The organism is Caballeronia sp. INDeC2, assembly GCF_023631325.1.
Lineage (GTDB): Bacteria > Pseudomonadota > Gammaproteobacteria > Burkholderiales > Burkholderiaceae > Caballeronia.
Genome location: NZ_JALQDG010000042.1, coordinates 1 through 114,010, shown reverse-complemented (window position 1 = coordinate 114,010; position 114,010 = coordinate 1). Strand labels below are relative to the sequence as shown.

The following is a 114,010-nucleotide window of genomic DNA, read 5'->3' as shown; positions in this document are numbered from 1 at the left end:
CAATAAAACGTTTGTCGTCGCGCCATTCGACGGCTTCTAATAAGAAGCTCACCTTCTCGACTCGCGGATAACTTTCATCGGCGCGCACTTCCTTCATGGCTGATACGGAAATGAAATGGCTGACCTGACTTCCACCCGCAACAGCTATGTGTCTTCGCATGCACCGCGTGCGGGCATGTCGAAAGCCGCGCTCTATCGATGGCTTTCGTGGGCCATTCCCGCGGTCGTCGTGCTGTTGTGGGAAGCCGCGTCGCGCATCGGGCTGATCGCGCCGCAAGTGCTTCCCGCCCCGAGCAGCGTCTTCGATACCGCCGTGAATCTCGTCAGGAACGGCGAGCTCTTCGTTCATCTCGGCGTCTCGTTGCTGCGCGCCGCGGGCGGCTTCCTCGTCGGCGGGACGATCGGGCTTGCGCTCGGCGTCGTCGTCGGCTTCTCGCCGTTTGCGCAGGCGCTCTTCGATCGCTCGATCCAGATGGTCCGCGCGATTCCCTTTCTCGCGATGCTGCCGCTCGTCATCGTCTGGTTCGGCGTCGGCGAAGTCGCGAAGATCTTTCTGGTCGCGCTCGCGGTGCTGTTCCCGATCTACATCAACACGATGCTCGGCATCCGGCAGATCGATCCGAAGCTGATGGAACTCGCGCGCGTGATCGGCCTGGACCGGATCGCGATCGTGCGGCGAATCATTCTTCCCGGTGCGATGCCTTCCATCCTGACCGGCGTGCGCTATGCGCTCGCCCATGCGTGGCTCGCGCTCGTCATCGCCGAAACGCTCGCGACGACGAAGGGCATCGGCTTTCTCGCGATGGACGCCCGCGAATTCCTGAACACCAACGTCATTCTGCTGACGATCATCATCTACGCGATTATCGGCGTCGTCGCGGACGTGCTCGTGCGTCTGCTCGAAGCCCGTTACCTCTCGTGGCACGCGAACTATGCCAAAGGAGCGCGCAAGTGACGCAGAGCGAAGTCCTGTCGCGCGAGCGCGTGAGTGCGTCATCGGCGCTGGCCGTATCGGTGCGCGGATTGCAACGGCGCTACGGCAGCCGCGTTGTCATCGATGCGCTGGATCTCGACATCCGAAAAGGCGAGTTCGTCGCGCTGCTCGGTGAAAGCGGATGCGGCAAGACCACGCTGCTGCGCGCGCTCGCGGGGCTCGATCTGCCCGACGCGGGAAACATACGCGCGCCGGCACGGCCTTCCGTCGTGTTTCAAGAGCCTCGCCTGCTGCCCTGGGCGACGTTATGGCAGAACGTCGCGCTCGGTCATGAGAATACGATCGGCCGCGACGGCGCGGCGCGCGCGCTGGCCGAAGTCGGACTCGCGGGCCGTGAGGACGACTGGCCGCGCAATCTGTCGGGCGGTCAGGCGCAACGCGTCGCGCTCGCGCGTGCGCTCATTCACGACCCCGCATTGCTGCTGCTCGACGAGCCGTTCGCGGCGCTCGACGCGCTCACGCGCATCAGGATGCATGGTCTCGTCAAGGAACTCGTCGCGCTTCATCAGCCGGGCGTGCTGATCGTGACGCATGACGTCGACGAAGCGCTCACGCTCGCCGACAGGATTCTCGTGATGCGCGCCGGACGCATCGCCGCTGCGTTCCAGCCCAGGGATCACGCGCCGCTGGCGCTGCGGCCCATCCTGCTCACGGAGCTGGGTGTCCGAACTCACTGACCTCTTTCCCGCACAACCAGAAGGACCTCAAAGGATGACTGATTCTTCGCTGACCCGCCGACAGTTGCTGCGCGCGGCGGGTGGCCTGCTGGCCGGCGTCGCCACCAGCGGACTTTTTCCCGCGCACGCGGCCGAGCCGCGCAAGCTCACGCGCAGTACCGATACGGTGCGCATCGGCTGGGGCTACGGCAGCCTGCCCGACATCGCCAAACAACGCGGCGTGTTCGAGAAGACGCTCGCCGCCAAAGGCATCAAAGTCGAGTGGATCGGCCCGTTTCCGAACCATGCGCCGTCGATTCAGGCCGTGGTCGGCGGCAGCGCCGACTTCGGTTTCTGGGGATCGACGACACCCGCGCTCGCCTCCATGCTCGCCGGCTCGCCGATCGTCTTCAACGCGTTCGATATTTATTCGCCCCGCTCGACGGCCATCATCGCGAAGAAGTCGAGCGGCATCAATTCCGTTGCCGATCTGGCGGGCCGCAAGGTCGCCGTCAACCGCTCGGGGCTCGGCGAATTCCTGCTCATCGCGGCGCTGGAGAAGCATCGCGTCGATCGCGACAAGGTCCAGTTCATCTACCTGAATCCGCCCGATGCCGCGCCCGCTTTCGCGCAAGGCAAGGTCGACGCATGGTCGATGTGGTCGCCCGGCGTCGACATCTCGCGCTTCTCGAACGACGCGAAAGACATCTTCAACGAAGGCCGCGATCTGGATTTCCTGATCGACTACAGCTCGCTCGTGACGCGCCGGAAGTTCACCGAAGAGAACTCCGAGCTGATTCGCGCGGTGATCGATGCGTACTACGTCGAAGGCTCATGGCAATCCGCGCATTCCGCCGACGCCGAGCTTCTCGTGCAGCGCGAAGGCAAGTATCCGGACCAGGTGCGCGACTATCTGGCGAGCCTCAAGCGCGTGAATCAGTTTCACGAGCCCGACGACGCCGCTTTCATCGCGCAGTTTCAGCGCGCCGCCGACTGGCTCGCGGAACGCAAGATCATCAATTCGCGCATCAAGGTCGCGGATTACAGCATCAAGGTCTGATTCGAGGAAACGCACGATCATGTCTGAGCTCAACCACCCGACGAGTGCCGGGCCCGCGCTCGTGTCGCCGCTGTCGGCAAGCCTCGGCTTCGCGGGGATCATCGGCGACATCGCCGCGAGCGCCGCGCAGCGTGAACGCGACCATCGTCTTCCGCACGAGGAGATTGCACGTCTCAAGGCGCTCGGCTTCGGCGCGCTGCGTCTTCCTGTCGATGCGGGCGGGCACGGCGTGTCGCTGCGCGAATTGCTGGTCGTCGCGCGCGATGTGGCAGCGGCCGACTCGAACATCGCGCATGCGTTTCGCAACCATCTGTGGCAAGTGGAGGCCGCGCTCAAGAGGCGGGAGCATCCGTTTCATGCGCGCGTGCTGGAACTGGCCGGGCAGAAGAAGACCATCGGTCTGAGTTTCGTCGACAGCGACGTTACCGCCGCCGGCGCGCGCCCGACCAAAGTGCTGAGCCGGCTCGAATGGGATGCTTCACGCGATGTCTACGTCGGCTCGGGCGACAAGGTGTACGCGACAGGCAATCTGTACAACGACGCGTTCATCGGCCTCGCGGTGGAGAGCCGCGCGGGCCGCACGGTGCAATACGTGCTCGATCGCGGCGAAGGCGTCAGCGACGAAGACGACTGGCAAGGTTTCGGCCAGCGCCTGACTGGCTCGGGCACGGCGCGGTTTCGCGACGTGACGGTGCAAGCCGCGCATCTCTATCCAACCGACCCGCCGAAGTCCGACGAAGCGGCGCCGTGGGGCTACACCTTCCATCAGGTCTATCTGACCAACTGCATCGCGGGCATCGTGCGGCGCGTGGCGCTGGACGCCGTCGACGTGTTGCGCGCACGCGGGCGCAACTTCTATCACGGCGAAGCCGCGCATCCCACGGACGAACCCGTGCTGCAAGCGCTGCTCGGCCGCATTCGCGCATATGCGGCGAGCATCGAGGCGACCGCGGATCGCGCGGTTGTCGCCTTGCAGCGCGCATGGGATGCCCACGGCACGCGCGACGAATACGAGACCACGCTCGCCGCCACCTTCGCGGCGTCCGAAGCCAAGGTCGTCATCGACGATCTCGCGCCGCAGATCGCAAGCTGGCTGATCGATCTCGGCTCGGGCTCGGTCGTCTCGCGCATCGGCGCGCTGGACCGGCACTGGCGCAACATCAAGGTGATTGCGTCGCACAATCCGCGGCTCTACAAGGAGCGTCTGCTCGGGCAGAATCTGCTGAGCGGGCAACTGCCGCCCACGGGCGCGTTTTTCTGATCGTCACGACGTGTCCGCTCGCGCGCCGCTGAAGCGGCGAGCGGACCGCGTGTTCAGCCGCCCAGCAGACGCCGCACGCGCGGCATCACTTCCTGCGCGAAGCGAGCCATCTCGGCCTCGAACGGCTGGAACTGCAGCATGAACAGTTCGATGCCCGCACGATGAAAATCCGCGATGCGCCGCGCGACCGTATCGTAATCGCCGACGAGCTCCGCAGCCGTGCCGCCGTTCGATCCGACTCGCGCCGAGCGCGCGAAGGTCTGGTGCATCACCGCTTTCGGATCGGTATTGGCCTTCTGCCGTTCGCGCAGCGGCTTGTCAAGTTCCGCGAGCGCGAAGAGATGTTCGAGATGCGTCTGCGCTTCGTCCTGCGTCTCGCGTGCGATCACGAACGCCGACAGTCCGAAGCGCAACGCCTCGCGCCCCGCCGGACGCGCGCGGGCGGAAACATCGGCGATGAGCGCGGCTACGTCGTCATGCGGCTGGCCGTTGATGAACCACACGTCGCCATGCGCCGCCACGAGCGAACGCGCCGGCTCCGATTCACCGCCGACATAAATGCGCGGACGCGCGCGGAACGGATCGGCGGGACGCAACTGATAATCGTCGATACGGAAATGATCGCCGCGATGCGTGAGCGCTTCGCCGCGCAGCAAGGCCTCGACGACCGCAATCCACTCGCGGCCATACGCATAGCGCTCGTCATGCTCGGCGAAGCCGATGCCCGCGCGTTCGAGCTCGGGACGATTCCACGCGTTCACGAGATTGATCGCGAAGCGCCCGCCGCTGATGTGCTCGATCTGCTGCGCCATCTTCGCGAGCACGACCGGATGATAGAGATAAGGCTTGATGGCGGCGATGATCTCGATGCGCGAAGTGAGCGCCGCCAGCGCCGCCGACGACGTCCACGCTTCGAGCTGATCGAGCGCGGGATCGTGCGGATTGATCGTATGCTGCGCGACGAGCACGGAGTCGTAACCGAGGCGTTCGGCCTCGAGCACGAGCGCCTTGTTGCGCGTCCACGAGGCGTCGTAGGGCTCGGCGGGATCCTGCAGCGCCGCGCGGCTGCCATGCACGAGCGCCCAGACGCCGAAGCGGGGAAGATTGGACATCGCTTGAATGAACCGATGACAGAGTAGGAAGGATGCTCATGCTAACGCCGGGCGCGCGCATGGCGATCCAATTTCTATCGATAAGGAATTGCCGTATCGGTATTTGGAGCTTGTCGCCGCGTGCGCTTCAAAAGAACAGCAGAGTGCGCAGTTCGATGCTGCGTCGTGGACGCGCGTCGGGCGGCGATGTCGGATCGTCGAAGGCGGTGTGCGCGGTCAGACGCGCGACGCCGTCGCCTGCCGAATCGTAGATTTTGATGAGCAGCGCCTCGTCCGGCGACATCAGCGGAAAGTAGTACCAGCGATGCCGCGGGTTATGCACGAACGCATAGGTTTCGCCGGTCATCGTCGGATAGATGAAGTCCTGCGCGACGATATCGCGTTCGTCGATGCTGCGCGAATCGCACAACGCGAGCGGCGAGGACTCGATCACCTCGCCTATCGGCCGCCACAAGTTGACGATCGCGAAGCGCCCTTGCAGCAGTTGCGCGGCTTCGTCGGCGGGAAGATGATCGCGCACGCGGCGCGGCCCCGACACGAAGGTCTGATCGTTGTGAATCAGATGCACCGGCTCTCGTACGCCGTTCGCGCGCGCGGCGCTGCCGTCGCGCAACGTGTGATCGAAGACGACGACGCGCTTCGCACCCGTCCACTGCTTCAACAGGCTCTCGGATTGCGCGTAGTACGCCGAACGAATGGCGGCATCGTCGGAGAAATCGGACAGTGCGCTCGCCTCGCGATGCAGCTCGAAACCGTTTCTGTCGAGCGACAGGCCGCCCGGCGGCGGACGTAGCCGCGCATTCGAAATCGTCACCGCGTGCGTGCGATATTCGCCGGTGCGGCGCGGCACGCCGGGCGGCGGATCGTAAGCGTAGGCGGACGGCCTCACGCCCGTCGGCACGAGATAGTTGAGTGCGGCCTCGACTTCGACCGGTTGTTCGACCACAACATCGCTCATGGCTTCGCTCCGTGCAGGACCATTGCCTCAGAATCTAGGCCGCCGGGAACGGTTCCACAACGAAGCTTTTCTGCAATGCATTGCAGGCCGTCATTCGCCCTGCGATGCATCGGGCCTCGCTCGCGCGGCGAACGCGATGCAGCGGTCATGCGGCATCGTCAGCCGGTCGTGATGCAGGCACAATCGGCCGTCGCCCACGCTCGCGCCGTACGCCGACCCGAACGATGCAAGCCCGGCGATGCGCGCTTCGAGCAACGCGCGGTCGTCGGCCCAGTGGCGGCACCGTCCGCATTCGGGCTCGCCCGCCGAAGGCCGCGCGCTCATTGCCCGAGCGCCGACCAATACGGCGCGAAAAGATGCACCGACAACAAATAGCCGATCACGACGTTGACCACGACGCCCGCCGTGAAAGCCGCGAACGGCTTCGCGCCGGTTCCGGCGAGCGTCGAGAAGCGCGTCGTCAGGCCTATGCTCAGGAAGCAGAACGTGAAGGCCCAGGTGCGCAGCGCGACGATCGGCGCGACGAACGCGGGCGTCACGACGCTGCGATAGTCCGCCAGCGTATAGTGCGATGCGATCCACGTGACGATCGCCGAGGCGACGACGAAGCCGATCACGAACTTCGGAAAGCGCGTCCAGATTTCGCGCGCGCTCGGCCTGGCCTGCACGCCGCCGGCGGCGTCGCGTTCCCAGCGCGTGGTCGCGATGATCGCGAGCACGAATGCCCAGATGCCGATCCAGATATCGCGCCCGACGACCTTCATCAGCACGAACGCTTGCAGCGATGCATCGGGCGCGCCGGCCACGACGCCCGGCGCATGCCGCGCGAAATCGCCGTAGGCCTGCGCGGCGGCGATGCCGGCGGCATCGGCGAATTCGGATGTGCCGATCCATGCGCCCGCGACGCCGGTCGGCAAACCGAGCGCGCGCGAGACGGCGGGCAGCGCGAACACCATCACGATCGCCCAGACGACGACCAGCGTGATCGCCACCGATGCCTGTTCGCGCCGTGCACGCACCGCGCCCGCGATCGCAATGGCCGCCGACACGCCGCATACCGCGCCGCCGACACCGAGCACCGCCGCGAAGCGCTTGTCGATGGCGAGGGCGCGCGCCACGCCGTAGATCACGAAGAAGGTGACGAGCGACACGATGGTCGCCTGCCCGATCGCGACCGGCCCCGCCCAGACGATCAGCGTGAGCGGCAGCGTGGCGCCCAGCAGCACGATGCCGACCTTGATATAGAACTCGACGCGCAGCGCCGGCGCGAGCCACGCGGGCAACGTGAACAGGTTCGACACGATGAGCCCGAGCGCCAGCGCGATCAGCGGCGGTTCGAGGTTGTAGGCGCTCGCCTGGGCCCACGCGCCCGCCGCGAAGATGATCGTCGACACGACGAAGACGACGAGAAAGCCCGCGATGAATCGCCCGACGTGCAGCCCCAGCGCGGCGATGGCGACCGAAAACACCGCCGCAAACGCGACGAACAGCGCGGCATAGCTGCCCGCAAGCTTGCCGAGATCGCCCGCGAGCTGGCTCACGCTCGACCATTTCGCCGGTGCGACCGCCAGCCATTTGATGCTGCTGCCCGAGGCGAACAGCGCGTACGCGACGACGATCGCGAGCAAGCCGATAGCGACCGCCCACCAGTCTTCCGTGCCGAACGGCCCGCGCGTCCCGCTCGACGGTACGGCGTTTGCGGCGACGGCGTCGCCGGTGATCGATCTGTTGCTCATCGCTTTTCTCCTTGTGTGCGCCGCATGGAACGCTTCAGTATGAAATCGTCGCGCGCCGGGCGGAAATGACTTTTTTGTCTTTCGATATAGCCGCCGATCATGCCCGCAGTCCGACCATCCGACGACGGTCCCGACGATTTCACCTTAGCTTCTGACAATTCCTCGTTTAGCGCCCGCGCCGCCGTTGCCGATAATCGCCGTTTCGCGAATCACATACACGCACCATGCCTTTCGATCGCACTGCTCCCTTGCCTGAAGGCGTCATCGTCGGCGCTGCCTGGGGTTCCGGACCCACGGACGACTATGCCGCCCTCGCCGCGGCCTTTCGACCCGTTCTCGCGCGCATCCGCGAGCAGAGCGTCACGCGCGAGCTCGAACGACGTCTGCCCGCCGAGGAGATCGCGTGGCTGCGCGAAGCCGGCTTCACGGCGCTGCGCGTGCCGCGTGAATACGGCGGCAAAGGCATCCGGCTCGTCGAACTGTTCGAATTGCTGATCGAGCTGTCGGAAGCCGATTCCAACATCACGCAGGCGCTGCGCGCGCATTTCGGCTTCACCGAACATGCGCTCGACAGTCCCGCCGAGCGCCGCGAACGATGGCTCGCGCGGCTCGGCAAAGGCGCGATCGTCGGCGCGGCCTGGTCCGAGACCGGCGAAGCGCGCCAGAGCCAGTTCGCGACGCGCCTGACCCAAAACGCGAGCGGCTGGCATCTGAACGGCGCGAAGTTCTACACGACCGGCTCCCTCTTCGCCGACTGGATCCACGTCGGCGCAAGCGATGCCGACGACGCGCAGGTTTCCGTCACGGTGAATCGACATGCCGACGGCGTCGAAGTGATCGACGACTGGGACGGCATGGGCCAGCGCCTGACCGCGAGCGGCACGAGCCGCTTCAATCACGTGAAGGTCGACGAGCGCGAGATCGTCGCGGGCCGCGCGCCGTTTCCCTACTCCGAGGCGTTCTATCAACTCGTGCATCTGGCGACGCTCGCGGGCATCGGCCGCGCGGTGGCGAACGATGCGGCCGCCGTCCTCGCCAGCCGCAAGCGCAGCTACAGCACCGCCGTGACGCAACGCGCGGCCGACGATCCGCAACTGCTGCAGGTCGTCGGCCGCGCCCGCGCGCATGCATGGACGGCCGGCGCGATCGTCGCGCAGGCGGCGCGCGCGCTGGAGCGCGCAGCCGCATCGTTCGAGCGGCCCGACGCGCTTGCGATCATCGCGGAAACCGAGATCGAGATCTGGCAAGCGCAAACGGTCGCGTCGCAACTCGTGCTCGATGCCAGCGCGAGCGTCTTCGATGCGCTCGGTGCGTCCGCGACGCTTCGCAACGCCGGACTCGACCGCTACTGGCGCAACGCGCGCACCATCGCGTCGCATAATCCGCGCATCTACAAGGACCGCATCGTCGGCGACTTCGCCGTGAACGGCACGCTGCCGCCGGGGCAATGGCGCATCGGCGTGGCTTGATTCTCACTGGTCCCTTTCATGAGCAAGAAGCAAATCATCCTGAACGCGTTCAACATGAACTGCGTCGGCCATATCAATCATGGCCTGTGGACCCATCCGCGCGATCGTTCGACCGACTATCGGAAGCTGTCTTACTGGACCGACCTCGCGAAGCTGCTCGAACGCGGTCTGTTCGACGGGCTGTTCATCGCGGATATCGTCGGCGTGTACGACGTTTATGGCCAATCGGTCGATGTCACGCTGAAGGAATCGGTGCAATTGCCCGTCAACGATCCGATGATGCTCGTCTCCGCGATGGCCGCCGCCACGCAGCATCTCGGCTTCGGCATCACGGTGAATCTCACGTATGAAGCGCCCTATCTGCTCGCGCGGCGCTTTTCCACGCTCGATCATCTGACCGATGGGCGCATTGGCTGGAACATCGTGACGGGCTATCTCGACAGCGCCGCGCGCGCGATGGGCGGCACCGAGATGATTGCGCACGACGAACGCTACGATCGCGCCGACGAATATCTCGACGTGCTCTACCAGTTGTGGGAAGGAAGCTGGCAGGACGACGCCGTGCGGCGCGATCGCGAAGGCCGCGTGTTCGCCGATCCCGCGAAGGTCCGCAAGGTGCGGCATCGCGGACGCTATTACGACGTCGAAGGCTATCACCTGTGCGAGCCTTCGCCGCAGCGCACGCCGGTGCTGTTCCAGGCGGGATCGTCGGGGCGCGGGCAAGCGTTCGCCGTGCGTCATGCCGAATGCGTGTTCGTGTCGAGCCAGAGCAAGGAAGGCACGCGCAAGCTCGTCGATGCGTTGCGCGCGCAGGCGGTTGCGGCCGGACGCGACGCCAGCGATTTGAAGATCCTCATGGGCATCACGGTCGTGGTCGGACGCACGCAACGCGAGGCCGAAGAGAAGTTCGCCGAATACGCGCGGTATGCGAGTCCGGAAGCGGGATTGGCGCACTTCGCGGCGGGCAGCGGCATCGACTATTCGACCTACGCGCCCGATGACGAGATCGCCCCGCCGGGCGGCCACAAGGGGCGCGGCATCGAATCGTCGGTGCAGCGCGCGACTGACGGTAAGCGCGGCGTCACCGTTCGGCATCTGCTCGAACAAATGCAACTGGGCGGACGCTATACGACCATCGTCGGCGATCCGGTGCAAGTGGCCGACGCGCTGCAATCGTGGGTCGATGAAGCGGGCATCGACGGCTTCAACCTCTCGCGCACGGTGACGCCGGAAAGCTACGAGGATTTCATCGATCTCGTCGTTCCCGAGTTGCAGACGCGCGGCATCTACAAGACGGCGTATGCAGAAGGCACGCTGCGCGAAAAGCTATTCGGCGACGGCGCGCGGCTCGGGCAGCGTCACACGGGCGCGGGCTTTCGCGATCTATCGGATGTAACGCCCGCTCGTTCGTGAAGCGCCGTGCGAATTCGGGCCGCGGCGCAAGACCGCGGCCGCCCGCATCAGTTCGACGGTTTCGAGAATCCGGCGAAGCGCTGATCGATCACGCGCCCGAACGCAGCCGATTTATACGCATTCGCGATGTCCGTCACGTAGGGCTTGTTCAGATCGGCGGTGCGCACCGCGACGAGATTCAGGTAGTACGGCGGAATCTTTTCGAGCAGCAACGCTTCGTCGAGCTTCAGTCCAGACGCGAGCGCGAAGTTGCCGTTGACGAACGCATAGTCGACGTCATCCAGCGAGCGCGGCAGTTGCGCGGCTTCCAGCGGCACGAGTTTGATCTTGTGCGGATTCGAAGCGATATCGCGCTCCGACGACTTCACCGGATCGATGCCCTGCTTGAGCGTCACCCAGCCGAGCTGCTGCAGCAGGATGATCGCGCGCGCCTGATTGGTGACGTCGTTCGGCAGAGACACGGTCGCGCCGTCCTTCAACTCGTCGAGGCGCTTGTGCTTGCGGCTATAGAGACCGATGGGCGCTGTCGGCACCTTCACGAGCTCCGACAGCGCGAGCTTGTGATCGTCCGAAAACCGCTTGAGATAAACCTCGTTCTGAAACGCATTGGCGTCGAGCGCGCCGTCGGCGAGCGCGAGATTCGGCTGAACATAGTCGCTGAACTCGACGATCGTCACCTTGTAACCTTCCTTCTCGAGCTGCGGCTTGATACCGTAGCGAATCTGGTCCGAGTACGGGCCGGCCGTCGCGCCGAAACGGATCTCCGGCTTGTTCGGATCGGCGGCGAAGGCATGCGATGCAAGCACGGCGCTCAACGCGATGACGAGCACGCTGGCTCGCGATCGGCGAAACTTTTTCATAGGGCTCTCCTCTTGCGCCTCGCGCCTTCGATGGGCGCGAAGCAGTGGTCGTCGATGATGCGCCACAAGCTTACAAACGAGCCTCGAAAAGCCCAACCAACGAATCTATCTATGGTTTTCTGCATCGGTGAAACCATCACGATCCACGATCAGGAGAGAGCGCAATGAGTCGTACAGAAGACGCCGCATGGCGCGAGCCGCTGAACGCGGTATTGCATGAATGGGCGAAGACGGCCGCCGCGCGCGACAAGTCGGGCGGCACGGCGTTTCACGAGCGCAAGCTGCTGCGCGAGAGTGGCCTGCTCAGGCTTTCCATTCCGGTGGAATTCGGCGGCGACGGCGCGAACTGGTCGACGACACTCGATGTCGTGCGGCGCATGGCGCAGGTCGATAGCTCGCTCGCGCATCTGTTCGCGTTCCATCATCTGCAACTGGCGACGATCCGTCTGTTCGGCAGCGACACTCAGATTCGACGCTGGCTCGGCGATACAGTCGCGCAAGGCTGGTTCTGGGGCAATGCGCTCAATCCGCTCGACAAGAGCACGCGCGCCCTGCCCGATACGAACGGCTATCTCTTCGACGGCCGCAAGAGCTTCTGTTCCGGCGCGCGCGATTCGGATCAGCTGCTCGCATCCGCTTTCGACGGCGACGGGCGTCTGCTCATCGGCGTGACGCCGACGAATCGCGCGGGCATCGCCGTGCTCGACGACTGGGACAACATGGGGCAGCGTCAGACCGACAGCGGCACGGTGGTGTTCGAGCGCGTGCCTATCGCCACGGACGAACTGCTGCTTCAGCCCGGACCGCTTTCCAGCCCGTTCGCCACGCTGCGGCCGCTGCTCGCGCAATCGATCCTGAGTCACATCTATCTGGGTATCGGCGAAGGCGCATTGCAGGCCGCGCGCGATGCGACGCTCGCGCAGACGCGACCGTGGATCGCATCGACAGCCGAGCGTCCCGCCGACGATCCCTACGTGCTCGCGCATTACGGCGACTTCTGGCTTGCGCTCGAAGGCGCTCGGCTGCTCGTCGAACGCGCGATGCAGGCGTTCGATACGGCCTGGTCGCGCGGGCTCGATCTCACCGAACATGAGCGTGGCGAAGCGGCTGTCGCGGTGGCGGCATCGAAGGTCGCGGCGGCGCGCGCGGGGCTGGAGGTCGCGCATCGCATGTTCGAAGTAACGGGCGCGCGCTCGACGACGGCCGCATTGCGCCTCGACCGCTTCTGGCGCAACGTGCGCGTGCATACGCTGCACGATCCGATCGACTATAAGGTGCGCGAACTGGGAGACTGGGCGCTCAACGGACGAATTCCGAAGCCTTCGTTCTATTCGTGAGCGGCGAGCGGCGAGCCACCGTGCGATGCACGTTCGCGCATAACCTTAGCTCAATCCATGCTTTCCGCTTCTCGACATGGCTGGCTATGATGGTCGGTCTTAGCCGTCCGCTGAATAATGAGGCCGCCCGGCGTCCCGCCTTGTCCGGAGTTCATCTTGTCCCGTATCGAAACATTTCGCCAGCCGCTCGTGGTCGGCATCGGCGGTACTACACGTCCTGCATCGTCGACGGAACGCGCGCTGGGTTTCGCGCTGAAAGGCGCCGAAGCGGCCGGTGCGCGCGTGCGTCTTTTCGGCGGCGCATTTCTGTACAGCCTGCCCCACTATTCGCCCGAGTCGCGCGACCTGACCGACGCCCAGCGCGAATTGATCGAAGCCGTGCGCGCCGCCGATGCCCTCGTCATCGCGACGCCGGGCTATCACGGCGGCATCTCGGGGTTAGTCAAGAACGCGCTCGACACGCTCGAAGAACTGCGCGACGACGAGCGTCCCTATCTCGACGGCCGCGCGGTGGGCAGCATCGTCACCGCGTATGGATGGCAGGCCGCAGGCACGGTGCTGACGTCATTGCGCTCGATCGTGCACGCGCTGCGCGGCTGGCCGACGCCCTTCGGCGCTGCGGTCAACACGCTGGAAACGCGCTTCGAGACTGCGGACACCTGTTCGGATCCGAAGGTCGTCGAGCAGCTCGTCACGGTGGGACAGCAGGCATCGAACTTTGCGCTGGCGTTCGGCTCGCATCGGCCGGATGCGTGGCATGCGGTGCAGCGGGAAGTCGCGCTCGTGCAGCGTTGAGTCGTACTGCGCCCGCGCTTCGCGTGTGACTTATCCCTCTTGCGATCGACGCTCGAAGAAGCGGTTGCCGGGCCTCGGCAAGCCGAGATGCTCACGCAACGTCGCCCCTTCGTAGGCCCGCCGGAAGATGCCGCGCCGCTGCAACTCGGGCACGACCTTGGTGACGAAATCATCGAGTCCCGCGGGCAGATACGGAAACATCACGTTGAATCCGTCGCTGCCTTCCTCGGCGAGCCACTGCTCCATCTCATCCGCGATATCCGTCGCGGTCCCGACCATCTGCAAACCGGAATAGCCGCCGACGCGCTGCGCCAGTTGACGCACCGTCAGCCCTTCGGCGCGCGCCATTTCGACCACGCGTTCGCGCGCGCTCCTGCTCGCGTTGGTCTCGGGAATCTCGGGCAGGGGACCATCCGGATCGAACGACGAGACATCGTGACCGAGCGCGATCGATAGCGACGCGAAGCCGCTGTCGTCGTGCACGAAGGTATCGAGCAATGCCCGCTTCTCCCGCGCCTCTTCGCGCGAGTCGCCGACCACGACGAACGCGCCCGGCAGAATCTTCAGATGATCCCGCGCGCGACCGGCGCGTTCCATGCGGCCTTTGACATCGGCATAGAAGCGCTTGCCTGCCGCGAGATTCGGCTGCGCGGTGAAGACCGCATCGGCGGTTTCGGCGGCAAGCTGCCTGCCCGCTTCCGACGATCCCGCCTGCACCACGACCGGCCATCCCTGCACCGGCCGCGCGATGTTCAACGGCCCTCGCACCGACAGATACGCGCCCTTGTGATCGAGCACGTGCAGCTTGTCGGGATCGAAGAAGAGGCCGCTCTCGGTGTCGCGCACGAAGGCGTCGTCGGCCCAACTGTCCCAGAGGCCCGTGACGACATCGTAGAACTCGTGCGCACGGCGATAGCGCTCGTCGTGCTCCATGTGTTCGTCGCGGCCGAAATTGCGCGCGGCGTCGGGATTCGACGTGGTGACGAGGTTCCAGCCCGCGCGTCCATCGCTCAGATGATCGAGCGACGCAAAGCGCCGCGCGATGTGATACGGCTCGTCGAACGTCGTCGACGCCGTCGCGATCAAGCCGATGCGTTCGGTCACGGAAGCGAGCGCGGAAAGCAGCGTGAACGGCTCGAACGAGGTCGCGGTGTGGCTGCGCTTCAACGCATCGACGGGCATGTTGAGCACGGCGAGGTGATCTGCCATGAAGAACGCATCGAAGCAGGCGCTTTCGAGCGTCTGCACGAATCGCTTGAGATGTTTGAAATTGAAATTGGCGTCGGGCCAGGCGCCCGGAAAACGCCATGCGCCGGTATGCAAGCTGACCGGCCGCATGAACGCGCCGAGGTGGAGCTGTCGGGTCTGTGGCATCGCGTCGATGATGAACGAGTGGCGGATCGCGCCAAGTTACTGCAACTTGAAAAATCGCGCTGGAATGAAAATGACCGCGCGCAGTTCGACCGGCCGTATATGCGAAGCACGCGCCGCGTCATTTGCTACGCATAAATGATTCGTAGCCGCGGCATGCGAAGTGCCTATAGTCGAAGGCTTCACCACACCACTCCGTTCGCTCCATGAAACATACGATTCATCGCCGCACACTGATCGCCGGCGCCGCTTCCCTCATGCTCGCCGTCGTTCTCGCGCCCGTTCACGCCAGGGCCGACACGCGCGAGGTGGTCATCGGCTATCAGGACATGGTGGTGCCGTGGCGCTATGCGCAGGCGAGCGGAGCCGTCGAGAAGGCGACGGGATACAAGGTCACGTATCGCAAGCTCGGCAGCGGCGCGGACGTGATTCGCGCGCTCGCGTCCGGTTCCATACAAGTGGGCGAAGCGGGCTCCAGTCCGATCGCGGCGGGACTCTCGCAAGGCGTCGATCTGTCGCTCTTCTGGATTCTCGACAACATCAACGATGCCGAAGCGCTCGTCGCGCGCAACGGCTCGGGCGTGAGCAAGCTCGCCGATCTGAAGGGCAAGACGCTCGGCGTGCCGTATGTGTCGACGTCGCATTTTCATGCGCTCGTCGCGTTGCAGCAGGCGGGCATCGATCCGTCGACGGTCAAGATCGTCAATCTGCGTCCGCCCGAAGTCGCGGCGGCGTGGGAGCGCGGCAACATCGACGCGACTTACATCTGGGACCCGGTGCTTGCGAAGGCCAAGCAGAGCGGCAAGGTGCTGATTACGTCGGGCGAAGTAGCGAAGGAATCGGGCAAGGCGACGTTCGACGGCTTCGTCGCATCGCGCAAGTTCGCGCAGGACAATCCCGCGTTCCTGAACGGACTCGTCAAGGTGCTCGCCGATACCGATGCGCAATACCGCGACCACAAGGCCGACTGGACCGCCGCATCGAAACAGGTGCAGGCGGTCGCGCAGGAATCCGGCGCGAACGCCGCCGACGTGCCCGCGAGTCTCGCGCTCTACGCGTTCCCGAGCGCGGGCGAGCAGGCTTCGCCGACGTGGCTCGGCGGCGGGCAGCAGTCCGGCGCGGCGAAATCGCTCGCCGCCACCGCGCAGTTCCTCAAGCAGCAGGGCACGATCCAGAACGTGCTCGCGGATTACTCCACGGGCGTCGATCCGCGCTTCGCGCAGCAGGCCGCGAAATGACATCGCTTGCCATCCGCAATCTCGGCGTCACGTACGACGGCGCGCACACGCCCGCGTTGAAGGGCGTCGACTTGCAGATCGGCAGCGGCGAGTTCGTGGTGGCGCTCGGCGCATCGGGCTGCGGCAAGACCACGCTGCTGAATTGCCTCGCCGGCTTTCTGGAGCCGACGGAAGGCGAGGCATCGCTCAATGGCGAGCCGATCGCCGGGCCCGGCGCGGAACGCGGCGTCGTGTTCCAGAAACATGCGCTGATGCCGTGGCTCAATGTCATCGACAACGTGGCGCTCGGCCTGCGCTTTCGCGGCGTGAAGCGCGATGAGCGCCGCGAGATCGCGCGCCGCACGCTCGCGCTCGTCGGCCTCGCGCAGCACGAACAGGCGAAGATCTACGCGCTTTCGGGCGGCATGCAGCAACGTGTCGGCATAGCGCGCGCGCTCGCGAGCGATCCCGAAGTGCTGCTGATGGACGAACCGATGGGCGCGCTCGACGCCCTCACGCGCGAAAACATACAGGAGCTGGTGCTCGACGTGTGGGCGCGCACCGGCAAGACGGTGTTCTTCATCACGCACAGCGTGGAGGAAGCGCTTTTTCTGGCGACGCGCCTCGTGCTGATGACGCCCGGCCCGGGGCGCATCGAGGAAGTGCACGAGCTGCCGTTCTCGCGCGACTACATTCGCAACCGCGATGCGCGCGCCGTGAAATCGTCGCCGGCGTTCATCGAGTGGCGCGAGCGGCTGACGCGCCGCTTGCACCGCACCGACACGGAGGCGGCGTGACTCAGCCCGCTCAGGATGTCCCGCTGCCGCGCTCCGCTACGACGCCGCAGACCACACGGCCCGCCGCCCGCGCGAAGCGGCGCGCGCGCTATCGCGGCATGCCGGGCGCGGGCCCGACCGCGCTGCCGAGCGCGCTGTGCGTGGCCACGCTCGCGGCGCTCTGGTGGGCCGCGACGCATTTTCACTGGCTGCCGCCGCTCTTTCTGCCTTCGCCGGAAGCCGTCTGGCAGGCATTCGCCGATGCGTGGCATGGACGGCTGCAAGGTGGCCTGCCGCTCTCCGAACATCTGCTGTGGAGCGCGATCCGCGTGTTCGGCGCGTTCGCGCTGGCGGTCGTTACCGCGGTGCCGGTCGGCATCCTGATGGGCGTGAGCCGCATTGCGCGCGGCCTGCTCGATCCGCCGCTGGAGTTCTATCGGCCGCTGCCGCCGCTCGCTTATCTGCCGCTCGTCGTCATCTACTTCGGGATCGACGAGACCGCGAAGATCGTCGTGATCTGGCTCGCGTGCTTCGCGCCGATCGCGATGGCCGCGCGGGCTGGCGTGAAGAGCGCGACCGCCGAGCAGGTGAACGCGGCGTGGTCGCTCGGCGCGAACTTCCGGCAGGTGGTGTGGCACGTCGTGCTGCCCGCCGCGCTGCCCGAGATACTGACGGGCCTGCGCATCGCCGTGGGCTTCGGCTGGACGACGCTCGTCGCCGCCGAGATGGTGGCCGCGACCGCCGGGCTCGGGCAGATGGTGCTCAATGCGTCGAGCTTCCTGCGCACCGATGTCGTGGTGATGGGCATCGTGCTGATCGGGGCGATCGCGTGGATATTCGACTTCGGGATGCGCGCGCTGGAGCGAAGGCTCGTGCCTTGGAAGGGGCGGTGAGCTGGGCAGGAGCCATCGCCTTCGGGATCAACGAATGGATGGAAGGAAAGTTCAATCTTCCTCCAACTGACCTGCCACCAGGACTTCGACTGGTGTAGATGTACCGTTGAGCGGTTGTCGAGACCGCTTAACGACAGTTGTTGCTGCCGTCGAGAGTGGGACACCGTCATTGCCTTCAAAACGCGATCCCGTGCAGTTTTTCCCTTTATCGAAGTAGTAGAGCATGCATCCAATCGCGCCCGCAGACTGCGAGATGGCGTCTATAGGCGCGCCAGCGACTCAGAGATTCGACACTTTGCATGTCGCGCTTCGAACACGCGATGCATCGTCGGGACAGGCAGACGCATTCGCGGATCATGCACGGACCGGGAAGCAAATTAAAAATGCGCGCAACCAGCGCTACCCCCGCCGCCTCCCATGAAGCATTTCCCGGCCCGCATACACCGACATGAAAGCGCCCACGAGCAAGGCCGCGACGCCCAGCGACTGATCGACCGTATCGGCAAACGAGAACGCGCCGTGACACCACAGCGCCACGCCGATCGCCGTCATGATCAAACCGAACACCAGTCCCCATGCGGGGCCGCCCGTCGACGACGTGACCCGGTGAGCCATCTTCATCTGTTTCTCCCTTACGACGGCACACGCCGCTTCTTCACCTCGGGTCCCGACCCGCTCGCACGTCGAACGCGCCGCCCGTCTGCCGCGCGCCGGTCGTGACGCGCCCCTTGCCCGGCAGCAGCGGAAACACCAGTTCCGCGAAGCGATACGCCTCTTCCAGATGCGGATAGCCCGACAGCACGAAACTGTCCGCGCCGGCCTGCGCATATTCCCGCAGACGCGCCGCCACTGTCTGTGCGTCGCCGACCAAAGCCGTGCCGGCGCCGCCGCGCACAAGTCCGACGCCCGCCCACAGGTTCGGGCTGATTTCGAGCTGGTCGCGCCGCCCGCCGTGCAACTCCGCCATGCGGCGTTGACCGACCGAATCCATCTTCGCGAAGTTCTGCTGCGATTGCGCGATGTCCTCGTCGGTGAGACGGCTGATCAGCGAGTCGGCAGCCGCCCACGCTTCCTCGTTCGTCTCGCGCACGATCACGTGCAGGCGCACGCCGAAGCGCAGCGTGCGGCCACGGCGCGCGGCGCGCTCGCGCACATCGGCGAACTTCGCGGCAACGGCGGCGGGCGGCTCGCCCCAGGTCAGATACGTATCGACGTGCTCGGCCGCGATCTCGTGCGCGGCCTCCGACGAACCGCCGAAATAGAGCGGCGGATAAGGCTTCTGCACCGACTCGTGGAAGTTCTTCGCGCCTCGCACGCGCACGTGCTTGCCGTCGAAATCGATCGATTCGCCCGTGAAGAGTTGCCGCCACACGCGGAGGAATTCGTCGGCGTATTCGTAGCGCTGCGCGTGATCGAGAAAGACGCCATCGGCGGCGAGTTCTGTCGCATCGCCGCCGGGCACCACGTTGAGCAGCAACCGGCCGCCCAATGCTTCGTCGAGCGTGGCGGCCTGTCGCGCCGACGCGGTGACGTTGCCGAGCGACGTGCGCAACGCGACCAGCAGCTTGATGCGTCGCGTGACCGGCGCGAGGCTCGCGGCCGTCACCCACGGATCGAGGCAACTGCTGCCGGTGGGAATCAGCAGGCCGTCGTAGCCGAGTTCATCGGCGGCGACGGCGATCTGCCGCATGTAGGCATTGGTCGGCGCGCGGCCGAAATCGGACACGCCGAGATAGCGCGTGTCGCCGGACGTGGGCAGGAACCAGAAGACATCGAGACTCATCGTGCACTCCGAAGCAGCATGTCATTCGAGACGCGGCGCACGAGGACTTCGCAGCGCCGGCGCCGGGTCCGCTGTGAATCGCCGAGTCTAGCGACGCGCGGATGACACGCTAACTATCGAATGCTGATATGCATATGCGCGGAATTGCAGGACCACCCCGGCGCTTCAGAAGGGCGGCGGCTGGAACTGATCGAGGGCGTTGCCCATGTTGAAGTACCCGGCCTGCGCGAACAACGCGATGTATTCGAGCCGCTCCGCGTGGCTTGCCTCATCGTCGTGTCGCGTCGTCGTGCAGGCGCATGCTTGCATCGCGCGTCGGCCCTCGCGCAGCAAACGGCGCTCGCGCGATGCGTCAATTCTGCCGGAGAGGATGTGCCAGTACTGCGTCAGGTATTGCGGCATGATCGGCTTCCTTCGATACACGAATGGCTTCAATCTAGGCCGCCGCGAACCGTTTCACAAACGAGCTTTTCTGCGATGCATTGCACGCGGCGCGTCATGTCATTCCGCAAGCCGCCCCGTCTTGCGACGCCCGAGCAACCCGCCGGCGAGCCCTTGCAGCGCGCCGCAGAGGATCAGATAGACGAAGCCGACGAAGAGGAAGATCTGCGCCGGATAGACCATCAAACGATTGTTGAGCTGATTCGCGAGGAAAGTGAATTCCGGCACGCCGACGATATACGCAAGCGACGTATCCTTGATCAGCGACACCCATTGATTGACGAACGAAGGCATCATCACGCGCACGGCTTGCGGCAGGATCACTTCGCGCAGCGCCTGCCAGCGCGTCAGCCCGAGCGAGAGCGCCGCCTGCCGTTGCCCTTCGCCGATCGACACGATGCCCGCATGCACCGAGTGCGACAGATATGCGCCGCCGATCAGCGCGAGCGCGCATACCACCGTCGCGAGGCCGGGCACGTTCACGTGCAGCAGAATCGGCATCAGGAAGAAGGTCCAGAAGATCAGCATCAGCACCGGAATGGCGCGAAAGAACGCGACCACTGCGATCAGCATGAGATGCGCGACGCCGCGCGTCATGGCGAGCGCGATGCCGCCCGCGAGGCCGATCATCGCGGCGATGAGCGCGGAGCTGACCGAGAGCGCGATCGTCAGTGCGACGCCGCCCAATGGCCCGGCAGGAAACGCACCGAGCAGGAGATAGCGCAACGAGGGAAGCCAGTCGAACCCGCTCAAGCATGACCCCGTTGGAACGCGCGCACGCCCGTGCGCTGCCAGAGAACCAGCGCCACCTCGATGACCGCGATCGTCAGCACATAGAACACCGTGGCGGTGCCGAATGCCTGGAAGGTCTTGAACGTCTCCGTATCGACCTGACGCGACATGTAGGAGAGTTCGGCGACGCCGATCGCCATCGTGAGCGATGAATTCTTCACCACGTTCATGTATTGCCCTGCAAGCGGCGGCGTCGCGATGCGCAACGCTTGCGGCAGGATCACGTAACGCAATGTTGCATAGCGGCCCATTCCCAGCGCGGCCGCGGCCTGCTCTTGCGCCACGCTCACGCCGCGCATCCCGGCGCGAAACTCCTCGCCGATGAACGCCGTCGTATAACACGTCAGCCCCACCCAACCGGCAACCAGTTCGAAGCTCGGCCAGCGCAACGTGACGATGCCGAGGTTCACCGCATGCGGCGTGTTGAGCCAGGTCATCCAGCCGGACGGCAGCAACGCAGCCGCACCGAAATACCAGAACAGCAGTTGCACGAGCAGCGGCGAATTGCGGAACACGAAGACATAGAGCGATGCGGCGCGCGCGATGGCGCCGCTTCGCGACGTGCGCGCGACGGCCAGCCCGAACCCGAGCAGCGTCGCGCAGAGGCCCGCGCACGTAGACAGCATCAGCGTGACGGCGAAGCCCTGCTCCAGCCACGCGAGATACTTCGGTTCAAGCCAGGTTTGCATGATCGATCAGCGGGAAGCGAAGACAGCATCCACGCAAAAGACGTGACTCAGCCGTTCTTCTGCGGATCGCCGATCTTGAACAGACGCGGCAGCGGCGCGGCGCTCTTCGGTCCGAACCACTTGTCGTAGATGCGCGTCGCTTCGCCATCCGCTTCGAGCTTCGTGAGCGTGCCGTTCACGGCGTCGAGCAGACGCGTCTCGCCCTTCGGCACGCCGACGCCTTCGTAGTCGTTCGAGATCGTGAAGGGGGGGATTTCATAGCTGGCCTTGTCCGGCACGCGCGCGAGCAGCGCGACGAGCTTCGGCCCATCTTGCGTGATCGCCTGCACGTTGCCCGTGCGCAATGCGGCGAAGGCGAAGGGCGTATCGTCATAAGCGACGATCGTCGCGCTCGGGAATTTGGCGCGCACCTGCTGTTCGTTGGTCGTCCCCTTGTCCGCGCCAATGCGCAGGCCGTTGATCTGATCAGGCGACTTGAGCACGCCCTTCTTCGCGATGAACTGCGTGCCCGATGCAAAGTACGGCGTGCTGAAATCGACTTCCTTTTTGCGCTCGTCGGTGATCGTGAAGTTGGCGAAGACGAGATCGACTTTGCCCGACTTCAGGAACGCGATGCGATTGGCCGGATTGGTCGGCTGCACTTCGAGCTTCACGCCCAGGCTGTTGGCGACGGCGCGAGCGTAATCGACATCGAGACCGACGATCTGGTTATCCTTCGGATCGACGAAGCCGAATGGCGGATTGCTGTCGAAGGCCGCGACGCGCAGCACGCCCGCCTTTTTGATGTCGTCCAGACGATCCGCATGCGCGGCATTCGATGCGACTACCAGCAGTGCCGCAAGCACCGCGCCCCAGGTCTTTGTTTTCATCTGTGTGTTCCGTGTTCCTTGTTCGTTACGCCGTGCGATGACGAGGCACGCATGCTAGCGGCGCGGCGCGGACAAGGGAACGAAGTTTTTTTCAGTTCGAAAGCAGGCTGGCAGCGATAGCCTTATCTTCATCGCTACGTTGGTGCGCATGCGCCTTCGCTCTAGCATCTGAGGCTCCTCGAATACGCGTGATCATCGTCATGTCCAAACGTATAACCGCCGCTGACCGTCGTGCTTTCCTGTCCCTTTCCGCGCGCGTTGCGGCAAGCGCCGCCGCGTTCGGCACGATGCCCGTAGCCTTTGCGCAGCAGGGCGCGCAAGGCCAGGCGCGCGTGCTTCGTATCGGCAATCAGAAAGGCTATCTGAACCTGCTCAAGGGACGCGGCACGTTGGAGAAACGGCTGGCTCCGCTCAACGTAGCCGTGAGCTGGACGGAGTTCTCCGCCGGTCCCGTGCAACTGGAAGCGCTCAACGTCGGCTCGATCGATTTCGGCGATGTCGGCGAAGCACCGCCGATCTTCGCGCAGGCCGCCGGTGCGCCGCTCGCGTATGTCGCGGCGACGCAGCCGCGGCCGCAATCGGAAGCGGTGATCGTCCCGGCGCAATCGTCGATAAGAACGGTGGCGGACTTGAAGAACAAGCGCGTGGCGTTGAACAAAGGCAGCAACGTTCATTACTTTCTCGTGAAGCTGCTGCGTCAGCACGGTCTTCAGTATGGCGATGTCGAACTGGCCTTCCTCGCTCCGTCCGATGCGCGCGCCGCGTTCGAGCGCGGCGCCATCGATGCGTGGGTCATCTGGGATCCGTTCTTTGCAGCGGCGCAGAAGACGTTGAATGCTCGCATCGTCGCGGATGCGAGCGGCGTCGTCGGCAATCGCGCCTATTATTTTTCGTCGCAGCGTTATGTGGCGAAGAATCCCGATGTGATTCGTATCCTCATCGAGGAAATCAAGGCGGTCGATCAGTGGGGCAAGCAGCATCCCGATGAACTCGCGAGCGAACTCGCGCGGCTTTGGGGCTTGCCTAAGCCCGTTGTCGAGCTCGCAGTGAGCCGGCAAGTGTTCGGCACGGAGGTGATTACGCGGAACATCATCGGCGAACAGCAGCAGATCGCCGATACGTTCGTCGAGCTCGGCCTCATACCGAAGCACGTCGATGTGCTCAAGGCTGCGCCGCCCGATCTCGCTTGAGCTGCGTGCGTTCTTTCAGGAGCCGACGCGCCTAGACTTGCTGCGCTGATCGATCCAAAGCCGGGCCCAACGCGCCGCATACGCGATGGCGTGATCGGGCTCGAAAAAGTAGTCGAGTGCATCGAACGTGAAGGACGCGCCGCTCGCCGGCGTGTTGCTCTCGATGATCAGATTGGCCGCATACAGGCCGCTCGGTAACGGATGTGCGGACGGTGCCACGTCGTATCCCTTGTATCGCATGGAGTCTTCCTGGAAAGCGCACGAGACTGGAATCATCTCTGGCATCCGATGCTAAGGGTCGACGCGCACATCGCCAACGAATGCTTTGACGAAAGCAAATCATTGGCAGTTTCAGTTGGTCATTACGAAGGGGTTCTTCGTGGCAAACGATCGGCGACTTCAGCTATCTTCGGTCACGCTCACGTCTACGTCGAGACTGCGGAACGAATGCATTTCGCCATGCCACGTTCCCCACAGCGGCAACGCCTGCTCCGAATTCCAGGCGACAGCCACACGAATCAGATGCCGGTTTCCGATGATGCTGTTGGTCGGATCGAAATCGACCCAGCCTGCACCGGGAAGATAGATTTGCAGCCATGCATGCGTTGAGCCGCCGCCTAACGTGGTGTCGTGGTTGGGCACGAAGATATAGCCGCTCACGAATCGGGCCGCAAGACCCAGAGAGCGGACGGCATCCATCATGAGCACCGCGAAATCCCTGCAACTGCCGCTGCCGAGCCTTAGCGTTTCGGCGGGTTGATAAACGCCCTTCTCGACCCGCCGCGTGTACTTGAAGCTGTTCTTGATCTCGAGCGTCATGCTGCGCAGCAAGGCCATCGTGTCGGTCGATCCGCCGGATCCGATGAAACGTCGCGCCCATGTGTCGACATCGTCGGTGACGACTTGCCGGCTTCGCGCGTTAACGAGATTCGATGCCTCTTCGTTGGTGTACACGAATGGCCACTTCGACGCGTACGCTTCGAGCGAATAATCGGGCAGCGGCGCCTCGAAGTGTTCGAGTGTCACTTCGCTTTCGAAGACCAGCTCCGACGCCTCGCCCGAGAAAGTTGCAATCGCAACTGAGTTATCGAATACGTCATGCAGCCAATGCAGTCGTTCGGGCGTCGGGGTAATCGTTAGCTGCGTACTAAGAAGCCGTAGATCATGACTCGCACGCGGACGGAACATCATGCGATGCTCCCCGAAGCGCACCGGCTCGGAATAGCGATATGCGCTTCGATGTCGGACGGTAAGACGTTGCGGGGCGCTCATTGCGTCACGCCGTGGAGAGGCCTAGCCAACTTTTCGCTCCAAAAAGACGATCTGCAGAAATGCGCGCTGCAAGTCAAATAACCCGAATGTCAGATTAAGAGCCGCAGTTTCTACCGCAGGGGCTATTTCTTTTTCGCGGCGCTCGACGAACCCGTAGTCTTGGGAACGGGGATCTTGAACGGATCGGCTACTGGGGATGCCACTTTCTTGGCTTGTTTGGGCTTTTTCGCCTCGCGATTACTTCGCATTTGACCCTTCGCCATTTTTCGCCCCTGTTTGGGCGGCCACGGAATGGGCCGCTATCGGGCCTATTCTGGGCGTAATTTCGCTTGTTGTCGCGATCTATTTAATTGGCTCGAACGCAAGTCTAGCGATACGCGGCCGTCGACGCTCCGACGATAGTTCTTGCTTTGTTTCGCCATGCGGCGCACGCTCGCGATCACTAACCTTTTTTCGGATATCGACATGCTAAAGCGAACCCCCGCTGACCTGGCGGCACCGTTCAGGAAGCAGGACCTTACGGCGACGCAAAAGGCTCGCGTCGAAGCCCTGCGCCAGGCGGAAATCGATCGCGCCGAAAAGCGACTGCGCGATGATGCGCGCATCGACGTCAACGCCGCGAAGTGGCGTTATGTCTCGTCGACGGATTAGATCGCCTGAAAAGTTTTTGCTCGTACGACACGTATCACGCGAGCCCAAAGTCGGCGCAAAGTACCTTGATCGGTGAGTGAGAGCCATCCCTCAGCTTCTGAGCCGCGATGCCGATGATGTGCTTCAGGTTCACACGCAGGACTTCGGTGTCCTGCGATACCGATCCGTCCGAGCCAAAAACACGATCGAGGCAGTCGCGTGTGAGCTGGATCTGGAAGTACTTGTTATGGATCTTCTGTCGGAAGAAAAGGTCGCCGTTTGAACGAAGGAACGGGCGATTCACAGACGAATCGTCGGCGGCAGTGGCTTGCTGCAAACGAACGCTACCTCTCCCCGCTCCAACCAGTGAATTACGTTTAAAGCAGGATGGGCATACGAAATGTATCCCGAGGCTATCAATGGCTGGATGCGCTATCTGCCGTGATACATCGACTTTGCAGTGCTTGCAGTTCCACATGGCGACCTCCGCGTCGTCGATGCAAGCAAACAGGTTACGCGCGGTCTCGTGTGCAGGCGAGACATCATTTGTAAGAGCAAGCCGGGCTCTTTCGCCGTTCGCGCAGCGATGCTAGCGCTTTATCCTCACCGCCTGGCGTCGCGCGTGCGCTGAGCCGCCTTCGTAGGCCTCATCTTCAGTCTCGAAGCGAAGATGACTGTCGTAACGAATCTCGGTGACGTTCGGGCCGCTCAAATCTACGTCGACACATGCGTAGGTAAAGCCACCAGCGGCGAGCGATTGAACTACTACGTGGAATTCATGGCTTCCGACTTTCAACATGCGCGACATTTGAAACTCCAGTAGTGGTGGGCCATCCTACCACGCGTGGAACTCATCATTCGGCTTCCTTATCCACCAACTCAATCGAGTGTGATAGCTGAGACACGAAACTGCCGGTTCTGTTTGCAGGACCGGCAGCAAGGCTATTTAAATCGGCGTGATGTTCGCAGCTTGCAGACCCTTGGGACCGCTCTTCGTCTCATAGCTGACTTTCTGGTTTTCAGCGAGCGTTTTGAACCCTTCGGAACGAATCTCCGAGAAGTGCGCGAAGAGATCATCGCCCCCTTTGTCGGGCGTGATAAATCCAAAGCCCTTGCTGTCGTTGAACCATTTGACGGTGCCGGTATCCATGAAACTCTCCTGAAGACGAACGAATAAATGGGACCGCGAAATGGGTCCCGCAATAAAGGATCAAGGAGGGAGAGGACAACGAACACCGCAGGCTGCGGTCAATGATGAGCAGCAATCGCGCTTCTTGAAGACTTCATCAAGAAAACTACGCCTTGCTCCGAAGACCGTCAAGGTCTTTCCGCGCCGGATATCTACGCACGATCTTCACGCCCACGCGGGCGTTCACATCGACGACGATAACTGCGCGATCCAACCCGCTTTGCGGGTATAGTGGACCTCCAATCTCGAGGAGACGATCATGCCGGCATTCCCGCCTCTTCTTTACAAGGGCTTCGAACTTCATCCCCTCGTGTTCTCGCGCGCATTCAGCCGCTTCGACAGGCATTCGCGCTATGCCGAAGGTTACGATGTCGCGATTCGCATCTGTCGCCCGGAGACATCGGGGGACGCTGGAACGAGCCGGGTCTTCAAGCTCGATCGGCAAGACGTGTTTGCCGACTTCGGTAATGCGCGGCGCGCTGCTCGTCAACGAGGCGAAGATATCGTCGATGGAAAAGTAGAGGGCGCTTCTGTCGCCGACATGTGAGTCTTATCCACGGCGCTGCACATTCCAGACAGTCGAGATTTCCGGTTCGCAGTTTCGCTTCCGGTAACACATGGCGAAACGCGGGGCCCAAGTGAAAGAATCTGTTTCGTTTCGAATCTGATGCCGGTCCGCTGAACGTACAGCAGATGAGAGTGGCCAGCGCAGCTAGCACAGTCATATCGGGCAAACCTTCCCGCTCTCGCGGCGTCCAGACAACGCGCGAGTGCTTGGCTCGACGCCGTCCACCTGAACGACCTCCAGGAGACGGACATGGCTACCGGTACTTCGATAACTGATGTATTTGATAAACGCGTCGAGCGCCGCGCAAAGCGACGCCAATTTTTTCGCAGCGCAGGCGGACTAGGCTTGGGCCTCGTGGGCGGGACCATTCTCGGCGCGTGTGGCGGCGGGTCCGGCGACTCTGCGAATGCAGCGACGGGTCCGACCGACGCGGAGATACTCAACTTCGCATTGAATCTCGAGTATCTCGAAGCGACGTTCTATGCCTACGCGACAACAGGCGCTGGTCTGCCCGCGAATCTCATGAGCGGATCCGGAACGCCCGGCAAGGTTATCCCCGGTCAGCAGGTGACGTTCTCCGACCCGGTCGTTGCAGCCTACGCGCGCGAGATCGCAAGGGACGAACTCGAGCACGTGGCGTTTCTGCGTACGGCGCTGGGCAGCGCGGCCGTCGCCATGCCGGCGCTCGATGTGGGCGGGACCGACCCTAACGGCGCCTTTTCTCTCGCTGCACAAGCGGCGGGGCTTGCGCCCGCGGGCACCGCATTCAATCCGTATCTCAACGATAACAACTTCCTGCTCGGCGCCTTCATCTTCGAAGATGTCGGCGTGACCGCGTACAAGGGCGCTTCGCCGCTCATCACCAACAAGACCTATCTCGAGGCGGCGGCCGGCATCCTCGCTGCCGAGGCCTATCATGCGGGACTTGTCAGAACTGTGCTCTATTCCAAAGGCATTCAAACGCCCAGTCTCGTAAATGCGACGCAAGCGATATCAGACGCACGCGATTCGCTCGACTCTTCGAGCGACGTCGATCAGGGAATCGCGGGTGCGAACACGCAAATCTCCAATATCGTTCCACTCGATAACAACGGCATCGCATTCAGTCGAAGTTATGACGATGTGCTCAACATTGTTTATCTGAACAAAGGTGCGGTATCGCAAGGAGGCTTCTTCCCTGCAGGCGTGAATGGCACGCTTCATATGAGCAGCGCGTTCGCTTAGCGACAAAACACTTCATGGTTCCCGAGGTGCGCTGGCACGTCCGCACCTCGGATTCAACGGAGAATATCGATGCACGACCTGTCTGTAGGCGCGTGGCGATGTCGCGTCAGGCTCTTCATGGGCGCGATGTTCATCGTCGTGGGTATGACGTTGCAAGTGATGCAGTCGTTGGGCGCTCTTCATGCCGGATAAATAGACTTCACGCCCGAATACGCGCCCGCGCCCAATCCGCGTCACGCGCCAACGCGATGAACGCCGCAAGATAGTCGATGGACCGATCGGCCTCGCGCACGCCGAGGTATATCTTCTTCGCTATGCCTTTCTTGCCGAGCTTGACCGGAGTGATCGGCATGCGGTCCGCATACTCTTCCGCGAGCCAGCGCGGCAATGCCGCCACGCCCCGTCCGCTCGCCACCATCTGCATCATGATGTCCGTGGTTTCGATCACCTTGTGACGTCGCGGCACCACGTTTGCCGGCGTGAGGAAGCGCGTGTAAATATCCAGCCGATCCGTTTCGACCGGATAGGTGATGAGCACTTCGGATGCAAGCTGCTCCGGCATTACATAGGCCTCGGAAGCCAGCGCATGGTCTTCGGTGACGACCAGCACCTGCTCATAATCGAACACTGGGGTGAATCGCAGCCCCTGCTTCTTCAGCGGATCAGGGGTGACGAGTACGTCGATATCGAAGCCGAAAAGCGCGCCGATGCCCCCGAACTGGAAGCGCTGCTTCACATCCACGTCGACATCGGGCCAGCTCGCGAGATAAGGCGACACGACCTTCAGTAGCCACTGATAACACGGATGGCACTCCATGCCGATGCGCAACGTGCCGCGCGCGCCCTGCGCATACTGCTTCATGCGGACTTCCGCCTGTTCGAACTGCGGCAACATGCGGTTCGCGAGGGCAAGCAAGTAATGCCCCGCCTGCGTGAGCCGCATGCTGCGTCCCTCCCGCGTCCACACCGGCGTGCCCAGTTGCTGCTCCAGCTTTCGGACCGTATGACTCAGGGCGGACTGCGTGAGATTCAGCACATCGGCTGCGGCGGTTAGCGAGCCTTGCTTTTCGACTTCTCGCACGACCATCAGATGACTGCGTTCCAGCATCGCGTGTTCCATGAACAAAGTTAATCGATGTATGAAAACAATCCATTTTTATTCATACGTCGAAAATTTTATCATCGTCATCGATCTATTCTTTCTGGACGACATTGCACGATGGCCACGACACATAACCTGGGATTCCCGCGCATCGGCGCGAAGCGTGAACTGAAGTTCGCACTCGAAAAATACTGGAAGCGCGAATCGTCGGGCGATGCGCTGAAGGCGACCGGCGCCGAGCTTCGTGCGCGTCACTGGAAGGATCAGGCGCATTTGAACTACGTGCCCGTCGGCGACTTCGCGTTCTACGATCAGGTGCTCGACATGAGCTTCACACTCGGCAATCTGCCCGAGCGCGTGCGCGGCTTTCATGGCGATACGCTGGACAACTATTTCCGCGTCGCGCGCGGGCGTTCGGCCGAGGATGGAGAAGATCACGCTGCATGCTGCGGAGGCGTCGCGGCTGGCGAGATGACCAAGTGGTTCGATACGAACTACCACTACATCGTGCCGGAGTTCGATGCGAACACGCAGTTCACGCTCGATCCATCGCGCATCATCGAGCAGATCGGCGAAGCGCGCGCACAGGGCGTCAATGCGAAGCCCGTCATCATCGGCCCGGTGACATATCTTTGGCTCGGCAAGGCGAAGGACGAGAGCGACAAACTCGCCCTTCTGCCGCGCATTCTGCCGGTGTATGCCGCGCTGCTCGATCACTTCGCGGCACAGGGCGTGGATTGGGTGCAGATCGACGAGCCCGCGCTCGTCACCGAACTCGATGTGACATGGCGCGATGCGTTCGTCACCGCCTACGACGCGCTGTCGGCGCGGCGTGTGCGCCTGCTGCTCGCAACGTACTTCGGGCAATTGCAGGACAATCTATCGCTCGCGTGCAAGCTGCCGGTGGACGGTCTGCATATCGATGCGATCAACGCACGCGACGAGATCGATGATGTCGTGGCGCAATTGCCCGAGACCGCGATCGTGTCGATCGGCGCGATCAACGGCCGCAACATCTGGAAGAGCGATCTCGATGCGACGCTCAAATGGCTGGAGCCTCTGCATCATCAGCTTGGAGATCGCCTCTGGATCGCGCCGTCGTGCTCTCTGCTGCATGTTCCGGTCGATCTGAATAGCGAAGTCAAGCTCGATGCCGAGATCAGATCATGGCTCGCCTTCGCGCGGCAAAAGCTCGATGAACTGGACGTGCTGGCGCGCGCGTTGAACGACGGCCGCGACACGGTCGCCGATGCGCTCGCCGCGAACGCCGCCGCGATCGAAAGCCGTCGCAAGTCACCGCGCGTGAACGATCCCGCGGTCAAGGCGGCTATCGCGAACATCGACGCAGCACTCGGAAAGCGCCAGAGTGCCTACGAAGAGCGCGCGAAGAAGCAGGCAGCCATTCTCGGCCTGCCCGCTTTCCCCACGACGACCATCGGTTCGTTCCCTCAGACGGGCGAGATTCGTCACGCGCGCAGCCGGTTCAAAGCGGGAGAGCTGGATCAGGCCGGCTACAAGGCCGCGATGGAGCGCGAAATCACACGCGCCGTGAAGGAACAGGAAGCGCTCGGTCTCGATGTGCTCGTGCATGGCGAAGCCGAACGCAACGACATGGTCGAATACTTCGGTGAACAACTCGATGGCTACGCGTTCAGCCAGTTCGGCTGGGTGCAATCTTATGGATCGCGCTGTGTGAAGCCGCCGATTCTCTTCGGCGATCTCAGCCGCCCCAAGGCTATGACCGTCGAGTGGATCAAGTACGCCGCATCGCAAACGAACAAGCCGATGAAGGGCATGCTCACCGGTCCGGTGACGATTCTCAACTGGTCTTTCGTGCGCGACGATCAACCGCGTTCGGTGTCGTGTAATCAACTCGCGCTCGCGATTCGCGAGGAAGTGCTCGATCTCGAGAAGGCCGGCGTGCGCCTCATTCAGATCGACGAAGCCGCGCTGCGCGAAGGCCTGCCGCTGCGCCGCTCGCAGTGGAAAGAGTACTTGCGCTGGGCGGTCGAATCGTTCCGCATCACGGCCAACGGCGTACGGGACGAGACGCAGATTCACACGCACATGTGCTATTCGGAATTCAACGACATCATCGCGTCGATCGCGGATATGGACGCCGATGTCATCACCATTGAAACGTCGCGCTCCGATATGGAATTGCTCGATGCGTTCGATAACTTCAAATACCCTAATCAGATCGGTCCGGGCGTATATGACATTCATTCGCCGAATATCCCGAGCCAGGAGCACATCGTCAACCTGATGAAGAAGGCGGCGGAGCGTATCCCGGCTGAGCGCTTGTGGGTGAATCCAGATTGCGGTTTGAAGACACGTCAGTGGGAGGAAGTCATTCCGGCGCTGAAAAACATGGTCGCGGCCGCGCAGATGTTGCGAGGCTCCGTGTGATCGCGTTCAATCCTTCGGCTGCGTTCGTCGCCTGAGTAGATACGTGTCCATGATCCAGCCGTTGCGGGCGCGTGCCTCGGCGCGTACGCGTGCGATATCGTCCATCACTTCGTGCAATTCGCCCGCGATCAGGATCTCGTCATCGGTGCCTATATATGCGCCCCAGAATATATCGACATCTTCGTCTGCAACATGTCGGAACGCATTCTGGGCATCGAGCATCACGACAACGCTATCGACATTCTTCGGAAACCCTTCCGCGATGCCTCTGCCGTTCGTGATCTCGATGGCGCGCCCAATCGTGTTGAGTGCGACACGATGTTTCGCCGCGAGCGCCTGAACGCTGCTGATGCCCGGAATGACCTCATAATCGAACTGATGCCGACCGCTCCTGGCGATGGCCTCGACGATGCGCATCGTGCTGTCGTAAAGCGATGGATCGCCCCACACGAGAAACGCGCCACATTCGCCGTCACGCAGTTCTTCTTCGAGCAGACGCTCGAACACGGCTTGCTTCTCGTGGTTCAGCGTTTCGACTGCATCGACATAGCTCGCGACGTCTCGCTGACGTTCCGGGCTCGTTGCCTCGACAATCCGATAATCGCGTTCCTTCACGTATCGTTCGATGATTTCCCTGCGCAACTCGATGAGCTTCGCTTTCGATACGCCCTTGTCCATCACGAAGAAGACGTCGACCTGGTTCATCGCGTTGATCGCCTGAACGGTGACGTATTCCGGATTGCCTGCACCGATTCCGATGATGAGGATTTTCTTCACTGATCGCTCCAGATTGCCGTGTATCCGCAAGATACTGCAACGGTACTCACGTGAGGCCCATCGCGTCAACGCCGATGAAAAAAAGGAGCCGTTCTTAACGGCTCCCCTATAGCGTCGATTCGTAAGCGCGCTCAGAACTGCAACGTCGCGCTCGCCACCGCGGTACGTGTCGCCGAAGGGCTGACGTAGTAGCCCCACGCCGTCGTCCAGTAGCGGCGATTGAACAGGTTATTCACGCCGGCGCGGAACGTCACATCTTTGCCGGCAATGCGCGTTTCGTATTTACCGCTCAGATCGTAGATCGCATAAGCCGGCACGAATTGCGTGTTGGCGGCGTCCACTGCCATGTCGCTTACATAGCGGCCGCCGAACGCGAGCGTGAGCCGGCGCATGAACGACGGGTTGTATTCGACGCGCCCCGTCAAAGTCCAACGCGGCGCACCAAAGATCCGCTTGCCTTCGATAGCGGGATCGTCGATATCGACAGCCTTCGTGTCGAGCCACATTACACCGCCCATCACGCGCCAGTCCTGCGCGAGTTGGAGCCAGCCGCTCGCGTCGACGCCCGTATAGCGCTTGGTGCCATCCTGCACGAAGATGTTGGCCGAGTTTGTGTAGTAATAACCTTGATCGACACGGAACAACGCGAGATTGGCGCCCCATTTCCTATGGTCCGTCTTGAAGCCGAGCTCATACTGCTTGCTTCGCAGCGGACCGAAAGTCGCCGGGAAATTCACGTTGGTATTGGCCGCCGAACCGCCCTGTTCAAGCGACTGGACATAGCTGGCATAGAGCGTCGAATACGGGGCGGTCTTGTACATCAACGCCACGGTCGGCGTAACCGGCGATGCACTGTAGCTCGCGGTCGTCAGGCCAGCCGGATCGTAGGTGAACTGGTGAAACTGCGTGTAGCGCAAGCCGAGCAGCGCGGATATGCGCGACGTGAATTGCACCGTGTCGCTCGCATAGACGGCGGCCTGCGTGGTCCGCGATTGCTGATACAAATTCTCGCCGATGTGCACATCGGCATTCGTGAGCAACGTGCTGCTATAGATGTTGCCCGTGCCGAGCGGATAACCTACGTTCCAGCCTTCGCTGTTATCGTACTCGGTGTCTTGCGATTGGAATCCCGCGCCCACGACGACATCGTGCTTCACGCTGCCCGTATTGAATTTGCCTTCCACCATTGCATCGACGTTCTGATAGAAGTAGCGCGTCATTGCAGCGTAGAGCGTGTTCGAATAGTCGCCGGCATTATTGAACACATAGAGCAAGCTATCGGAATTCGTGCGGTTTTCCTTCGCGAATCGATACTTCAGGCTCGCATGCCAGTTCTCTGAGAGACGATAGTCGAGACCCGTGCCGAACGACGCCATCTCTACCTGATAGTAGTTTTGCGGTTGCGACAGATCATGCGTGGCGCTGCTTGCGTCCGGAATGCCGCCCGCGCCGAACATGAGGCCGAAGATCGTGCCTTCCTGCTTGCGCTTCTGATAGAACGCGTCGACGGACCAGGTCAGATCCGGCGTGATACGGAAATCGAGCGCCGCCGATGCAACCTGCCGTCGCAGATGGCCATTCGCCTCGGCCGTATTGCCATCTTCGTTGACGAGATTGAAGCGATAACCGAAGCGATCGTCCTTGCCGAAGCGGCCACCGACATCGAGCTTTTCACTGAACACACCCGCCGACTGATAGCCCACCGAGACGCTGCGATAAGGCGTGTCGGTCGGGCGTTTGAGCACGTAATTGACGATGCCGCCCGGCGCGCCGAATCCATACATGAAGCCGGATAGTCCCTTTAGCAGTTCGACTTGCTCGAATGGTTCGAGCGAGAGATCGGTGTCCCAGGACGGAAAGCTTTGACCGTCGACCTTGATGCTGTTCAGCGTGTCGATCGGCATGCCGCGCACGTTGAACATCGAATTCTCGCCGACTGCGTTCGAACTCTTGATCGACACGGCCGGATCGTACTGAAAGAGATCATTGGCGGTGTTCGCGAACAGATCCTGAGCTTCGTCACTGGTCACGACGTGGGTCGAAAAAGGTGTATCGACTTGCTTGTGCGTGCCGAGTGCGCCAGCGCTGATCCTATCGGCTTGTGTCGCTTCGCTGTCCGCCGACGCTTTCACGGTGATGGCTGGAAGCGCGGTGACATCCGGGGTCGCGTCCCGCGCCCAGGCGTGCGACGGCATGGTCGATAGCGCAAGGCCGACGCTTGTGAGAAGCGCGGCGCCGAGAATGGAGGGGTTGAGACGGGAACGGGGAGCAAACGATGCGGGACGGACGTTCTTCGAAATCTTCATTCGTTGATATTGAAAGGCTCGGGCTTCTGCAAAAACGCTTCGCGTGGCAGGTGTTAAATCGCCCCGCATCTTATTGCAAATGATTCGCAATCTCAAGGTGGGCCGACCGTTGCGTCGTTAGAGCGCGACACTTGGCGGGTGCGGCAAATGTGCGCGCAAGGCCTGGGGGGGTGGCGCTTTGTGTTTTGATTCGGAGCTTGGGGACTCTGTGGCCGCATTTAGGACCGGTGATAATTATTTAGGAAATCGTATTAATTAAATTACGCCGAGATGAATCCTTTCCAGTGCTCAACTGTGCACGACAGCCGGTCGTTGATGTAAGCACGACGGACCAGGAGCAGGCCGCAGATGCCCGACTCAAGCGTCGCAAGCTTGGACTTTTAATCGGGAGCCGCCATCATCGAGGCAAGACGTGTGCAACTTGCGCATGGCCGAACGTTTCCCAGTTGCGACCGTCGGCGCACCGAACGATTCGGCGTCCGATTCGGTCATATGGAACGATGTTGAAATCGCTGAGGGAAAGGGATATGCGATCCAGCCGCTACCGCGCTGCGTCAAAAAAAATGGCGCCGCAGGCATTCAGCCCGCGGCGCCATTGCGTGTCGCTACGACAGAAACAACCCGCCGTAGCCCGACATCGCGCTTACATCTGCACGGTGTCGGCCACTTCCTTGAAGTCTTCGATCTGGTCGAAGTTCATGTACTTGTAGATTTTGTCGCTGTCCGTGTTGAGCACGCCGATGTCGGCCATGTACTCTTCCTTGCTCGGAATCTTGCCGAGACGCGAGCAGATCGCCGCCAGTTCCGCAGAGCCGAGGTACACGTTCGTGTTCTTGCCCAGACGATTCGGGAAGTTACGTGTCGACGTCGACATGACCGTCGCGCCCTCGCGCACCTGTGCCTGATTGCCCATGCACAGCGAGCAGCCCGGCATTTCGGTACGTGCGCCGGCCGTGCCGAACACGCCGTAGTGCCCTTCCTCGGTCAGCTGCTTCTGGTCCATCTTGGTCGGCGGCGCCACCCACAGCTTCACCGGGATGTCGCGCTTGCCTTCCAGCAGCTTCGACGCCGCACGGAAGTGGCCGATGTTCGTCATGCACGAGCCGATGAACACTTCGTCGATCTTCGCGCCGGCTACGTCGGACAGCGTCTTCACGTCGTCCGGATCGTTCGGGCAGGCCACGATCGGCTCGTGGATGTCGGCCAGATCGATCTCGATGACGGCTGCGTATTCGGCATCGGCATCCGGTTGCAGCAGTTGCGGGTCGGCCAGCCACGCTTCCATCGCGGTGATGCGGCGCTGCAGGCTGCGCGGGTCCTGATAGCCCTGCGCGATCATCCACTTCAGCAGCGTGATGTTGCTGTTGAGGTATTCGATGATCGGTTCCTTGTTCAGATGCACCGTGCAACCGGCGGCCGAGCGTTCGGCGGAAGCATCCGACAGTTCGAACGCTTGCTCGACCTTCAGATCGGGCAGACCTTCGATTTCGAGGATGCGGCCCGAGAAGATGTTCTTCTTGCCCTGCTTGGCGACCGTCAGCATGCCTTGCTTGATGGCGTACAGCGGGATCGCGTTGACGAGATCGCGCAGGGTCACGCCCGGCTGCATCTTGCCCTTGAAGCGGACCAGCACCGATTCCGGCATGTCCAGCGGCATGGTGCCGGTCGCAGCCGCGAAGGCGACGAGGCCCGAACCGGCCGGAAAGCTGATGCCGATCGGGAAGCGCGTGTGCGAGTCGCCGCCGGTGCCGACGGTGTCGGGCAGCAGCATGCGATTCAGCCACGAATGGATGACGCCATCGCCCGGGCGCAGCGCGATGCCGCCGCGCGTGCTGATGAAGTTCGGCAGGGTCTGGTGGGTCTTCACGTCCACCGGCTTCGGATAAGCGGCGGTGTGGCAGAACGACTGCATGACGAGGTCGGCCGAGAAGCCCAGGCACGCCAAGTCCTTGAGTTCGTCGCGCGTCATCGGGCCGGTGGTGTCCTGTGAGCCGACCGAGGTCATCTTCGGTTCGCAGTACGTGCCCGGACGGACGCCCTGGCCTTCCGGCATGCCGCACGCGCGGCCGACCATCTTCTGTGCCAGCGAGAAGCCCTTGCCGCTGTCGGCAGGCTGCTGCGGCAGGCGGAACAGGGTCGACGCGGGCAGACCCAGCGCTTCGCGTGCCTTGGCGGTAAGTCCGCGACCGATGATGAGCGGAATACGGCCGCCGGCGCGCACTTCATCGAACAGCACGTCGGACTTGACCTGAAACTCGGCGATCACTTCGCCGTTCTTCAATGCCTTGCCTTCGTATGGGCGCAGCTCGACCACGTCGCCCATTTCCATTTTCGACACGTCGAGCTCGATCGGCAGCGCGCCGGCGTCTTCCATCGTGTTGTAGAAGATCGGGGCTATCTTGCCGCCCAGACACACGCCGCCGAAGCGCTTGTTGGGGACGAAGGGAATGTCTTCGCCCGTAAACCACAGCACGGAGTTGGTGGCCGACTTGCGCGATGAGCCGGTGCCGACCACGTCGCCTACGTACGCGACGAGATGGCCCTTTTCCTTCAGCGATTCGATGAATTTGACCGGGCCGCGCTTGCCGTCTTCTTCCGGGGCGATGCCGGGACGGGCGTTCTTCAGCATCGCCAGCGCGTGCATTGGGATGTCGGGGCGGGTGGTCGCGTCCGGGGCCGGCGACAGGTCGTCGGTGTTGGTTTCGCCCGTCACTTTGAAGACGGTGATGGTCAGGCTTTGCGGCACTTCCGGGCGGCTCGTGAACCACTCCGCGTCGGCCCAGCTTTGAATCACGGCGCGCGCGTTGGCGTTGCCGTTATCGGCCAGTTCCTTGACGTCATGGAACTGATCGAACATCAGGAGGGTTTTCTTGAGCGCTGCGGCGGCCACGACGCCCACTTCGGCGTCCGACAACAATTCGATCAGCGGCTGGATGTTGTAGCCGCCCAGCATCGTGCCGAGCAATTCGGTGGCGCGGGCGCGCGAGATCAGCGCGCAGGCGGTCTCGCCTTTGGCGACGGCGGCCAGGAAGCCCGCCTTCACACGGGCGGCTTCGTCGACGCCGGCGGGCACGCGATGCGTGATCAGCTCGAGCAGGATCTGCTCTTCGCCCGCGGGCGGATTCGTCAGCAATTCGACCAGTTCGGCGGTCTGCTGAGCAGTGAGCGGCAGGGGAGGAATGCCGAGCGCGGCGCGTGCGGCTACGTGAGCGCGAAAGTTTTCAAGCATGGGGGACCGTTGTATTGCGTTTCAGGGAAAGGCTTTTCAGACACACCGAGGCTGTTCCGGGCACTGCGTTTATCGCCATTTTAATCGAGACGAATGGCGTCGTCAAATGTCTTATGTCTTATGTCTTATACAAGAGTCGAGTGAAAGAAGCCGGCGACGCGTCATCAGAGTACGGAACGTCCGCACACAGCGCATTGCGTCGGCGCGCAGCGGCGAGTTCAATACATCGTGGCACCGTTCGCACCGGAATCACGGACCTTCATCACTCCAAGGAGACTGCTGTGCCCGCCTCACAACACACCCCATCCGATTGCCCGCCGCTGGAACAGGCAGTGGTGCGGTTTATCCAGGATCTGAAATATGAGCATCTCGACGCGCGCGCGCACGCTGGCATCAACCGTCTGATGCGCGACCAGCTCGCGGTTCAGATCGGTATCTCGAAGATGCCGTGGTCCGAACAATTGCTGAAGTACATCACCACCCAGCAGCGATCGGGTAAGAGCCGCGTCAGCGCCTCGTCGCTGACGATGAGCGCCATGGATGCCGCGTTCGTCAACGGTTCGTACGGACATGGCTTCGAATACGACGATGCCCACGGTCCCAGCTACAGTCATCCTGGCAGCTGCGTGATTCCGGCCGCGCTGGCCATCGGCGAGGAGCTCGGCTCTTCGCTCGAGGAAGTCATCACCGCGATGGTCGCGGGCTACGAAGTCTACGCACGCATCGGATTGCTGGCCGCACCCGATCTGCTGCAACGCGGTTTTCATCCGCACGGCACGCTGTCCAACTTCGGCGCCGCAGCGGTCGCCGCCAAACTCCGCGGGTTCGACGCCGAGACGACGCTGCAAGCGCTGGCGATCGCGCTGAGCCATGTATCGGGCACGACCGAATATAGCTCCACGGGCGGGTCCATCAAGCGCATTCACGCGGGCATCGGTACGCGCAACGGCATGGCGGCCGCCGACATGGCCCGCGCCGGCATCACAGGACCGCGCGCGTTCCTCAGTGGAAACAAGGGGTTCTTTCGCACCTTCCTGCAGCGTCCCGCGGGCGAAGCCGCCGAACAACGCTTTGCGCCGGATCGGCCTTTCGAGATCGGTACCGTCTGGCTCAAGGCCTATTGCGCCTGCTACTGCACGCATGCGTACATCGACGCGTTGCGTCTGTTCTCAGCGCGCCGCGACGAGATTGCCGACGTGCATCTGAAAATCGCGCCTCACTTCAACGTCGTCGTCGGCACGGCGAATGCCAATGCCTACGAGCCCAGGAACATCGAACATGTGCAGTTCAGCCTGCCGATTCAGGCGGCCTTCACGCTGTCAGGCTTGGGCAATGGCTATCCGGTCCATCGCGATTATCTCGCGGGCAAGGTCGATATGGCACGCGTGATCGATATGGCGCGCAGCATCCGCATCACCGGGGAACCGGCGCTGGAGAGGGATTACCGCGGCAAGTTCGTCGCGGATGTGACCGTCACTTTCAAGAACGGCGCCTCCGAGCATGTATTCGTGGAAGACCCGATCGGCACCGATACGAATCCCATGCCCGAACACGAGCAGGACGCGAAGTTCATGGAACTCACGGTCGATGTGCTCGGCGCGGATCGAGCCCGGAAGCTGCTCGCCGCATTGCGTGCGATGGACCCGGCCATGAAAGCCGCGGAGCTGATGAGCATGTGCGCCATCGAGCGTTGAGCTGTCCACGCGCGGGAGCGGTCCATCGCTCTCGCCGTATCGGCTCAGCCTTTATCCGCGCCCGCAAAGCCCTTCACACCCGCCTCCAGCGATGGCGACTGCGTGCGATAGCGGTGCTGCATCCAGCGCTCGTAGCGCAGGCCGTCGGAGAGCGGCAGTTCCATCGCACGGTGGGCCATCTGCTTCATCGATGTCAGCGCGAGCGCGTCGGCCTGTGCGATTTCCTGCGCCAGTTGCAGCGTCGCGCTTTCCAACTGCACGGATGGAACGGCCAATGCGGCCAGACCCATGTCCGCGGCTTCGCGGCCCGTCATGCGACGGCCCGTAACGAGGTAATACATTGCCCGCTGCAAGCCCAGCCTGCGCGGCAGCCGCTGAGAGCTGCCGCCGCTCGGAAGCAGATTGCGGCGGATGTGTTCGTCGCCGAGTTGCGCGGCTTCATCGGCGATCATCAGGTCGCAGGCCAGCGCCAGCTCGAAGCCCCCCGCGACCGCATAGCCGTTGACGCTGGCCAGGACGATCTGCGGCGCCGACTCCAGGCGCTCATAGGTGTCCTGCATCAGATCCTGATGGCGCATATGCGCGGCGCGGTCGGCGAGCACGCCGCTCGCGAGCCATTTGAGGTCGTTGCCCGCGCAGAAGGCGCGGCCGCTGCCTTGGATCACGAGCACCTTGATCTCGCCGGCGGCCGCGGTGCAGTCGCGCACCGCGTCGTTGAGATCCTTCAAGGTCGGCCCGTCGAGCGCGTTCATGCGTTCGGGGCGATTCAGCGTGAGGCGGCGCACTTGAGGCGCGGGTTCGTCGATCGACAATGCCACGATGTTCCCCTCTCGATGGTCGCTCAGGCGAAGCGCACCAGATCGTCGACGCCGGCGCGCGTGGTGCGGAACTGGTTGACCGGATGCCCCGCCTCGGCATAGCCGAAAGAGATGCCGCAAATCATGTGCTGCGTATCGGGAATGCCGAAATACTCGCGCACGAAGTACGCATGGCGAGCGAGCGCACCTTGCGGCGTGGTCGCCACGCCGTGCGCATACGCCGCGAGCAGAAACGACGAGACGAAGCCGCCCGCATCCACGAGCGCATACGGACCCAGTTCCGCAGGCACGGTGACGATGGCCACATGCGGCGCATCGAACATGCGGAAGTTGCGAAACGCCTGCTGCGCGCTGCGTTCGGCATCCTTTGGGCCGATGCCAAGCGACGTATACAGCGCGATGCCCGCCCCGCGCCGACGCTCTCCATAAATGCCCTTATGGTGCGGCGGAAATGGCAGATCGGACTCGCTTTCCGGATGGTTCGACGCGCGCGCCATCAGCGCCTCTCGGAAACGCTCGGTGCTCTCCAGAGTTTCGGTGATGACCATCTGCCACGGTTGCACGTTGCACCACGAAGCCGAGCGGCTCGCCATGCCGACGATGCTGCGTATCAATGCTGCGTCCAGCGCCTTGTGCTCGTACGCGCGGCACGTAAAGCGGCCGCGCGTGAGGCGATCCAGCGCGGCGAGATCGGGAGTATGCGATGTCATATCGCTCTCAGATGAAGGTATCGCGCGAACGCAAGGTTTCGATGCGCTCATCGGAGAGCCAATCGCGCAACGCGGCGACGGCGTTATCGGTGCTCGATACCGATGGCGGCTCGGGCCGCGACGCGGGCGTGCGCAAAAAGCGCGGGCCGGGCGCCGGATGCGTCACACCGTCCAGGTCGATCAACGTGCCGCGCGCCTTGACGTGCGGATGGCTAGCCGCCTCGTCGAAGTCGAGCACCGGTGCGAGGCAGACGTCCATGTCGCCCAAGCGCCGCGCCCACTCATCGCGTGTATGTTCTTTGAATCTCGCGGCCAGGACCGCTTTTGCCTGCGGCCATTGCGTGCGATCCATCTGCTTTTGCAGCAGCGGATGATCCTGCAACTCGAGCTTTTCGAGCAAGAGCCTGTAGAACTTTCCTTCGATCGGCGCGACGCTCACGTACTTTCCATCGGCGCATTCATACACCTCGTAGAAGTGCGCGCCGGTGTCGAGCATGTTCGTGCCGCGTTTCTTGTCGAGCATACCGGCCGCGTGCAGGCCCATCGTCACTGTCATGAGGGAGGCGACGCCATCCACCATCGCGGCATCGACGACCTGACCCTTGCCGGAACCGCGTGCCTCGACTATGCCCGCGAGCAGTCCGAACGCCAGATACAGCGAGCCGCCCGCATAGTCGCCCAGCACGTTGAGCGGCGGCGTCGGCGGCTGCCCTGCGCGCCCCATCGCATGCAAGGCTCCGGTGATGGAGATGTAATTCAGATCGTGCCCGGCCACCTGCGAAAGCGGACCGTCCTGCCCCCAGCCGGTCACGCGGCCGTAGACGAGGCGCGGATTGCGGGCGAGACACGTATCGGGGCCGAGACCCAGCCGCTCCATCACGCCGGGGCGAAAGCCTTCGATCAGCGCATCGGCCTGGGCGATCAGTTCGAGCACCATCTCGACCGCGTCCCGGTCTTTCAGATCGACGCGGATCGACTTGCGATTGCGCAGCCCCAGATCGAACTGCGCGGGGCGTGGCGCGCCGAGGCCAGAAGGCTCCTTGCGGTCCACACGAATTACGGTGGCGCCGAGGTCCGCGAGGAACATCGCGGCGAGCGGCCCCGGACCGATGCCCGCGATCTCGACGACCCTGACGCCCGCGAGTGGGCCTCCACGAGATGATGCAGCGGACATGATCAGATCACTCCTTCGTCGCGCAGCCGTTGCAGCCGATCGTCCGGCAGCTTCAACAGACCGCGATAAATCTCGTTGTTGGATGCGCCGAGTTCCTGCGCCGGCTCATCGAACTGCACCGGCGTTTGCGAGAACCTGATAGGCAGCCCCATGCCCATCGCGTCGACATCGGCGAGGCCCGGATGCTCGAGCTTGACCACGGCGCCACGCGCCTGCAACACCGGATCCTTGAGCACATCGAGCGGCGAACGCACGGGCGCCGCGGGCACGCCACGCTTTTCCTGAAGTTCGCGGATCACTTCGTCCGTGCTGCGCTGGCGCGTCCATTCCTCGATCATCGCGTTGATCTCGGCCGCGTGCTTCATGCGCGGACCACGCGTCGCGTAGCGCGGATCGGTGGCCATCTCGGGCTTGCCGAGTGCTTCCATGAGGTTGCGGAACCAGTCGGGCTGGAACGCCACCATCGCCACATGGCCGTCGCGCGTGCGGTACACGCCGAAAGGCACGAGGCGATCCTGGAAGTTGCCCGAGCGCCTGGGATAGCCGTTCGCGAAGAACACGTCGAAGTGCTCCTCGGCGACCATCGACGACAGGCAGTCGAGCATCGAAACCTGTATGCATTGTCCCTCGCCCGTCCTGCCGCGATGGATCAGCGCGGCGAGGATGCCATTGACGGCGTACAGCGGCGCGACGAGATCGGCGATCGGCAGGCCCCAGCGCGTGGGCGGACCGTCGGCGACACCGGTTACATCCATGATGCCGGACAACGCCTGCACGATGATGTCCATCCCCTTGAGGTTGGGGTAAGGGCTGGGCTCGCCGAAGGCCTTGATCGATGCATAGATGATTTTGGGGTTGGCCTTGCGCACGCTTTCATAATCCACGCCGAGGCGCGCCGTCGCGCCCTCGCTGGCGTTTTCGATGACCACGTCGCATTCCTTGGCCAGTTCCATGAAGAGCGCCAGGCCCTGTTCCGATTTCAGGTCGAGCGTAATGCTCTTCTTGTTGCGCGCCCGATTGAGGATGGTCAGCGACACATCTTCGTCGTGCCTGACACCGAAGTGGATGCCTTCCTTGCCGACATAGGGCGGGTTGTTGCGCGCGATATCGCCGCCGCCGGGCGACTCGACGCGAATGACTTCGGCGCCCATTCCACCCAGCAACAGCGATCCGTAGGGCCCGGCCAGCGCCACGGTCAGATCGAGAACGCGAATACCCTGCAAGGGTCTTGTACCTGACATGCTTTGTCTCCGATGCAGACTTCTGCTCACTTGACTGGCGACCGGCAACGCTTCGATCGACGGCTACCGCCAGCGAAATGCCGTGCCTAGTATGACTTCGGCAAGTCGAGCTTGCGCTCCGCGATGTTCGAAAGAATTAGCTGCGGCGTGACCGGTGCGATGTAGCCGATCCACGCCTCCCGCATGAACCGCTCCACGTGATACTCCTTCGCGTAACCGAAGCCGCCATGCGTGAGGATCGAGGTCTGGCATGCGTTCATGCAAGCCTCGGATGCCAGCAACTTCGCCGCGTTCGCCTCGGAGCCGCACGAGAGGCCTTTATCGTAGAGATCGGCTGCGGCGAAGATCATGTGATTCGCCGCTTCCAGCTCCGCCCAGTTGCGCGCCAGCGGATGCTGGACGCCCTGATTCTTGCCGATCGGCCGGCCGAACACCACGCGTTCCTTCGCATATTGCGTCGCGAGTTTGAGCACGGCGCGGCCGATGCCGATCTGCTCCGCCGCAACGAGCACGCGCTCTGCGTTCATGCCGTGGAAGATATAGCTCAACCCCTTGCCTTCCTCACCGATCAGCGCATCCTTCGACACCGGCAGATTGTCGATGAAGAGCTCGTTCGTATCGACGGCGGCACGGCCGAGCTTGTCGATCTCGCGAATGTCGACATAGTCGCGATCCAGCTTCGTATAGAACAGGCTCAGCCCTTCGCTGTGCTTCTTCACCTGCTCGATCGGCGTAGTCCGCGCGAGGATCAACATGTGATCGGCGACCTGCGCGGTCGAGATGAATACCTTCTTGCCCGAGATCAGATAGCCGCCCTCGGCCTGCTTTTTCGCCGTCACCTTGAGCTTCGTGGTATCGAGACCCGTGTCGGGTTCGGTGACGGCAAAACATGCCTTGTTCTCGCCGCGCGCAAACGGCGGCAGCCAGGCCTTTTTCTGCGCCTCCGTGCCGAAATGCACGACCGGCTGCAAGCCGAAGATGTTCATATGAATGGTCGACGCGGCCGCCTGTCCGCCGCATTCGGCGACCGTGCGCATGAAAAGCGCCGCCTCCGTGACGCCCAGATTCGCGCCGCCGACATCCTCCGGCATGCAGATGCCGAGCCACCCTCCGCTCGCCACAGCTTCGAAGAACTCGTGCGGAAACGCGTGGTTCTTGTCCTTGTTGCGCCAGTATTCGAGCGGAAAGTCCGTGCAGATCTTCTGAGCTGCATCGACGATGGCGTGTTGATCGGCGCTGAGTTGGTAATCCATGGCTTAGTCTTCCTTCAAGTTGATCGAGCCTTGTCGGCGGGACGCAGCATCATCAGGCCGGTGCGAACAGCCGTGCATACGATCTCGTCGCGTTGATTCCTGGCGATGTGCCTGAAGGTCACGATGCCCGAATCCTTGCGGCTTTTCGAAAGACGCGTCTCGACGATCTCAGTCTCGACGCGAACAGTGTCGCCATGAAAAGTAGGCTTGGGGAAGGCGATTTCGCCGAAGCCGAGATTGCCCAGCGTGGTGCCCAGCGTCGTTTCATACACGGTGATGCCCGCCACCAGCGCCAGCAAAAACATGCTGTTCACCAGACGCTGCCCGTACATGGTGTTCTTGCTGTACTCGGCGTCGATATGCAGCGGCGCGCAGTTATACGTCATGGCCGAGAACAGGATGTTGTCGGTCTCGGTCACGGTGCGGCGGATCGCGTGTTCGATCACCATGCCGGGCTTGAATTCTTCGAAGTAAAGGCCAGCCATCTTGTATGTCTCCTGGGATTCCGTTCAGCGATCAGCCTTTGAACGATTGGGCGAGTTCGATGATTTCGCGCGCCGTCTTGGCATGAGCAATGTCGATGTGTTCACCGTCGTAGATGCACGAAGCACGGCCTTCGGCCTGGGCTCTGTCCAGTGCGTCGATCATCCCTTGATAGAAGGCCACTTCTTCTTCGGCGGGACTGTAAGTCTGATTGACGATCTCGACGTTGGACGGATGCAGCACGAGTTCTCCGCTCATGCCGAGTTGGCGATCGTTGGCGCAAGAGACCTTGAGTCCGTCGAGATCGTGCACCTGTTGCCAGACGCCGCCGATCGGCAGCTTGCCCGCCGCGCGCGCGGCCATGACGATGCGCGACTTGAGGTATTGGGTTTCCCGGCCGCCCAGCGACCAGACGGTCTTGAGCGCACGGGCTACATCGGCGTTCTTGGCCGTTGCGCCCACGATCGCGGGCACGCGCTCATGCTGCGCGATCTCGTATGCCAGTTGCAGCGAGCGCGCCGTCTCCAGCAGCGGAATCACCTTCGTGTGGCCAACTTGTACGCCGGCGCGGAACTCGGCCTCGGCCAGCATCGATGAAACGGTATGAATGTCTTCTGGGCCGCAAGGCTTGGAGATCACGATGCCTTCGACCACAGGGCTGACGACAGCCACGATGTCGTCGAAGTCATACAGATGCGCGCTGCGGTTAATGCGCACCCAGACGCGCTGCTTCTGCTGCGCCAGCCATGACAGCTTCGACTTGACGATCTCGCGCGCCTCGGCTTTCTGGGCGGGCGGCACGCTGTCCTCCAGATCCAGGATCAGCGCATCGGCTTTGGCGTTGATGGACTTCTCGATCCAGGTCGGCTTGTTGCCCGGAACAAAGAGGAAGGAGCGTATGGGTTTCATCTGGGTGGTCATCACTTTCTCGGCCTGTAGATAGTCTCGTCGTGCATCGTTCGTTGCTACCTAACGATTGATAGTTAGTTTCCTCCTCGCACCGAGTCGCTGTCATTTGGGGTTTACGCGCACCATCGGCGGCTCATGGATAACACTCATGGAACATCGCCCGGACACCGCACAAACTATCTAACATTAATTAGGTAAACGGGTTTTCATCCGACCCGCATGCAGTCACTTTCGAATGCTCTTATTGGAGGGGAAATGAGAAATGCCATGAACGACATGCCGTCCGACGTCGCCGGCACCAGCACGCAAACGCCATTGCCGCTATCTCGCGATCAGGTCATCCATGACAGCGGACGCGCGTGGTACGTACTGGTGATGCTGACGCTCGCATATTCCCTCGCCTACATCGATCGACAGCTTCTCAATCTGCTGGTCGAACCGATCAAGCGTTCGCTCGTCATCTCCGATACGCAACTGAGCCTCGTTCAGGGTGCTGCTTTCATTGCTGCGTACTTGGCCGCGTCACCGTTGTGCGGCCGGCTCGTCGATGTGACCAACCGGCGCAATCTTCTTTTGGTCGCCATTTGCCTGTGGTGTGTATTCACTGCTTTGTGCGGCAGCGCGGATACCTATCGAGGGCTTTTTCTCGCACGTCTCGGTGTCGGCGCCAGCGAAGCGTGCGTGTTCCCGCTCGCACTATCGATGATCGCAGACTGCTTTTCGGCGAAGAAGATGCCGCGCGCGATGAGCATCTTCATTCTCGGCCCGATGCTCGGCGGCGGACTTTCGCTCGTCGCGGGTGGCCTGGTGATCGAGTTCGCGCGCGCTTTTCATCAACACTTTCCCATCCTCACGCAGTTCCAGACCTGGCAACTCGCGTTCATCATCATCGGGCTGCCCGGGATACTCTTCGCGCTGCTGGTACTGCTCACCGTGCGCGAACCCGCGCGTAGCAGCGTGATGAGCGCGCGCGAAGACGACCGGCAATTCACGACCGGCGCTTCAGTCAGCTATCTTTGGCAGCGACGCGCCTTCTACGCGCGGATACTGCTCGGCGTCGGCATGCTTGCGATCGTCGTGCTCGGCATGCCCGCGTGGATGCCGACCTATCTGATTCGCACGCACGGTCTGCCGGCCTCGATGGTCGGATACCGCTTCGGCGGGCTGGTAGTGGTGTTCGGTATTGCGGGCGCGTTGACCGGACCTTGGGTTGCGCGTCAGCTCGAGAAGCGTGGCTATGAAGACGCGCCGCTGCGAACCGCCGCGCTTTCGATGATTCCGATGATGCTCTGCTGCGCGAGCATCCCGTTCGTACCCGGCGCGGCCGGTGCGCTCGCCGCGGCGGCCGGCATCGTATTCTTCTTCAGCCTGCCGACCGGCTGCATGGCCGCGGCATTGCAGCTCGTCGCACCGAGCCGCATGCGCGGCACGGTCGGCGCCATCTATTCGTTCGTCGCCCAACTGGTCGGCTTCGGCGCAGGCCCGACGCTGATCGCGCTGCTCACGGATCGCGTATTCCAGAACCCGAAGATGGTCGGACATTCGATCGCCATCGTGTGTGCCATCGCGTCTGCGCTCGCGGCGTGGCTGCTGATTACCGCGCTGCCGCACTATCGGCGCTTGATGGCCGAAGAGCGAGAGGCGCAGGTGCGCTGACTGGGGTCAATAACCTCCTCGAAAGGATCCAATCATGGCCGATACCCTCATCGAGCAATTGGCGCGCTTTACCTCGGACACACGATTTGATCATCTGCCCGTGGCCGTCGTCGAAGAATGCAAACGCATTCTGCTCGATTCGATCGGATGCGCCGTGGCCGCCATCGAACAGCCCAAAGGACGAATCGGCATCGACTACGCTCGCATGATGGGCGGTAACGGCGATGCGACCATCATCGGCACCAACGAACGCGCGTCGATTTTCGGCGCCGCGTTCGCCAACGGCGAGTTGATCAACGCGCTCGACATGGACGCAGTCGTGCCGCCCGGCCACGTTACGCCGTATGTGGTGCCCGGCGCGCTCGCCATCGGTGAAGCGCGGGGCGCGACGGGCAAGGCGCTCGTCGAGGCGATGGCGCTGTCCCACGAAATGTCGTACCGGCTCGGCAAGGCGATGGACTATCTGCGCGACACGAAGGACGGCAAGGTATCGCCGCCACCGATCTACGGCTATAGCAGCACCGTGTTCGGCGCGACGGCTGCCATCGTCAAGCTGAAGGCGTTGCCGGCCACTGTGCTATCCGACGCGCTAGGCATCGCAGGCAGCATCTCGCCGGTGAATTCGCAGGTCGCGTGGTTCCAGCACGCACCAAGTTCGACGATCAAATACCTGATTGCAGGCGCGCTCACGCAGACGGCGATGACCGCAGCGCACATGGCGGAACTCGGCCATCGCGGCGACGTGCATATTCTCGACGACCGCGCATTCGGCTTTCCGCGCTTCATCGGCACACGTCGTTGGGAGCCGGAGGTCATCACCGCGCAACTCGGCGCGGAGTGGCGCTTTATCACGGAGCAGGCCTACAAGCCCTATCCTCATTGCCGCATTCTTCATGCGCTGCTCGACGCTCTCGATGAAATCGTCAAAACGAACGATATCGAGCCGCACGAGATCGACGGCATCAAGGCCTGGGTCGAGGGCTTCGTCGAGCAACCGGTGTGGCTCAACCGCGAGATTGCGCACGTCCACGACGCGCAGTTCAGCATCGCGCACGGGCTCGCGCTCGGCGCTCATCGCGTGCCGCCGGGGAAGGCGTGGCAGGATCCGGAGCTCGTATTCGGCGCGTCTGTGATGAACCTGATGAATCGGGTCACGCACGAGGTGCATCCGAATTACGTCGAGCTGTTGAGCGGGCACGCGGCCAGTCGTCCCGCCAGAATCGAGGTGCGCGCGCGTGGTCAGGCGTTCGTCGGCGAGCGTCGCTATCCGAAGGGAAGCCCGTCGCCGGAGCCGGCCAGCTACATGAGCAACGATGAACTCGTCGCCAAGTTCCGCCACAACGCGGAAGACGTGCTGTCGGCGGCGCGCATCGACGAGATCATCGATAGCGTGTTCAACCTCGAAAAGCTCGACAACGTCGCGACGCTCATGCGCATGCTTCGCCCCACCACGAACGAAGCGTCCACGCGCGCTACGGCCTGACGGCAGCTTCAGGACGAAGCGGCCAGTTCCTTCTTGCGATTGCGCCGCCGCGGCTTGCCCGCCGGCTGCGCGCCTTCGAAGAACATCGTGATGAACTGATCCACGATCTTTTCGAGCGATCCCTTCCTCGGATCGAACCAGGTCTGAACCGAATTGATGAAGCCGAGGACATAGATACGGCTCAGCGCGATATCGATGTCCTCACGCAGAAAACCTTCCGCGCGCAGATCGTCGAAGACGGTAGTCCACAGCCGCTGATGCCGCTCGCGCCGTTTGATCTGGCGATCGCGCACCTGATCCGGCAACTGGCTCAGCAGGCGGCCGTGCGCAAGCGCGTAGTCGCCGAACTTTATCAGTGCACTCATTTGACCGATGACCGCCGCCCTGAAGCGGTCCTCGGCGTTCGCGTTTGCGGGCAGCGCACCGAAATGCTCGTTGATATGCTGCACGATGCTGTCCGCGCCGTGCTCCATCACCACGTCGACAAGCTCTTCCTTCGAGGAAAAGTGATAGTAGATGCTGGCGGCCTCGATACCGGCCTGATCCGCGATCGAGCGCATCGTCGTTGCCGTGTACCCCTGCGTCGCAAACGAGCGCGCCGCCAGCCGAAGCAAGGTCTCCCGGGTATCCGCACTGGGATTTACATTTCGTTTTCGCACGTCTTTTCCTGCGTCTTTTGTCCCTGTTCCCGCCGTCTCTCGGGCGCTCACGATCTAATGTTCGTTTGAGAGATTAACGCATTTCTTAGGGGCGAGCTAGCGCGTTCACTGTACGGAACGGGCAGGGACAAGAGGCTGGCAAGTTCGCCTTTACACTCTCCCTTTCCACGGCACCATCGCCTTCTCCAGATACCGCATCAGCAGATCGAAGCACAACGCGAAGAAACCGATGACGATGATCCCCATGATCACCACATCGCTCGCGAGGAACTCCGCCGCGTTCAGCACCATGAAGCCGAGGCCGCGCGTCGATGCAACCATTTCCGCCGCGACGAGCGTCGTCCAGCCCACGCCGATGCCGATGCGCATCCCCGTGAAGATCTCCGGCAGCGCCGACTTGAGAATCACGTGGATGACGACCTGCGTGCGCGTCGCGCCCATCGAATAGGCCGCGTGAATCTGCTCGATCGACACGGAGCGCACGCCCGCGCGCGCGGCAATCGCCAGCGGCGCGAAGATCGCGAGATAGATCAGAAAGACCTTCGAGAATTCGCCGATACCGAACCAGATGATGATGAGCGGCAGATACGCGAGCGGCGGCAGCGGCCGATAGAACTCGATCGGCGGATCGAACACGCCGCGCGCGTGGCGCGAGACGCCCATCATCACGCCGACCGGAATCGCCGTCGCACAGGCGAGCGCGAACGCGCCGAACACGCGCAACAGGCTCGCGACGATATGTTCGGTGAGCGTCGAGTTGGCGAAGCCTTCGCCCGCCACCGAGATGAACTTCGCGAACACCGCTTGCGGCGACGGCAGGAACAGCGGCTTGACCCAATGCATGCCGGTGATCAGAAACCAGCCGGCCAGCATCACGGCGACCGTCGCGATGCTCATCGCGAGGCTGCTGCCGTAGCCCGGCACGCCGAACGTGTCGCCCGGTTTCACCGGCTTTTTCTTCGACTGTCGCGCGGGTCTGCCGGGCGGACGCCGCGATGCGCCGATCTCCCGTTCGATCGCGGGACCGGGCACGGTCATCGATGCGCGCTTATCCATGATGAATCTCCTCGGCAGCCTGATGCGCGGCGCGCTCGTCGCCGTAGATGATGCCGAGCACGCGCTCGCGCATCTCGATGAAATCGGGACTCGACTTGATCGCGCGCGCATCGCGGGTGGCGAGAAAGCGGCGGTTGAAATCGAGATCGTAGCTATGCGTGATGCGGCCCGGTCGCGGCGACATCACGATCAGCCGGCTCGCCAGAAAAAGCGCCTCTTCCACACTGTGCGTGATGAAGAAAAACATCTTCTGCGTGCGCTGCCAGACATCGAGCAGAAGCTCTTGAATGGTCTCGCGCGTGAGTGCGTCGAGCGCGGCCATCGGCTCGTCCATGAGCAGCATGGCGGGATCGCAGGTCAGCGCGCGGGCGATGCCCACACGCTGCTGCATGCCGCCCGACAACTGATAGATCATGTGCCTGTGAAAGTCCTGAAGCCCGACCAGCGCGAGGTTGCGTTTGGCGATCTCCTCGCGCTGCGGCTTCGGCACGCCCTGCAGCTTCAGCCCGAAGGTGGCGTTGTCGAGCACGTTGAGCCACGGCAGCAACGCATGCTTCTGAAACACCACGCCGCGATCGGCGCCTGGTCCTTCCACCGGCCTGCCGTCGAGCAGCATCTCGCCCGACGACGGCGCGATGAAGCCCGCCATCAGCGACAGCAACGTCGTCTTGCCGCAACCCGACGCACCGAGCGCGACGACGAATTCGCCATCGTTGATCGTCAGATCGATGCCATCGAGCGCATGCACGCGCTCGCCCGGGCGTCGTCCGGGAAACACCACACTGACGTTCTTCACCTGCATGCAGCTCATATGTCCTCCTGGACGCGGATGTGGCAGGGCAAGCGGCGCGTGCCCCACAGTCGGACTCACTTCAGCTTTTCAGCCGCCTCGACGTATTCGGCCGTCACGTATTTCGAGTAGTCCGGCAGCACCGCGTTGACCCGCTTCTGCTGCTTGAGGAAGTCCGCCGTGTCCTTCAGCGCGAAGGCCGCGCGGCTCGATGCACCGCCGCCGAGCCACTGTTTCGATGCCTGTTCTTGCGCCGACGGATAGCCATACAACGCGAGCGATCCCGGCACGTCGGAAGGCGTCCCGCCGATCGTCTTCGCGATCGCCGAGGCCTGTTGCGACTGCGCGCTCCACTTCGACGGATCGTTGCGATATTGCTGATCGAGATCGGAGATCGCCTTGACCAACTTCGCCATGAAGTCCTTGTGCGCCTCGCCCCACGCGCGATCGACCGCGATGCCATCGAACGTCGGCTTGCCGAGCTTCGACAGATCGCCCGACGTGATCAGCACCTTGCCGCTTTTCTTGAGTTGCGAGAGCGCCGGATCCCATACGTAGGCGGCATCGATGTCGCCGCGCTCCCACGCCGCCGCGATCTGATTCGGCTGCATGTTGAGAATCTTCACCGACGACGGATCGATGCCCCAGTGCTGGAGCGCAAACATGGTGTGATAGTGCGTCGTCGAGACGAACGGTACGCCGATGGTCTTGCCCTTCAGGTCCGCCGGCTTCTCGACGCCCGAGCCGTTGCGCACGACCATCGCCTCGGCTTCGTTGATGTTGTCGAGAATCCAGAAGAGCTGCGCGTCCACGCCCTGGCTGACGGCGGCGGCGAGCGGACTGGAGCCGATCACGCCGATCTTGACGTCGCCCGACGCCATCGCCGTCGCCACCTTCGCGCCCGATTCGAACTGACGCCAGTTGATCTTGTAGCCGGTGGCCTTGGCGATCGAGCCATCGGCGATGCCGACGACCCACGGATCGACGATCTGCTGGTACGCGATCGTCACTTCCTTGTCCTCGGCGTGGCCTGTCTGTGCGACGCCCCATGCGCACGCGGCGATCGCAAGCGAGGCCAGCGCGCGCGCCGGCGCGAACGTTCGAAGCAGCTTGCCGGGCAGGCATTTCAAGCCGGAAATGCGGATCGTTTTCATGAGCTTTCCTGGAGAAGTGGAGAATCGGGACGGCTGCGCGTGCAGCGAACCGATGACCGAGTATCCACAGCGAAAAATCCGGAAAGTTAGTGCCAGACGGGACCAATCGTTGGGTCCACATTGCGGTGGGGCGCGGCGAGAGGGCATTAGAATGGGAAGTCGCGCCATCCGACGAATGCCGGCGGATGGATCTCTTCTCAGCCACGTGAGGGCAGCCACATGACAGCGCCGATCTCGCTCGTCCTGTTCGATATGGAAGGCGTCCTCTCCCACTATGATCGCGCGGTGCGCGTCGATCATCTGGCGGCGCTTTGCGGCAAGCCGCCGGAAGCCGTGCGCGATGCCATTTGGGGCTCTGGCCTGGAGGCTCGCGCGGATAGCGGCGAGATCGGCGACGACGACTACCTCGCCATGCTCGGCGACCAGCTCGGCTGTCCGATCAGCCGCGATATGTGGCTCGCTTCGCGCCGCGCGTCGATCACGCCTAACCTCGCTACGATCGATCTGGCCGCGAGCGTCGCGCGCAACCACGCAATCGCGGTGCTGACCAATAACTGTCGCCTGGTCTCGGATCACATCGGTTATCTGAATCCGCCGGTCGCGCAGGTCTTCGGCTCACGCGTCTATGCGACTGCGTCGTTCGGCGCGGCGAAGCCATCGGCGCGGGCTTATCTCGGATGTCTCGAACGGCTCGGCGCGCGGGCTTCGGAGACGTTCTTCATCGACGATTCGGATGCGAACGTGCGCGGCGCGATCGGCGCGGGGCTTCACGCGTACACGTTCGTCGGTTCGGATGCGCTGGCAGAGGAATTGAGGCGAAGGAAGTTGATCCAGGGCACGGTTCCGCGTAACCCCAACAGAGAATAAAACATGAGATCACCCGCGCATAAGCTTCGAAATCGAAAGCTCGCGTGTACGTCGATGGCCTTGCTGATCGCCGCACTATCGGCAAATGCGCGCGCCGGCGATGCGCAGGATTGCCGCGCGGCAGGCGGCACGCTGCTCGTCGGTCGAGCCGTGTCGCCGCCGACGTTCAAGCACGGCATGTTCCGTCACGGCGTGGAGCTATCGCACACGCATCTGCAACTCAAGGGCGATACCGACGGCAAAACATACGATGTCGCCATCGACAATGTTTTCGCCTCGGGCTATCAGAAGAACAGCAAAAGCGTGCCCGCTCCGTTGAACACCATCAAGGTCGGCGACCGGCTCGAAGCATGCGGCATTCCGTTCAGCGGCGGCATTCATTGGGTCCATAACAATTGCGGCGATACGCCCACGAAGTCCGATCCGAACGGCTGGCTCAAGATCGTTGGATCGGATGGAAGCGTCGGACCGAACCTCGAGGATGGTCAGAAGTATTGCAGCCTCTGGCCGCATCGTTGAGACGCTCCGTTTATCGCGGCTGTTCGATGAACGCCTCGAACGCCGCCTTGTAATCCGGATGCCAGCGCGACAAGGCAGGCCGGTTCTCCACGATATCCCCGATGGCCCACAACATACGACGTTCGTCGAGCGAGCGCGGTACGTCGTTATCCGGACAGAGGATGTAGAAGTCGCCGGCGTCCAGACGCTCCAGCATGAAGTCGACGGTCTGCTCGGGCGTCCATGCCGCAGCGGGTTTTTCCGTCCGATCTTTGCGTGTCAACTCCGTGAACACGAAACCGGGGATCAGCAAATGCGCGCTGATGTTGCACCCGGCCGTATTCCGGAGTTCGTGTTGCAGCGCCTCCGTCAACGCTTTCAAACCGGCTTTCGAAACGTTGTAGGCCGGATCTCCGGGCGGCGTCGTGATGCCTTGCTTCGAGCCCGTATTGATGACGAGCCCCGGGCGTCCGCGCTTCATCATGTCGGGAACGAACACCTGCGCGCCGTGAATCGCGCCCCACAGATTCACGCCCAGCACGTGCGTCCAGTTTTCGATGGGACCGAACACCCCGCTACCCGGCTGAACGCCCGCGTTGTTCATCAGGACGTCGGTGCCGCCGAATCGATCGACGACAGCTGCGTGCAGACGACGAACATCGTCGATGACGCTGACATCGGTTTCGAATCCGAAGACGTTCTGTGCACCGCTCGCGCTCACCCCGGCGATTTGCTCCACGGCATTCGCGATTCGATCTGCATCGCGATCTGCAATGCAGATACGAAGTCCGAGCTCGGCAAACCGCTTCGCCGCAGCCAGACCGATACCGGACGCGCCGCCCGTGATGACGGCGACGGCGTCCCTGGTGAGAGCAGAATGAGACATGTTGTCGATATCCCTGTTGTGTCCGATGCGAAGAGAAACGAGGTTAGCACGAGCGCTTTTTCTCTGTCAGTCGCGCATAACATTGAATGTCTTGACGAGAGAGGAGTCGTTCGTGATCAAGGAAGGCGCAGTTCGCGGCAATCGGATAGACCTCTTCTACGAAGAGTCGGAGATAACAAAGACCCGCCGGTGTTGCTCGTCATGGGCAACAGCGCGCCGGGGTCTGGTCCAACGCGTTTTGCGGATTGCTTTCCGAAACAGGATTGCGCGTCATCCGGTTCGACGCTCGTGATACCGGGCTGTCGACATACGTCGATTCCGGCATGTCGAACGTATAGGGCGACGTACGCGAGCTGAACGATTTTTATCGTGGGAATCACAAGCGACGCGGCGTCGATTCAAAACGGACTGATGCCCTACATGCCTCCATCGCGACACTACAGGTTACGCTCTCCCGCGAATTGCCCGAAGAAACGAGCGATTTCCCTGCTCGCCCGCGGACCGCGTATGTCCGTATGAGTGCCATCGGGATAGCCACCCGACCATGCATGACCCAGTCCGTGCACGACCCACTGCTCGCCGATCAATACACCGTCACGATCATGAAACACTTGCCGGGTATAAGCGTGGCCGCCCTCTTCGTGTCCGGTGTAAGTCGAGGAACATGTCACTGTCTCGTCAGAGATGCCATGCAATAGCTGGCTCATCGACACGATCTGTTCGCCGTTACGCGGATGCACGGTGTCGTCGGCATCGCCGTGGAAGACGATCAAGGGCACCGCGCGCGCTTTGAGTCCGTCGGACGAGGTTCGGGGCAGGCGCACCTTGCCTCTACCGTCATTCATCGCGCAGAGTGCTGCCAACTGCTCGTCGGCGACTCCGAAGGCCAGGCCCGAATGGATCGCCGCGGCGGCGTAAAGCTCCGGATGCGTCACCGCGAGATTGACCGCCAACGCTCCACCCGCCGACATACCGGCGACATAAACGCGAGCGCGATCGACATCGTACGTAGCCGCAACCTCGCGCGTGAGCGCGGCGATCGCCGCTGCTTCGCCCGACTCGCGCGTCTGATTTGCCGGCAAAAACCAATTCCAGCACCTTAGCGGATTCGAACTCTCCGACTGCTCCGGATAGACGACGATAAAGCCCATCTCTTCAGCGACGATGTTCATTCCCGTCCCTGACGCGAAGTCGTCCGAGTCCTGCTGCGCGCCATGGAGCATGACGATCATCGGTAATGGCTGAGTGTCGTGTGAGCCTGGAATATAGACCTTGTATCGATAGGTCTCGTTGCCATGCTCGAAGCTTTTGCTCAGCCAGCGATGAGCGCTCTCTTGCGCAATCGACGTATCGCCGCGCGAAAGTTCATCGGCAGAATGCGCTTCGTTCTCCGGCTTCGACTGAGTCGCGGAGCCCGCGACGGGCGTCTCGGCATTGTCGACAAACTGCGTCGTGAGACCCGTGAATTCGCGAGGGAAGAACGACCAGAACGAGTCGTGCGCCCACGCAAACGGATGGAAGGGATTCATCGATTCTTCCCGTTGGGTCGAGCGGAATAAAAAACCCGCGTGATGCGGGTTTTGGAAATCAAAAGTGGCACGTCAGGCCTTATTTTATGAATCAACGCTTCGATTCGGCTTTGACGGGCCGCACTGCCTTCTCGGATGCCTCGATCGTGTCGGCGCCGGCATTGGCGACATCGGTCGATGCCTTGGCGATATTCGACACGAGTGCGAGCGGCTCTTGCGAAACAGATTCCGACGCGCTCTTCAAGTCAAAGCCGAACTGCTTGAGCGGGCCACGCACTTCATTAAGGATGTCGGTTTGCGTCGCACGAACGATCTGCAAAAAATGCCTGGTATAAGCAGCCGCTTTTTCGGGCGTTTCGGCGAGCAGCGTGGATTGCCAGCTCAGAAAGTCGCCCGGCTTCCCTTTGGGACCGGCTCCGGCAACCGCGGCACCTTCTTCGAAGACGGCCTTTACCGTCTGCACGTTCAATTCGGCAAGCTGCTGAAGTCCGCTCACGTAGCGCTTGCTGACGTTCACGAGAACCTGCAAGTTCGCTGCCGGAAACGAGAAGGCCTGATTTGCGAAAGAAGAAGAAATCATTGATGCTCCTTTGAACGAGATTCGAGGGAAAAGGCCGTATTTATGACCGAGTACGGTTTTGCTGCGCCGCAACATACGGGTTCATCATACGGCACTTTCGGCTGTCGTCAAGTGAGCATTTGTCGATGCACGAATCGTCGTTAAGTCGGACGAATCGAACGTCGAAGCATGCCAAGCGGCCCCGCTTCAACGCGTCACCGACACGAACGGCGCTACGCCGTTATATACCTCCCCGCTCGTGAAAGACCGTAGCCCGAGATCGACGTTCCGGTACTTACCGTCCGCCCGCTGCCTGATCTGATTGACGGACCAGATGCCGCTTCGTTCGAGAAGAACGGACCTGGTCGTCGGATCGTATTGCATGTATCCCACCAGACTCGACGAAGTCAGCAACGTCGTCTTCGTTCTGCTCGTCACGTCGTAGAGGATGACGGCACTCGGGCCCGTGCCATTGTCGTCGGCGAAAAGGATCTGCTGGTTATCGATGGGCGTGAGGAATCTCGGCTTCTTCTCAGGCAGATCGGTCAACACGCGCGTGATGCCGCTTTCCAGATCCATTTCCGTCAGACTTCCCTCGCCGGCGAACGACGCAACGCTCACGAAATAAGCCTTTTTCGCGTCATCGGTGACGGCGAATTCATCGCTCATCGTGCTCGACGCCGATCCTGCCGGATAGCCGCCCACGATATACGCGCTGGCCGTCTCGATACGAAGAACTTCCAGCTTCGTCCCCGGCTCATTTGCAAGCGCATAGAGATGTTCATCGTCATTCCTCGCGGTTACGACCTTGATGAGGCTGTAGTCTTCGGGCAGCACCATCTTCCTGAGCAACGCGCCTGAGTCGGCGTCGATCACATTAATGATGTTCTTGCTCGACAGATAGACCTGCTTGCCATCCGGCGCGGGCTGGAGGCTATAACCGGTGGAAGTGGTGAGCAACGGACCGATGGGCGTGACGTGCAACACCTTGTTGGTTGCGGTATCGATGGTGGCGAGATCGATCGACGTCGGACTTCTTTCGAGAAGCACGTGCAGCCGTGTGCCGTCCGCGCTGGCGAACATCTTGTCGACTTGTTTGTAGTCGCCCGTCAGCGAGAGGTCGATCGAAGCCTTGGCGGTACGCGAAGCAAAGTCGTACGCAGTTATCCGAGCGGGGGCCTGCGCGCGCGTCAACGTGTACACGGTTTCGGTGAGCCGCGGAGCCCCGTAGTACTTCTGCGCCATCTCGATGTCGGTGGCGCTCAGCTTGCCGTCGCCATTCCAGTTCGGATTGCAGTAATTCATGATCGATGCGAGATCCCATTCGCCGATCATCGTGTCGCCCGACGTGCCTTGCGCAGGCTCGTTACACGTCGAAGGCGTGTCGGGCCGGTTCTGCTCATGCGCAAAGCCCAGCGCGTGGCCGAATTCATGCGCGGCGACGCGTCGAATGCAATACTCCTCGCGTCCCTGGCAACTCGGGCTCCAGTTCCTGAAGGTGAAATCGAGCGACATTCCGCCTGGCGCGTTGTTCAGCATTGCGCCCAGGCCGACGGTATGCGGTCCGATCGTCGCGCTATCCTCGACGGTGATCCTTATGCCGTAGTAGTTCGGATCGTTCGTGCATTGCCGCCATCCCGTGAACCGGACGCCCGAATGCCGCTCCCAGGTTTCCTGAACCGCGAGGCGGCTCCAGCTACGTTCCGATGAGTACCGCGCGAGATCGGCGTTGCTCATATCCCAGCAAACGCCGATGGGAACGCGGTCCCAGATGACCGTCGATAACGCGTAGCCTTTCGTCGTGGCCAGTTGCTGCGCCGCCGGCTGCCCGGTTGCACTCTTGCCGTTCGAGCCGGGGGCATCCGAGCCGGAGTCGCCGCCGCATCCGGTAATCAATACTCCTGATGATATCGCCAGAACCAGCCCTCGTATCCTTCTCATTCTCTTCTCCGTGGTCGAGACCATGCAATGCGGAGCATGGCGGAAGGAAATATATTTTCAGCGCGTAATCAGATCGGAGGCTTCATTACGAAGTGGTTCCGAGAGCTTCTGCTTCGAAGCGCGACCGCGTCAATCATTAATTATCCGAATTGTCGGACGAGGAAGCGCCACCGCGCCACGAACATGCCCGACGCCGGCCGACTGCGCGCGGAGCAAATAAATCGACGAATAGTTGACCGTTTCGTTTGGGTTTGGTATGATTCACGCTGAAGTTCAAGAAGTCGACTGCTGCTCATCAATCATCCGTTGCTGCCGGAATTCGTTGTCCACTCCCTCCTTGATGCTTCTCCTCTTCAATACTCACATTTTTATTTCAAGGATTTTTCATGGATAACGGCACCGTCAAGTGGTTCAATGACACCAAGGGTTTTGGTTTCATTACCCCGGATAACGGCGGCGACGATCTGTTCGCACACTTTTCCGAAATTCGCGCCGATGGTTTCAAGACCCTCGCGGAAGGTCAGAAAGTAAGCTTCGAGACGAAGCGCGGCCCGAAGGGCATGCAAGCATCGAACATCAAGCCGCTGTAATTTCAGCGTCACGGGATCCGTTCTCCGGATCCCGTTTCTTCAGCTTCTCCGTTTCCCCGCTTTTCTTCTCCCCCTTCTTTGCCGCCAGTTCCGACATCGCTCGGCGACTCATTGCGCGCACACTCTTCTCACCCGTTGCGTTTGAACGTAAGTATCAACGCCAAAAAATATAAAACCTAATGGCATCCATTCAGAGTTATCAAGGCTATGCGGTACAAGCGACCGCTCACCGTTTGCCCGATCGGACGTTTTCGGCAAATGTGTCAGTCGACCGAACAAGCAAACGTTCTTCCGAATCGCAGTACACCTTTTATTCCGTCGGCTATTTCTCAAAGGAAACCGAGGCCATTGCCTACGCAAATCGCTGGGCAAAGGACTGGATCGACACTTGCGGATAATGCATGGCGGTCGGCCTCGTTCGATCCTCCCGTGAAATTTGAAATGCCTTGACCCCGTCAAGCGGGGTGCGTATCGTCGATTTACGCTTGCGCATCCGATTGCTGTTCATCGATCCTCTGCTTTCTACGGCCGAAAACGCTGCGCCGCTCGACGCTCTCAGTGCACGAGTCGGTAGCGGCCACGCTCGAGTTTCACGGCCACTCCAATCTGCATTTTCGCGGCGACCGCTGCACCTGAAGCGACTTAAGTTGATCACCGGTCGCGCTGAGGACACCACGGCAATGCACACGACCGAGTTTTATCGCAGTTCAAACGGCGACAGATGGCTTCTTTGCGATGGCGCGCAGGGCGTCGTTCGGCATGTACCGAATGCGGCTTCCGGCGGATCCGTTTCGGAGAGACCCGTCGCGGCATTTTTGTCGGAAAACGGCGCGCAGAATCAGGGGCCGCAGTACGACGCGTTGCGAAGCTTCCTCGCTGAAAAGACTGCCGATTCAAATCCGCTCGACGAGCCTGACGCAGCACGCAAGCCTACGGTGGAAGCCCTTCTGCTCACTGCCGTGCGAGTGCGCACGTTCGCGCACACACGTCATCTGACGAACGCGAGCGGCTTTTTCTTCACGCGCGGAGAGCGCCTCTTTCTCGTCACGAGCCGCCACGTGCTGACGGACGCGCCGAGCCAGCATCACCCGGATCGCCTCGAGATCGAGCTGCATGTGGATCGCGACAATCTGGGCGCGTCGGCGTGGGCATCGCTACCGCTCTACGATAAGGGCATGAGCCTGTGGCGACAGGCATCGGATACGGGCGGCGAAATCGACGTCGCCGTGCTCGAAGTCCCGCGCGATCGGTTGCCACGCACGGCCGTGTTCGCCGCGTTCGGTCCCGAACATCTGCCCACCTCCAGCGACGCGTTGCCGATCGGCGCTTCCGTATTGATCGTCGGTTTTCCGCTGGGATTTCACGACTCGCTGCATCATCTGCCCGTGGTGAGGCAAGGCATCATTGCGTCGGCGTTCGGGCTGCGGTTTCAGGGTAAAGGCTGCTTCATCACCGATGCGCGTACGCACCGGGGCACGAGCGGCGCGCCCGTCGTGATAAGCCGCGTGTCGGCCGATGAAAACGGCGCGGCAAGCGCGCTTCCCTGGCGGCTGCTGGGCATTCATTCATCCACGATCGACATGACGACGCGCGATCTGCATGTGGACGAATCGCTCGGTCTCAACAGCGCCTGGTACGCCGACGTGCTGATGAGCATCACGAACGACTAATGATCGAGAAACGAGCGCAGCTTATCGGCGCGGCGCGGATGCATGAGCTTGCGAATGGCCTGGCTTTCGATCTGCCGGATGCGTTCGCGCGACACGCCCAGGTGCGTGCCTAGTTCGCCGAGCGTGAATTCGTTGAGCATATCGATGCCGAAGCGCATGCGCAGCACTCTCGCCTCGCGTGGCGAAAGCGCGTTCAAGGCATCGTCGATTGCGGCGCGCAAGCTGGCGCGCACGACCGCATCGAGCGGCGACTCCGCGTTCGAATCTTCGATCAGGTCACCAAGCGTCGCGTCGGCGTCGTCGTTTGCGGGCGTTTCGAGCGAGATCAGGCGCATCGCCATCTTCTGAATGCTGCCGATGCGCGCTTCAGGCAACGCCATGCGCTCGGCCAGAACGGCAGGCAGCGCGGGCTTGCCGGTCTGCTGCAAGATCTCGCTCGAAATGCGATTGAGCTTGTTGATCGTCTCGACCATATGCACCGGCACACGAATCGTGCGCGCCTGGTCTGCGACCGCGCGCGTGACCGCCTGACGAACCCACCACGTCGCATACGTCGAAAATTTCCAGCCGCGCCTGTATTCGAATTTATCGACGGCCTTCATCAAACCGATGTTGCCTTCCTGGACCAGATCCAGAAAGTGCACGCCGCGATTCATGTATTTCTTTGCGATCGAAATCACGAGCCGCAGATTGGCCTCGATCATCTCGTTCTTCGCATGCCGCATGCGCGATTCGGCAGCGAGCAGTTGCCGGCCGATTTGCTTCAAGCGCTGAATCTGCATGGCGGCTTGCTGTTCGAGTTCGATCAAGTGCCGCTGCTCGGCCTGTATGGCGGGCAGACTGCGTTCCAGCGATGCGCCGAAATCATGCGATTTCAAAGCGGTTTTCGTCGTCCAGTCGAGATCGGTCTCATGTCCCGGAAACGATGCGATGAACTGCTCACGCGGCATGCCGCATCGGTCGATGACAATGCCGCAAATCCGCCGCTCGATCTGACGCACGTGCGCGAGCCGCTGCTGGATATCGTTGCAGGCGCGCTCGACTGTGCGAGCGGTGAAGCGTACGCGTGCAAGTTCGTTTCGGATCGTATCGTGAGCGTTCTGAACATCGCCCGCGCCCGCTTCGCGCAACTCATCGACGCAATGGCCCACACGCGCGAAGAGCGCGAGTGCGTCGTGCTTGAGTTGCATCAACCGCAAGCGGTTCGCTTCATCGTCGGCTTCGGGATCGCTTTCGCCATCGCCGCGCGCGGAGTTATCGACTTCCGTCGGCGTCGACGCGTCATCGATGCCATCGATCAGTTCGTCGATACCGAGCTTATCTTCGGCGACTTGCTGCGCGCTCGCGAGAATCATCGAGATCGTGGGAGGACAGGCCGCGATAGCCTGGATCATCTCGTTGATGCTCGCCTCGATTCGACGTGCAATCTGAATCTCGGCCGCGCGCGTCAGCAATTGCTTCGCGCCCATCTCGCGCATGTACATGCGCACGGGATCGGTCGTGCGGCCATATTCGGCATCGACCGTCGACAGCGCGACTTCGGCGTCTTCTTCCGTCTGATCGTCGAGGGCGACGGCGGGGGGCGCGTCATCGAGCAGCAGGGTTTCGGTGTCGGGCACCTGTTCGTACACTGCGACGCCCATTTCGAGGAACGTGCGCGAGATGTCTTCGAGCACGGTCGGCTGCGCAAGCCCGTGCGGCACATGATCGTTGATCTGCGCATGCGTGACGAAGCCTTGATCCTTCGCTACACGGATCAAGGCGCGTATTGCTCGTTGCTGTTCTTCTGCGCGTCGTTGCCGGTCGAGCTGCGGCGCATCGGCGGCGGACTTGCCCTTTCTTGCGGTGGCGATGCGGACGCTTCGCGCGTCCGAGGGCATATCTTCGCTTGCTTCGTTTCGACGGGAACCGGCCATCCTCTCTCCACAATCAGCTTCTTTGCCAATGTGAGACGTTAGCCAGAGGCGCGGCGGCCTGCGCAGACGAAATCACGGCATATCAATCTACCGAGGTCGATCAACCGAAACGAACTTCGAGCCAGTCGCGCGCCCACTTCGCCGCAAAAGCGACGGCTTCGTCGCGCCGGTCGAAGCCGGCAAGGTCGCCGCTCACGAAGACATCCGTTTCGCTGCCGTCCGCACCGTTGGTGCTGATACGGGCATGGGCCATGTATTCCCCGTCGGCGCGGCGCGGTGTCGGATCGATGCGGATGTTGCGGGTGTCGGGTTGCATCACGGTTCCTATTGATCGACGCGTGCTAATCGAGAAACGTCCTCGCCTGCGGACATTTGTCGATCATCTGTTCGGCATACGCAATCGATGCGCGACGTGCGTCGCCGGCGCTTTGAAACGGCTCGTTCGCGCTGATCTTGAACACGCGACTGCGCGACAGCCCCAATTCCGCCGACGGTTCCTGAATGCGCACGGCGGCATCGAATCCATCGTCGAGGTTATAAGCGTGATTCGCTCCGGCGGCCCGATGCGAAAAAACGAGCGGCCATATTTCCAGGCCACGATAGAAGCGGTTTTCGACTGTCATCAAATGATCTCGCGCCGCGCGCAGGCGGCATGAAGTAAGGGGGCGTAGAGCAGTATCGGCAAGCTGACACGACGACCGCGTTGCACGGTCTCCGACCTGAGGCTGATCCCGTTCGGGGCCTGCGCTTGAGCGCTATCGGATGTTGCGAATTGATTGCGACTCGCTTGATTCGTCCATCCTACGCGGTTTAAGGATTTTGTATAGCGAAATTTTACGAATCCGATCGATGCGACCGATTGCATCCGGTACGCGCCTCGCATCGAGAAAGCACGCGCGCTTCGAAAGTCCTTTCCACCCCACGAGACCCGTTATGGAGAGGATGACGCCTATTTGCCGGAATCATCGCAAGCCGGATGAACTCGATATTCGATCGCCTGCCGAATCGAGCAAGGCGGGTACACGCGTTGCGCGTATTCTTCCACGGCACGCTTGCCATCACCGCTTCCCAACCACAACGAGGCGCGCATGAAAGTCGGCATCATCACACACGTGAACTGCCCTTGCGGGCATCGCGGATCGATCGTGGAAAGCATCTACGACGACGGGCACTCACACTGGTATCGCGCCACGCTGGAAGGCCTCTCGCATTCCGGTCACTACGACGGCACTGATCGTCTTTTCGCCGATAACACGCCTGCGTGCGCGGCATGCGGCCTTTCGCTGACCCCGGAACATGTCGATTCGAGCGAGTTCAAGACGCGGCAGAATCGCAGGCACGCCGAGACCGTCACCTGAGCACCGCCGCCTCCACCGCAGCCAGATACGCGGCCAGCGCGCGCTTGACTTCGCGCAGATAGCGTCGCGCCAATTGCACGTCGCCCATCGACGGACGCAGCTTGACCGCTAACGCGCCGCCCGCGAGCGCATGCAGCATCTCCACGTAAAGTTCACGCTCGGACGCCTTCACGCCCGGCATGCGCGCGTCGATCACCTTTCGCATCATGCTGGACTTGCGTTTCTTCTTCGCTTCGTCGTGCGGCATGACCGACATCAGGATCAGGAAATCGGTCTTGCGCTCGAAATATTCGATATGCGGCGTCATGATGCGATCGATCACCGCCTCCGCCGACAGTCCCCGCCACGTCTCGCTGTCGATGCGTCCAAGTTCGTCTTCCAGTTCTTCGAGCGCCGCCGCGTGCCGATCCCACAACGCGGCGAGCAGGCTGTCGCGATCCGGGAAGAAGTGATACATCGAGCCGATCGGCGTCTGGGCGCGCCGGGCGACGCCATGCATCGTCACGCCCTCCAATCCTTTTTCGACGATCAACTCGGCGGTCGCATCGAGCACTGCCTCGATACGCGCACGCCCGCGCGCCTGCAGCGGCGAACGCGCGGCGCTGCCGCGTTCCTGACCCTGCGACTCGCTTTCATCGTCGGCGCGAGGCTTTTTCATCGTCTCTCCTGGGGCTGGCCAAACTAGACGCAGCCGTCTAGATTCGTGCATACTAGACGACATCGTCTAGTTTGGCGAGCGCACCGCGTTATCGAACATGCGGCGAGCGCTCACCCTCTCGTATTCATCGAAGACTACCGCACGCAGGCGGTAGCGCAAAAGATCCCGGAGAAAACATGTCAGTCACAGCGCCCACGCACGGCGACCAACCCGCTGACGCCGCCAAGGGCAAACCGTCACGCAAGCGCGTGCTGATCGCAATCGGAATCGTCGCGGTCGTCGTCGGCGTTGCATGGGGGTTGCGCTGGTGGACTGTCGGCCGCTTCGTCGAAACCACCGACGACGCGTATCTGAAGGCCGACAGCGTAACCATCGCGCCCAAGGTGAGCGGCTACATCACGGAAGTGCTGGTCGAGGACAATCAGTCCGTCGCGGCGGGCACGCCGCTCGCGCGCCTCGACACGCGGCAGTATCAGGCATCGCTCGATCAGGCGAAGGCGACGCTCGATGCGCGCGCCGCCGACATCCAGCGCGCCGAGGCGGAATTGAAGCAGCAGCACGCGAACGCCGAACAGGCGAAGGCGCAGGCCGACGTATCGCGCGTGAGTCTCACGCACGCGGAGGACGACGTGACCCGCTATCGTCCGCTCGTCGCGACCGGCGCGGAAACCGCCGAGCGCCTCGCGAGTCTCGTGTCGACGCGCGATCAGGCGCGCGCCACGCTCGCCGCGAATCTCGCCGCCGCCCGCTCCGCCACGATGCAGATCGGCGCGACCGAAGCGCAGATCGCGCAGGCGCGCGCGCAGATGGAAGCGGCGCAGGCGCAGCTCAACCAGTCGAAGCTCGATCTCGACGACACGACGCTCGTGAGCCCCGTCGCGGGCCGCGTGGGCGACCGCACAATGCGCGTCGGCCAGTATGTGCAGCCCGGCACGCGCCTGATGACGGTCGTGCCGGTCCAGTCGCTCTATCTCGAGGCGAACTTCAAGGAAACGCAAGTGGGGCGCATGCGTATCGGTCAGCCGGCGACGCTGCATGTCGATGCGCTCAAGGGCACCGATCTGCACGGCGTCGTCGAGAGCTTCGCGCCCGGCACCGGCGCGCAGTTCGCGCTGCTGCCGCCCGAGAACGCCACTGGCAACTTCACGAAGATCGTGCAGCGCGTGCCCGTGCGCATTCGCGTCGATACGGGTCCGCAGACGCGCAAGGTGCTGCTGCCGGGATTGTCGGTAACCGTCGATGTCGACACGAAAGCCGCCACCGACGACAGCAAGCGGGTCGCCGCCGAGAATCGCCATGACTGAACCCCACGCACGCGCGAGCGCCGTCGACTGGATCGCGGTCACGGCAGGCGCGCTCGGCGCGCTGATGGCCACGCTCGACATCTCCATCACCAATTCCGCGCTGCCGCAGATCCAGGGCGAGATCGGCGCGACCGGCACCGAAGGCACATGGATATCGACCGGTTACCTGATGTCGGAAATCGTGATGATCCCGCTCGCCGCGTGGCTCACGCGCGTGTTCGGTCTGCGCAACTTCCTGCTCGGCAACGCGGTGCTGTTCACGCTGTTCTCGGTGATGTGCGGCCTCTCTAGCTCCCTGCCGATGATGGTCGCGGGCCGCATCGGCCAGGGCTTCACCGGCGGCGCGATGATCCCGACCGCGCAGACCATCATCCGGACGCGGCTGCCGCGCGAACAGATGCCCGTCGGCATGACGATCTTCGGCCTGATCGTGCTGCTCGGGCCGCTGCTCGGCCCCGTGCTCGGCGGCTGGCTCGCGGAGAACATCTCGTGGTCATGGTGCTTCTTCGTGAACGTGCCGGTGGGCTTCGCGCTCGTCGCGCTGCTCGTCACCGGGCTGCCGCCCGAGAAGTCGCACTGGGAGGCTTTTCTGAAGGCCGACTGGCTCGGCATCGCGGGACTGGCCATCGGACTTAGCTCGCTCACCGTCGTGCTGGAAGAAGGTCAGCGCAATCAATGGTTCGAATCGAGCGAGATCGTGATGCTCACGTGCGTCACCGCCTTCGGCTTCCTGCTCATCGCGCTCTCGCAGTTCATCGCGAAGAAGCCGATCGTGCGGCTCTCGCTGCTGCGCAATCCGCGCTATGCGAGCGTGATTCTGATCGTGTTCGCCGTGGGCGCGGGCCTCTATTGCGTGTCGTTCTTGCTGCCGCAGTTCCTGAGCATCGTCGCGGGCTATAACGCGTTGCAGTCCGGCTCGATCATGCTGGTGTCCGGCGTGCCCGCGTTTCTCATCATGCCGGTGCTGCCGCGTCTTCTCGGCAAGATGGATTTTCGCGTGCTCGTCATCACGGGCCTGCTGTTCTTCGCGGCGAGCTGCCTGCTCGACATTTCGCTGACTGCACAGAGCGTCGGGCACGACTTCTTCTGGTCTCAGATTCTGCGCGGCTTCGGCCAGATGCTCGCGATGATGCCGCTCAATCAGGCGTCTATGGCCGCCGTATCGCGCGAGGAATCCGGCGATGCGGCCGGTCTCTACAACATGGCGCGCAATCTCGGCGGCTCGGTAGGCCTCGCGATCATCGGCACCGTAATCGATCGTCGCAACGACTTCCATACGGCGGCGATCCGCGAATCGCTGACGGCGAATTCGGTGATCGGTCAGGAGCGCATGGCCGCGAGCGCGGCGAACTTCGCGGCGCAAGGCGGCGACATCGCGCACGCGAAGATGCAGGCGCTCGGCCAGTTGTCGATGCAGATCGGCCAGCAGGCCATCGTCATGACCTACTCCGAAACTTTTTACGTGCTGGCCATCGCGCTGCTCGCGTGTCTGCCGCTCGCGCTTCTTCTCAAGACGCCGCGCGCGCAGGCCGGCGAGATGCCGTCCGCCGGCCACTGATGTCATGAATCATTCGACAATGTTTCCTTCCCGCTTCACCCGTTCGCTTCCGCTCGCCGCGCTGGTACTCGCCGCATGCACGGTCGGCCCCGACTATCACGGCGCGCCGGATGTCGCGTCCGATGCCGCGAAGAGCGGCGCATTCGTGCGCGCGCCCGCGCAAGGCGTCGTCGCGACGCATGCGCCCGCGGCGTGGTGGCAGGCGCTCGACGATGCGCAACTGAACACCTTGATCGACGCCGCGTTCGCGCACAATCCCGATCTCAGGATGGCGCGGGCGCGTCTGCGTCAGTCCCGCTCGCAACTGCGCGGACAGCGAGCCAACGAGCTGCCGAAGGTTTCGGGCTCGGCGGCGGCGCTGCGCATGCGTTCGCCGGATACGTCGATCTTCGGCTCGTCGTCGGGCGATCAGGGCGCGCCGGCATCGAACGGACGCGGTCCCGTCGATTTCTACACCGTAGGCTTCGACGCCTCCTGGGAAATCGATCTCTTCGGCGGCACGCGCCGCGCGATCGAAGCCGCATCGGACGAAGCCGACGCGGTGAACGCCGATCTCTCCGACGCGCAAGTCTCGCTCGCGGCGGAAGTGGCTTCGGTGTACATCGACTTGCGCGATCAGCAGGAACGGCTCGCGCTCGCCGAACACACGGCCGAATATCAGCAGCAGATGCTCACGCTCACCGAGCAGCGCCGAGCGCGCGGCACGGCGGCGGAAGTCGATGTCGAACGCCTCACCACGCAAGTCGATACGACGCGCGCGACGCTCGTGCCGCTGCAAGTGCAGATCACGGATTCGCTCGATCAACTCGCCGTGCTGACGGGCCGCACGCCCGGCGCGCTCGATGCCGAACTCGGCGCGCGTGCGCCGCTGCCCGCGTTGCCGTCGTCGGTGCCGATCGGCGAACCGGCGACGATGCTGCAACAGCGGCCCGATATCCGCGCCGCCGAGCGGCGTCTCGCGTCGAGCAATGCGCAGATCGGCGAGCATATCGCGGACTATTTCCCGAAGGTGTCGCTGCTCGGCGATATCGGTTTTTCCGCGTCGGACCCGGGTCATCTGCTGCGCAAGCAAAATTTCTCGTGGGTCGGCGTGCCGTATCTGCAATGGAATCTGTTCGACTTCGGGCGGACAGCCGCCAATGTCGACGCCGCCGAAGCCGCGCGCGACGAAGCCGAAGCGCGCTACGAGAAGACCGTGCTCGGCGCGTTGAAGGACGCCAATTCGTCGCTCTCGCGTTACGGCAATCAGCGTGAACACGTGGTGCGGCTTCAGCAGGTCCAGGCATCGGCGGAACGTTCGGCCACGCTCGTGCGCCAGCGTTACACAGCGGGCGTGTCGACGCTCATCGATCTGTTGGACGCGCAACGCACGCAGTTCGCCGCGCAACAGGACGTGGTGGCCGCGCAGGCCGAATTGCTGAAGGATTTCGTGTCGCTACAGAAGAGCCTCGGGTTGGGATGGGCGTCGTCGGGCGCGGAAGTGTCGGTGGCGCGGCTGCCCTGAGCCGTCGCATCGAAAAAAAGAGCCCCGTCGGCAGTCGCGACGCGGCTCTTTGCTTTCAGCGGCACAACGCGCTTACTTGCAGTGGCGTTCCCAATGATGATGCACGCGCACCTTGTGGCAAACCGCGTGATGATGATGCGAGTCGGCGAAAGCCGGAGCGACCGAAAGGAATGCCATGCCAGCGGCCAATACGGCGAGAACAGCCTTTTTCATGAGTTCGTTATCTTCGTGATGGGAAAGAGGCGAAATCGTAGCAGTGTGAGTTTACGAGTACCTGTCCAGGGTCGTGATGCGTTTCAACGACGCCGCATCGTCGGCTGGTTAATGCTCTAACATCGGCCATTGCTTCGGCGAACGGGCGAGGAGGCCGATTGTCGTGAGATACGCTGCCGTTACCGCGCTCGCGCTTGTTCTTGCGCTCGTTCTTGCCATTTTTGCCGCGCCGTCTCTCGCCGCCAACGTCGGCTTCGAGGAAGTCAGGATCGCAAACGGCGCGGAACCGCCGTTGACGGTCGGGATCTGGTATCCCACCGACGCGCCAGTTGCGGGAAACGGGCTATCGCTGATCGTCATGTCGCACGGCGGTGGCGGCTCGTACGACAGCCACTACGATACCGCCCTCGCACTTGCCCACGCAGGCTTCGTCGCAGCGGCCGTGAGCCATGCCGGCGATACCTTCGACGACCAGTCGCACGTGCTGGAGTTATGGCGTCGCCCGATTCAGCTTCGCCGTCTGATCGATTACATGCTTGCGCAATGGAGCGGCCACGACAATCTCGATCCGGCGCGCATCGGCGCGTTCGGCTTCTCAAACGGCGGCTTCACCGTGCTCGTGGCAGCGGGCGGCGTGCCGAACCTGTCCGAGATCGCGCCGTATTGCCGCGCGCATCCGGATCACGACTTATGCCAGGCGCTTCAGCATGCCGGCGTCGATCCCGCTGTCGGCGTGAACGTGCCCGGCAACGCCTGGATCGCGGATGCTCGCATCAAGGCGGCGGTCATCGCGGCTCCGGCTTTCGGTTTCACTTTCGGACGCGCGGGCTTGCGGGACGTGCGCATACCGATCCAGCTTTGGCGGGCAGCCGACGACCGTCATCAGCCGGATCCGTTCTATGACGAAGCGGTGCGCGCGAACCTGCCGCGACCGCCTGAGTTTCACGTCGTCGCAGGCGCCGGACATTACGACTTCCTGCCGCCCTGCAACGCGCGTCTGGGCAACAAGGCGCCCGCGCTTTGCACGAGTTCGCCGGGCTTCGACCGCTCGGCGTTTCATGAACGATTCAACGCTGAAATCGTGCACTTCTTCAGCGCGACGTTGCGATAAGCCCTAACGCTGCGACAGCGCCTTCGCAGACTGCAGCAGATCGTCGAGCATCGCCTCGCGACGTTGCGGATCGGTATCGCGGCCCGTCATGAAGCACAGCGCCGCGATCGGCATGCCGGCGCGATCGCGCACGGGTGCCGCCATGCACAGGCGAAAAGCGTTCGACAATCCTTCCGTGCAGCAGTAGCCCAGTTCCTTCGCGCGCTGGACATCGCGCATGAATTCATCGAAGTCGATCATCACGCCGTTGTCGAGCGTGAAGTCCTCGCGCGGAATCAAAGTGCGGATGTCGTCGGCGTTCAGATGACCGAGCAGCAGACGCCCCGTCGCGGTCCACGGAATCGGCACGCGCACGCCGATATCCGAACTGATGTTGAACGGGCGCGCGCTGTTTTCGGACAGCACCACGGTGTACTTGTTGCCCTCCAGCATGCACAACTGCGTGGTCTCGTCATACTTGCGCACGAGCGCGAGTATCGACTGATGCGCGCGGCTGATCAGGTCGTTGTGCGTGGCGTAATCCGAGCCGTAGTAGTGCATCTCGCGGCCGAAGAACACGCTTCCATCGGCCGATGTTTCGAGCCAGCCGACATCGGCGAGAATCGCGACCAGCTCGTAGATGCTCGAACGCGGCGCTCCGGTCGCTTCGATCAACTCGCGCATCGTCATCGGGCGTTGCGCGAGATGCAATTGCCGGAACATGGCAATGACCCGGTCCACGCCTCTCGCTCGCGACGATTCTGTGACTGCCATGCATTCGCTCCGTATGCGTCAATGATCGAGCACGCGATGCAGGAACTGCCGCGTGCGCTCGTTCGACGGATCGACGAAGATCTGCTCCGGCTCGCCCTGCTCCGCGATCACGCCCTTGTCCATGAAGACGACGCGATCGGCCGTCTTGCGCGCGAAGCCCATTTCATGCGTGACGACGACCATCGTCATGCCGTCGCGTGCGAGTCCGCGCATCACTTCGGTGACTTCGCCGACGAGTTCGGGATCGAGCGCGGACGTCGCCTCGTCGAAGAACATGATGCCCGGCTCGACGGCGAGCGCCCGCGCGATAGCGACGCGCTGCTGTTGTCCGCCGGACAACTGGCTCGGGTAATGATCGGCCCGATCCGCGAGCCCGACGCGATCCAGCACGTCCATTGCGCGCTTGCGTGCATCGGCGGGATTCATTTTGCGTGCCTTGATGAGCGCGAGCGTGACGTTGCCGAGCGCGGTCTTGTGCGGAAACAGATTGAACTGCTGAAACACCATGCCGACATGACCGCGAATGTCGCGTGCGCGCTTCGGGTCGTGCATCGGCACGCCGTTGACCCAGACTTCGCCGGAATCCGTCGCCTCCAGTCCCGCCATGATGCGCAGCACCGTGCTCTTGCCCGACCCCGACGCGCCGATGAGCACGAGCACTTCACCCGCGCGCACGTCGAGATTGATCTCGTTGAGCACGCGCGTCGCGCCGAATGCTTTACTGACGCCCGAAAGCGAAATCACGGGCCTGGTCTGACTTTGATTGCTCACGACAGTCTCCTGCGGTCATGGTGGCGCACCCATTGCGAAAGCGGGAAGCACACGACGAAATAGATGAGTGCGACGAGTCCGTATATTTCGACCGGCTTGCCGATGCGATCGACGATCGCCTGGCCGCCGTGCATCAGTTCGGACATGCCGATCATGCTGACGATGGACGTGTCCTTGATGAGCGAAAGATATTGGCCGATGAGCGGCGGCAGCACGATCCTGCCGGTCTGCGGCAACACGACGAACGCGAACGCCTGCATGCGCGACAGACCGAGAATCTGCGAGACTTCCCACTGGCCCTTCGCTACCGACTCGATCCCGGAACGGAACACTTCGGCGATATACGCGCCCTGATACACGGAGAGGCCGATCACGCCGGCGGCGAATACGTCGATCGCATAGCCGAAGTACGAAACGCCGAAGTAGATGAACATCAGCGTGATCAACACAGGCGTGCCGCGAAAGAGCTCGGTGTACAGGCGCGCGATGCGATCCGTGCCCCACGGTCCGAACGATCGCAACACGGCGGCGAGAAGGCCGATCAGCGTGCCGCCGACGATCGAGGCGACGGACAACAGCAGCGTCGTCATCAGACCTTGCAGCAGGATCGAGAGACTGGTTCCCAGCAATTCAATGGACATGATCCGGCTCCGGTTCGGGCATCAGGCGCGATTGGCGCGGCGCAACGCGAGACCGCCGAATCGCGCGCGCGGCCGGACGATCAGCGGCGGATGAAACATCCGGGCGCCGAGTTGGCCCGCGATCCACGACAGCACGTTGCTCAGCACGAGATACGCGACGAGCACGACCGCGAAGGTCTGCACGTAAAGCAGCGTGCGCGAGTTGATCACGGTCGCGGTGCCGGTCAGTTCGGGCAACGCGATCGCCGACAACAGCGAAGTGCCGAGCAATAGTTGAATCAGGTAATTGACGATCGCCGGATAGACCGCCCGCGCGGCCTGCGGCAACACGATCTCGGTGAAGATCTGGCCGCGCTCGAGACCGAGAATGCCCGCGGCTTCGAGCTGCCCGCGCGGCACGGACTGAATGCCCGCGCGAAACACTTCCGACAGATAAGCGCCAACGTTGAGCCCCAGCGCGATCACGCCCGCCCAATAGGCGTCCAGCGAAATACCCGCCGACGGCAACCCGAAGAACACGATGAATATCTGCAAGAGAACCGGCGTATTGCGGATGATCTCGACATAAGCCCGCGCGATGAACCGGAACACGCCGACCGGCGATATGCTGGCCAGCGCCGTCAAGAGACCGAGCAACACCGCCAGCACGAACGCGAGCAGTGTTACTTGCAGAGTCAGCCAGCCGGCTTTCAGGAACTCGGGGACATAGCCCCACAAAGTTAGCCACTCGTAACTCATTTCAGCCTCCGCGTCGTTCCGGTTTCATGCGATATCGCCATCACGCGCTTCTCAGAACTGCGGATTGAGCGGATAACGCGGTTCGGTGCCGAACCACTTCTTGTAGAGCTGCGCGTTGAGCTTCGACGCGTTGATGTTGAAGAGGAACAGGTTCAGGTAATTGAGCCACGCCTGATCGCCGGCCTTCACGCCGAAGCCGTTGTATTCGAGCGGCACGAGCGCTTCGTTCGTCACGGTCAGTTCGGGGTCGAGCGTCGCCTGATACGCGAGGAAGTTGTTGTCCTCGATCATCGCGTCCGCCTGACCTTGCTTCACGGCGAGAATCGCGGCCTGCGAGCTGTCGTATTCCTGGATCTTGATCGGAATGTTCAGCGAGCGGACTTCATCGCCGTTGGTCGAGCCTTTCACGGTCGCGATCGTGCGGTTGCCCATGTCCTTGACCGACCGAATGCCGCTGCTCTTCTTGACGAGCAGCGCTTCACTCGCGACGACGTACGGCGTCGTGAATTCGATGACCTTCGCCCGCTCCAGGTTGCGCGTGAAGTTGCAGAACACGACGTCGACCTTGCTCGTTTGCAGATTCGGAATCCGGTTCGCGCTCGTCGTGTTCACCACTTCCAGCTTGACGCCCATCTGCTTGGCGAGTTCTTTGGCGAGATCGACGTCGTAGCCATCGGGCTGACCGTCCTTGTTGTAGAAGCCGAACGGCGCGAAGGTCAAACAGTCGCCGACGCGCAACGTCCCGCGCTGAAGCACTGCCTGAAGCGTGGAAGCCGAACCTGCTGCTGCCGGGCCGCCTTCGGCCGGCGTGGAAACCTTTGTACACGCGGACAACGCCAGCGCTGCGGCGATGACGAACAGCGAGACAGTTCTGGCGCCTATGTTCGAGAGTTTCATGTGCAGGTCCTGAATGAAGGAAGAAAGACGAGGAACCGGTTCCAGAACCGTTCCGTATCTGAGGTCGAGTTGTCGCTCGTTGTCCGGTATATCGGACAGACATCTGGCTAATCGGAATGCAATGAAGTGTTGGGTAAGAGAATTCCGCGCGCAAGCGGCCAGAACCCTAATTGCAGGGATTTTTTTGTTCGACTACGCGTGCGCGTCCGGCCATCACGGCTCGACGTGATGGCCGAACGCGCTTCTGCAAAACAGCCTACTGGCTTTGGCCCGTCGCGATCCCCGCTTTCTTCTGAGCGTTCTGTAAATCCTGGGGATAGTCGGGATCGTTGGCGCGGCCCGGGTTGTAGCCCGCGTCCTCGAGTTTCTTCAACTCGGCGTTCTTCTTCGCGCGCGCCTGTTTTCGGGCGGCTTTTTTCTCAGCTTTCGTAGTAGGTGCGGCTTGCGTCGCGTCGGTTGCGGTCGAGCCGGTGTTCTGAGCATAGGAAAGCGGGGCCGCGGAAGCGCCCACAACGCCCATGATGAGTGACACGGCAATGCTTGCCAGCTTCGTTCTCACGGTGATTCTCCGTTCTGGGTAGGAGACGCGTTTCAAAAAGTATAGGGCGTTCGGGTCCACGCTGCGTCATGCGATACTCGTCGCGCCGATTAGCACCGGCGACATCACATTCCCGGATACCCACCGATGCAAATCCTCGTCGATGCCGACGCCTGCCCCGCCGTCGTGAAAGACATCCTCTTTCGCGCAGGCCCACGCATGAAGGTGAACGTGACGCTCGTCGCGAATCAGTTCCTTCGCACGCCGCCCTCGCCGTGGATACGCGCCATTCAGGTGCCGGCCGGTTTCGACGTGGCCGATGCGCGCATCGTCGAAATTGCGGAGAGCGGCGATCTCATCATCACGTCGGACATCCCGCTTGCCGCGTCGGTGATTGCGAAGGGCGCGTTCGCGCTCGACCCGCGCGGCGAATGGATGAGCGCGGACAACATCGAAGAACGCCTGTCGATCCGCGCGATGATGGATCAGTTGCGCGGCTCCGGCGTCCAGACGGGCGGACCGCCGCCATACGCACCGCGCGACGGAAAGAATTTCGCCGCGCAACTCGACCGCTTCCTCGCGAAGAACGTTCGTTAGATCCGCCACGTCATTCCGACATGCGGAACGACGTATCGATGCGTGTTGACGCTTCGCTTGTTGCGCGATGACATTGAGTGCTGGCCGATAACCGCGAACAGGACACGACGATGAGCGCAGGAACTCGCCTCGCGGGCGCACCGCAGCCCATGCACGTATGGACCGGCTCATCGGGCATCGCGCTCGCCGCCGATACGTGGGGCGACCCGCACGGCCCGCTCGTCGTGTTGCTGCATGGCGGCGGCCAGACACGTCACGCGTGGGGCGAAACAGGCGCGCGGCTCGGCGAGGCGGGCTACTTCGCCGTTGCATACGATGCACGCGGGCACGGCGATTCGGGCTGGAGCCCGGACGGCGACTACGGCCTCGACGCCCTTTCGCGCGACCTGCAATGCGTGCTCGCTTCGGTGAACGGCGCGCGAGCAGTGCTCGTCGGCGCATCGCTGGGCGGCGCGACGAGCCTCGTCGCCATTGGCGAGGGCCGCGTCGATGCGAGCGCGCTGATCCTCGTCGACATCGTTCCGTACACGGAGCCTGCAGGCGTCGACCGGATTCGCGCTTTCATGCGGCAGCGTCCCGAAGGCTTCGATTCGCTCGAAGCGGTCGCCGACGCCATAAGCGAATATCGTCCGACGCAATCGCGCCGTCGCAATCCGGACGGACTCGCGAAGAACGTGCGGCTCGGCGACGACGGGCGTTATCGCTGGCACTGGGATCCGCGTTTCATCGAACGTCCGCTCGATATTCGCGCACGCCACGAACGACTGTCGGCGTGTGCGCGCGCGTTATCGGTGCCGACCCTGCTCGTTCGCGGCGCAAGCTCCGATGTCGTCAGCGAGGAAGGCGTGCGCGAGTTTCTCGCGCTGTGCCCGCATGCGGATCACGTGAACGTCACCGATGCGGGGCATATGGTGGCGGGCGATCGCAACGACCGGTTCGGGCGACGTCGCGATCGACTTTCTGCTGCGCAACGTGCCGGTCCGGTAACCGGCGCGTCTGAATCGCGTTCAGGACTGCGCGGCGCGGCGAATCATGTCGATGGCGGCCGGGTTGTCGAGCGACGAGAGATCGCCCGGCGGCCGCCCGCAATACACGCTGCGAATGACGCGCCGCATGATCTTCGAGCTGCGCGTCTTCGGCAACTGCTCGACGATGTGAAGCGCCGACGGACGGAACGGCCTTCCGAGCCGCGTATCGACGTGCCGCGCGACGGTGTGCTCCAGTTCCGCTTGCGACACGGGCGCGCCCGCCATCGGAATGACGAACACGACGAGCTTTTGCCCCTTGACGGCATCGTCCACGCCGATCGCGGCGGCCTCGGCGATCTGCGGCAATTCGAGCAGCACTTCCTCGATTTCCGCGGGCCCGACGCGCTTGCCCGCGAGCTTGATGGTGTCGTCGGAACGGCCGAGCATGAACCAGTGGCCGTCTTCGCGATGCATCGCCAGATCGCCGTGCACCCAGATCCCGGGCACCGTGCGCCAGTATGAATCGAGGTAACGCTCGTCGTCCTGCCAGAACGACTGCGTCATGCCGACGAACGGCGCGCGTACCGCGAGTTCGCCGATCGCACCGACGAGTGTGTGCCCCTGCGCATCGACGACATCGACCGCCACGCCCGGCGAACTCGTATTGAATCCGCTCGGCACGATGGGCTTCACGATCACGCTCGAGAGCAGCGCGCCCGACACTTCCGTGCCGCCCGTGTAGTTGATGACGGGGCGCTCGCCTCGCCCGAACGCGCTCTGGAACCAGACGAAGTGTTCCGGATCGATGCCCTCGCCCGCCGTGATGAGCAGGCGCACCGAAGACACGTCGCCTTGCATCGCCACTTGCGCGTTGGCTGCGAGGCCGCGAATGAGTGTCGGCGCCGAACCGAAATGCGTGATGCGATGCCGTTCGATCAGACGCGACATGCGCGACCAGTCAGGAAAGTCCGGTGCGCCGTCATAGCAGACGAGCGTTGCGCCGCGCAACAACGCGCTCGACATCACGAGACTGCCCGCGATCCAGCCCATGTCGGCGGGCCAGCAGAACACGTCGCCTGGCTTGACGTTGAAGTGCACCGCCGAATCGTGCGCGATCTTCATCGGAAAGCCGCCGTGCGTGTGGACCGCGCCCTTGGGCTTGCCCGTCGTGCCCGAGGTGTAGATCACCATGAACGGATCGCCGGATGCCATCACTTCAGGCGATGCATCCGGCGCCGCCGACGCGACTGCCGACCAGTCGGCGACATTTCCACGGAAGCCGCGCGCTTCGTTGCCGTCTTTCCAGATCAGCGTGTCGATATCGGGCAGGCGCGCGAGCGCTTCATCGACGAGCGCGCGCGCATCGACCCATTTGCCGCGGCGCGCAAAACCCGTGGTGGCGATGAGCGCGCGCGCCGTGCACGAGGCGAGGCGCGAGACGATCGCATCGACGCCGAAGCCGCTGAAAAGCGGCACCGCGATGGCGCCGATCCATGACAGGCCGAGCATCGTCACCGTAGCTTCGATGCCGTTTTCCATCAGCAGGCCGACGCGGTCGCCGCGTTTCACGCCCTGCGCCTTGAGGCCCGCCGCGAACGACGCGACACGCGCCTTCAGTTCAGTGAACGTGACGTTGCGCACCGAGCCGTCCTCGCGCTCGGCGACAACGGCAAGGTGTCCCGCCGTGGCCGGATCATCCGCCCACTTCAGCGCGGAGTTCACCCAGTTGAGCTTGCCGCCGTCGAACCATGTCGGGAATTCTTTTCCGGCCGAAAAATCCGCGTACGCGCGATACGGCTCGTCCCACACCATGCCGCAATATTCGAGCACCGTCTTCCAGTAACGGTCCGGTTCGGCGCTCGCGCAAACCAGCAGCGCGTCGTAGTCGCGCACGCCGATCCGTTCGATCAGCGCACTCACGTTCGATGTCGCGATGTCTTCGGCGCTCGGCCGCCACGCACTCTTCTGATGGTCGTTCATTGCAATTCCATACCGATCATTGTCGCTCCAATACTGAGCGGCAGAGGATGCCCGGTCAACGCGAGAGGCGAGCATGTTCCGTGCAACGAAACCGCATCGCGAACGCGCATGGCGATTGCATTCGACGTGCTATCGAAGTACGGAAATGTCTTTCGTCCTGCGTTGACGGAGGCGTCGTGCGGCTCGCATCGTGCAGCGTACACCTCGCACATTCACATCGAAGGACGATTCATGAGACGAGCAGCCATTGTTGCACCCGTGCGAACGCCCGTCGGCGCGTTCGGCGGCAGCCTTCGCGGCGTACCGGTCGAAGACCTCACCAGGCCCGTGATTCAGGCTGTGCTCGAACGCACGCGCATCGATCCCGCGCGCATCGACGATGTCGTGTTCGCACAGTCGTATGCGAACGGCGAGACGCCTTGCATCGGAAGATGGGCCGCGCTCAACGCGGGCCTGCCGGTGAGCGTGCCGGGCATGCAACTGGACCGGCGCTGCGGGGGCGGACTGCAGGCCATCGTCACCGCCGCGATGATGGTGCAAAGCGGCGCCGCGGATGTCGTGCTGGCGGGCGGCGTTGAAAGCATGAGCAACATCGAGTACTACACGACCGATATGCGCTGGGGCAAGCGCTCGGGCTCGGTGCGCTTTCACGATCGGCTGGAGCGCGGCCGCGAGCGCTCGCAGCCGGAAGATCGCTTCGGCTATATATCGGGCATGGTGCAAACCGCCGAGAATCTCGCGCGCGAATACGGCATCACGCGCGCAGAAGCCGACGCATTCGCGGCATCGAGCCACCGACGCGCGGCCGCGGCATGGGAAGCAGGCAAGTTCGACGATGAAGTCGTGCCTATCGCCGTGCCGCAGCGCAAGGGCGATCCGCTCCTGTTCACGCGCGACGAAGGCATTCGCGCCGACACGACCGCCGACTCACTCGCCCGCCTCAAGCCGATCATGAAGGACGGCGTGACGACCGCGGGCAACGCGAGCCAGCAGAACGACGCGGCGGCCGCGTGCCTGATCGTCGCGGAAGACAAACTCGATGCGCTCGAACTCGCGCCGCACGGTTATCTCGTCGGCTGGGCCGCGGCGGGATGCGAGCCGGCGACAATGGGCATCGGCCCGGTTCCGGCCGTCGAAAGACTGTTCGCGCGCACCGGCTTTTCGTTCGATCGCATCGATCTGGTGGAACTGAACGAGGCATTTGCCGCGCAAGCGCTCGCCGTGCTGAAAGGCTGGCAATGGGACGATCGCGAACGGCTGAACGTGAACGGCTCGGGCATCTCGCTCGGACATCCGATCGGCGCGACCGGCGTGCGCATGATGACCACGCTGCTGCACGAACTGCGGCGGCGCGGCGCGCGCTATGGCCTCGAAACGATGTGCATCGGCGGCGGTCAAGGGCTCGCCGCCATCTTCGAAGCAGCTTGAACATCTGCATCTGAATCTACACCGTTAGCACGCTCGATGGGCTGACGGTGTCAACGCATTCCATTTAATTCGTCATCCGAACTAGCTTTCATAACCAGCAGTCGAAGTCCTACAAAATCAAGGAGACACGTCGGTGAAAAGGCATCTTTTGTCGGTCGCGGTAATCAGCAGCGTCGCGGGCGCGGCGCATGCGCAAAGCAGCGTAACCTTGTACGGTCTCGTCGATGCAGGCGTGAACTACATCAACAACGACAACGGCAAATCCAATTGGACGATGACGATGGGCGTCCTGCAAGGCAACCGCTTCGGCTTCAAGGGCGTGGAAGACCTCGGCGGCGGAACCGCGCGATCTTCCAGCTCGAGAACGGTTTCACCACCGGCGGAGCGCTCGCGCAAGGCGGACGTCTCTTCGGACGACAGGCGTGGATGGGCATCGCCAACGACCGCTTCGGCTCGCTCACGATGGGCCGTCAATATGATTCCGTCGTCGAATATATTCAGCCGTTGAGCGGTATTCCGTACACGGGTCTCGCGCATCCTTTCGACAACGACAATCTGGACAACTCGTTTCGCGTGAACAATTCGGTCAAGTACACGAGCCCGAACTTCGGCGGTCTGAAGTTCGGCGGCATGTACGCGTTCAGCAATACCGCGACGACGGACAACGGCTCCGGTTTCGCGACGAACCGGCTGTGGAGTCTCGGCACGAGCTATACGCAAGGCAGACTCTCCGTCGGCGCGGCGTACATGCATCTGAATGCGCCGAACGCGAATACGACGGGCGCGGTCGCCGGCGATTACATCAACGTGACGACGACATCGCCGCTGCATGCCGCGGGGCTCACGGGCGCGGTGATCCGGCAGGACGTGGCCGCGGCGGGCGTGACGTATCAGTTATCGCCCGTCACGCTCGGCTTCGTCTATAGCCACTCGAAGTTCTACTCCACGAGCGACTCGCTTCGTCTCGACAACTACGCGGCGACGGCAAGCTGGCAGATCACGCCCGCGTTCTTTCTCTCCAGCAACTACACCTACACGGACGGCCGCGCACACAACGCGGATCTGAAGCCCCGATATCATCAGGCCGAGCTGATCGCCGATTACTTCCTCTCCAAGCGCACCGATGTGTATCTGCTCGGCGCATGGCAGCATGCGGTGGGCGACGCGCCGGTCGCATCTATCGCGCCGGATACGTACGGCACGGGCGGCACGTCCGCGCCCGATGCATCGACCACGCGCAACCAGGTGCTCGTGCGGCTCGCGATGCGTCACAAGTTCTGATCGGCTCGTTCATGCCGGCGCGCATGCGATGCGCGCCGGCATGTTCAGATAGGCGGCGATTCCGGCTCGGTGGAGAAATGATGTTGACGGATGCGCCACGCACCGTCGATCGATGCGATGACGAGCGTCGTGCGCAAGCGCGACTTCGAGGTCCTGTTGGCGGCGAGCGAGAACGTGAAGTCGCCGTACCCCTGTGCGAGAAAGCAGTATGGAGCCAGGCGAATGAACTGCTGCTCGATCAATGCGAGCGTGGCCGATTCGATCACGCCACGATAGGACGCGAAATACGCGAGGATTCCCGCTTCACCGACGGACTGCCCTTTTCGTCCGCCGAAGAACAACGCGTCCGGCGCATAGAGTGCGCCGAATGCCTGCACGTTCCAGTCGCGCGCGGCCGCATTCCAGGCGGCTTCGACTTCACGCAGAACGTCTCTTTCGGCCCACTCGCTCATCACGCGATTCTCATCGTCAGGCGGCGCGGCGCGGGCGGGAAAAGATGCCACGCGCCGTCGTCATGTTTGAAGAAGCAGATCGCGACATCGCCGCTCGCGTCGCGAGCCTCGACCTGCACGCATCGCAGCCGCTCGCCGCGATGAATCGAGCGTACACGAAACGGCACCGCCCGGTTGGGCGTGATCCAGCTCTCCACTGCATCGCGCAGGGACTTTCGCGCCGACATCATGTCGTGCTCCTTAGCTTAGCCGCGCGCTTCACGCAACATGTTGCGCGCGATGACGAGTTGCTGCACCTGCGTCGTGCCCTCGAAAATGCGGAACAGACGCACGTCGCGATAAAAACGTTCGATGCCGTATTCGCTCATGTAGCCCGCGCCACCATGAATCTGCACCGCGCGATCCGCGACGCGTCCGCACATTTCCGATGCGAACAGCTTCGCGCACGATGCCTCCGTGCTCACGTTCAAACCGTCGTCGCGGCGGCGCGCGGCATCGAGCACCATGCAGCGCGCCGCGTAGAGCTCGGCGCGGCTGTCCGCGAGCATCGCCTGCACGAGCTGAAATTCGCCGATGGCCTGGCCGAACTGCTTGCGCTCGATCGCGTATTGCAGTGTGTCGTCGAGCATGCGCTCGGCAACCGCCACGCATATCGCCGCGATATGGATGCGTCCTTTATCGAGCACTTTCATCGCGGTTTTGAAGCCCTTTCCTTCCACGCCGCCGATCAGATTCGCGGCGGGCACGCGGCAGTTCTCGAAGATGACATCGCAGGTATGCGCGCCGCGCTGCCCCATCTTCTTGTCGCGCTTGCCGAAGCCGATTCCCGGCGTGCCCGCCTCGACGATGAACGCCGAGATGCCGCTTGAACGCTTGTCCTCGGGATCGGTGCGCGCCATCAGCGTGAAGATGCCAGCTTGCGGCGCATTCGTGATGTAGCGCTTCGTGCCGTTGACGACGTAATGATCGCCCTCGCGTATCGCCGTTGTGCGCAGCGACGCCGCATCGGACCCGGCTTCCGGCTCGGTCAATGCGAACGACGCGATGATCTCGCCCGTCGCGAGACGCGGCAGATACAGCGCCTTCTGTTCCTCGGTGCCGTCGAGCAGGATGCCTTGCGAGCCGATGCCCACCGTCGTGCCGATCAGCGAACGAAACGCGGGCGATGCGCGCCCCAGCTCGAACATCGCGATCACTTCCTCTTCCATCGTCAGTTGCAGGCCGCCATACGCTTCCGGGATGGTCAGCCCGAAGAGGCCCATCTCCTTCATGTCGTCGACGATGTCCTGCGCAATCTCGTCGCTCTCGGCCACGCGCGCTTCGTTGGGGATCAGGCGTTCACGCACGAAGCGCGCGATGTTGTCGCGCAGCACGTTCATCGTTTCGATGTCGCGAATCATGGTCTTCAGTCTCTCCGGATGCTTCTGTCATGTGCTCATGCTGCGATTGCCGATGCACAGCGTCAACGCAATGTCGAAGCGTGTTCCGTACTTCGATCAAGCCTCTTCCGTGCGCGCGCCGAGTTTCGTGCTATCTGCATTTTCGATGTACGGAATGTCCTCGCGCATCGCGTTGACACGCATCGGCCGCGAGCTTCATCGTCGAAGTCAGGCAATCGGGTATCGACGGAGACAAACATGACGAGCAGGATGATGGAAGGCAAGGTCGTGATCGTATCGGGCGCGGGCGGCGGCATCGGGCGCGATATCGCGTTGCTGATGGCGCGTTACGGCGCGCGCGTGGTGGTCAACGACATCGGCGCATCGCTCGAAGGCACGGGCCGCGACAGCACGCCGGGCGAGCGCGTCGTCGAGGAGATTCGCGCGGCGGGCGGCGAAGCCGTATCGAACACCGACAGCGTCGCGGAGAACGGCGCGGGGGAACGCATCGTCGAACAGGCGCTCGATGCGTTCGGGCGTATCGATTGCGTCGTGAACAACGCGGGGATTCTGCGCGACCGCTTCTTTCACAAGATGTCGGACGAAGAATGGGACGCCGTGCTGAAAGTGCATCTGTACGGCAGCTTCAATCTGAGCCGCGCCGCCGCGAATCGCTTTAAGGATCAGGAGAGCGGCGCGTTCGTGCACATGACGTCGACATCGGGATTGATCGGCAATCTCGCGCAGGCCAACTACAACGCGGCGAAGATGGGCATTGCGGGGCTTTCCAAATCCATCGCGCTCGATCTCGGCAAGTTCAAGGTGCGCTCGAACTGCATCGCGCCATTCGCGTGGAGCCGCATGGTCAGCTCGATTCCGACGGACACGCCCGAGCAGGCGGCACGCGTCGAAAAGATCAAACAGATGACGCCCGCGAAGATCGCGCCGCTCGCGGTCTATCTCGCCAGCGACGGCGCGCGCGATGTCAACGGCCAGATCTTCACCGTGCGTAACAACGAAATCTTTCTGATGAGCCAGCCGCGCCCGGTGCGCTCCGTGCATCAGAGCGAAGGCTGGACGCCCGAATCCATCGCGGAGCATGGCATGCCTGCGTTGAAGGCGTCGTTCGTGCCGATGGATCGCTCCGGCGATGTCTTCAGTTGGGACCCGGTGTGACGCGACGGAGGCCGACTTGGCAATCGATTATCAAAAACTGAAGAACTGGCCTTTCGACGACGTTCACCAGACCTACACCGAGCGCGATAGCACGTTGTATGCGCTGAGCGTCGGATTCGGTGTCGATCCGCTCGATACGCGCGCGCTCAGGTTCACGTACGGTCCCGAGCTCGCTGTCGCGCCGACGATGGCCGCCGTGCTCGGCTTTCCCGGGCAGTGGATGCGCAATCCCGAGAGCGGCATCGATTATCTGAAGGTCGTGCATGGCGAGCAGCGCGTGACGCTCATGCGGCCTCTGCCCGCCGCGGCAACGATCATCGGGCGCACGCGTGTGCAATCGATCGTCGACAAGGGCGAAGGCAAGGGTGCGCAAGTGCTGATGTCGCGCGACGTGATCGATGCGTCGAATGGGGAAGTGCTGGCGCGCGTCGAGCAGTTGAACTTCTGTCGCGGCGACGGCGGCTTTACCGCGCGCGGTCAGCCGCACGATGCGCCGCTGCCCGTGCCACCGTCCGTTCCGGAGTCGCAGGCGGATATCGTCTGCGATCTGCCCGTGCGTGCGGAAGGCGCGTTGCTGTATCGCCTGAACGGGGACGCGAATCCGCTGCATGTCGATCCCGCGACGGCGCGCGCGGCCGGATTCGAGCGCCCCGTGCTGCACGGACTGGCGACGTACGGCATCGCCGGTCACGCGATTCTGCGCGTGATGTGCGGCTACGATGCGGCGCGACTCAGGATGCTCTATGCGCGCTTTTCAGCCCCGGCGTTTCCGGGCGAAACGATACGTGTCGAGATATGGCGCCAGTCCGCGGCGACGCTTCGGTTTCGCGCGCGATCGGTGGAACGAGATGTCGTCGTGCTCAACAACGGCGAAGCTGAAATCACCGAGGCCTGAGCGCAACGCGTGCCCGATCGAACGGGCACGCGCTTCGATCACATGTTCGGATAATTCGGCCCGCCGCCGCCTTCGGGCGTCACCCAAACGATGTTCTGCGTCGGATCCTTGATGTCGCATGTCTTGCAATGCACGCAGTTCTGCGCGTTGATCTGCAAGATGTCTTGCTGCGCATCGTTCTTCACGAATTCATACACGCCAGCCGGACAGAAACGCGCTTCCGGCCCTGCATACATGCGCAGATTGACATCGACCGGAATGCGCGCGTCCTTCAGCGTGAGATGCGCGGGCTGGTTCTCTTCATGATTCGTGTTCGATATGAACACCGACGACAAGCGGTCGAACGTGAGCTTGCCATCCGGTTTCGGATACGCGATGGGCGTGCATTGCGAGGCGGGCTTGAGCGTCTCGTGATCCCAATGCCGATGATGCAGCGTCCACGGCGCCTTGCCGCCCAGCACTTTTTGTTCGATGCCCACCATCAGCGTGCCTAGAACGAGACCCTTGCTCATCCATTGCTTGAAGTTGCGCGCGCGATGCAACTCGTCATGCAGCCATGAAGCTTTGAACGATTCGGGATAAGCGGCGAGTTCGTCCGATCGACGCCCCGCGCGCACGGCATCGAATGCCGCGTCGGCGGCCAGCATGCCCGTCTTGATCGCCGCATGCGAACCCTTGATGCGCGACGCGTTGAGAAAGCCCGCATCGTCGCCGACGAGCGCGCCGCCCGGAAACACGAGCTTCGGCAAGGACATCAGCCCGCCCGCCGTGATCGCGCGCGCGCCGTACGATACGCGCTTGCCGCCTTCGAGAAACGTGCGGATCGCCGGGTGCGTCTTGTAGCGCTGAAATTCCTCGAATGGCGAGAGATAGGGATTCGAGTACCCGAGCCCGACGACGAAGCCGACCATAACCTGATTGTCGTCGAGGTGATAGAGAAACGAACCGCCGTACGTATGGCGATCGAGCGGCCAGCCCGCGGTATGTATGGCGAGGCCGGGTCTGTGTTGCGCCGGATCGATCTCCCACAACTCCTTGATGCCGATGCCGTACACCTGCGGATCGACGCCATCGCGCAGATTGAAACGCTCCGATAACTGTCGTCCGAGATGACCGCGCGCGCCCTCGCAGAACAGCGTGTACTTCGCGTGAAGCGCCATGCCGAGCTGGAAGTTTTCGGTCGGCTCGCCATTCTTTCCGACGCCCATGTTGCCCGTCGCGACGCCCATGACCGCGCCGTCGTCGTGATACAGCACTTCGGCTGCGGGAAAGCCCGCGAAGATTTCAACGCCCAATGCTTCCGCCTGTTGACCGAGCCAGCGCGTCAGGTTCGCGAGGCTGATCACGTAGTTGCCGTGGTTCCTGAAGTTATCCGGCAACGCCCAATTCGGCACGGACCGCGCGCCGGATTCGGACAGGAACAGAAAGCGATCCTCGGTCACGGCGACATCGAGCGGCGCGCCTTGCGCCTTCCAGTCGGGGATGAGTTCATCGAGTGCGCGCGGATCCATGACCGCGCCGGACAAAATATGCGCGCCGATTTCCGAGCCTTTCTCCAGCACACAGACGCCGAGTTCGACGCCATGTTCCATCGCGCGCTGCTTCAGGCGAATCGCAGCGGACAAACCGGCAGGTCCGCCGCCGACGATCACCACGTCGTAGTCCATCGATTCGCGCGGACCGTATTGTTCGAGGACATTCGTTCGAGACATGAGCTTCGACTTTCCGATACATGAAAACTTCACGCCACGCCGAGTTCGCGCAGCGCCTGAATTTCCGCGTCGCCATAACCGGCTTCGCGCAGAATCTCCGTCGTATGCTCGCCGATGGTCGGCGGGCGCGATTCGATCGACGGCGGCGTGCGCGACAGCATCGCCGGCGACACGACGATCGGCGCCTTGCGCGCGAGCCCCGGATACTCGACCCAGTCGAACGCACGCGAAGCGTGGATCGCGGGATCGTCGAGCGCCTCGCGCGGCGAATAGACCGGACCCGCGGGAATGCGCGCCGCTTCGAGCGCGGCGAGCGCTTCCTCGCGCGTGCGCGACGCACACCACGCCGACATCATGTCGCTCAGCGCCGCGCCGTTTTCGCCGCGTCGCAAGTCGTCGGTGAAGCGCGGATCGTCCATCAGCGCGGGATCGCCGATCATGCGCACCCAGCGCCTGAAGAGCGGTTGCCCGATCACCTGCACGATGATCCATCCATCGCGCGTACGGAAAATGTCCGACGGTCCGTGTATCGGGCTGCGATTGCCGGTCGCCTGCCGGTCGATCGAGAGCACCGCTTCCTCGATCAGCGCGCCGCTCGCGAACATCAGCGCGGTTTGTAAAAGCGACGCTTCGACTACCTGTCCCTTGCCGCTCGTGCGGCGCTCGTAAAGCGCCATGACAGTGCCGAGCGCGCACGACAGCGCGGTCGCGAAATCGACGACTGGCACCATCGCCTTGGCCGGGCTTTCCGGCGTGCCCGACATGTAGACCGCGCCGCTCATCGCCTGGCCGACGCCGTCGAAACCGACGCGATTCGCCGCATCCGCATGCGACCCGAATGCGGACGACGCGGTGAGAATGATGTCCGGCCTGATGGCGCACAGCGACTCGTAATCGAGGCCGAGATTGGCGAGCGTGGCGGGCGGCATGTTGGCGATGACCACGTCGGCATCGCGAATCAGACGCTTCACGACTTCGCGGCCTTGCGGATGATCGATATCGAGCGTGATCGAACGCTTGTTGCGGTTCGATTGCAGAAAGAACGCGCCTTCGCCGCCTTCCGTGACCGGCATCACGAAGCGGTCCTCGCTGCCGCCGACGCGATCGACGCGAATCACTTCGGCGCCGAAATCCGCGAGCAGCGCCGCGCAGAACGGCCCCGCGATATAGCGCCCGAAATCGAGGACGCGAATGCCTTGAAGAACCTTGGCCATGTCCGGTCTTCCTCTCAGGCGTTGCGTACGGGCGAGACCGGCGTGGTCACGGGAAACGCCGGCGCGCGCTTCTCGCGGAACGACGCGACGCCTTCGCGCACTTCCGCGCCGCCGAAGCCGAACATCTCCAGCGCGAGCGATGCATCGAATGTCGGACCGGCTTGGCGCAACCAGTTGTTGAGCGCGTACTTGGTGAGCCGCACCGCGGAAGGCGCGCCGTTCACAAGACGAGCGGCGACGGAGAGCGCGGTGTCCTGAAGCTCGGCATCGTCCACGGCGAGCGACACGAGGCCGATTTGTTCCGCCTTCTCGCCGCTCACCGGTTCGCACAGCATCAGGTGATACTTCGCCTTCGCCATGCCGCACAGAAGCGGCCAGATGATCGCCGCATGGTCGCCCGCTGCGACGCCGAGGCGCGTGTGCCCGTCGACGAGTTTCGCCGAGCGCGCCGCGATCGATACATCCGCGAGCAGCGCGGCGACGAGCCCCGCGCCGACAGCCGATCCGTGTATCGCCGAGACGATCGGCTTCGAGCAGTTGATGATGTTGTAGACGAGGTCCTTCGATTCGCGCCACACGCGCACGCGCGCATCGAAGGACTCGATCATTTCCTCGACCATGTCGAAGTCGCCGCCCGCCGAGAACGCGCGGCCCGCGCCGCACAGAATCACGGCGCTCGTTTCCGGGTCTTCGTCGACATCGCGCCAGACGCGCGCGAGTTCGTCGTGGCCGCGCGCATCGAGCGCATTGAGCCGTTCCGGGCGATTCAGCGTGATGCGCAGCACGCCGCGCGCGGGACGATCGAATGCGAGCACGCTATACGATGCATAAGACACGTTGGACTTCACAGGCTCGGCCATGCATTCTTCCTTTCTCTCTGGAATTCGTTGAATCCATCGTGACGATGGCGGCCGATAGCGTCAACGCGGCGCGCCGCGATGTTCCGTACGTCGGAACGGCTCTGCTGCGTGGTTTCTCGCGTGCGAGTTAAAGCGGATTTCGATGTACGGAATCACGGCTCGCAATCGACATCCGCGAGTAGTTCGGTGAGCCTGCGACCGGCCGCGTGAAGCTCGGGAATCGCGCGCTTGCGGATCGCGATCATGTCGGGCTCGAGTTCGACCGCGCCGCAATTGAGCGACATCAGCGTGCGCGTGCGCCCTACCGTCAGCGGCAACGCAATGCCATATGCATTGCGCTGATATTCGCCGACGGCCATGCAGACGCCGGATGTGCGCAGATCCTCGAACGCGGTGTCGAGATTCTTGCGCACGATGTCCGCGTTCTTGCCAGGCGTCGCCAAAATCGCCGCGATGCGCTCGCGACGTTGCGATTCGGGCAGCGCATAGAGATGCGCGCGTCCGACCGATGTCGTTTCCATCGGCAGCACGGTGCCGACGCCGAGCCGCAACGTCGCGATGCGTGCGCTCGTCCGGCACGCGATGTACAGCATGTCGAGATGATCCGGCACCGCGAGTGCGACGCACAATTCGAGCTTGTCGGCGAGCGTCTGCAAAAACGGATCGACGAGGCGCGTGACGGGACTCGCTTCGAGATACGCGTGCCCGATGCTCAGCGCGCCCGCGCTCAGTTCGAACTGCCGCCCGCCGCTCACGCGCCGCAGAAAGCCGATGCGGATGAGCGTCGCGGTGATGCGCGAAACCGTCGCTTTGGGAAAGCCGGTGCGCCGAACGAGTTCCGCGTTCGACAAGGGCGCGCGCTCGGCGCGAAACGCGCGCAGCACTTCGAGCCCGCGTTCGACGGTCAGCGTGACGGGCGTGTTGTCGGCCGTGGTGCTCATTGTCGTCTCAATCGTCGAAAAGTACCTGCTCTCGCAGATGCTGCGCCGCCGCCACGAGACGCGGCCCGAGTTCACGTTCGACGCGCGCGCGTCCGAGCTTCGCGCTCGGCCCGATGCACGCCAGCACGAGCGGCGTTTGATCGCGAATCACGAGCGGCGTCGCGACGATCGCGAGGTCCGGCTCCCATTCGCCGAGCGACGTGCAATAGCCCGCGTTATGCGTCTGCGAGATGCCTTCGCTGATACGCCGCCGCAAATGCGGCCAATCGCGCCCCGCCTTGCGCTCGACGTTGCCGAGCAGATAGAAGCGCTCGAGCTCGGGCAGCGCGGCGAGCAGCGCCCAGCCCATCGGCGATGAAGCGATACGTAGCCGCGCACCCGCGTGCAGTTCGAGATCGATCGTCGCGGGCTTGCTCGCGCAAGTTTCGAGGACGATCACATCCAGACGGTCACGCGCAGCGAGCACGACATAGGTTCCGCTCGCCTCGGCGAATGATTGCATTTCGAGGCGCGCGAGACGCTGCACGCTCGAATGCGCGATGGCCGCATAGCCGAGCGAAAGCACGGATGCGGCGAGCCGGTATTTGCGCTGCGCGGGCGAATAACGCAGATATCCCAGCGCCACCAGCGAACGCAACATGCGCGACACGGTCGGCGCGGGAATGCCTGTTTCGAAGACGATTTCCTGATTGCCGAGCCACGGTTCCTGCGGCGTGAATGCGCCGAGTATCGCGAGGCTGCGGGCGAGCGGCACGACCATCGCCGTGCTCGTCTGTTCGCGTGCCAGATCCCAACGCGGCTGATGTGTTCCGGCGATGCGGCTCGGCTGCGTCGACATGATTCACTCCTGCTCCATGCTTTCGATTACAGGTTTTCGCAACAGGAACGTCAACCGCTTGGCGAATGTGTTCCGTACTTTGAAAGGCTTGTTTTCTTGCGAAATGACGGTTTGGACCGTGTGACTCGTGCAAGCCGAACGCTCGTTCGGTTGGAAGCGGCTTTTCGTCTCGACTATTTACCTAACGTTTGTTACCCTATCGATCGTTCGGTGACGTCGCCATCGGGAATTGCCCTCGCCCGGTTGCAACACCACGGTTTCGAACTACGGAACGCGCGCGCCCGAACGTGGACATCGCATCAAGAAGCCGCTTAGCGTTTGAAAAGCAAACGAGGCGAACCCAATGGCGATTCAACACGACGACATCACGCGCGAAGAGATTCATCATCGGCAGATCGACATGCGGGGATACCGGCGCAGCGATGGTCTGTTCGAAGCGAGCGCGATCCTCATCGATTCCAAGTCGCACGATTTCACGCCGCCTGGCGGCGCACGCACGGTCCGTCGCAATACGCCGATTCACGACATGGGCGTGACGCTCGCTTTCGATGCGGACATGATCGTGCGCGACGTGCTCACGTTCATGCGCGCGCATCCGTACGATCAGTGTCCCGGCGGCGGCGATTCGCTCCGCGCGCTGATCGGCTTGCGTATCGGCGCGGGCTGGAACGGCGAGGTGCGCAAGCGTCTGCCTTCGTGCGACACGTACACGCATCTGAAGGAACTGCTCGGCCCGCTCGCGAGCGCCGCGTTCCAGACGATGGTGGCACTGCGCCCATCGGCATTGAACGAGCGCGATAAGGACGGCAAGCCCGTCAAGATCGACAGTTGTCATGCATACGGCGCGACGCGGGGTCTCGTGAAGCGTTTATGGCCCGACCATCACACGCCCACATGAATCTCTCCGCGCTGATCCGTCCCGGCGACACCATCATGTGGGGCCAGTCGCATGCCGAACCCGTCACGCTGATGCGCGCGCTCGTTGGAGAGCGGCATCGCATCGGGCGCGTGCGGATTTTTCTCGGCATCGGCCTGTCGGACGTGCTCAAGCCCGAGCACGCCGACGCCTTCGATTTTCTCGCGTATTGCGGCAGCGGCTCGAATCGCGCGCTCGCGCGCGCGGGCGTGCTCGACATTCTTCCCGCGCACTATTCGCAGCTTCCGCAGCTCGTGCGCAGCGCGGCCTTGCGTGTCGATGTCGTCATGCTTCAGGTGTCGCCGCCAGATGCGCTCGGGCGTCATTCGCTCGGCCTCGCGCGCGAATATCTGGTCGAAGCGTTGAAGGGCGCGCGCGCGATCATCGGCGAAGTGAATGCGGCCGTGCCGTGGACGCACGGCGGACCTTATCTGCGCGAATCGGACTTCGATCTGCTCGTCGAATCGGATGCCGCGTCCGTCGACTCGCCTGTCAGTGCGCCCGGTCCGGTCGAAACGGCCATCGGCAAAAACGTGGCGCGTTTCATCGACGATGGCGCGACCTTACAGACCGGCATCGGCGCCATTCCCGACGCGGTGCTCTCGCAACTGATGGACCGACGCGATCTCGGCATTCACACGGGCAGCATCGGCGACGGCATCGCGGCGCTTTGCGAAGCGGGCGTCGTCACGAATGCGAGAAAAGCGATCGATGCGGGCGTCAGCGTGGGCGGCGTCATTATCGGCTCGGCGCGTGTGCGAAAGTACGCGCATCGCAATCCCGCCGTGGAATTGCGCGGCACGGAGTACACGCACGACGCGAACGTGCTCAGAAGATTCGATCGCTTCGTCGCGATCAATTCCGCCGTCGAGGTCGATCTGACCGGGCAGGTGAACGCGGAAGTCGCGGCGGGCACATATGTCGGCGCGGTAGGCGGCGTCGGCGATTTCCTGCGCGCCGCCCAAGCGAGCCGTGGCGGCGTACCGATCATCGCGATGCCGTCGACCGCGGGCAAGCACAGCCGGATCGTCGCGCGACTCGCCGGGCCTACGACGGTTGCGCGTAGCGACGCCTGCGTGATCGTCACGGAATACGGCGTGGCGGACCTGCGCGGACTGTCGCTCGCGCAGCGGCTGCCGCGCATGATCGGTGTCGCGCATCCCGATCATCGCGCAGCACTGGAGCGGGAAGCGCGCGACGCGTCATTGCGTGTCGTCGTGGCGCGTTGATTCGTCGCGCGGCTGATCGAGCAGCTGCTGCATCAGCGCGCGCGTGATCGGACTCGGGCTGCGTCCGCGCGGCGTCGCGATATGAATGCGGCGCACCGCCCACGGTTCAGCAAGTTCGATGACCGATACGCGGTTCAGCAATTCATGCCCGAGAAAGCATTCGGGCTGGACGGTCACGCCGAGACCCGCCTGCACGAGACTGATTGCGACGCCCGCGCTGCGCACGCAATGACGCGGCTCGAATTCAGCGCCCAGACGGCGGGCGGCCGCGCGAAACGCGCCGAGCATCGCATCGACGGTGATGAGTTTTTCCGGCAGCAATTCCTTGAACGTGACGCTCGAATGCGCGCTCAGCGGATGTCCTTGCGGCACGACGACGACCATCCGGTCATGCCGGTACGGCGTGACATCGACGCCGCCGAGATCCAGCTCGTGCGCCGCCGCGAAAAGCCCGATATCCGCCTCGCCTTTCGATACCGCGTGAATGATCTCGGCGTTTTCGAGTTCGCGCAGGACGAGATGGACGAGCGGATATTCGCGGCTGAACTCGCCCAGCTCGCGCGACAGAAACGGCACGAACACCGAGCGCGCCGACGCGACCGTCAACTCGCCCTGCATGCCTTCCGTGAAAGCGGCGATCTCGGCGCGCATGTCTTCGAGACTGCCGAAAATCGTGCGGATGTAGCGGGCGAGCACGTTGCCCGCCGGACTTGCGACGACGCCTTTCGAGCTGCGTTCGAGCAGCTTGACGCCGGCGATGTCCTCGAGGTCCTGAATGCGCTTGGTGGCGGTCGATGCGGCGATGTTCTCGCGGATTGCGGCGAGGCCGATCTGTTGTTCCTCCACCGCGGAAAGAAAGAGCTTGAGCGTGAACAGATCGACCTGACGGATCAGATGAAGCCGGTTGAAGGTTCCCATGTCTCCTCTCGCGCATCGCCGATGCGCTCATTGTGCGCTTTTTGCATGCGCTTCCTGCTGATGAACGTTCAGCAACGCCTCCAGCCGGTCGTTGTCCGCGCCGATATCACGCGCCGCGTGCAAGGGCGGCGGACGCTTGCCTTCGAACGACAGCGGCAGCCCGACCAGACCGATCTCGTCGTCCGGCGGCGTTTCGATGATGCCGAGTGCCTTCGTCTGCGCGTGATGAACAAGCTCGTCCGTCGTTTGCACGGGCGCGACCGGCAGGCCCGCCGCCTGTAGGCGCGCCTGCCAGAACGCACGCGATTCCTTTGCGAGCCGCGCGCCGATCAGACCGTCGATCTGCGCGCGATACTTGAGCCGAGCGGCGTTGGTCGCGAAGCGGTCGTCGCGCGCCCATTCGGGGTGATCGAGCGCGGCGCACAGCTTCGCGAAGAGCGCATCGTTGGCGGCGCTCACGATCAGATAGCCGTCCGCCGTCGGATAAGCCCGATGCGGCACGATGAACGCGACGCCCGATCCGTGCCGTGCGCCCAACTCGCCGTCGGCGTTGTAATTGGCGATGCCGACCGACATCCACGCGATCGCCGTCTCCAGCAGCGAGCTGCTGACGCTCGCCCCGCAATGCTTCGCCTGTCGACGGTGGAGCGCCGCGAGAATGCCGATCACGGCCCACATGCCGGTGCCGAAATCGACGATGGACACGCCCGCGCGCACCGGCGACTGCCCTTCCTCGCCCGTGATGCTCATGATGCCGGAGAACGCCTGCATCAGCGGATCGTAGCCGGGCAGATCGCTGAGCGGGCCGGCGTGTCCGAATGCGCCGATCTCGCAATGGACCAATTCGGGCTTGGTCACGCGCAGGCTGTCGGCGTCGAGGCCATAGCTCGCGCTCGTGCCCGGCCGCAGGTTATGGATAAACACGTCCGCGTGTTCGGCGATGAGCTGATGCAGCATCGCGAGCTGCGCCTGCTCCTTGATGTCGATGCTGATGCAGCGCTTGCCCCGGTTGATCGCGTGAAACGCCGCGCCGCTGCCTTTCCATGTGCTCGGTCCCCAGCCTCGCGAGGAATCGCCGCTTGGCCGCTCGACCTTCCACACGTCGGCGCCGAGCGCGGCGAGAATGCGGCCGCTGAACGGCGCGGACGCGCTGTCGCTCAACTCCACCACCACTACGTCCGACAGCGGCAGGTCACGTAGCATGTTCGTTCTCCGGTTGTGCGCCTTGCGCGGCCCAAGCGCCGCCGGACAGCAGAATGTCTTCGATCTCGTCGCGTCCGAATCCGTATTCGTGCAGCAACTGCACCGTGTGCTCCCCGAGGCGCGGCGCGGGATGACGCAACGCGGGCGCGCTCTCGCTCCATCGCTGCGCAATCCCGATACTGCGCAGCCTGCCTTCGGACGGATGCTCCTCTTCCGCGAAGAAGCCGGTCTGCTTCATGTGCGGATCGTCGAGCAGCGTCGCCGGCGTGTTCATCTCGATGACGGGAATGTCCGCTTCGACGAGCAGCGTCATCCACTGCGCGGTCGTCTTCGTTTCGAACGTGCGCGCGAGAAACGCATACAGATCGGCGATATGCTGCGTGCGTGCGTGAATGTCGGTGTAGCGCGGATCGTCGGCCATCTCCGGATGCCCGCTCAGCACGAAGAAGCGTCGCCAGTGGTGATCGGCATACACGTTCACGCCTATATAGCCATCGAGCGTGCGATACGGACGGCGATCGCCGTTCATCATGCGCGCGTAGCCCCAGTCGCCGATCGGCGGCACGAAGGTATGGCCGTAGAGATGATCGCCCATCACGAAGTGCGCGAAGGTTTCGAACATCGGCACCTCGACTTCCTGACCGACGCCGCTCTTCTCGCGCCGATACAGCGCCATTGAAACCGCCGAGCACAAGGCCATGCCGACCACGCGATCCGCGACGGCCGTCGCCACGTATTCGGGCTCACCGCTCTTGCGCGCCTGCAGGACCGGCATGCCGACGCCCGCCTGGATCAGATCGTCATAGGCGGGGCGATCCGCATAGGGGCCGTTCTGCCCGAAGCCGAACGCGCCGCAATAAACGATGCGTGGATTCATCTCCCGCACGTCCGAGTACGCGATGCCGAGCCGCGCCATCGATGCGGGCCGCAGGCTGTAGATCACCACATCGGCCTGCCGGATCATGCGTTGCAGCGCCGCCGCGCCGCGCTCGTGTTTCAGATCGAGGACGATGCTGCGTTTGTTGCGGTTCAGATGCAGGAAGATCGCGCTCATGCCGCGATGCCTGCATGGTCCGACGCCGCGCGTCGTGTCGCCTTCGCGCGATTCGATCTTGCATACGTCCGCGCCCATGTCGGCGAGCAGAAGCGACGCATACGGTCCCATGAAATTGGACGTGAGATCGAGAATGCGCACGCCGTCGAGTGGTCCTGCCATGACGTCTCCCCAGTGTGTTCGCTATCGGTCAAACAAGACGAATACCGGCATCTTCTGCGCGCCGCGTTCGACGATGCGCACCGTCACGCGCTCGCCGATGCGCACGGCGTCCGGTTCGGCATCGATCTGCGAGAACAGATAGTAGCCCTCGTCCATCCGGATGAAACCGACCGTGTACGGTGTCATCGATGCCCACACGGGCGTCGGGCCGCGCATGATCGTGCTGTGCGAAAAGACTTCACCGCGCCCTTCCGAGCGTTCCCAGCCGAGCGATTGCGAACCGCAGTGCGGGCACCAGGAATGCGCGGGCCATACGGCCTGCGCGCAACCGGCACAGCGCTGGAACGTGAGTTCGTCGTCAGTGAGCGCGCTCCAGTATGGTTCGGCATCCGGCAGGCGATACGGCTGCGGCCAGCATGGCGTCGAAATGGCTTCTGTCATTTGCGTTTCCTCAGATCGTGGAGGACAGCATCAGCACGGCGCCCGCCGCGAGCATTCCGCCCGCGCCCTGAACCAGCACGGTCTTCGGACGGCTTCTCGCCGCGAGGCCGAGCGGCGTGCCGCGCAACTGACGGATCGCCTCGACGATGCTGTCCATGTTGCAGGAAATTCCCGGCTGCCCGAACGAAAGCCAGCCGCCATTGGTATCGGTCGGCAGATCGCCGTCGATGCCGGTGCGTCCCTCGCGATACAGATCGATGCCGCGCCCTTTCTTTGCGAACCCGAGATCTTCCATCACGATCGGCCCCATGTGCGCGAAGTTGACGGAGATCTGCGCCATGTCGATGTCGGACGGCGTGAGGCCGGACATCGCATAGGCCTGGCGCGCTGCTTCGGCTGTCGCGGTATGCGTCAGGTTCGGGAACGCGCCGAGGCTTTCGAACTTGCAGCGGCGCATGTTCATGCGATCGGTCAGATACTCGTGCGTCGTCGCCGATCCGTAGCCGAGCACATAGATCGGAGCGCGCGCGTCCTTCACGTTTGCAGGCGACGTCACCACGAGCGCGCCGCCCGTGCCGCCGCCCCAGGTCGAACACATCCAGCGGCGCAACGGCGAGGCGACGTACGGCGAGCCCAGCACCTTCGCGCGGTCGATCTCGCCGAACTTCGCCTTCGCCGCGTGCGGATGATGCCGCCCCCAGCGCTGATTCGCGATCGCGACATCGGCGAGATCATCTTCGGTGATGCCGAACTCGTGAAAGTAGCGGCACGCGGCCTGCGCATACAGCGCGGGAATGGTCGGGCCATACGGAATCTCGAACTGCGGATCGGCGTCGGCTTCGGCGCCCAGCGCGACGGCATCGACGAAGAGTTCGGTCGCGTCGCTTTGCAGGCACAGCACGTACTCCGCGCGGCCCGCCGCGATCATCTGCGACGCAATGGCGATGGTCGACGTCAGCCCCGCGCCGTGCATCGTCACTTCGCTCGTGATGGTCACCGGCATCTGCATGTGCGAGATGAAGATGTTGCTCCACTGTGAGCGCCTGTCGGCCCACGGCGAGCGGCCGGTGAACACGGCATCGATCTGATCGCGGCCGATGCCCGCGTCGGCAAGCGCGTTGTGCGTGGCTTCGGCGGCAAGCTGCAACGGGTCCTTGCGATTCGCGCGCGATGCATACGCATCGCCCATTCCGACGATGGCCGCGACGGGTTGAGGCGTCATGCTCGCGCTCCTAGTCGTGAAACTCGGGCTGCGACCCGGCGACGAGCGCATCGAGATCGGCGCGCCTTCTCATCATCAGAAGGCTCCATTCGCTGCGCTGCACGACTTCGCCGCGCTGATTGAACGCCTTGATCAAAAAGGAACCGACGCCGTACTTGTCGTCCTTCTCCTTCTTGCCGATGACTTCCGCGCTCACGTACACGGTGTCGCCAATCTTCACCGGATTGAGAAAGCGCATCTTGTCGACGCCGTAGTTCGCCTGGATCGCCGGGCCGAACTGCAGCAGACCCGAGAGCAGCGAGAAAGTCAGCATGCCCTGCACGAGGCGCTCGCCCCAGCGCGTCTTCGATGCGTATTCGGTGTTCGAGTGAATCTCGATCCAGTTGCCTGTGAACATGCAGAACATGACCACATCGCTTTCAGTCACGGTGCGGCCCGCCGAGCGGAATCTCTGGCCGATCTCCAGTTCGTCCCACGGCACGTTCACGCTGTTGTTGACGACGCTCATCGATATCTCCTGTGTGTGTTGTTCGCGGGATTCACTGCCGCATCGATTTCGCGATGATCGTGCGTTGAATCTGCGACGTGCCACCGCCGATCGTCGACTGAATGCTCTCGCGCAGATAGCGCTCCATGTCGGCCTCGGGCAGGTTCGCGTAGCCGCCCAGCACCTGCATGCCGGCGAGCGCGCATTCCTTCAGCGTCTCGGAGCCGTAGAGCTTGGCCATCGACACTTCGCGGCTGCACGGCACGTGCGCGGCCGCCATTTGCGCGGCGCGATAGCACAAGAGACGCGCGGCATCGACCTTGGTCAGGCAATCGGCGAGCATGTGGCGGATCACCTGAAACTCGTACAGTTGCTTGCTGAACTGGATGCGCTCGTGCGCGTAGCGCGTGGCCGTGGTCACGGCCTGTTGCGCGTTGCCGGTGTAGGCCGCGGCGACCGCGCAACGTTCCAGCTCCAGATGCTCCGTGATGATCTTCCAGCCCTGACCGACATCGCCGAGCAGCGCATCGGCGGGCACGCGTGCTTCGTCGAGAAAGATTTCGGTGGTGCCCGTCGCGTGGCGCGAGAGCGTCGGCAGCTTGTTGATGACGACGCCCTTCGTGTCGTTCGGAATCAGCAGCACCGAAAGGCCGCCGTGCTTGTCTTCGTTGCCGGTGCGCACCAGCATCGCGATGGTGGTGTCCTTTGCCGCCGCGCCGCTGCACCAGAGCTTCTGGCCGCTGACGATCCAGTCGCCGTTGCTGTCGCGACGCGCGCGCGTCTTCGTGTTGGCGGCATCGGAGCCCGCGTCCGGCTCGGAGATCGACACCGAGAAGCGGATCTTGCCTTCGATGAAAGGCTTCACGTAGCGCGCTTTCTGTTCCGGCGTGCCGAACTTGATGATGTTCATCGCCGTGAAGGTCGGCACGAGCACCGAGCACGCGAAGTCGAAGCCGAATTTGCCGAGGCCTTCGGCCATCAGCGAGTAATCGAAGATGTCGCCGCCCGAGCCGCCCTCTTCTTCCGGAATCAGGATGCCCAGCCAGCCTTGCTGTGCGATCTTCTCGTAGGCCTCGTACGGATACTGCCGTTCCATGTCGCACTTGCGCACGTATTCGACGGTGATCTCGTTGTCCATGAACTTGTTGACGGTGTCGAGCCACATCGTTTGCGACTCGTCCAGAAAGTTTGCGGGCATGTCTTCTTGCTCCTCGTTGGATGACCGATGTATCGGTATTTGCAGGTTAGAGCGATGCCCCTTGCGATCCAACTGGCGTTTTTCGAAGCCCGGTTTCGATGATGTCGAAGCGTGTTGCGCGTGCGCTGAAACGGGCTCAGACGATCGCGCCGGCGTTGCGCAATGCGGTCAACTCTTCGGGCTCGAAACCCCAATCGCTCAGCACGGCGTCGGTGTTTTCGCCGGGCGAAGGCGGCGGCCGCTGGATCGCGCCCGGCGTGCGGGAAAAGCGCGGCGCGGGCGCGGGTTGCGTGACGCCATCGTTCACGACGAACGTCTCACGCGCGCGTAGATGCGGATGATTCGGCGCTTCGGCCATCGACAGCACCGGCGCGATGCACACCTCGCGCCCTTGTGCGAGCGCGCACCATTCGTCGCGCGTGCGGGTGCTAAATCGCGCGGCGAATATCGCGTGCACGGCGGGCCATTGCGCGCGGTCGTGCTGGCTGGGCATCGCGTCTTCGCGCAGGTCGAGAAGCGCCAGTGTGTTGCGCCAGAAACGCGCCTCGTTCGATCCGAGGCTCACCCAGCGTCCGTCCTTCGTTTCGTACACGTTGTACCAGGGCGCGCCCGAGTCGAGCCGGTTGACGCCGCGTTCGTCGCGCCAGTGGTCGCCGGCGCGCAGGCCGTAGAAGAGCGTCATCAGCGAGGCAGAGCCGTCGACCATCGCCGCGTCGATCACCTGACCCTTGCCCGAGCGCTGTCGTTCGAGAAGCGCCGATACGACGCCCAGCGCGAGGTACAGCGAACCGCCGCCGAAATCACCCGCGAGGTTCAGCGGAATCGCGGGACCGCCTTGCGCGCGTCCCACGGAATGCAGCACGCCGGTGAGCGCGATGTAGTTGATGTCGTGTCCCGGCGTCTCTGCGAGCGGTCCGTCTTGTCCCCAGCCGGTCATGCGTCCGTAGACGAGCGCGGGATTTTCGGCGAGACACGCATCCGGTCCCAGCCCCAGTTTTTCCGCGACGCCGGGGCGAAAGCCCTCGATGAGCGCATCGGCGCAGCGGACGAGTTTCAGGACCGCGTCGGCGGCTTCGCGCTTCTTCAGATCGAGCGCCGCGCTGCGACGCCCGCGATGCAGCAGATTGAAGCGATGTTCGACCGGCGCGCCGCCGTCGTAGCCCGGCGGCCGGTCGATGCGGACGATGTCCGCGCCCAGATCCGCAAGCAGCATGCAACAGAACGGCGCCGGGCCCACGCCGCCCAGCTCGACGATGCGAATGCCGGCGAGCGGCCCTCGTGCGTTTTCCATGTCCGTGGCCTCCGCTCACGTGCTCTTCGCTTGCGCATACGGTACGTCGCATTGCGTGGGCTTCGGTATCAGCGTCACCACCACGGCGCCCAGCACGGCGGGAATCGCGAACGCATAAAAATTCCAGTGATGGCCGAGGTTCGAACCGAGCACCCATCCGCCGATCATCGGTCCGAGAATCGAGCCGATGCGCCCGAGACCTTGTGCGGCGCCCATCGCGGAGCCGCGGCACGACGCCGGGAAATACGCGCCGATGAAGCCATAGACGAGCGTCGAAGAGCCGATCGACCCGAGACCCGCCCCGAACACCGCCAGCATGAGCCACGTGTGATCCGGCTTCTGGCTCAGCACGAGCAGCGAAATCGAGCAGATGAGGAAATACGGAACTAGCACGCGTTTCGAGCCGAACCGGTCGGCGAGCCACGAGCCGATGAGATTGCCCACGACCGCGCCGAACTGCATCACGAGAAGGAATTGCAGTGACGAGCCCAGCGGATAGCCCGACTTGCGCATCAACTGGGGCAGCCATGCGTTGAGACCGTAGACGACGAGTTGTCCGCAGAAACACATCAGCGCGAACAGCAGCAGCGCCGAGCGGAATTCGGGCGATGTGAGCAGCCGATACCCTCGCGCGCCCGCCGCCGCGACTCGCGACTGACGATGCTCCTCTTCGTCGCGCGCGATTTCGTCCAGATCGATCGCATAGCGCGCCGCGAGCTCGCGCGCTTCATCGGTGCGGCCGCGATCCAGAAGATGGCTCACCGACTCGGGCAAAAAGAAATACATGACCGGCAGAATGAACACGTAGAGGGCGCCGAAACCGTAAAGCACGCGCCAGCCCTGGTCTTGCAGCATCGCAATGGCGAGCAGCGCGCAGACCACGCCGCCGACCGGATAGCCGGTGAGCGCGACCGCGCTGTAGAGTTGCCGGCGGCTGCGCGGCGCATATTCGATCGTGAGCGCCACGGAAGAAGGCACGACGCCGCCGAGCCCGATACCGGTGACGAAGCGCGCAATGCCGAGCGCGTGCGGCGAATGCGCGACCGCGCAAAGCAGCGAGCCGAGCGAGAACCACAACACGCCCGCCATGATGAGCTTGCGCCGCCCGATGCGGTCGGTCATCGGACCCGCGCCGAGCAGGCCCACCATCAGGCCGGCGAGCGTCCAGCTGCCGATCATTCCCGCACTCGCGGGACTCAGGTTCCAGCCGGGTTCATCGAGCAGGCGCGGGATAGTCGCGCCATAGACGATGAGATCGTAACCGTCGACTGCGATCGTCAGAAAGCACAGCATGACCACGAACAGACTGCTTCGCGGCGGTCTTGAAGATAGATTCACATCGTCTCCTGGGTCTGATTATTCGAATGTCCGCTGGTGGGCTCATCGAGTGAGCCGTCCCAATATAGGCAGGCGAAATTTTCAGACCTAGTGACGGTTTTCGAATCGCCTCTTCGATGTTCTCGAAGTGCGGCGCGCGCATGTCGATTCGGAGTATGTGAATCGCCGATTCGAATCATTGCAGTTGCCGGGGTGAGCGTTGCGCGCCTAAGGTGGTGATCGGCACGAGACGACTCGTCAAATCATCGAAGGCGCAATGCAATGAGTGATCTTCAGGGAAAAGTGGCCGTCGTCACCGGCGGCACGGGCGGCATCGGCAAGGGCATCGCGTTGGGCCTCGCGGCGCGCGGAGCCATCGTGGTGATCGGCGGGCGAAGCGCGGCGAAAGCCGAGGCCGTGCTTGCCGAACTGCGGCGCTCCGGCGCCACGGCGGACTTCATCGCGGGAGACGTGCGATCGAAAGCCGATATGACCGCGCTCGCCGACGAGACCGCGCGCAGATACGGCGGCATCGATATCGTCGTCGCGAACGCGGGCGGCAACGACGACGAAGCCCGTTCGCCCAAAGTGCGCGGCCCGTTCGCCGACATCGATCTGGCGCGCGTGGCCGCCGTCGTTGCGGAGAACACCTGCGCGAAGCTCTTTCCCGTGCAGGCGGCGCTGCCTCACATGTGCGGGCGAGGAGGTGCAAGCGTGATCTTCGTGACATCCGAAGGCGGCCGGGTGCCCACGCCGGGGCAAACCGCCGTTGCGACGTTCGCCGGCGGGCTGATCCGCGCGAGCAAGGTGATGGCGAAAGAACTGGCGCGCGAGCACATCCGCGTGAACTGCGTGTGCGTGACGGTCGTGCGCGACAGTCCCTCGTGGGAAGCGGTGTTCGGCGAGCACGGCAATGTGTCGGAGCAGCATCGCCGGCAGTACGAGAAGATCGTCGCGGGCTGCACGCTCGGGGTCGCGGCGCCGACGGATATCGGCAGCGTGGTGGCGTTTCTCGCATCCGACGACTCCGCCTACCTCACCGGCGCGACGCTCAGCCCGACCGGCGCACTGACGCTGCATTGAAGGTCGCCGCGACCCTGCTCTTCAACCGTTCTCGTCGATGATCTTGCGAATCGCTTCCTCGAACGCTTCGGACGGCTGGCCGCCGCTCACCAGATACTTGCGGTCGAAGATGATCGCGGGCACGGACTGGATGCCGAGTTGCTGGAACTCGCGCTCTTCGGCGCGCACTTCATCGGCATATGCGCCGCTTGTCAGTACTGCGCGCGCCTGCTCGGGATCGAGGCCGACGCTCCTAGCCGCATCGACGAGAACGCTCGGATCGCTCGTGTCCTTGCCGTCGCCGTGATAGGCACGCAACAGCGCGAGCTTGAGCGGCAGTTGCTTGCCTTCGATGCGCGCCCAATGCAGCAGCCGATGCGCATCGAACGTGTTGTACACCCAGTTGCGCTCGCCGAACGCGAAGCCTTCCTGCGCACCGCGCTCGCGGATCATCGCCTGCGTCTCGTTGATCTGCGCCGGCGTGCGGCCGTACTTGCGGCCGAGATAATCGACGATGCGCTCGCCTTGCGGACCCATGTCCGGGTTCAGCTCGAACGGATGCAAGGTGATGCTGGCATCGACGGTAACGCCGAGGCGCTCCAGCGCGCGTTGCAGGGAAGACAGGCCGACGGCGCACCACGGGCAGGCGATGTCGGAGACGAAGTCGATTTGGAGGGGGCGAGGCATGGGCGTGTGGAAGTTGAAAGTGAATTGGAGAGGCTAGCTCAAATCGTTCTGGCTTGCGTTTTTCTCGGTTCGCTCGCCGCGTGGGCGAACAGATCGATCACGACGCGGCGCAGTCAACAAACCGTGGCTACTAGGGGCGACGCATTCGCGGAGGTATCTCGGAGATGACCGTTAGTTGCGGTCGAACTGTAGATACGCACCCGCTCTGCCTAGTTATCCTCTTCCCTTCACCGATCGCACCTTATTGAACACATAGCCGGAGAACCCGTCGCGCAGATCGGGATATCTCAGAATGACGGCGTCGACGAGCTCGCTCGATGGATCGATACCCAGCCTGCGCAACGTCAGCTTCCCCCCGGGGCTCGTCTTGTAAGTGCGACGCCAGTCCTCGCGCTGTCGTGGCGTTGCGGCTTCGTACACTTCCCAGCCTCGACGAACTTCATCGACGAGCCGGTTCTGCGCATTCACGTCTTGCGCCGCGACCTGCAACGCCCGGCGCGCCTCGGCTTGCTCCTTGGCCTCGGCCTCGCGTTGATCGGTCAGCGCCAGGCCCTCTTGGATCTGCACCATCTGACGTTCCGCGTCCGAGACGATCCAGCCCTCTTTCAAAGCCTTCATGAAAAAGCCAGCCGGACTCTTCGATACCTTGCCCAGCTTCAGACTAAAACGCGTACGCTCGATTGCCTGTTCAAGGCGCGCATCGGTGTAGGTATCACGGTCGGACGCGATCTGGCCGAATTGCATGCTCGACAGACCGATTTCCTGCTTCAACGTCTGATACAGCGCCTGCGCATGCTCATGTGTGTGAAGCAACCGTTCGGCCATCTCCTTTCGTTCGACGCGAAAACGCATGCGTCCGATCTTGCGAGAGCCCGGTTCATTGCGCGTCTCGTACGACAAGGAAAGATCGGATACCTCATTAATTTGATCCACGGCGGGTGCAAGCCAATCCCGCTTGAAGTACTTGAATTCTTGCGCCTTCGCGCCCATCGTTCCTTGCCAGCCGCGCAGTTCGTCGAGCGTGAACCACTCGGTTACGCCATCGCCCGCATAAGGGAGAAGATGGTCGTACATAACGCGTGCATAGCTGAGAGTGAAGAGCGATGTGATGCGCAGACTCAGCCAATGAGACTTGCCCGGACCACGAATGATCCCGATCAGATCGGGGGGCACGCGAAACTGGAAACGTCCGCCGACGTACGAAATACGCCCGATCAGTTGAACCGATCCGAATGGCTTGGACCCATCTGCATCGGGTTCTGCGGTTGCCTGAATGAGCGCCCTCTGCGCCTCCGTAATCACCTGTTCAAGATGCGCGTTGTTGCGGCTCGAGTAACGCATGAGCCACTTGAAGTAGTCCAGCTCGACGTCGTATAGATCGTGAACCTTGTGTTCCTGAGCGACGATGAAATAGGCCGCGTCGATGAGGCGACGAGCGGACACGCCCAGGTCGACGATCCGAATCAGGACGTTCTTGCGCGCGAATCCGATATCCGATCGGGCAGCATCGACGGGCAGGCCTTCCGCATTGGCGTCGTCGAATAGAGCCAGCGCCAGTTGTCTGGACGTGGCCACCTGCCCTGCTGTCGTCATTCCGCCTCCGCATCGAGCGCTGTGTTTTTGCTATCGAGCGGTACGTTAACGGCTGCAAGGTGAGCTGTCAACACAAACCACCTCACCTTGCGCCGATGCCTGCACAAAATGGCTCACCTTTCCCCGTCTGAGTCACAGTTTTCCTCACCATTGCGCCCATACGTCTCACCGTGAGCGTCATTACGCTTCACCTTGTCGGGGGAAACGCAGCACCTTGACGCTCAATCAACATCACTTCGATCATAAAAAACCTCACCATCCGAACGTATCTGTTTGATTCTTATAGATGTACCCACGTCAGTTAGTGGTGGTACGTTTTGTCATTTATATAAAACTAACCACAGAACCAACCAGGCCCGAATCGACAGCGATCCTCAATCGGAATGGTGCCAACGGCGACGGCCGGCTTTAATAGCTAAATTTGAAGCCGATGGGCGAGAAAAATAGCGATGGGTCCACTTGGAGAAACCATACGTGGCTGCTTGGTGTAGCTCCTTGGTGAGGTGTTTTGTGTTGGGGCCCCGGCGTCACAGCTATCCCGGCAGCCCAAGCCAGCTTAGGAATCGTTGGTCGCGGTTCCACGCGTGCCGTGCCGAACATTCAAGCCGCTGAAAATAAAAGCTTTTTCGGTATAGCCCCGAGGCCTTTGCAAATTTGATTCGTTTCCAATAGCCATTCACCACTCCGACGAGTATTCTACGGTTCGATATCTAGTTGCAATAAAACCGTGGAAACACCACCGAGCGTGGAGAAAACACCTCACCGTGGACTTATAAGGAAGCCCCGAATGAATTTGAGTGAACTGCCAGGGATTAATCGACGGGTAAAACTATCCAACCTCGGAGAGTTTGCCGAGCGCTTGTCGGTCATGACGAACGAACTGAGGGATCAGATTTTGGCGCCCAGGCCGCGGAAGACGGCGCCGGTCTTCACGATCGGCGAACTCTCCGACATGTGCGGAATCGACCGACAGAAAATCAACTATCTGGCGACCAAGGAAGGAAGCGACTTGCCCCCGGGCGAAACGCACGGAACAGGCCGCGCACGCATTTTCTCTCTGCAGGATGCAAGAACTTGGGTGCAGCAGGTTTCAGACATCTATCAGACGCCGCTCGTCACCGGCACCCGCGAACATCGGGGCCGCGTGTTGATCACCGCGAATTTTAAAGGCGGCTCGTGCAAGACAACGACATCGATGTGCATTGGCCAAGGGTTGAGTCTGCGGGGTCGCAAGGTTCTCATGATTGACCTTGATCCACAAGCATCGCTTTCGGAACTGTGCGGCTTGTATGCGGAGAAGGATTTGACTTGGGAGGACACGGTTCTCCCCTACATCTACGATCCCGATATCGAGGGTGGCCTTTCGTCAAAGGTACAGACTACCTACTGGGACGGACTCGATGTGATTCCGGCGCACAACTATTTGCACGACGCCGAATTCCACTTGCCGACTGCCCAAAAGACGAATGCAAACTTCGAGTTCTGGTCAGTCCTGCGGAAAGGGATCGAGCCGTTGCGCGCGCAATATGACTACATCATTCTCGACACCGCGCCGTCCCTTTCTTATATGACGCTCAACGGCCTGATGGCGGCTGATTCGATGGTTATGCCCCTCGTCCCCGAGAGTCTCGATTTTATTTCTTCAGTGTCGTTCTGGTCATTGTTTGCCGAAGTTGCGAACGGCTTTGTCGAGCACGAGGTCGACAAAACCTACGACTTCGTCTCGGTGCTTCTGTCGCGCGTGGATTATGGAAGTACGTCATCCGCGCCGGTCGTGCGCTCTTGGTCCCAGCGAGCTTACGGGGACTGGTTGCACACTACCGAGATTCCGGCCAGTTCGGTTATGAGCAATGGCGCGCTGGCGTTTTCGACGGTATTCGACTTGTCGCGCGCCGAGACCGTCGCGAAAACTTTGGCGCGTGTAAAGCAGCCGATGGTGGACTACTGCAAATGGATCGATGACCAGTATGTTGCCCAATGGAGGGCAGGACAATGAGCAGCCTTCGTGACCGCATGATGAGCAAGACCGCTGAGGTTCGCGCGGCAAAAGACATTCAACTTGATCCGCTGCAGGAAAAGGCCGTGAGCCCGCGTACCGCACCGGGGATGGCGGCCGCGTTGGCGTCCGCGCAGCAGCGCATTGCGCAGCTCGAGCAGGCTGGCCCTGCGTCGGAGGCGCTGGTATCGGAAATAATTCCGAATCCTTGGCAGCCGCGTCAGGTGTTCAACGACGCGAAACTCGTTCAACTCGCCGAGTCGATTCGTGAAGCGGGACTTGTTCAGCCCATCGTTGTTCGGCGTGTCGGCGCAGGGTTTCAAATTGTGGCTGGCGAGCGTCGATGGCGCGCGCACAAGATGATAGGTAAGGAGTCGATCAAGGTCTTGGTTGTCGACCTTTCAGACGAAGAGATGGCGATGCTTGCCCTTGTGGAAAACGTCGCGCGCGAGGATCTGTGCGACTACGAGATCTCTCGATCAATTCGGCGCACCGAGAAAGAGTTTCCAAACCGCAAGCGAATGGCAGAAGCTTTGGGGATTTCCCGATCGGAACTCTATCGATATCTGTCGTTTGGCGAGTTGCCTGACTTCGTCCTTCAGGATCTGGATGTACAGCCCCGCTTACTGGGCGCGACCGCCGCAGAAAGTGTCGTCTCTGTGCTCCGCGGGCGGAATGGGGATGCGCTCGGGATTGCGAGGGATCTTTGGGCGCGAGTTGTAGCTGGTGATCTGGAACAATCGAAATTCGGAAAGGCGATCAAGCAGGCCTTGGAGGACGAAGGCAAGTCGGCCCAAGGGGTGAGTGATCGCAGTATCGACAAGATATTCGCCGACGGATCTCAGGCGGGGTCGATCACCAAAGACTCGATGGGACTGACCGTCAAGATCAAGGCGGGTATGCTCACCGAGGACAAGGAAAGACAGATCAGGGATTTGGTCGCGCAACTGTTTGCTAGTAACGGTTAGGTTTTCAAGGGCTTTGCAAGATCGGATCGGACGCCCCGACCCGATGCTTCCCGGGCCGTCACGCAGCCTCTCTGGTTAATAAGGTGTCTCAAGTTGGGACACCTCGATCCTTTGTTTGGAGTGTCCCGAGTTGGGACATACATCGCCAACCGATGATAAACCCTTCTAGTAGCCGGCGGCGCCGTGAACGACTTGCGCGCTGAAGGACGTCAGCAACGTTCGTCGATTGGTCGAGGCGAGCGCGGATCGATGTATGCGAAATTTGTCCGTCGCACCGGGCGTTCGTTTGCTATCGGCACGACGCACGCTCTGCCGCTACGCAGCAGAGAAGTCTGAGGGTCCAGATGGAACGTACCCGGCGAGATTGCCGTCTCCGCGCCGAAAGCTAGTAAAAAAATCGTGCCTTTGTTCGACGTACTTCATGGGCAAATCGCAGCTGCGAGACTACCGATTAGTGCTCGGACCGAGCCTTTCGCGTTGACCCGCGCAATCTCGCCAAATGCCGAGGCACAGGAAGGGCCAGCTTTTACTACTGAGCCCTTACTGTCGAGCAATGAGATCTTAAGCTTTCGGCCGACGGCGCCGCCGGCTTCGGGCAGACCGCCATTGTCCAACTCAGAGCTCAGCGAGGACTCACATGTCCGCAACAGCACTAAGCTTGGTGCTGAACGCTGCGTGACGGCGAAATATGTGTATTTGCTTGCGAAGTGAGGCTGATCGCACTAGCCAATGATCCCGCGAGGGGGATAACACGCGAGCACACTTGCGATCGCGCTAAGCGATTCCACGGCCGATGAAGGTATCCCGAGTTTGGGCGTATGCTGCTCATTCGATAGTTCGAAGGAACGAATACCAGTAGGATGTTTGATTGATTTGCCACCGTGGCCGTCCCGGCGGCGGCCCTTGACGAAGCGCCCGTGAAACAATTATTTCGTCTTCGACGGGAAGCTTAAGTCCTTGTTGGGCACCGCTTTGCTAATGTTTTTTGTCTTACTTCGATAATTGTTTCACGATATTCGGACGCCAGATGGCAGGAATCGCGGTCCTGATGTGGCAAAACGCAAGAATGTCGACGCGACGCGCGGATTGTCATAATCAAGACGAGTTATGTTGTGTTTGATACGCGCCGAATCCTCGCATTCAACGATTTGGCGCGCGCTGCCCGGGCAGTTGTGACCCAAATGAGGCTAAGCGCCCTCGATGCAGGTGAGATCAAGCCGACAGCCCTCAGTTGCTGTTGTACATATGTGCGTATGTTGGCCAGAATCTGCCTGCGAACCGGTTCATTGCCACTGCGCGGGATATCGAGATAGCGTGCAAACGAATGGACGGGCGACTCCACGCACGCAGTGCTCCTCATCGAACAATGAACGGACGCTCGCCTGCAAGATAAGGCGAGGGCAGCGCATAGTCGCGTCTCATGCGATCTAGCGCTTCTGAAACAGCGCACGCGCGAGTGCGTGTTTTCGAGTTTGCGTACGCAAAAGAGGAAACGAAGCGCCGGTTGGAGTCCCGGATCAGACGGGGCGGAACATGTCGAACACCGCCGTCAACGACAGGCATAGGAGGGCGACAAGCACCACTGTGCCTAGGATTTCGAGTAAAGGCATGCTCACCTCATTCGGTGGAGAAACGCATGATGTCGGATCACCTATCTGCTAAGTGTGTCCGTCGCAACGCGCGTCAATGTCTCGCTGAGCGCTCACAATGTGCTTCTATTCGGCGCTTGAGCGTCGGGTCCGGTGCCGGGCGTCATCCGCTCACCAAAAGCATGCAGGATCGTCAGCGAGAGGGAAAAGTGGAGCACGCTGCCGAAGTCAAAACGGGAATTCAGCCACGCCGAGGTCGTTTGCAATAGCCTTGCACTTAGTGGGCTTCATCGGGTGGACTTCGTGCTCGCAATGGCAACCCGCGCGACGCTTGAATCCCGGAACTTGAAGACGCGCCAATCGAGACGCTAGGCCGAGCGCCAATTACGAAGGCAGTCAATAACACTCGCGCCAGTAGGCACCGGCTCGAGCAGGTCAAGATCGGTCTCTTCGAAGGTGATTTAGCGAAGCGCGCGATCAGCGGGACGGCCTTTGTACGGACGAGCGAACGACATTCGAGAATGATCGATGCGACGAGAGGCGCCGAGGCTTCGCCGACATTCCGCGCCCGCGACAATGTTCAAGTTGAACGAGACGACGTTTGCTCCGACCAACTCGCGCAATCGCGCGGTGCCCTTCGTCGCATTCAGCCCGCTCCATTCCGACGTGCGACCGCAGCGCGCACGAAGGATCGAGATGTCTGTGTCGACGCACGTTAGCCGATCGCTTAGCCCCATGCGCTCGCGGTCGCCGTGATGCAGCCTATGACGAACGTCGTGTTACAACGGTCGACGCGAAGGCTACCGTGCGCATCGACCTAGCACGACGAAGTCCGGCAGCCCTTTTTCTTTGCGCAGTTCCGCGAACATTACAGCGCTATCGCCGCCTTGCCCTCGTAGATAGTTCGGATTACTAAATGTAAACGCCGCCCCAATTTCCAAGCCGCGTGCGAACGCATCCGTCAGCCTCCCGATCGTCACGTGGGCATGCGCGCGCACGATCTACATTACGGATCCGCGGTCGCCGTTCCACCGCGTCAAGAATTTCTACGTAGATCCGTCTTGGCGTGTGGTCAATCTTTCTGGGCGATCGAGCCAAATGCAGCCGGCCCGTGTCGATCACACAAGTACTGGTTTATCGTCAATCGATTTTCCGGAAAGAAGGACTTGCCGGCGCATGCGGAGCAGGGCGCCATATCGATTGAGTACCGATCGAACGTTCTCATCCCTCACTTCGTGGCAACAACCACGAACGCGTCCGAACGGTCGGGCAGCGTCAGAGCCGCCAGCACTTGACCGTCGTTGAAGAACACGACACCTGTGACCGTCGCCCCTGTATAAAGACAGGGCGCGGCTCCGAACGTAATCGTGGCATCCAGGAAGTCCTTGTTTCCGTGAGGATTTGCCGTTCCACTGAACGTGCAGCCGCTCGCTCCCGCACCCTTGATCGTGCCGTCCTGACCAATCGCGAACGTGGTGGCCTCACTGCCTTTGATCGATCCCGCGGCGCCCGCGTATGTCCCAGCGACGGACGATAGCGCGATCGCGCGCTCATACGTGCCGTCGTAAAGCAGATTGAACCTGACGCTGCTCTGTCTTGTTGCGTTCGTGTAGATCACGCCTTGAACACTGTTTTTCTCGTTGTAGCCCGCAAGGACGGGTGTATCGCTCGCGCCTTTGCCGCTGATGTCGAAGGTGCGCGCGGTGTCGGACTGAAAAGTGCCGTGAGAGGCCGACGCCGTGCCCTGCACCAGTCCGAACGCGTTGGTCGTCGTGTTTGCGTACACGAAATAGAAAGCGCCTGTGTCGAGCACGACGCCGCCGACGGCGTTGCTGTTCGCGTCGGTTCCCGAGTAGAGGCCTTGAGCGGCGTTTGCCTCAGCCACGCTTGGAGCACTGTCCGATCCACGCCCGCCGCATCCGGCCAAAACGACTGCAAGTGCAGATACCGCAACGACGAGTTTCATGTTTGTTCTAGTGTTTGACTTGCCCGCGGCAAGGGAAAAAAAAGCTGGCCCGCGTCTCGAAACAAATGAAGCCGTCAAAACGGCGGGCCATTCGAGCAGCCGTCACGGCGAATTCGGCGACCTTTGAGTAACGGCATCCAGGACTACAACTTGAGGGAGATTTCAGAGGTCCAATGAAGCGGCAGCGCCATGGCCGGCATCAGCGCGAGCAGCGCCATGATGCTTTCCCACGCGTTCGACGCAAGCACAGAGCATATGTCGCGGCCTCATCGACGTGCTGCCACCTATGCCTCAACTCGACGAGGGCCTAGATTTGCGTCTTCGTTGGCGATGGCGACAACGTATGATCTGCGCATACGGCGCGACCTTCGCTGCACGCTGATAGACATTGATGGGGAACAGGCAGTCCGCTTGCTGAAGGAATGACTCGCGCCCGCATTCACCTGATGCCACGCGAGAGACGCGTGCGATAAAGGGCAGTGCGCCTGAGATCGCGCCGACGTAGAGGCCGAACAGCAGGCCGACGAGCGCCCCCCATCAGGCAGGCAAAGAGACTATAACGTTTGGATCTCGATGTATGTGAACGCTGCCACCGGCGAGAGCGCTCATTTGTGATGTCTTCGGGGTGTTCGTCATATCCGATCACGGTCGGGCGGTTACGAGCCGGTCGTTCTATCTGCATCCATGATCGAGCATGAGAATCAGCGCGGATGGCATCAGGCCGATGCACTAGGCGAAGACGTTCGTGCGCCCACGCAATCAAGTAACGCCGCGCCGCGAACCGGTAGCCACCATGCGTCGTCGTTCGATTCTGTCGCGCCGACGCAGAAGTAGTCTGATTATTTTTTTGAAAAAAGACGCTTGACGCCATCGAAATTGGTCCGCATAATTCGCCTCCCGTTGAATGACGGCGCGCTAGAAAGCAAGCAAACAGCGAAGCAAATTCTTAGCGTAATGCTCTTTAAAAACTAACAGCCGATAAGTGTGGGCGCTTGATTGCTGGGTGCGGCCGGTTCTTCGGAGCTGGTAATG

At 62.4% G+C, this 114,010-nt stretch carries 105 protein-coding genes and 3 pseudogenes (1 of these 108 cut by a window edge); 39 read left to right on the top strand and 69 right to left on the bottom strand.

Annotated features, from left to right (window positions below; all coding sequences use genetic code 11):
• Window positions 1–97: the 5' end (the start) of a hypothetical protein gene (locus NCS28_RS27720; RefSeq protein WP_250516980.1), read on the bottom strand. Its footprint begins 170 nt before the window's first position; the window shows 97 of its 267 coding nt (coding positions 1–97); it begins with the start codon at window positions 95–97; the stop codon falls past the left edge of the window.
• An 18-nt stretch (window positions 98–115) separates the two neighbouring features.
• On the opposite strand from NCS28_RS27720, the gene NCS28_RS27715 reads away from it, so the two are divergent.
• Genes NCS28_RS27715 through NCS28_RS27700 form a run of 4 tightly spaced genes read left to right on the top strand, consistent with a single transcriptional unit; the run spans window position 116 to window position 3,971 of the window.
• On the top strand, window positions 116–955 hold the full coding sequence (locus tag NCS28_RS27715) for an ABC transporter permease subunit (RefSeq protein ID WP_250516979.1): 840 nt from the start codon (window positions 116–118) through the stop codon (window positions 953–955).
• Complete coding sequence (locus tag NCS28_RS27710; RefSeq protein WP_250516978.1) at window positions 952–1,671, top strand: ABC transporter ATP-binding protein; 720 nt, start codon at window positions 952–954, stop codon at window positions 1,669–1,671. Before NCS28_RS27715 ends, NCS28_RS27710 begins: the two co-directional genes overlap by 4 nt.
• Window positions 1,672–1,705: 34 nt before the next feature.
• Window positions 1,706–2,710, top strand: a complete 1,005-nt coding sequence (locus tag NCS28_RS27705; RefSeq protein ID WP_250516977.1) for an NrtA/SsuA/CpmA family ABC transporter substrate-binding protein — start codon at window positions 1,706–1,708, stop codon at window positions 2,708–2,710.
• A gap of 19 nt (window positions 2,711–2,729) precedes the next feature.
• Entirely contained in the window at window positions 2,730–3,971 is a 1,242-nt protein-coding gene (locus NCS28_RS27700) for an acyl-CoA dehydrogenase family protein (protein ID WP_250516976.1), read from the top strand.
• A gap of 53 nt (window positions 3,972–4,024) precedes the next feature.
• Here the strand turns inward: NCS28_RS27700 and NCS28_RS27695 are convergent, their stop codons facing one another.
• The 4 genes from NCS28_RS27695 to NCS28_RS27680 form a co-directional block, all read right to left on the bottom strand.
• On the bottom strand, window positions 4,025–5,083 hold the full coding sequence (locus NCS28_RS27695) for an LLM class flavin-dependent oxidoreductase (RefSeq protein WP_250516975.1): 1,059 nt from the start codon (window positions 5,081–5,083) through the stop codon (window positions 4,025–4,027).
• 127 nt (window positions 5,084–5,210) lie between these two features.
• Window positions 5,211–6,041 carry a CmcJ/NvfI family oxidoreductase gene (locus NCS28_RS27690; protein ID WP_250516974.1) on the bottom strand — a complete coding sequence of 277 codons (831 nt, stop codon included), beginning with the start codon at window positions 6,039–6,041 and terminating at the stop codon, window positions 5,211–5,213.
• Between the two features lie 90 nt (window positions 6,042–6,131).
• On the bottom strand, window positions 6,132–6,365 hold the full coding sequence (locus NCS28_RS27685) for a hypothetical protein (protein ID WP_250516973.1): 234 nt from the start codon (window positions 6,363–6,365) through the stop codon (window positions 6,132–6,134).
• Complete coding sequence (locus tag NCS28_RS27680; RefSeq protein ID WP_250516972.1) at window positions 6,362–7,777, bottom strand: YeiH family protein; 1,416 nt, start codon at window positions 7,775–7,777, stop codon at window positions 6,362–6,364. The genes NCS28_RS27685 and NCS28_RS27680 overlap by 4 nt, the downstream gene beginning before the upstream one ends.
• A 224-nt stretch (window positions 7,778–8,001) precedes the next feature.
• On the opposite strand from NCS28_RS27680, the gene NCS28_RS27675 reads away from it, so the two are divergent.
• Window positions 8,002–9,246 carry an acyl-CoA dehydrogenase family protein gene (locus NCS28_RS27675; protein WP_250516971.1) on the top strand — a complete coding sequence of 415 codons (1,245 nt, stop codon included), beginning with the start codon at window positions 8,002–8,004 and terminating at the stop codon, window positions 9,244–9,246.
• 18 nt (window positions 9,247–9,264) lie between these two features.
• Window positions 9,265–10,659, top strand: a complete 1,395-nt coding sequence (locus tag NCS28_RS27670) for an LLM class flavin-dependent oxidoreductase (protein ID WP_250516970.1) — start codon at window positions 9,265–9,267, stop codon at window positions 10,657–10,659.
• A 47-nt stretch (window positions 10,660–10,706) separates the two neighbouring features.
• Here the strand turns inward: NCS28_RS27670 and NCS28_RS27665 are convergent, their stop codons facing one another.
• Window positions 10,707–11,519 carry a MetQ/NlpA family ABC transporter substrate-binding protein gene (locus NCS28_RS27665; protein ID WP_250516969.1) on the bottom strand — a complete coding sequence of 271 codons (813 nt, stop codon included), beginning with the start codon at window positions 11,517–11,519 and terminating at the stop codon, window positions 10,707–10,709.
• 164 nt (window positions 11,520–11,683) lie between these two features.
• Here NCS28_RS27665 and NCS28_RS27660 point away from each other — a divergent pair, with 164 nt between their 5' ends.
• Complete coding sequence (locus tag NCS28_RS27660) at window positions 11,684–12,856, top strand: acyl-CoA dehydrogenase family protein (protein WP_250516968.1); 1,173 nt, start codon at window positions 11,684–11,686, stop codon at window positions 12,854–12,856.
• A 189-nt stretch (window positions 12,857–13,045) separates the two neighbouring features.
• Window positions 13,046–13,651, top strand: coding sequence for an NADPH-dependent FMN reductase (locus NCS28_RS27655; RefSeq protein ID WP_502801249.1), 606 nt, complete (start codon window positions 13,046–13,048; stop codon window positions 13,649–13,651).
• 30 nt (window positions 13,652–13,681) lie between these two features.
• Here the strand turns inward: NCS28_RS27655 and NCS28_RS27650 are convergent, their stop codons facing one another.
• Window positions 13,682–15,025, bottom strand: coding sequence for an LLM class flavin-dependent oxidoreductase (locus NCS28_RS27650; protein WP_250516966.1), 1,344 nt, complete (start codon window positions 15,023–15,025; stop codon window positions 13,682–13,684).
• A 203-nt stretch (window positions 15,026–15,228) separates the two neighbouring features.
• On the opposite strand from NCS28_RS27650, the gene tauA (NCS28_RS27645) reads away from it, so the two are divergent.
• From tauA (NCS28_RS27645) to NCS28_RS27635, 3 genes are read left to right on the top strand one after another with little or no spacing between them, the layout of a single operon-like run.
• Window positions 15,229–16,260: a taurine ABC transporter substrate-binding protein gene (gene tauA, locus NCS28_RS27645; protein WP_250516965.1), complete on the top strand. Its 1,032-nt coding sequence runs from the start codon at window positions 15,229–15,231 to the stop codon at window positions 16,258–16,260.
• Window positions 16,257–17,036 carry a taurine ABC transporter ATP-binding protein gene (locus tag NCS28_RS27640; protein ID WP_250516964.1) on the top strand — a complete coding sequence of 260 codons (780 nt, stop codon included), beginning with the start codon at window positions 16,257–16,259 and terminating at the stop codon, window positions 17,034–17,036. Before tauA (NCS28_RS27645) ends, NCS28_RS27640 begins: the two co-directional genes overlap by 4 nt.
• Window positions 17,037–17,059: 23 nt before the next feature.
• A complete protein-coding gene (locus NCS28_RS27635) occupies window positions 17,060–17,908 on the top strand; it encodes an ABC transporter permease subunit (RefSeq protein WP_250517234.1) in 849 nt (282 codons plus the stop codon).
• A gap of 399 nt (window positions 17,909–18,307) precedes the next feature.
• Here NCS28_RS27635 and NCS28_RS27630 read toward each other — a convergent pair whose 3' ends face one another.
• The 6 genes from NCS28_RS27630 to NCS28_RS27605 form a co-directional block, all read right to left on the bottom strand.
• Entirely contained in the window at window positions 18,308–18,529 is a 222-nt protein-coding gene (locus tag NCS28_RS27630) for a hypothetical protein (protein ID WP_250516963.1), read from the bottom strand.
• 34 nt (window positions 18,530–18,563) lie between these two features.
• Entirely contained in the window at window positions 18,564–19,691 is a 1,128-nt protein-coding gene (ssuD, locus tag NCS28_RS27625) for an FMNH2-dependent alkanesulfonate monooxygenase (protein ID WP_250516962.1), read from the bottom strand.
• A gap of 165 nt (window positions 19,692–19,856) precedes the next feature.
• Window positions 19,857–20,093, bottom strand: coding sequence for a hypothetical protein (locus NCS28_RS27620; protein ID WP_250516961.1), 237 nt, complete (start codon window positions 20,091–20,093; stop codon window positions 19,857–19,859).
• 99 nt (window positions 20,094–20,192) lie between these two features.
• Window positions 20,193–20,885 (bottom strand): amino acid ABC transporter permease, encoded by a 693-nt coding sequence (locus NCS28_RS27615; protein ID WP_250516960.1) that lies wholly within the window; start codon window positions 20,883–20,885, stop codon window positions 20,193–20,195.
• On the bottom strand, window positions 20,882–21,613 hold the full coding sequence (locus tag NCS28_RS27610) for an amino acid ABC transporter permease (RefSeq protein ID WP_250516959.1): 732 nt from the start codon (window positions 21,611–21,613) through the stop codon (window positions 20,882–20,884). Before NCS28_RS27610 ends, NCS28_RS27615 begins: the two co-directional genes overlap by 4 nt.
• 47 nt (window positions 21,614–21,660) lie before the next feature.
• Window positions 21,661–22,482: an ABC transporter substrate-binding protein gene (locus NCS28_RS27605; RefSeq protein WP_250516958.1), complete on the bottom strand. Its 822-nt coding sequence runs from the start codon at window positions 22,480–22,482 to the stop codon at window positions 21,661–21,663.
• Between the two features lie 200 nt (window positions 22,483–22,682).
• On the opposite strand from NCS28_RS27605, the gene NCS28_RS27600 reads away from it, so the two are divergent.
• Window positions 22,683–23,672 carry a sulfonate ABC transporter substrate-binding protein gene (locus NCS28_RS27600; RefSeq protein WP_250516957.1) on the top strand — a complete coding sequence of 330 codons (990 nt, stop codon included), beginning with the start codon at window positions 22,683–22,685 and terminating at the stop codon, window positions 23,670–23,672.
• A 15-nt stretch (window positions 23,673–23,687) separates the two neighbouring features.
• On the opposite strand, the gene NCS28_RS27595 is transcribed toward NCS28_RS27600, so the two are convergent.
• The 3 genes and pseudogenes from NCS28_RS27595 to NCS28_RS27585 all read right to left on the bottom strand — a co-directional run.
• Window positions 23,688–23,912 (bottom strand): hypothetical protein, encoded by a 225-nt coding sequence (locus NCS28_RS27595; RefSeq protein WP_250516956.1) that lies wholly within the window; start codon window positions 23,910–23,912, stop codon window positions 23,688–23,690.
• Window positions 23,913–24,071: 159 nt separating this feature from the next.
• On the bottom strand, window positions 24,072–24,698 hold the full coding sequence (locus NCS28_RS27590; RefSeq protein WP_250517233.1) for a transglutaminase-like domain-containing protein: 627 nt from the start codon (window positions 24,696–24,698) through the stop codon (window positions 24,072–24,074).
• A 3-nt stretch (window positions 24,699–24,701) separates the two neighbouring features.
• A pseudogene (locus NCS28_RS27585) lies at window positions 24,702–24,944 on the bottom strand (transglutaminase N-terminal domain-containing protein); the annotation flags it as partial.
• 420 nt (window positions 24,945–25,364) lie between these two features.
• Here NCS28_RS27585 and NCS28_RS27580 point away from each other — a divergent pair.
• On the top strand, window positions 25,365–25,595 hold the full coding sequence (locus NCS28_RS27580; protein WP_250516955.1) for a hypothetical protein: 231 nt from the start codon (window positions 25,365–25,367) through the stop codon (window positions 25,593–25,595).
• Between the two features lie 34 nt (window positions 25,596–25,629).
• Here NCS28_RS27580 and NCS28_RS27575 read toward each other — a convergent pair whose 3' ends face one another.
• From NCS28_RS27575 to NCS28_RS27565, 3 genes are all read right to left on the bottom strand, one after another.
• Window positions 25,630–26,052 carry a hypothetical protein gene (locus NCS28_RS27575; RefSeq protein ID WP_250516954.1) on the bottom strand — a complete coding sequence of 141 codons (423 nt, stop codon included), beginning with the start codon at window positions 26,050–26,052 and terminating at the stop codon, window positions 25,630–25,632.
• A 111-nt stretch (window positions 26,053–26,163) separates the two neighbouring features.
• Window positions 26,164–26,382, bottom strand: a complete 219-nt coding sequence (locus NCS28_RS27570) for a hypothetical protein (RefSeq protein WP_250516953.1) — start codon at window positions 26,380–26,382, stop codon at window positions 26,164–26,166.
• Between the two features lie 138 nt (window positions 26,383–26,520).
• Window positions 26,521–26,724: a cold-shock protein gene (locus tag NCS28_RS27565; protein ID WP_250516952.1), complete on the bottom strand. Its 204-nt coding sequence runs from the start codon at window positions 26,722–26,724 to the stop codon at window positions 26,521–26,523.
• A 298-nt stretch (window positions 26,725–27,022) separates the two neighbouring features.
• On the opposite strand from NCS28_RS27565, the gene NCS28_RS27560 reads away from it, so the two are divergent.
• Both NCS28_RS27560 and NCS28_RS27555 read left to right on the top strand, forming a co-directional pair.
• Complete coding sequence (locus NCS28_RS27560; protein WP_250516951.1) at window positions 27,023–27,310, top strand: hypothetical protein; 288 nt, start codon at window positions 27,023–27,025, stop codon at window positions 27,308–27,310.
• Window positions 27,311–27,580: 270 nt separating this feature from the next.
• A complete protein-coding gene (locus NCS28_RS27555) occupies window positions 27,581–28,555 on the top strand; it encodes a ferritin-like domain-containing protein (RefSeq protein WP_284506172.1) in 975 nt (324 codons plus the stop codon).
• 199 nt (window positions 28,556–28,754) lie between these two features.
• Here NCS28_RS27555 and NCS28_RS27550 read toward each other — a convergent pair whose 3' ends face one another.
• Window positions 28,755–29,663 (bottom strand): LysR family transcriptional regulator, encoded by a 909-nt coding sequence (locus NCS28_RS27550; RefSeq protein WP_250516949.1) that lies wholly within the window; start codon window positions 29,661–29,663, stop codon window positions 28,755–28,757.
• Between the two features lie 111 nt (window positions 29,664–29,774).
• Between NCS28_RS27550 and metE the strand changes: the two genes are divergently transcribed.
• On the top strand, window positions 29,775–32,066 hold the full coding sequence (gene metE / locus NCS28_RS27545) for a 5-methyltetrahydropteroyltriglutamate--homocysteine S-methyltransferase (RefSeq protein ID WP_250516948.1): 2,292 nt from the start codon (window positions 29,775–29,777) through the stop codon (window positions 32,064–32,066).
• A 6-nt stretch (window positions 32,067–32,072) separates the two neighbouring features.
• On the opposite strand, the gene cobF is transcribed toward metE, so the two are convergent.
• The 3 genes from cobF to acnB all read right to left on the bottom strand — a co-directional run bounded on the left by cobF (window position 32,073) and on the right by acnB (window position 38,378).
• On the bottom strand, window positions 32,073–32,843 hold the full coding sequence (cobF, locus tag NCS28_RS27540; protein ID WP_250516947.1) for a precorrin-6A synthase (deacetylating): 771 nt from the start codon (window positions 32,841–32,843) through the stop codon (window positions 32,073–32,075).
• Window positions 32,844–32,974: 131 nt separating this feature from the next.
• Window positions 32,975–35,149, bottom strand: coding sequence for a TonB-dependent siderophore receptor (locus tag NCS28_RS27535; protein ID WP_250516946.1), 2,175 nt, complete (start codon window positions 35,147–35,149; stop codon window positions 32,975–32,977).
• A 643-nt stretch (window positions 35,150–35,792) separates the two neighbouring features.
• The gene (acnB, locus tag NCS28_RS27530) at window positions 35,793–38,378 is read right to left on the bottom strand and encodes a bifunctional aconitate hydratase 2/2-methylisocitrate dehydratase (protein ID WP_250516945.1); all 2,586 of its coding nucleotides are present in this window, start codon (window positions 38,376–38,378) and stop codon (window positions 35,793–35,795) included.
• A 281-nt stretch (window positions 38,379–38,659) separates the two neighbouring features.
• Between acnB and NCS28_RS27525 the strand changes: the two genes are divergently transcribed.
• On the top strand, window positions 38,660–40,072 hold the full coding sequence (locus NCS28_RS27525; RefSeq protein ID WP_250517232.1) for an MmgE/PrpD family protein: 1,413 nt from the start codon (window positions 38,660–38,662) through the stop codon (window positions 40,070–40,072).
• A 44-nt stretch (window positions 40,073–40,116) separates the two neighbouring features.
• Here NCS28_RS27525 and NCS28_RS27520 read toward each other — a convergent pair whose 3' ends face one another.
• The 7 genes from NCS28_RS27520 to NCS28_RS27490 all read right to left on the bottom strand — a co-directional run bounded on the left by NCS28_RS27520 (window position 40,117) and on the right by NCS28_RS27490 (window position 46,672).
• The gene (locus NCS28_RS27520) at window positions 40,117–40,890 is read right to left on the bottom strand and encodes an enoyl-CoA hydratase/isomerase family protein (RefSeq protein ID WP_250516944.1); all 774 of its coding nucleotides are present in this window, start codon (window positions 40,888–40,890) and stop codon (window positions 40,117–40,119) included.
• A 23-nt stretch (window positions 40,891–40,913) separates the two neighbouring features.
• Window positions 40,914–41,600: a nitroreductase family protein gene (locus NCS28_RS27515; protein ID WP_250516943.1), complete on the bottom strand. Its 687-nt coding sequence runs from the start codon at window positions 41,598–41,600 to the stop codon at window positions 40,914–40,916.
• Between the two features lie 7 nt (window positions 41,601–41,607).
• Window positions 41,608–42,774, bottom strand: a complete 1,167-nt coding sequence (locus NCS28_RS27510) for a CaiB/BaiF CoA transferase family protein (RefSeq protein ID WP_250516942.1) — start codon at window positions 42,772–42,774, stop codon at window positions 41,608–41,610.
• Window positions 42,775–42,776: 2 nt separating this feature from the next.
• The gene (locus tag NCS28_RS27505; protein ID WP_250516941.1) at window positions 42,777–44,015 is read right to left on the bottom strand and encodes a CaiB/BaiF CoA transferase family protein; all 1,239 of its coding nucleotides are present in this window, start codon (window positions 44,013–44,015) and stop codon (window positions 42,777–42,779) included.
• Between the two features lie 86 nt (window positions 44,016–44,101).
• On the bottom strand, window positions 44,102–45,268 hold the full coding sequence (locus NCS28_RS27500) for an acyl-CoA dehydrogenase family protein (RefSeq protein WP_250516940.1): 1,167 nt from the start codon (window positions 45,266–45,268) through the stop codon (window positions 44,102–44,104).
• A 14-nt stretch (window positions 45,269–45,282) separates the two neighbouring features.
• Window positions 45,283–45,753 (bottom strand): MaoC family dehydratase, encoded by a 471-nt coding sequence (locus NCS28_RS27495; RefSeq protein ID WP_250516939.1) that lies wholly within the window; start codon window positions 45,751–45,753, stop codon window positions 45,283–45,285.
• 31 nt (window positions 45,754–45,784) lie between these two features.
• Window positions 45,785–46,672: an HpcH/HpaI aldolase/citrate lyase family protein gene (locus NCS28_RS27490; RefSeq protein WP_250516938.1), complete on the bottom strand. Its 888-nt coding sequence runs from the start codon at window positions 46,670–46,672 to the stop codon at window positions 45,785–45,787.
• A gap of 255 nt (window positions 46,673–46,927) precedes the next feature.
• On the opposite strand from NCS28_RS27490, the gene NCS28_RS27485 reads away from it, so the two are divergent.
• Together NCS28_RS27485 and NCS28_RS27480 are read left to right on the top strand one after the other, a co-directional pair.
• Window positions 46,928–48,316 carry an MFS transporter gene (locus NCS28_RS27485; RefSeq protein WP_250516937.1) on the top strand — a complete coding sequence of 463 codons (1,389 nt, stop codon included), beginning with the start codon at window positions 46,928–46,930 and terminating at the stop codon, window positions 48,314–48,316.
• 34 nt (window positions 48,317–48,350) lie between these two features.
• Complete coding sequence (locus NCS28_RS27480) at window positions 48,351–49,799, top strand: MmgE/PrpD family protein (RefSeq protein ID WP_250516936.1); 1,449 nt, start codon at window positions 48,351–48,353, stop codon at window positions 49,797–49,799.
• A gap of 8 nt (window positions 49,800–49,807) precedes the next feature.
• Here NCS28_RS27480 and NCS28_RS27475 read toward each other — a convergent pair whose 3' ends face one another.
• The 4 genes from NCS28_RS27475 to tauA (NCS28_RS27460) all read right to left on the bottom strand — a co-directional run bounded on the left by NCS28_RS27475 (window position 49,808) and on the right by tauA (NCS28_RS27460) (window position 53,458).
• Entirely contained in the window at window positions 49,808–50,413 is a 606-nt protein-coding gene (locus tag NCS28_RS27475; protein WP_250517231.1) for a TetR/AcrR family transcriptional regulator, read from the bottom strand.
• A 195-nt stretch (window positions 50,414–50,608) separates the two neighbouring features.
• Window positions 50,609–51,496: an ABC transporter permease subunit gene (locus NCS28_RS27470; RefSeq protein ID WP_502801248.1), complete on the bottom strand. Its 888-nt coding sequence runs from the start codon at window positions 51,494–51,496 to the stop codon at window positions 50,609–50,611.
• Between the two features lie 10 nt (window positions 51,497–51,506).
• Window positions 51,507–52,325: a taurine ABC transporter ATP-binding protein gene (locus tag NCS28_RS27465; RefSeq protein WP_250516935.1), complete on the bottom strand. Its 819-nt coding sequence runs from the start codon at window positions 52,323–52,325 to the stop codon at window positions 51,507–51,509.
• A gap of 56 nt (window positions 52,326–52,381) precedes the next feature.
• Window positions 52,382–53,458: a taurine ABC transporter substrate-binding protein gene (tauA, locus tag NCS28_RS27460; protein WP_250516934.1), complete on the bottom strand. Its 1,077-nt coding sequence runs from the start codon at window positions 53,456–53,458 to the stop codon at window positions 52,382–52,384.
• Window positions 53,459–53,677: 219 nt separating this feature from the next.
• Between tauA (NCS28_RS27460) and NCS28_RS27455 the strand changes: the two genes are divergently transcribed.
• Together NCS28_RS27455 and NCS28_RS27450 are read left to right on the top strand one after the other, a co-directional pair.
• Window positions 53,678–54,325 (top strand): HAD family hydrolase, encoded by a 648-nt coding sequence (locus tag NCS28_RS27455; RefSeq protein WP_250516933.1) that lies wholly within the window; start codon window positions 53,678–53,680, stop codon window positions 54,323–54,325.
• 54 nt (window positions 54,326–54,379) lie between these two features.
• Window positions 54,380–54,844: a hypothetical protein gene (locus NCS28_RS27450; RefSeq protein ID WP_250516932.1), complete on the top strand. Its 465-nt coding sequence runs from the start codon at window positions 54,380–54,382 to the stop codon at window positions 54,842–54,844.
• Window positions 54,845–54,854: 10 nt separating this feature from the next.
• Here NCS28_RS27450 and NCS28_RS27445 read toward each other — a convergent pair whose 3' ends face one another.
• From NCS28_RS27445 to NCS28_RS27430, 4 genes are all read right to left on the bottom strand, one after another.
• Window positions 54,855–55,709, bottom strand: a complete 855-nt coding sequence (locus NCS28_RS27445) for an SDR family NAD(P)-dependent oxidoreductase (protein ID WP_250516931.1) — start codon at window positions 55,707–55,709, stop codon at window positions 54,855–54,857.
• 437 nt (window positions 55,710–56,146) lie between these two features.
• Window positions 56,147–57,238, bottom strand: coding sequence for an extracellular catalytic domain type 1 short-chain-length polyhydroxyalkanoate depolymerase (locus NCS28_RS27440; protein WP_250516930.1), 1,092 nt, complete (start codon window positions 57,236–57,238; stop codon window positions 56,147–56,149).
• 91 nt (window positions 57,239–57,329) lie between these two features.
• Window positions 57,330–57,893, bottom strand: coding sequence for a phasin family protein (gene phaP, locus NCS28_RS27435; RefSeq protein ID WP_250516929.1), 564 nt, complete (start codon window positions 57,891–57,893; stop codon window positions 57,330–57,332).
• Window positions 57,894–58,004: 111 nt separating this feature from the next.
• The gene (locus tag NCS28_RS27430) at window positions 58,005–59,738 is read right to left on the bottom strand and encodes an ATPase (RefSeq protein ID WP_250516928.1); all 1,734 of its coding nucleotides are present in this window, start codon (window positions 59,736–59,738) and stop codon (window positions 58,005–58,007) included.
• Window positions 59,739–60,124: 386 nt separating this feature from the next.
• Here NCS28_RS27430 and NCS28_RS27425 point away from each other — a divergent pair, with 386 nt between their 5' ends.
• Window positions 60,125–60,328: a cold-shock protein gene (locus tag NCS28_RS27425; protein ID WP_061118402.1), complete on the top strand. Its 204-nt coding sequence runs from the start codon at window positions 60,125–60,127 to the stop codon at window positions 60,326–60,328.
• A gap of 935 nt (window positions 60,329–61,263) precedes the next feature.
• Window positions 61,264–61,998, top strand: a complete 735-nt coding sequence (locus NCS28_RS27420; protein ID WP_250516927.1) for a S1 family peptidase — start codon at window positions 61,264–61,266, stop codon at window positions 61,996–61,998.
• On the opposite strand, the gene rpoD is transcribed toward NCS28_RS27420, so the two are convergent.
• From rpoD to NCS28_RS27405, 3 genes are all read right to left on the bottom strand, one after another.
• On the bottom strand, window positions 61,995–63,914 hold the full coding sequence (rpoD, locus tag NCS28_RS27415; RefSeq protein ID WP_250516926.1) for an RNA polymerase sigma factor RpoD: 1,920 nt from the start codon (window positions 63,912–63,914) through the stop codon (window positions 61,995–61,997). The two genes, NCS28_RS27420 and rpoD, sit on opposite strands and share 4 nt — an antisense overlap.
• A gap of 100 nt (window positions 63,915–64,014) precedes the next feature.
• Complete coding sequence (locus NCS28_RS27410) at window positions 64,015–64,230, bottom strand: hypothetical protein (RefSeq protein WP_250517229.1); 216 nt, start codon at window positions 64,228–64,230, stop codon at window positions 64,015–64,017.
• A 25-nt stretch (window positions 64,231–64,255) separates the two neighbouring features.
• A complete protein-coding gene (locus NCS28_RS27405) occupies window positions 64,256–64,537 on the bottom strand; it encodes a hypothetical protein (protein WP_250516925.1) in 282 nt (93 codons plus the stop codon).
• 465 nt (window positions 64,538–65,002) lie between these two features.
• Between NCS28_RS27405 and NCS28_RS27400 the strand changes: the two genes are divergently transcribed.
• Window positions 65,003–65,272, top strand: coding sequence for a hypothetical protein (locus tag NCS28_RS27400; RefSeq protein WP_250516924.1), 270 nt, complete (start codon window positions 65,003–65,005; stop codon window positions 65,270–65,272).
• Here the strand turns inward: NCS28_RS27400 and NCS28_RS27395 are convergent.
• On the bottom strand, window positions 65,265–65,930 hold the full coding sequence (locus NCS28_RS27395) for a TetR/AcrR family transcriptional regulator (RefSeq protein WP_250516923.1): 666 nt from the start codon (window positions 65,928–65,930) through the stop codon (window positions 65,265–65,267). The genes NCS28_RS27400 and NCS28_RS27395 overlap by 8 nt on opposite strands.
• A 176-nt stretch (window positions 65,931–66,106) precedes the next feature.
• Here NCS28_RS27395 and NCS28_RS27390 point away from each other — a divergent pair, with 176 nt between their 5' ends.
• From NCS28_RS27390 to NCS28_RS27375, 4 genes are all read left to right on the top strand, one after another.
• Window positions 66,107–67,234 carry an HlyD family secretion protein gene (locus NCS28_RS27390; protein WP_250516922.1) on the top strand — a complete coding sequence of 376 codons (1,128 nt, stop codon included), beginning with the start codon at window positions 66,107–66,109 and terminating at the stop codon, window positions 67,232–67,234.
• Complete coding sequence (locus NCS28_RS27385) at window positions 67,227–68,792, top strand: MDR family MFS transporter (protein WP_250516921.1); 1,566 nt, start codon at window positions 67,227–67,229, stop codon at window positions 68,790–68,792. The genes NCS28_RS27390 and NCS28_RS27385 overlap by 8 nt, the downstream gene beginning before the upstream one ends.
• A gap of 4 nt (window positions 68,793–68,796) precedes the next feature.
• Entirely contained in the window at window positions 68,797–70,296 is a 1,500-nt protein-coding gene (locus tag NCS28_RS27380; protein ID WP_250516920.1) for an efflux transporter outer membrane subunit, read from the top strand.
• 376 nt (window positions 70,297–70,672) lie between these two features.
• Complete coding sequence (locus NCS28_RS27375) at window positions 70,673–71,620, top strand: alpha/beta hydrolase family protein (RefSeq protein ID WP_250516919.1); 948 nt, start codon at window positions 70,673–70,675, stop codon at window positions 71,618–71,620.
• A 3-nt stretch (window positions 71,621–71,623) separates the two neighbouring features.
• Here the strand turns inward: NCS28_RS27375 and NCS28_RS27370 are convergent, their stop codons facing one another.
• The 6 genes from NCS28_RS27370 to NCS28_RS27345 all read right to left on the bottom strand — a co-directional run bounded on the left by NCS28_RS27370 (window position 71,624) and on the right by NCS28_RS27345 (window position 75,979).
• Window positions 71,624–72,373: an IclR family transcriptional regulator gene (locus tag NCS28_RS27370; RefSeq protein ID WP_250516918.1), complete on the bottom strand. Its 750-nt coding sequence runs from the start codon at window positions 72,371–72,373 to the stop codon at window positions 71,624–71,626.
• An 18-nt stretch (window positions 72,374–72,391) separates the two neighbouring features.
• Window positions 72,392–73,144, bottom strand: a complete 753-nt coding sequence (locus NCS28_RS27365; RefSeq protein WP_350029828.1) for an amino acid ABC transporter ATP-binding protein — start codon at window positions 73,142–73,144, stop codon at window positions 72,392–72,394.
• Window positions 73,141–73,785: an amino acid ABC transporter permease gene (locus NCS28_RS27360; protein ID WP_250516917.1), complete on the bottom strand. Its 645-nt coding sequence runs from the start codon at window positions 73,783–73,785 to the stop codon at window positions 73,141–73,143. The genes NCS28_RS27365 and NCS28_RS27360 overlap by 4 nt, the downstream gene beginning before the upstream one ends.
• Before the next feature lie 21 nt (window positions 73,786–73,806).
• Entirely contained in the window at window positions 73,807–74,523 is a 717-nt protein-coding gene (locus NCS28_RS27355) for an amino acid ABC transporter permease (RefSeq protein ID WP_250516916.1), read from the bottom strand.
• A 51-nt stretch (window positions 74,524–74,574) separates the two neighbouring features.
• Complete coding sequence (locus tag NCS28_RS27350) at window positions 74,575–75,420, bottom strand: ABC transporter substrate-binding protein (protein WP_250516915.1); 846 nt, start codon at window positions 75,418–75,420, stop codon at window positions 74,575–74,577.
• Between the two features lie 256 nt (window positions 75,421–75,676).
• Window positions 75,677–75,979 (bottom strand): DUF4148 domain-containing protein, encoded by a 303-nt coding sequence (locus NCS28_RS27345; RefSeq protein ID WP_250516914.1) that lies wholly within the window; start codon window positions 75,977–75,979, stop codon window positions 75,677–75,679.
• 126 nt (window positions 75,980–76,105) lie between these two features.
• Between NCS28_RS27345 and NCS28_RS27340 the strand changes: the two genes are divergently transcribed.
• Both NCS28_RS27340 and NCS28_RS27335 read left to right on the top strand, forming a co-directional pair.
• Window positions 76,106–76,555 (top strand): YaiI/YqxD family protein, encoded by a 450-nt coding sequence (locus NCS28_RS27340; protein WP_250516913.1) that lies wholly within the window; start codon window positions 76,106–76,108, stop codon window positions 76,553–76,555.
• A gap of 110 nt (window positions 76,556–76,665) precedes the next feature.
• A pseudogene (locus NCS28_RS27335) lies at window positions 76,666–77,433 on the top strand (alpha/beta fold hydrolase); the annotation flags it as partial.
• A gap of 129 nt (window positions 77,434–77,562) precedes the next feature.
• Here the strand turns inward: NCS28_RS27335 and NCS28_RS27330 are convergent.
• Complete coding sequence (locus tag NCS28_RS27330) at window positions 77,563–79,503, bottom strand: AMP-binding protein (protein ID WP_250516912.1); 1,941 nt, start codon at window positions 79,501–79,503, stop codon at window positions 77,563–77,565.
• 231 nt (window positions 79,504–79,734) lie between these two features.
• On the opposite strand from NCS28_RS27330, the gene NCS28_RS27325 reads away from it, so the two are divergent.
• Together NCS28_RS27325 and NCS28_RS27320 are read left to right on the top strand one after the other, a co-directional pair.
• Complete coding sequence (locus tag NCS28_RS27325) at window positions 79,735–80,931, top strand: acetyl-CoA C-acetyltransferase (protein WP_250516911.1); 1,197 nt, start codon at window positions 79,735–79,737, stop codon at window positions 80,929–80,931.
• Window positions 80,932–81,064: 133 nt separating this feature from the next.
• A pseudogene (locus tag NCS28_RS27320) lies at window positions 81,065–82,212 on the top strand (porin).
• A gap of 44 nt (window positions 82,213–82,256) precedes the next feature.
• Here the strand turns inward: NCS28_RS27320 and NCS28_RS27315 are convergent.
• From NCS28_RS27315 to NCS28_RS27305, 3 genes are read right to left on the bottom strand one after another with little or no spacing between them, the layout of a single operon-like run.
• Window positions 82,257–82,664 carry a YybH family protein gene (locus tag NCS28_RS27315; RefSeq protein WP_250516910.1) on the bottom strand — a complete coding sequence of 136 codons (408 nt, stop codon included), beginning with the start codon at window positions 82,662–82,664 and terminating at the stop codon, window positions 82,257–82,259.
• On the bottom strand, window positions 82,664–82,894 hold the full coding sequence (locus NCS28_RS27310) for a hypothetical protein (protein WP_250516909.1): 231 nt from the start codon (window positions 82,892–82,894) through the stop codon (window positions 82,664–82,666). The genes NCS28_RS27315 and NCS28_RS27310 overlap by 1 nt, the downstream gene beginning before the upstream one ends.
• Before the next feature lie 15 nt (window positions 82,895–82,909).
• Complete coding sequence (locus NCS28_RS27305) at window positions 82,910–84,064, bottom strand: acyl-CoA dehydrogenase family protein (protein ID WP_250516908.1); 1,155 nt, start codon at window positions 84,062–84,064, stop codon at window positions 82,910–82,912.
• A 249-nt stretch (window positions 84,065–84,313) separates the two neighbouring features.
• Between NCS28_RS27305 and NCS28_RS27300 the strand changes: the two genes are divergently transcribed.
• Window positions 84,314–85,219 carry an SDR family oxidoreductase gene (locus NCS28_RS27300; RefSeq protein WP_502801247.1) on the top strand — a complete coding sequence of 302 codons (906 nt, stop codon included), beginning with the start codon at window positions 84,314–84,316 and terminating at the stop codon, window positions 85,217–85,219.
• A 16-nt stretch (window positions 85,220–85,235) separates the two neighbouring features.
• Window positions 85,236–86,114: a MaoC/PaaZ C-terminal domain-containing protein gene (locus NCS28_RS27295; RefSeq protein WP_250516906.1), complete on the top strand. Its 879-nt coding sequence runs from the start codon at window positions 85,236–85,238 to the stop codon at window positions 86,112–86,114.
• Between the two features lie 38 nt (window positions 86,115–86,152).
• On the opposite strand, the gene NCS28_RS27290 is transcribed toward NCS28_RS27295, so the two are convergent.
• From NCS28_RS27290 to NCS28_RS27270, 5 genes are all read right to left on the bottom strand, one after another.
• Complete coding sequence (locus NCS28_RS27290) at window positions 86,153–87,826, bottom strand: electron transfer flavoprotein-ubiquinone oxidoreductase (RefSeq protein ID WP_250516905.1); 1,674 nt, start codon at window positions 87,824–87,826, stop codon at window positions 86,153–86,155.
• A 29-nt stretch (window positions 87,827–87,855) separates the two neighbouring features.
• Window positions 87,856–89,040: a CaiB/BaiF CoA transferase family protein gene (locus NCS28_RS27285; protein WP_250516904.1), complete on the bottom strand. Its 1,185-nt coding sequence runs from the start codon at window positions 89,038–89,040 to the stop codon at window positions 87,856–87,858.
• A gap of 14 nt (window positions 89,041–89,054) precedes the next feature.
• Window positions 89,055–89,900 carry an enoyl-CoA hydratase/isomerase family protein gene (locus tag NCS28_RS27280; protein ID WP_250516903.1) on the bottom strand — a complete coding sequence of 282 codons (846 nt, stop codon included), beginning with the start codon at window positions 89,898–89,900 and terminating at the stop codon, window positions 89,055–89,057.
• 152 nt (window positions 89,901–90,052) lie between these two features.
• Window positions 90,053–90,841 (bottom strand): IclR family transcriptional regulator, encoded by a 789-nt coding sequence (locus NCS28_RS27275; RefSeq protein WP_250516902.1) that lies wholly within the window; start codon window positions 90,839–90,841, stop codon window positions 90,053–90,055.
• Window positions 90,842–90,848: 7 nt separating this feature from the next.
• Window positions 90,849–91,679, bottom strand: coding sequence for an IclR family transcriptional regulator (locus tag NCS28_RS27270; protein ID WP_250516901.1), 831 nt, complete (start codon window positions 91,677–91,679; stop codon window positions 90,849–90,851).
• A 343-nt stretch (window positions 91,680–92,022) separates the two neighbouring features.
• Here NCS28_RS27270 and NCS28_RS27265 point away from each other — a divergent pair, with 343 nt between their 5' ends.
• Window positions 92,023–92,577: a DUF2889 domain-containing protein gene (locus tag NCS28_RS27265; protein WP_250516900.1), complete on the top strand. Its 555-nt coding sequence runs from the start codon at window positions 92,023–92,025 to the stop codon at window positions 92,575–92,577.
• Window positions 92,574–93,824, top strand: a complete 1,251-nt coding sequence (locus NCS28_RS27260) for an acetyl-CoA hydrolase/transferase family protein (protein WP_250516899.1) — start codon at window positions 92,574–92,576, stop codon at window positions 93,822–93,824. Before NCS28_RS27265 ends, NCS28_RS27260 begins: the two co-directional genes overlap by 4 nt.
• Here the strand turns inward: NCS28_RS27260 and NCS28_RS27255 are convergent.
• From NCS28_RS27255 to NCS28_RS27215, 9 genes are all read right to left on the bottom strand, one after another.
• Window positions 93,798–94,742, bottom strand: coding sequence for a LysR family transcriptional regulator (locus NCS28_RS27255; protein ID WP_250516898.1), 945 nt, complete (start codon window positions 94,740–94,742; stop codon window positions 93,798–93,800). The two genes, NCS28_RS27260 and NCS28_RS27255, sit on opposite strands and share 27 nt — an antisense overlap.
• Before the next feature lie 27 nt (window positions 94,743–94,769).
• Complete coding sequence (locus tag NCS28_RS27250) at window positions 94,770–95,945, bottom strand: CaiB/BaiF CoA transferase family protein (RefSeq protein ID WP_250516897.1); 1,176 nt, start codon at window positions 95,943–95,945, stop codon at window positions 94,770–94,772.
• Entirely contained in the window at window positions 95,935–97,161 is a 1,227-nt protein-coding gene (locus tag NCS28_RS27245; protein ID WP_250516896.1) for a CaiB/BaiF CoA transferase family protein, read from the bottom strand. Before NCS28_RS27245 ends, NCS28_RS27250 begins: the two co-directional genes overlap by 11 nt.
• Before the next feature lie 21 nt (window positions 97,162–97,182).
• A complete protein-coding gene (locus NCS28_RS27240) occupies window positions 97,183–97,602 on the bottom strand; it encodes a Zn-ribbon domain-containing OB-fold protein (protein ID WP_250516895.1) in 420 nt (139 codons plus the stop codon).
• 10 nt (window positions 97,603–97,612) lie between these two features.
• The gene (locus NCS28_RS27235) at window positions 97,613–98,824 is read right to left on the bottom strand and encodes a thiolase family protein (RefSeq protein WP_250516894.1); all 1,212 of its coding nucleotides are present in this window, start codon (window positions 98,822–98,824) and stop codon (window positions 97,613–97,615) included.
• Window positions 98,825–98,834: 10 nt separating this feature from the next.
• Window positions 98,835–99,332, bottom strand: coding sequence for a MaoC family dehydratase (locus NCS28_RS27230; RefSeq protein ID WP_250516893.1), 498 nt, complete (start codon window positions 99,330–99,332; stop codon window positions 98,835–98,837).
• A gap of 31 nt (window positions 99,333–99,363) precedes the next feature.
• Complete coding sequence (locus NCS28_RS27225) at window positions 99,364–100,509, bottom strand: acyl-CoA dehydrogenase family protein (RefSeq protein ID WP_250516892.1); 1,146 nt, start codon at window positions 100,507–100,509, stop codon at window positions 99,364–99,366.
• Between the two features lie 136 nt (window positions 100,510–100,645).
• Window positions 100,646–101,800: a CaiB/BaiF CoA transferase family protein gene (locus NCS28_RS27220; RefSeq protein ID WP_250516891.1), complete on the bottom strand. Its 1,155-nt coding sequence runs from the start codon at window positions 101,798–101,800 to the stop codon at window positions 100,646–100,648.
• Between the two features lie 15 nt (window positions 101,801–101,815).
• Complete coding sequence (locus NCS28_RS27215; RefSeq protein ID WP_250516890.1) at window positions 101,816–103,138, bottom strand: MFS transporter; 1,323 nt, start codon at window positions 103,136–103,138, stop codon at window positions 101,816–101,818.
• Between the two features lie 261 nt (window positions 103,139–103,399).
• Between NCS28_RS27215 and NCS28_RS27210 the strand changes: the two genes are divergently transcribed.
• Window positions 103,400–104,200, top strand: a complete 801-nt coding sequence (locus NCS28_RS27210) for an SDR family NAD(P)-dependent oxidoreductase (RefSeq protein ID WP_250516889.1) — start codon at window positions 103,400–103,402, stop codon at window positions 104,198–104,200.
• Between the two features lie 21 nt (window positions 104,201–104,221).
• Here NCS28_RS27210 and NCS28_RS27205 read toward each other — a convergent pair whose 3' ends face one another.
• Window positions 104,222–104,866, bottom strand: a complete 645-nt coding sequence (locus tag NCS28_RS27205; protein WP_250516888.1) for a DsbA family oxidoreductase — start codon at window positions 104,864–104,866, stop codon at window positions 104,222–104,224.
• A 213-nt stretch (window positions 104,867–105,079) separates the two neighbouring features.
• A complete protein-coding gene (locus NCS28_RS27200; RefSeq protein ID WP_250516887.1) occupies window positions 105,080–106,459 on the bottom strand; it encodes a replication initiation protein in 1,380 nt (459 codons plus the stop codon).
• Window positions 106,460–107,246: 787 nt separating this feature from the next.
• Between NCS28_RS27200 and NCS28_RS27195 the strand changes: the two genes are divergently transcribed.
• Both NCS28_RS27195 and NCS28_RS27190 read left to right on the top strand, forming a co-directional pair.
• Window positions 107,247–108,455 (top strand): ParA family protein, encoded by a 1,209-nt coding sequence (locus NCS28_RS27195; protein ID WP_250516886.1) that lies wholly within the window; start codon window positions 107,247–107,249, stop codon window positions 108,453–108,455.
• Entirely contained in the window at window positions 108,452–109,423 is a 972-nt protein-coding gene (locus tag NCS28_RS27190; RefSeq protein WP_250516885.1) for a ParB/RepB/Spo0J family partition protein, read from the top strand. Before NCS28_RS27195 ends, NCS28_RS27190 begins: the two co-directional genes overlap by 4 nt.
• Window positions 109,424–112,240: 2,817 nt before the next feature.
• Here NCS28_RS27190 and NCS28_RS27185 read toward each other — a convergent pair.
• The gene (locus NCS28_RS27185; RefSeq protein WP_250516884.1) at window positions 112,241–112,978 is read right to left on the bottom strand and encodes a hypothetical protein; all 738 of its coding nucleotides are present in this window, start codon (window positions 112,976–112,978) and stop codon (window positions 112,241–112,243) included.
• Between the last annotated feature and the right edge of the window lie 1,032 nt (window positions 112,979–114,010).

Bases quoted from the DNA above. Each gene is read 5' to 3' on its own strand.
- NCS28_RS27665 (WP_250516969.1), bottom strand. From the start codon at position 11,519: ATGAAAAAGTTTCGCCGATCGCGAGCCAGCGTGCTCGTCATCGCGTTG.
- NCS28_RS27570 (WP_250516953.1), bottom strand. From the start codon at position 26,382: ATGTCGCGCATGTTGAAAGTCGGAAGCCATGAATTCCACGTAGTAGTT.
- NCS28_RS27310 (WP_250516909.1), bottom strand. From the start codon at position 82,894: ATGATGTCGGCGCGAAAGTCCCTGCGCGATGCAGTGGAGAGCTGGATC.
- NCS28_RS27505 (WP_250516941.1), bottom strand. From the start codon at position 44,015: ATGTCAGGTACAAGACCCTTGCAGGGTATTCGCGTTCTCGATCTGACC.
- NCS28_RS27620 (WP_250516961.1), bottom strand. From the start codon at position 20,093: ATGCCGCAATACCTGACGCAGTACTGGCACATCCTCTCCGGCAGAATT.
- ssuD (WP_250516962.1), bottom strand. From the start codon at position 19,691: ATGAGTCTCGATGTCTTCTGGTTCCTGCCCACGTCCGGCGACACGCGC.
- NCS28_RS27355 (WP_250516916.1), bottom strand. From the start codon at position 74,523: ATGAGTTACGAGTGGCTAACTTTGTGGGGCTATGTCCCCGAGTTCCTG.
- tauA (WP_250516934.1), bottom strand. From the start codon at position 53,458: ATGAAAACGATCCGCATTTCCGGCTTGAAATGCCTGCCCGGCAAGCTG.
- NCS28_RS27630 (WP_250516963.1), bottom strand. From the start codon at position 18,529: ATGAAGATGGCTCACCGGGTCACGTCGTCGACGGGCGGCCCCGCATGG.
- NCS28_RS27575 (WP_250516954.1), bottom strand. From the start codon at position 26,052: ATGTGGAACTGCAAGCACTGCAAAGTCGATGTATCACGGCAGATAGCG.
- NCS28_RS27550 (WP_250516949.1), bottom strand. From the start codon at position 29,663: ATGCTGGAACGCAGTCATCTGATGGTCGTGCGAGAAGTCGAAAAGCAA.
- NCS28_RS27315 (WP_250516910.1), bottom strand. From the start codon at position 82,664: ATGAGCGAGTGGGCCGAAAGAGACGTTCTGCGTGAAGTCGAAGCCGCC.
- NCS28_RS27675 (WP_250516971.1), top strand. From the start codon at position 8,002: ATGCCTTTCGATCGCACTGCTCCCTTGCCTGAAGGCGTCATCGTCGGC.
- NCS28_RS27240 (WP_250516895.1), bottom strand. From the start codon at position 97,602: ATGACAGAAGCCATTTCGACGCCATGCTGGCCGCAGCCGTATCGCCTG.
- NCS28_RS27290 (WP_250516905.1), bottom strand. From the start codon at position 87,826: ATGTCTCGAACGAATGTCCTCGAACAATACGGTCCGCGCGAATCGATG.
- NCS28_RS27225 (WP_250516892.1), bottom strand. From the start codon at position 100,509: ATGCCCGCAAACTTTCTGGACGAGTCGCAAACGATGTGGCTCGACACC.
- phaP (WP_250516929.1), bottom strand. From the start codon at position 57,893: ATGTTGCGGCGCAGCAAAACCGTACTCGGTCATAAATACGGCCTTTTC.
- NCS28_RS27400 (WP_250516924.1), top strand. From the start codon at position 65,003: ATGAAAGTCGGCATCATCACACACGTGAACTGCCCTTGCGGGCATCGC.
- NCS28_RS27205 (WP_250516888.1), bottom strand. From the start codon at position 104,866: ATGCCTCGCCCCCTCCAAATCGACTTCGTCTCCGACATCGCCTGCCCG.
- acnB (WP_250516945.1), bottom strand. From the start codon at position 38,378: ATGCTTGAAAACTTTCGCGCTCACGTAGCCGCACGCGCCGCGCTCGGC.
- NCS28_RS27195 (WP_250516886.1), top strand. From the start codon at position 107,247: ATGAATTTGAGTGAACTGCCAGGGATTAATCGACGGGTAAAACTATCC.
- NCS28_RS27535 (WP_250516946.1), bottom strand. From the start codon at position 35,149: ATGAAGATTTCGAAGAACGTCCGTCCCGCATCGTTTGCTCCCCGTTCC.
- NCS28_RS27660 (WP_250516968.1), top strand. From the start codon at position 11,684: ATGAGTCGTACAGAAGACGCCGCATGGCGCGAGCCGCTGAACGCGGTA.
- NCS28_RS27470 (WP_502801248.1), bottom strand. From the start codon at position 51,496: ATGACCGTGCCCGGTCCCGCGATCGAACGGGAGATCGGCGCATCGCGG.
- NCS28_RS27670 (WP_250516970.1), top strand. From the start codon at position 9,265: ATGAGCAAGAAGCAAATCATCCTGAACGCGTTCAACATGAACTGCGTC.
- NCS28_RS27300 (WP_502801247.1), top strand. From the start codon at position 84,314: ATGATGGAAGGCAAGGTCGTGATCGTATCGGGCGCGGGCGGCGGCATC.
- NCS28_RS27600 (WP_250516957.1), top strand. From the start codon at position 22,683: ATGTCCAAACGTATAACCGCCGCTGACCGTCGTGCTTTCCTGTCCCTT.
- NCS28_RS27705 (WP_250516977.1), top strand. From the start codon at position 1,706: ATGACTGATTCTTCGCTGACCCGCCGACAGTTGCTGCGCGCGGCGGGT.
- NCS28_RS27190 (WP_250516885.1), top strand. From the start codon at position 108,452: ATGAGCAGCCTTCGTGACCGCATGATGAGCAAGACCGCTGAGGTTCGC.
- tauA (WP_250516965.1), top strand. From the start codon at position 15,229: ATGAAACATACGATTCATCGCCGCACACTGATCGCCGGCGCCGCTTCC.
- NCS28_RS27220 (WP_250516891.1), bottom strand. From the start codon at position 101,800: ATGGAAAACGCACGAGGGCCGCTCGCCGGCATTCGCATCGTCGAGCTG.
- NCS28_RS27595 (WP_250516956.1), bottom strand. From the start codon at position 23,912: ATGCGATACAAGGGATACGACGTGGCACCGTCCGCACATCCGTTACCG.
- NCS28_RS27230 (WP_250516893.1), bottom strand. From the start codon at position 99,332: ATGAGCGTCGTCAACAACAGCGTGAACGTGCCGTGGGACGAACTGGAG.
- NCS28_RS27245 (WP_250516896.1), bottom strand. From the start codon at position 97,161: ATGGCAGGACCACTCGACGGCGTGCGCATTCTCGATCTCACGTCCAAT.
- NCS28_RS27390 (WP_250516922.1), top strand. From the start codon at position 66,107: ATGTCAGTCACAGCGCCCACGCACGGCGACCAACCCGCTGACGCCGCC.
- NCS28_RS27265 (WP_250516900.1), top strand. From the start codon at position 92,023: ATGGCGATTCAACACGACGACATCACGCGCGAAGAGATTCATCATCGG.
- NCS28_RS27380 (WP_250516920.1), top strand. From the start codon at position 68,797: ATGAATCATTCGACAATGTTTCCTTCCCGCTTCACCCGTTCGCTTCCG.
- NCS28_RS27430 (WP_250516928.1), bottom strand. From the start codon at position 59,738: ATGAGAAGGATACGAGGGCTGGTTCTGGCGATATCATCAGGAGTATTG.
- NCS28_RS27210 (WP_250516889.1), top strand. From the start codon at position 103,400: ATGAGTGATCTTCAGGGAAAAGTGGCCGTCGTCACCGGCGGCACGGGC.
- NCS28_RS27495 (WP_250516939.1), bottom strand. From the start codon at position 45,753: ATGGCTGGCCTTTACTTCGAAGAATTCAAGCCCGGCATGGTGATCGAA.
- NCS28_RS27450 (WP_250516932.1), top strand. From the start codon at position 54,380: ATGGCCTTGCTGATCGCCGCACTATCGGCAAATGCGCGCGCCGGCGAT.
- NCS28_RS27565 (WP_250516952.1), bottom strand. From the start codon at position 26,724: ATGGATACCGGCACCGTCAAATGGTTCAACGACAGCAAGGGCTTTGGA.
- NCS28_RS27455 (WP_250516933.1), top strand. From the start codon at position 53,678: ATGACAGCGCCGATCTCGCTCGTCCTGTTCGATATGGAAGGCGTCCTC.
- NCS28_RS27555 (WP_284506172.1), top strand. From the start codon at position 27,581: ATGGCTACCGGTACTTCGATAACTGATGTATTTGATAAACGCGTCGAG.
- NCS28_RS27690 (WP_250516974.1), bottom strand. From the start codon at position 6,041: ATGAGCGATGTTGTGGTCGAACAACCGGTCGAAGTCGAGGCCGCACTC.
- NCS28_RS27685 (WP_250516973.1), bottom strand. From the start codon at position 6,365: ATGAGCGCGCGGCCTTCGGCGGGCGAGCCCGAATGCGGACGGTGCCGC.
- NCS28_RS27250 (WP_250516897.1), bottom strand. From the start codon at position 95,945: ATGCTACGTGACCTGCCGCTGTCGGACGTAGTGGTGGTGGAGTTGAGC.
- NCS28_RS27640 (WP_250516964.1), top strand. From the start codon at position 16,257: ATGACATCGCTTGCCATCCGCAATCTCGGCGTCACGTACGACGGCGCG.
- NCS28_RS27405 (WP_250516925.1), bottom strand. From the start codon at position 64,537: ATGACAGTCGAAAACCGCTTCTATCGTGGCCTGGAAATATGGCCGCTC.
- NCS28_RS27650 (WP_250516966.1), bottom strand. From the start codon at position 15,025: ATGCCACAGACCCGACAGCTCCACCTCGGCGCGTTCATGCGGCCGGTC.
- NCS28_RS27465 (WP_250516935.1), bottom strand. From the start codon at position 52,325: ATGAGCTGCATGCAGGTGAAGAACGTCAGTGTGGTGTTTCCCGGACGA.
- NCS28_RS27490 (WP_250516938.1), bottom strand. From the start codon at position 46,672: ATGACCACCCAGATGAAACCCATACGCTCCTTCCTCTTTGTTCCGGGC.
- NCS28_RS27605 (WP_250516958.1), bottom strand. From the start codon at position 22,482: ATGAAAACAAAGACCTGGGGCGCGGTGCTTGCGGCACTGCTGGTAGTC.
- NCS28_RS27560 (WP_250516951.1), top strand. From the start codon at position 27,023: ATGCCGGCATTCCCGCCTCTTCTTTACAAGGGCTTCGAACTTCATCCC.
- NCS28_RS27340 (WP_250516913.1), top strand. From the start codon at position 76,106: ATGCAAATCCTCGTCGATGCCGACGCCTGCCCCGCCGTCGTGAAAGAC.
- NCS28_RS27185 (WP_250516884.1), bottom strand. From the start codon at position 112,978: ATGAAACTCGTCGTTGCGGTATCTGCACTTGCAGTCGTTTTGGCCGGA.
- NCS28_RS27480 (WP_250516936.1), top strand. From the start codon at position 48,351: ATGGCCGATACCCTCATCGAGCAATTGGCGCGCTTTACCTCGGACACA.
- NCS28_RS27510 (WP_250516942.1), bottom strand. From the start codon at position 42,774: ATGTCCGCTGCATCATCTCGTGGAGGCCCACTCGCGGGCGTCAGGGTC.
- NCS28_RS27360 (WP_250516917.1), bottom strand. From the start codon at position 73,785: ATGTCCATTGAATTGCTGGGAACCAGTCTCTCGATCCTGCTGCAAGGT.
- NCS28_RS27370 (WP_250516918.1), bottom strand. From the start codon at position 72,373: ATGGCAGTCACAGAATCGTCGCGAGCGAGAGGCGTGGACCGGGTCATT.
- NCS28_RS27485 (WP_250516937.1), top strand. From the start codon at position 46,928: ATGAACGACATGCCGTCCGACGTCGCCGGCACCAGCACGCAAACGCCA.
- NCS28_RS27395 (WP_250516923.1), bottom strand. From the start codon at position 65,930: ATGAAAAAGCCTCGCGCCGACGATGAAAGCGAGTCGCAGGGTCAGGAA.
- NCS28_RS27285 (WP_250516904.1), bottom strand. From the start codon at position 89,040: ATGGCCAAGGTTCTTCAAGGCATTCGCGTCCTCGATTTCGGGCGCTAT.
- NCS28_RS27680 (WP_250516972.1), bottom strand. From the start codon at position 7,777: ATGAGCAACAGATCGATCACCGGCGACGCCGTCGCCGCAAACGCCGTA.
- NCS28_RS27330 (WP_250516912.1), bottom strand. From the start codon at position 79,503: ATGAACGACCATCAGAAGAGTGCGTGGCGGCCGAGCGCCGAAGACATC.
- NCS28_RS27440 (WP_250516930.1), bottom strand. From the start codon at position 57,238: ATGAATCCCTTCCATCCGTTTGCGTGGGCGCACGACTCGTTCTGGTCG.
- NCS28_RS27260 (WP_250516899.1), top strand. From the start codon at position 92,574: ATGAATCTCTCCGCGCTGATCCGTCCCGGCGACACCATCATGTGGGGC.
- NCS28_RS27500 (WP_250516940.1), bottom strand. From the start codon at position 45,268: ATGGATTACCAACTCAGCGCCGATCAACACGCCATCGTCGATGCAGCT.
- NCS28_RS27385 (WP_250516921.1), top strand. From the start codon at position 67,227: ATGACTGAACCCCACGCACGCGCGAGCGCCGTCGACTGGATCGCGGTC.
- NCS28_RS27350 (WP_250516915.1), bottom strand. From the start codon at position 75,420: ATGAAACTCTCGAACATAGGCGCCAGAACTGTCTCGCTGTTCGTCATC.
- NCS28_RS27410 (WP_250517229.1), bottom strand. From the start codon at position 64,230: ATGCAACCCGACACCCGCAACATCCGCATCGATCCGACACCGCGCCGC.
- NCS28_RS27305 (WP_250516908.1), bottom strand. From the start codon at position 84,064: ATGATTCGCGACATCGAAACGATGAACGTGCTGCGCGACAACATCGCG.
- NCS28_RS27280 (WP_250516903.1), bottom strand. From the start codon at position 89,900: ATGGCCGAGCCTGTGAAGTCCAACGTGTCTTATGCATCGTATAGCGTG.
- NCS28_RS27425 (WP_061118402.1), top strand. From the start codon at position 60,125: ATGGATAACGGCACCGTCAAGTGGTTCAATGACACCAAGGGTTTTGGT.
- NCS28_RS27270 (WP_250516901.1), bottom strand. From the start codon at position 91,679: ATGTCGACGCAGCCGAGCCGCATCGCCGGAACACATCAGCCGCGTTGG.
- NCS28_RS27580 (WP_250516955.1), top strand. From the start codon at position 25,365: ATGCGGCGCACGCTCGCGATCACTAACCTTTTTTCGGATATCGACATG.
- NCS28_RS27200 (WP_250516887.1), bottom strand. From the start codon at position 106,459: ATGACGACAGCAGGGCAGGTGGCCACGTCCAGACAACTGGCGCTGGCT.
- NCS28_RS27715 (WP_250516979.1), top strand. From the start codon at position 116: ATGGCTGACCTGACTTCCACCCGCAACAGCTATGTGTCTTCGCATGCA.
- NCS28_RS27515 (WP_250516943.1), bottom strand. From the start codon at position 41,600: ATGACATCGCATACTCCCGATCTCGCCGCGCTGGATCGCCTCACGCGC.
- NCS28_RS27235 (WP_250516894.1), bottom strand. From the start codon at position 98,824: ATGACGCCTCAACCCGTCGCGGCCATCGTCGGAATGGGCGATGCGTAT.
- NCS28_RS27700 (WP_250516976.1), top strand. From the start codon at position 2,730: ATGTCTGAGCTCAACCACCCGACGAGTGCCGGGCCCGCGCTCGTGTCG.
- NCS28_RS27695 (WP_250516975.1), bottom strand. From the start codon at position 5,083: ATGTCCAATCTTCCCCGCTTCGGCGTCTGGGCGCTCGTGCATGGCAGC.
- NCS28_RS27325 (WP_250516911.1), top strand. From the start codon at position 79,735: ATGAGACGAGCAGCCATTGTTGCACCCGTGCGAACGCCCGTCGGCGCG.
- NCS28_RS27610 (WP_250516959.1), bottom strand. From the start codon at position 21,613: ATGCAAACCTGGCTTGAACCGAAGTATCTCGCGTGGCTGGAGCAGGGC.
- NCS28_RS27255 (WP_250516898.1), bottom strand. From the start codon at position 94,742: ATGGGAACCTTCAACCGGCTTCATCTGATCCGTCAGGTCGATCTGTTC.
- NCS28_RS27445 (WP_250516931.1), bottom strand. From the start codon at position 55,709: ATGTCTCATTCTGCTCTCACCAGGGACGCCGTCGCCGTCATCACGGGC.
- NCS28_RS27275 (WP_250516902.1), bottom strand. From the start codon at position 90,841: ATGAGCACCACGGCCGACAACACGCCCGTCACGCTGACCGTCGAACGC.
- rpoD (WP_250516926.1), bottom strand. From the start codon at position 63,914: ATGGCCGGTTCCCGTCGAAACGAAGCAAGCGAAGATATGCCCTCGGAC.
- metE (WP_250516948.1), top strand. From the start codon at position 29,775: ATGGCCACGACACATAACCTGGGATTCCCGCGCATCGGCGCGAAGCGT.